At 32.0% G+C, this 115343-nt stretch carries 107 protein-coding genes and 2 pseudogenes (1 of these 109 cut by a window edge); 27 read left to right on the forward strand and 82 right to left on the reverse strand.

Annotated features, from left to right (window positions below; translation table 11 throughout):
- Window positions 1-42: 42 nt before the first annotated feature.
- From ssp1_RS12095 to fakB1, 20 genes are all read right to left on the reverse strand, one after another.
- On the reverse strand, window positions 43-330 hold the full coding sequence (locus tag ssp1_RS12095) for a hypothetical protein (RefSeq protein WP_228077252.1): 288 nt from the start codon (window positions 328-330) through the stop codon (window positions 43-45).
- Between the two features lie 995 nt (window positions 331-1325).
- Entirely contained in the window at window positions 1326-2270 is a 945-nt protein-coding gene (whiA, locus tag ssp1_RS09585) for a DNA-binding protein WhiA (RefSeq protein WP_002450905.1), read from the reverse strand.
- 139 nt (window positions 2271-2409) lie between these two features.
- Window positions 2410-3402: a gluconeogenesis factor YvcK family protein gene (locus ssp1_RS09590; RefSeq protein ID WP_075778925.1), complete on the reverse strand. Its 993-nt coding sequence runs from the start codon at window positions 3400-3402 to the stop codon at window positions 2410-2412.
- A complete protein-coding gene (gene rapZ, locus ssp1_RS09595; protein ID WP_002450907.1) occupies window positions 3402-4310 on the reverse strand; it encodes an RNase adapter RapZ in 909 nt (302 codons plus the stop codon). The genes ssp1_RS09590 and rapZ overlap by 1 nt, the downstream gene beginning before the upstream one ends.
- Before the next feature lie 181 nt (window positions 4311-4491).
- The gene (trxB, locus tag ssp1_RS09600; RefSeq protein ID WP_075778924.1) at window positions 4492-5433 is read right to left on the reverse strand and encodes a thioredoxin-disulfide reductase; all 942 of its coding nucleotides are present in this window, start codon (window positions 5431-5433) and stop codon (window positions 4492-4494) included.
- Window positions 5434-5497: 64 nt separating this feature from the next.
- Entirely contained in the window at window positions 5498-6937 is a 1440-nt protein-coding gene (locus ssp1_RS09605; protein ID WP_049423659.1) for a tetratricopeptide repeat protein, read from the reverse strand.
- An 18-nt stretch (window positions 6938-6955) separates the two neighbouring features.
- Window positions 6956-7438, reverse strand: coding sequence for an acyltransferase (locus ssp1_RS09610; protein ID WP_075778923.1), 483 nt, complete (start codon window positions 7436-7438; stop codon window positions 6956-6958).
- 7 nt (window positions 7439-7445) lie between these two features.
- Window positions 7446-8282, reverse strand: coding sequence for a prolipoprotein diacylglyceryl transferase (gene lgt, locus ssp1_RS09615; RefSeq protein ID WP_037552023.1), 837 nt, complete (start codon window positions 8280-8282; stop codon window positions 7446-7448).
- Window positions 8283-8289: 7 nt separating this feature from the next.
- Window positions 8290-9222: an HPr(Ser) kinase/phosphatase gene (gene hprK, locus ssp1_RS09620; RefSeq protein ID WP_015365270.1), complete on the reverse strand. Its 933-nt coding sequence runs from the start codon at window positions 9220-9222 to the stop codon at window positions 8290-8292.
- Window positions 9223-9505: 283 nt separating this feature from the next.
- Complete coding sequence (uvrA, locus tag ssp1_RS09625; RefSeq protein WP_107536111.1) at window positions 9506-12352, reverse strand: excinuclease ABC subunit UvrA; 2847 nt, start codon at window positions 12350-12352, stop codon at window positions 9506-9508.
- Between the two features lie 7 nt (window positions 12353-12359).
- Window positions 12360-14345 (reverse strand): excinuclease ABC subunit UvrB, encoded by a 1986-nt coding sequence (uvrB, locus tag ssp1_RS09630; RefSeq protein ID WP_107536112.1) that lies wholly within the window; start codon window positions 14343-14345, stop codon window positions 12360-12362.
- A gap of 332 nt (window positions 14346-14677) precedes the next feature.
- Window positions 14678-14905 carry a CsbA family protein gene (locus ssp1_RS09635; RefSeq protein WP_002450915.1) on the reverse strand — a complete coding sequence of 76 codons (228 nt, stop codon included), beginning with the start codon at window positions 14903-14905 and terminating at the stop codon, window positions 14678-14680.
- 5 nt (window positions 14906-14910) lie between these two features.
- A complete protein-coding gene (locus tag ssp1_RS09640; RefSeq protein WP_002450916.1) occupies window positions 14911-15552 on the reverse strand; it encodes a YfbR-like 5'-deoxynucleotidase in 642 nt (213 codons plus the stop codon).
- Window positions 15553-15750: 198 nt separating this feature from the next.
- A complete protein-coding gene (locus ssp1_RS09645) occupies window positions 15751-16554 on the reverse strand; it encodes a COG3942 and LysM peptidoglycan-binding domain-containing protein (RefSeq protein ID WP_049423647.1) in 804 nt (267 codons plus the stop codon).
- Between the two features lie 365 nt (window positions 16555-16919).
- A protein-coding gene (prfB, locus tag ssp1_RS09650) for a peptide chain release factor 2 (RefSeq protein ID WP_107536113.1) occupies window positions 16920-18027 on the reverse strand; the annotation gives its coding sequence in 2 pieces (ribosomal slippage) (window positions 16920-17954 and window positions 17956-18027; 1107 coding nt in all).
- A 277-nt stretch (window positions 18028-18304) separates the two neighbouring features.
- Complete coding sequence (gene secA, locus ssp1_RS09655; RefSeq protein WP_049423645.1) at window positions 18305-20839, reverse strand: preprotein translocase subunit SecA; 2535 nt, start codon at window positions 20837-20839, stop codon at window positions 18305-18307.
- A 572-nt stretch (window positions 20840-21411) separates the two neighbouring features.
- Window positions 21412-21987, reverse strand: coding sequence for a ribosome hibernation-promoting factor, HPF/YfiA family (gene hpf, locus ssp1_RS09660; RefSeq protein ID WP_002450920.1), 576 nt, complete (start codon window positions 21985-21987; stop codon window positions 21412-21414).
- Window positions 21988-22048: 61 nt separating this feature from the next.
- A complete protein-coding gene (locus tag ssp1_RS09665; RefSeq protein WP_075778918.1) occupies window positions 22049-22723 on the reverse strand; it encodes a ComF family protein in 675 nt (224 codons plus the stop codon).
- Window positions 22723-23967 (reverse strand): DEAD/DEAH box helicase family protein, encoded by a 1245-nt coding sequence (locus ssp1_RS09670; RefSeq protein ID WP_228077254.1) that lies wholly within the window; start codon window positions 23965-23967, stop codon window positions 22723-22725. The genes ssp1_RS09665 and ssp1_RS09670 overlap by 1 nt, the downstream gene beginning before the upstream one ends.
- Window positions 23968-24083: 116 nt before the next feature.
- On the reverse strand, window positions 24084-24950 hold the full coding sequence (fakB1, locus tag ssp1_RS09675; protein WP_049423638.1) for a fatty acid kinase binding subunit FakB1: 867 nt from the start codon (window positions 24948-24950) through the stop codon (window positions 24084-24086).
- A gap of 139 nt (window positions 24951-25089) precedes the next feature.
- On the opposite strand from fakB1, the gene ssp1_RS09680 reads away from it, so the two are divergent.
- Complete coding sequence (locus ssp1_RS09680; RefSeq protein WP_107536115.1) at window positions 25090-25731, forward strand: YigZ family protein; 642 nt, start codon at window positions 25090-25092, stop codon at window positions 25729-25731.
- 73 nt (window positions 25732-25804) lie between these two features.
- On the opposite strand, the gene ssp1_RS09685 is transcribed toward ssp1_RS09680, so the two are convergent.
- A complete protein-coding gene (locus ssp1_RS09685; RefSeq protein ID WP_002450925.1) occupies window positions 25805-26890 on the reverse strand; it encodes a glycosyltransferase family 4 protein in 1086 nt (361 codons plus the stop codon).
- Window positions 26891-27341: 451 nt separating this feature from the next.
- On the opposite strand from ssp1_RS09685, the gene gdpS reads away from it, so the two are divergent.
- From gdpS to pepT, 4 genes are all read left to right on the forward strand, one after another.
- A complete protein-coding gene (gene gdpS / locus ssp1_RS09690) occupies window positions 27342-28412 on the forward strand; it encodes a GGDEF domain-containing protein GdpS (RefSeq protein WP_049423637.1) in 1071 nt (356 codons plus the stop codon).
- A 290-nt stretch (window positions 28413-28702) separates the two neighbouring features.
- The gene (locus ssp1_RS09695) at window positions 28703-29464 is read left to right on the forward strand and encodes a threonine/serine exporter family protein (protein WP_002450927.1); all 762 of its coding nucleotides are present in this window, start codon (window positions 28703-28705) and stop codon (window positions 29462-29464) included.
- Between the two features lie 15 nt (window positions 29465-29479).
- On the forward strand, window positions 29480-29974 hold the full coding sequence (locus ssp1_RS09700; protein ID WP_002450928.1) for a threonine/serine exporter family protein: 495 nt from the start codon (window positions 29480-29482) through the stop codon (window positions 29972-29974).
- Window positions 29975-29987: 13 nt separating this feature from the next.
- Window positions 29988-31217 carry a peptidase T gene (gene pepT / locus ssp1_RS09705; protein ID WP_002450929.1) on the forward strand — a complete coding sequence of 410 codons (1230 nt, stop codon included), beginning with the start codon at window positions 29988-29990 and terminating at the stop codon, window positions 31215-31217.
- A gap of 65 nt (window positions 31218-31282) precedes the next feature.
- Here the strand turns inward: pepT and ssp1_RS09710 are convergent, their stop codons facing one another.
- From ssp1_RS09710 to ssp1_RS09720, 3 genes are all read right to left on the reverse strand, one after another.
- Window positions 31283-32407 (reverse strand): glycerate kinase, encoded by a 1125-nt coding sequence (locus tag ssp1_RS09710; RefSeq protein ID WP_002450930.1) that lies wholly within the window; start codon window positions 32405-32407, stop codon window positions 31283-31285.
- Between the two features lie 365 nt (window positions 32408-32772).
- Window positions 32773-33093 (reverse strand): bacillithiol system redox-active protein YtxJ, encoded by a 321-nt coding sequence (ytxJ, locus tag ssp1_RS09715; protein ID WP_002450931.1) that lies wholly within the window; start codon window positions 33091-33093, stop codon window positions 32773-32775.
- Between the two features lie 147 nt (window positions 33094-33240).
- Window positions 33241-34131, reverse strand: coding sequence for an EMYY motif lipoprotein (locus tag ssp1_RS09720; protein ID WP_075778913.1), 891 nt, complete (start codon window positions 34129-34131; stop codon window positions 33241-33243).
- Between the two features lie 114 nt (window positions 34132-34245).
- Between ssp1_RS09720 and ssp1_RS09725 the strand changes: the two genes are divergently transcribed.
- The 3 genes from ssp1_RS09725 to ssp1_RS09735 all read left to right on the forward strand — a co-directional run bounded on the left by ssp1_RS09725 (window position 34246) and on the right by ssp1_RS09735 (window position 36274).
- A complete protein-coding gene (locus ssp1_RS09725) occupies window positions 34246-34773 on the forward strand; it encodes a GrpB family protein (RefSeq protein WP_075778912.1) in 528 nt (175 codons plus the stop codon).
- Window positions 34774-35007: 234 nt separating this feature from the next.
- Window positions 35008-35934 carry a UDP-N-acetylmuramate dehydrogenase gene (murB, locus tag ssp1_RS09730; RefSeq protein WP_075778911.1) on the forward strand — a complete coding sequence of 309 codons (927 nt, stop codon included), beginning with the start codon at window positions 35008-35010 and terminating at the stop codon, window positions 35932-35934.
- A 25-nt stretch (window positions 35935-35959) separates the two neighbouring features.
- Window positions 35960-36274 carry a CHY zinc finger protein gene (locus ssp1_RS09735; RefSeq protein ID WP_049423626.1) on the forward strand — a complete coding sequence of 105 codons (315 nt, stop codon included), beginning with the start codon at window positions 35960-35962 and terminating at the stop codon, window positions 36272-36274.
- Between the two features lie 57 nt (window positions 36275-36331).
- Here ssp1_RS09735 and ssp1_RS09740 read toward each other — a convergent pair whose 3' ends face one another.
- The 7 genes and pseudogenes from ssp1_RS09740 to nrdI all read right to left on the reverse strand — a co-directional run bounded on the left by ssp1_RS09740 (window position 36332) and on the right by nrdI (window position 44077).
- Window positions 36332-37366, reverse strand: coding sequence for a ferrated catecholamine ABC transporter substrate-binding lipoprotein SstD (locus tag ssp1_RS09740; RefSeq protein WP_075778910.1), 1035 nt, complete (start codon window positions 37364-37366; stop codon window positions 36332-36334).
- A gap of 111 nt (window positions 37367-37477) precedes the next feature.
- Window positions 37478-38251, reverse strand: a complete 774-nt coding sequence (locus tag ssp1_RS09745) for an iron ABC transporter ATP-binding protein (protein ID WP_075778909.1) — start codon at window positions 38249-38251, stop codon at window positions 37478-37480.
- Window positions 38248-39208 (reverse strand): annotated as a pseudogene (locus ssp1_RS09750) (iron chelate uptake ABC transporter family permease subunit). The gene ssp1_RS09745 and the pseudogene ssp1_RS09750 overlap by 4 nt, the downstream one beginning before the upstream one ends.
- The gene (locus ssp1_RS09755) at window positions 39198-40166 is read right to left on the reverse strand and encodes an ABC transporter permease (RefSeq protein ID WP_075778907.1); all 969 of its coding nucleotides are present in this window, start codon (window positions 40164-40166) and stop codon (window positions 39198-39200) included. The pseudogene ssp1_RS09750 and the gene ssp1_RS09755 overlap by 11 nt, the downstream one beginning before the upstream one ends.
- Before the next feature lie 226 nt (window positions 40167-40392).
- Window positions 40393-41367, reverse strand: coding sequence for a class 1b ribonucleoside-diphosphate reductase subunit beta (nrdF, locus tag ssp1_RS09760; protein WP_002450939.1), 975 nt, complete (start codon window positions 41365-41367; stop codon window positions 40393-40395).
- Window positions 41368-41610: 243 nt separating this feature from the next.
- Window positions 41611-43716: a class 1b ribonucleoside-diphosphate reductase subunit alpha gene (gene nrdE / locus ssp1_RS09765; RefSeq protein ID WP_049423615.1), complete on the reverse strand. Its 2106-nt coding sequence runs from the start codon at window positions 43714-43716 to the stop codon at window positions 41611-41613.
- Window positions 43679-44077, reverse strand: coding sequence for a class Ib ribonucleoside-diphosphate reductase assembly flavoprotein NrdI (nrdI, locus tag ssp1_RS09770; RefSeq protein WP_002450941.1), 399 nt, complete (start codon window positions 44075-44077; stop codon window positions 43679-43681). Before nrdI ends, nrdE begins: the two co-directional genes overlap by 38 nt.
- A gap of 798 nt (window positions 44078-44875) precedes the next feature.
- Here nrdI and ssp1_RS09775 point away from each other — a divergent pair.
- From ssp1_RS09775 to ssp1_RS09790, 4 genes are all read left to right on the forward strand, one after another.
- Window positions 44876-45745, forward strand: a complete 870-nt coding sequence (locus ssp1_RS09775) for a DMT family transporter (protein WP_049423612.1) — start codon at window positions 44876-44878, stop codon at window positions 45743-45745.
- 23 nt (window positions 45746-45768) lie between these two features.
- Window positions 45769-46269, forward strand: coding sequence for a preQ(1) synthase (gene queF, locus ssp1_RS09780; RefSeq protein WP_002450943.1), 501 nt, complete (start codon window positions 45769-45771; stop codon window positions 46267-46269).
- A 335-nt stretch (window positions 46270-46604) separates the two neighbouring features.
- Window positions 46605-48110: a peptide MFS transporter gene (locus tag ssp1_RS09785; protein WP_075778906.1), complete on the forward strand. Its 1506-nt coding sequence runs from the start codon at window positions 46605-46607 to the stop codon at window positions 48108-48110.
- Window positions 48111-48259: 149 nt separating this feature from the next.
- Window positions 48260-49189, forward strand: coding sequence for a diacylglycerol/lipid kinase family protein (locus tag ssp1_RS09790; protein ID WP_075778905.1), 930 nt, complete (start codon window positions 48260-48262; stop codon window positions 49187-49189).
- A gap of 82 nt (window positions 49190-49271) precedes the next feature.
- On the opposite strand, the gene ssp1_RS09795 is transcribed toward ssp1_RS09790, so the two are convergent.
- The 6 genes from ssp1_RS09795 to ssp1_RS09820 all read right to left on the reverse strand — a co-directional run bounded on the left by ssp1_RS09795 (window position 49272) and on the right by ssp1_RS09820 (window position 57535).
- The gene (locus tag ssp1_RS09795; protein ID WP_075778904.1) at window positions 49272-49808 is read right to left on the reverse strand and encodes a 5' nucleotidase, NT5C type; all 537 of its coding nucleotides are present in this window, start codon (window positions 49806-49808) and stop codon (window positions 49272-49274) included.
- Window positions 49809-49895: 87 nt separating this feature from the next.
- The gene (hisC, locus tag ssp1_RS09800) at window positions 49896-50951 is read right to left on the reverse strand and encodes a histidinol-phosphate transaminase (protein ID WP_118828205.1); all 1056 of its coding nucleotides are present in this window, start codon (window positions 50949-50951) and stop codon (window positions 49896-49898) included.
- Window positions 50952-51145: 194 nt separating this feature from the next.
- Window positions 51146-52660 (reverse strand): ABC transporter permease/substrate-binding protein, encoded by a 1515-nt coding sequence (locus tag ssp1_RS09805; protein WP_118828206.1) that lies wholly within the window; start codon window positions 52658-52660, stop codon window positions 51146-51148.
- The gene (locus tag ssp1_RS09810) at window positions 52653-53618 is read right to left on the reverse strand and encodes an ABC transporter ATP-binding protein (RefSeq protein ID WP_075778944.1); all 966 of its coding nucleotides are present in this window, start codon (window positions 53616-53618) and stop codon (window positions 52653-52655) included. The genes ssp1_RS09805 and ssp1_RS09810 overlap by 8 nt, the downstream gene beginning before the upstream one ends.
- A 235-nt stretch (window positions 53619-53853) precedes the next feature.
- On the reverse strand, window positions 53854-55635 hold the full coding sequence (recQ, locus tag ssp1_RS09815; RefSeq protein ID WP_107536178.1) for a DNA helicase RecQ: 1782 nt from the start codon (window positions 55633-55635) through the stop codon (window positions 53854-53856).
- Window positions 55636-55645: 10 nt separating this feature from the next.
- Window positions 55646-57535 (reverse strand): ABC-F family ATP-binding cassette domain-containing protein, encoded by a 1890-nt coding sequence (locus tag ssp1_RS09820; RefSeq protein WP_171970151.1) that lies wholly within the window; start codon window positions 57533-57535, stop codon window positions 55646-55648.
- 102 nt (window positions 57536-57637) lie between these two features.
- Here ssp1_RS09820 and ssp1_RS09825 point away from each other — a divergent pair, with 102 nt between their 5' ends.
- Complete coding sequence (locus ssp1_RS09825) at window positions 57638-58453, forward strand: ZIP family metal transporter (protein WP_002450952.1); 816 nt, start codon at window positions 57638-57640, stop codon at window positions 58451-58453.
- A 184-nt stretch (window positions 58454-58637) separates the two neighbouring features.
- On the opposite strand, the gene ltaS is transcribed toward ssp1_RS09825, so the two are convergent.
- The 7 genes and pseudogenes from ltaS to ssp1_RS09860 all read right to left on the reverse strand — a co-directional run bounded on the left by ltaS (window position 58638) and on the right by ssp1_RS09860 (window position 65438).
- Window positions 58638-60578 (reverse strand): polyglycerol-phosphate lipoteichoic acid synthase LtaS, encoded by a 1941-nt coding sequence (gene ltaS / locus ssp1_RS09830; RefSeq protein WP_075778900.1) that lies wholly within the window; start codon window positions 60576-60578, stop codon window positions 58638-58640.
- 556 nt (window positions 60579-61134) lie between these two features.
- Complete coding sequence (locus tag ssp1_RS09835) at window positions 61135-62139, reverse strand: 5-oxoprolinase subunit C family protein (RefSeq protein ID WP_075778899.1); 1005 nt, start codon at window positions 62137-62139, stop codon at window positions 61135-61137.
- A pseudogene (locus ssp1_RS09840) lies at window positions 62127-62833 on the reverse strand (5-oxoprolinase subunit B family protein). Before ssp1_RS09840 ends, ssp1_RS09835 begins: the two are co-directional and overlap by 13 nt.
- A 19-nt stretch (window positions 62834-62852) precedes the next feature.
- The gene (locus ssp1_RS09845; RefSeq protein WP_002450956.1) at window positions 62853-63059 is read right to left on the reverse strand and encodes a hypothetical protein; all 207 of its coding nucleotides are present in this window, start codon (window positions 63057-63059) and stop codon (window positions 62853-62855) included.
- Window positions 63060-63104: 45 nt separating this feature from the next.
- Entirely contained in the window at window positions 63105-63713 is a 609-nt protein-coding gene (locus tag ssp1_RS09850; RefSeq protein ID WP_002450957.1) for an aminotransferase class IV, read from the reverse strand.
- Complete coding sequence (gene pabB, locus ssp1_RS09855) at window positions 63713-64861, reverse strand: aminodeoxychorismate synthase component I (protein ID WP_075778898.1); 1149 nt, start codon at window positions 64859-64861, stop codon at window positions 63713-63715. The genes ssp1_RS09850 and pabB overlap by 1 nt, the downstream gene beginning before the upstream one ends.
- Window positions 64845-65438, reverse strand: a complete 594-nt coding sequence (locus tag ssp1_RS09860; RefSeq protein WP_075778897.1) for an anthranilate synthase component II — start codon at window positions 65436-65438, stop codon at window positions 64845-64847. Before ssp1_RS09860 ends, pabB begins: the two co-directional genes overlap by 17 nt.
- 324 nt (window positions 65439-65762) lie before the next feature.
- On the opposite strand from ssp1_RS09860, the gene queC reads away from it, so the two are divergent.
- From queC to ssp1_RS09880, 4 genes are all read left to right on the forward strand, one after another.
- Window positions 65763-66434, forward strand: a complete 672-nt coding sequence (gene queC, locus ssp1_RS09865) for a 7-cyano-7-deazaguanine synthase QueC (RefSeq protein WP_075778896.1) — start codon at window positions 65763-65765, stop codon at window positions 66432-66434.
- A 1-nt stretch (window position 66435) separates the two neighbouring features.
- Complete coding sequence (queD, locus tag ssp1_RS09870) at window positions 66436-66855, forward strand: 6-carboxytetrahydropterin synthase QueD (protein ID WP_075778895.1); 420 nt, start codon at window positions 66436-66438, stop codon at window positions 66853-66855.
- The gene (queE, locus tag ssp1_RS09875) at window positions 66855-67568 is read left to right on the forward strand and encodes a 7-carboxy-7-deazaguanine synthase QueE (RefSeq protein ID WP_107536052.1); all 714 of its coding nucleotides are present in this window, start codon (window positions 66855-66857) and stop codon (window positions 67566-67568) included. Before queD ends, queE begins: the two co-directional genes overlap by 1 nt.
- 102 nt (window positions 67569-67670) lie before the next feature.
- On the forward strand, window positions 67671-68255 hold the full coding sequence (locus ssp1_RS09880) for a hypothetical protein (protein ID WP_075778893.1): 585 nt from the start codon (window positions 67671-67673) through the stop codon (window positions 68253-68255).
- 101 nt (window positions 68256-68356) lie between these two features.
- Here ssp1_RS09880 and ssp1_RS09885 read toward each other — a convergent pair whose 3' ends face one another.
- The 10 genes from ssp1_RS09885 to norA form a co-directional block, all read right to left on the reverse strand.
- Window positions 68357-69463, reverse strand: coding sequence for a glycosyltransferase family 2 protein (locus ssp1_RS09885; protein ID WP_075778892.1), 1107 nt, complete (start codon window positions 69461-69463; stop codon window positions 68357-68359).
- Between the two features lie 226 nt (window positions 69464-69689).
- Window positions 69690-70532 (reverse strand): aldo/keto reductase, encoded by an 843-nt coding sequence (locus tag ssp1_RS09890; protein WP_075778891.1) that lies wholly within the window; start codon window positions 70530-70532, stop codon window positions 69690-69692.
- A 129-nt stretch (window positions 70533-70661) separates the two neighbouring features.
- Entirely contained in the window at window positions 70662-72011 is a 1350-nt protein-coding gene (locus ssp1_RS09895) for a hemolysin family protein (RefSeq protein WP_075778890.1), read from the reverse strand.
- A gap of 249 nt (window positions 72012-72260) precedes the next feature.
- Entirely contained in the window at window positions 72261-73430 is a 1170-nt protein-coding gene (gene nagA, locus ssp1_RS09900) for an N-acetylglucosamine-6-phosphate deacetylase (protein ID WP_075778943.1), read from the reverse strand.
- Between the two features lie 144 nt (window positions 73431-73574).
- Window positions 73575-75539 (reverse strand): PTS fructose transporter subunit IIABC, encoded by a 1965-nt coding sequence (locus ssp1_RS09905; protein ID WP_075778889.1) that lies wholly within the window; start codon window positions 75537-75539, stop codon window positions 73575-73577.
- 5 nt (window positions 75540-75544) lie between these two features.
- Window positions 75545-76465 (reverse strand): 1-phosphofructokinase, encoded by a 921-nt coding sequence (pfkB, locus tag ssp1_RS09910; RefSeq protein ID WP_075778888.1) that lies wholly within the window; start codon window positions 76463-76465, stop codon window positions 75545-75547.
- Window positions 76462-77217, reverse strand: a complete 756-nt coding sequence (locus ssp1_RS09915) for a DeoR/GlpR family DNA-binding transcription regulator (RefSeq protein WP_037551989.1) — start codon at window positions 77215-77217, stop codon at window positions 76462-76464. The genes pfkB and ssp1_RS09915 overlap by 4 nt, the downstream gene beginning before the upstream one ends.
- A 187-nt stretch (window positions 77218-77404) precedes the next feature.
- Complete coding sequence (gene ybaK, locus ssp1_RS09920; RefSeq protein WP_075778887.1) at window positions 77405-77887, reverse strand: Cys-tRNA(Pro) deacylase; 483 nt, start codon at window positions 77885-77887, stop codon at window positions 77405-77407.
- Window positions 77888-77991: 104 nt separating this feature from the next.
- A complete protein-coding gene (locus ssp1_RS09925) occupies window positions 77992-78471 on the reverse strand; it encodes a hypothetical protein (RefSeq protein WP_075778886.1) in 480 nt (159 codons plus the stop codon).
- Window positions 78472-78815: 344 nt separating this feature from the next.
- Window positions 78816-79982: a multidrug efflux MFS transporter NorA gene (gene norA, locus ssp1_RS09930; protein WP_075778885.1), complete on the reverse strand. Its 1167-nt coding sequence runs from the start codon at window positions 79980-79982 to the stop codon at window positions 78816-78818.
- 326 nt (window positions 79983-80308) lie between these two features.
- On the opposite strand from norA, the gene ssp1_RS09935 reads away from it, so the two are divergent.
- Complete coding sequence (locus tag ssp1_RS09935) at window positions 80309-80926, forward strand: DUF1361 domain-containing protein (RefSeq protein WP_075778884.1); 618 nt, start codon at window positions 80309-80311, stop codon at window positions 80924-80926.
- Window positions 80923-81201, forward strand: coding sequence for a hypothetical protein (locus ssp1_RS09940; RefSeq protein WP_002450975.1), 279 nt, complete (start codon window positions 80923-80925; stop codon window positions 81199-81201). Before ssp1_RS09935 ends, ssp1_RS09940 begins: the two co-directional genes overlap by 4 nt.
- A gap of 64 nt (window positions 81202-81265) precedes the next feature.
- On the opposite strand, the gene ssp1_RS09945 is transcribed toward ssp1_RS09940, so the two are convergent.
- The 6 genes from ssp1_RS09945 to ssp1_RS09970 form a co-directional block, all read right to left on the reverse strand.
- Entirely contained in the window at window positions 81266-82636 is a 1371-nt protein-coding gene (locus ssp1_RS09945; RefSeq protein WP_002450976.1) for a cryptochrome/photolyase family protein, read from the reverse strand.
- 166 nt (window positions 82637-82802) lie between these two features.
- The gene (locus tag ssp1_RS09950; RefSeq protein WP_075778883.1) at window positions 82803-84359 is read right to left on the reverse strand and encodes an SLC13 family permease; all 1557 of its coding nucleotides are present in this window, start codon (window positions 84357-84359) and stop codon (window positions 82803-82805) included.
- Between the two features lie 176 nt (window positions 84360-84535).
- Entirely contained in the window at window positions 84536-85483 is a 948-nt protein-coding gene (mdh, locus tag ssp1_RS09955) for a malate dehydrogenase (RefSeq protein ID WP_075778882.1), read from the reverse strand.
- Window positions 85484-85584: 101 nt separating this feature from the next.
- Complete coding sequence (locus ssp1_RS09960; RefSeq protein ID WP_002450979.1) at window positions 85585-85893, reverse strand: hypothetical protein; 309 nt, start codon at window positions 85891-85893, stop codon at window positions 85585-85587.
- Window positions 85894-85920: 27 nt separating this feature from the next.
- A complete protein-coding gene (locus tag ssp1_RS09965; RefSeq protein WP_107536049.1) occupies window positions 85921-86829 on the reverse strand; it encodes an aldo/keto reductase in 909 nt (302 codons plus the stop codon).
- A 63-nt stretch (window positions 86830-86892) separates the two neighbouring features.
- On the reverse strand, window positions 86893-87819 hold the full coding sequence (locus tag ssp1_RS09970) for a CobW family GTP-binding protein (protein WP_075778880.1): 927 nt from the start codon (window positions 87817-87819) through the stop codon (window positions 86893-86895).
- 226 nt (window positions 87820-88045) lie between these two features.
- Here ssp1_RS09970 and mgrA point away from each other — a divergent pair, with 226 nt between their 5' ends.
- Window positions 88046-88489 (forward strand): global transcriptional regulator MgrA, encoded by a 444-nt coding sequence (mgrA, locus tag ssp1_RS09975; RefSeq protein WP_002450982.1) that lies wholly within the window; start codon window positions 88046-88048, stop codon window positions 88487-88489.
- 126 nt (window positions 88490-88615) lie between these two features.
- Here the strand turns inward: mgrA and cydC are convergent, their stop codons facing one another.
- Both cydC and ssp1_RS09985 read right to left on the reverse strand, forming a co-directional pair.
- A complete protein-coding gene (gene cydC, locus ssp1_RS09980) occupies window positions 88616-90289 on the reverse strand; it encodes a thiol reductant ABC exporter subunit CydC (protein WP_075778879.1) in 1674 nt (557 codons plus the stop codon).
- Window positions 90286-91923, reverse strand: coding sequence for an ABC transporter ATP-binding protein/permease (locus tag ssp1_RS09985; protein WP_118828207.1), 1638 nt, complete (start codon window positions 91921-91923; stop codon window positions 90286-90288). Before ssp1_RS09985 ends, cydC begins: the two co-directional genes overlap by 4 nt.
- 215 nt (window positions 91924-92138) lie before the next feature.
- Here ssp1_RS09985 and ssp1_RS09990 point away from each other — a divergent pair, with 215 nt between their 5' ends.
- From ssp1_RS09990 to ssp1_RS10005, 4 genes are all read left to right on the forward strand, one after another.
- Window positions 92139-93011 (forward strand): undecaprenyl-diphosphate phosphatase, encoded by an 873-nt coding sequence (locus tag ssp1_RS09990; RefSeq protein WP_002450985.1) that lies wholly within the window; start codon window positions 92139-92141, stop codon window positions 93009-93011.
- A gap of 198 nt (window positions 93012-93209) precedes the next feature.
- On the forward strand, window positions 93210-93893 hold the full coding sequence (locus ssp1_RS09995; RefSeq protein WP_049425598.1) for a hypothetical protein: 684 nt from the start codon (window positions 93210-93212) through the stop codon (window positions 93891-93893).
- 6 nt (window positions 93894-93899) lie between these two features.
- Window positions 93900-94346, forward strand: a complete 447-nt coding sequence (locus ssp1_RS10000) for a YaiI/YqxD family protein (RefSeq protein WP_107536047.1) — start codon at window positions 93900-93902, stop codon at window positions 94344-94346.
- 12 nt (window positions 94347-94358) lie between these two features.
- Window positions 94359-94925: an LOG family protein gene (locus ssp1_RS10005; RefSeq protein ID WP_002450988.1), complete on the forward strand. Its 567-nt coding sequence runs from the start codon at window positions 94359-94361 to the stop codon at window positions 94923-94925.
- A gap of 78 nt (window positions 94926-95003) precedes the next feature.
- On the opposite strand, the gene ssp1_RS10010 is transcribed toward ssp1_RS10005, so the two are convergent.
- The 7 genes from ssp1_RS10010 to ssp1_RS10040 all read right to left on the reverse strand — a co-directional run bounded on the left by ssp1_RS10010 (window position 95004) and on the right by ssp1_RS10040 (window position 99182).
- The gene (locus ssp1_RS10010) at window positions 95004-95861 is read right to left on the reverse strand and encodes an N-acyl homoserine lactonase family protein (RefSeq protein ID WP_080496620.1); all 858 of its coding nucleotides are present in this window, start codon (window positions 95859-95861) and stop codon (window positions 95004-95006) included.
- Window positions 95836-96312: an RrF2 family transcriptional regulator gene (locus ssp1_RS10015; RefSeq protein WP_002450990.1), complete on the reverse strand. Its 477-nt coding sequence runs from the start codon at window positions 96310-96312 to the stop codon at window positions 95836-95838. The genes ssp1_RS10010 and ssp1_RS10015 overlap by 26 nt, the downstream gene beginning before the upstream one ends.
- Before the next feature lie 10 nt (window positions 96313-96322).
- On the reverse strand, window positions 96323-96889 hold the full coding sequence (locus tag ssp1_RS10020) for an NAD-dependent epimerase/dehydratase family protein (RefSeq protein ID WP_075778877.1): 567 nt from the start codon (window positions 96887-96889) through the stop codon (window positions 96323-96325).
- 176 nt (window positions 96890-97065) lie between these two features.
- Window positions 97066-97605 (reverse strand): GNAT family N-acetyltransferase, encoded by a 540-nt coding sequence (locus ssp1_RS10025; RefSeq protein WP_107536046.1) that lies wholly within the window; start codon window positions 97603-97605, stop codon window positions 97066-97068.
- Between the two features lie 119 nt (window positions 97606-97724).
- Complete coding sequence (locus ssp1_RS10030; protein WP_002450994.1) at window positions 97725-98021, reverse strand: hypothetical protein; 297 nt, start codon at window positions 98019-98021, stop codon at window positions 97725-97727.
- A gap of 168 nt (window positions 98022-98189) precedes the next feature.
- The gene (locus ssp1_RS10035) at window positions 98190-98669 is read right to left on the reverse strand and encodes an SA0632 family lipoprotein (protein ID WP_075778874.1); all 480 of its coding nucleotides are present in this window, start codon (window positions 98667-98669) and stop codon (window positions 98190-98192) included.
- 69 nt (window positions 98670-98738) lie between these two features.
- Complete coding sequence (locus ssp1_RS10040) at window positions 98739-99182, reverse strand: GNAT family N-acetyltransferase (protein ID WP_075778873.1); 444 nt, start codon at window positions 99180-99182, stop codon at window positions 98739-98741.
- Window positions 99183-99465: 283 nt separating this feature from the next.
- Between ssp1_RS10040 and ssp1_RS10045 the strand changes: the two genes are divergently transcribed.
- Window positions 99466-100155 (forward strand): DUF1129 family protein, encoded by a 690-nt coding sequence (locus tag ssp1_RS10045; RefSeq protein ID WP_002450998.1) that lies wholly within the window; start codon window positions 99466-99468, stop codon window positions 100153-100155.
- 136 nt (window positions 100156-100291) lie between these two features.
- Here the strand turns inward: ssp1_RS10045 and ssp1_RS10050 are convergent, their stop codons facing one another.
- From ssp1_RS10050 to ssp1_RS10090, 9 genes are all read right to left on the reverse strand, one after another.
- Entirely contained in the window at window positions 100292-100780 is a 489-nt protein-coding gene (locus ssp1_RS10050; RefSeq protein WP_049425604.1) for a DUF456 domain-containing protein, read from the reverse strand.
- Window positions 100781-100786: 6 nt separating this feature from the next.
- On the reverse strand, window positions 100787-102001 hold the full coding sequence (locus ssp1_RS10055; protein WP_162886132.1) for a sugar efflux transporter: 1215 nt from the start codon (window positions 101999-102001) through the stop codon (window positions 100787-100789).
- Between the two features lie 35 nt (window positions 102002-102036).
- Window positions 102037-102891 carry a LysR family transcriptional regulator gene (locus ssp1_RS10060; protein ID WP_075778871.1) on the reverse strand — a complete coding sequence of 285 codons (855 nt, stop codon included), beginning with the start codon at window positions 102889-102891 and terminating at the stop codon, window positions 102037-102039.
- A gap of 79 nt (window positions 102892-102970) precedes the next feature.
- Window positions 102971-103576 (reverse strand): ribonuclease FAU-1 family protein, encoded by a 606-nt coding sequence (locus tag ssp1_RS10065; protein WP_002451002.1) that lies wholly within the window; start codon window positions 103574-103576, stop codon window positions 102971-102973.
- Between the two features lie 283 nt (window positions 103577-103859).
- Window positions 103860-104339 carry a cupin domain-containing protein gene (locus tag ssp1_RS10070; protein ID WP_002451003.1) on the reverse strand — a complete coding sequence of 160 codons (480 nt, stop codon included), beginning with the start codon at window positions 104337-104339 and terminating at the stop codon, window positions 103860-103862.
- Window positions 104339-105055 carry a YebC/PmpR family DNA-binding transcriptional regulator gene (locus tag ssp1_RS10075; protein WP_002451004.1) on the reverse strand — a complete coding sequence of 239 codons (717 nt, stop codon included), beginning with the start codon at window positions 105053-105055 and terminating at the stop codon, window positions 104339-104341. Before ssp1_RS10075 ends, ssp1_RS10070 begins: the two co-directional genes overlap by 1 nt.
- Window positions 105056-105245: 190 nt before the next feature.
- Window positions 105246-105605, reverse strand: coding sequence for a transcriptional regulator, SarA/Rot family (locus ssp1_RS10080; RefSeq protein WP_002451005.1), 360 nt, complete (start codon window positions 105603-105605; stop codon window positions 105246-105248).
- 112 nt (window positions 105606-105717) lie between these two features.
- The gene (locus ssp1_RS10085; protein WP_118828209.1) at window positions 105718-107901 is read right to left on the reverse strand and encodes a helix-turn-helix domain-containing protein; all 2184 of its coding nucleotides are present in this window, start codon (window positions 107899-107901) and stop codon (window positions 105718-105720) included.
- Between the two features lie 284 nt (window positions 107902-108185).
- A complete protein-coding gene (locus ssp1_RS10090; protein ID WP_002451007.1) occupies window positions 108186-108830 on the reverse strand; it encodes a Bax inhibitor-1/YccA family protein in 645 nt (214 codons plus the stop codon).
- Window positions 108831-109215: 385 nt separating this feature from the next.
- Here ssp1_RS10090 and ssp1_RS10095 point away from each other — a divergent pair, with 385 nt between their 5' ends.
- Window positions 109216-110037 (forward strand): LysM peptidoglycan-binding domain-containing protein, encoded by an 822-nt coding sequence (locus tag ssp1_RS10095; RefSeq protein WP_075778869.1) that lies wholly within the window; start codon window positions 109216-109218, stop codon window positions 110035-110037.
- Between the two features lie 445 nt (window positions 110038-110482).
- Here the strand turns inward: ssp1_RS10095 and ssp1_RS10100 are convergent, their stop codons facing one another.
- The gene (locus ssp1_RS10100) at window positions 110483-111493 is read right to left on the reverse strand and encodes an inorganic phosphate transporter (protein ID WP_002451009.1); all 1011 of its coding nucleotides are present in this window, start codon (window positions 111491-111493) and stop codon (window positions 110483-110485) included.
- 15 nt (window positions 111494-111508) lie between these two features.
- Entirely contained in the window at window positions 111509-112126 is a 618-nt protein-coding gene (locus tag ssp1_RS10105; RefSeq protein WP_002433514.1) for a DUF47 domain-containing protein, read from the reverse strand.
- A gap of 436 nt (window positions 112127-112562) precedes the next feature.
- On the opposite strand from ssp1_RS10105, the gene ssp1_RS10110 reads away from it, so the two are divergent.
- Entirely contained in the window at window positions 112563-112952 is a 390-nt protein-coding gene (locus ssp1_RS10110; protein ID WP_002451010.1) for a DUF1398 domain-containing protein, read from the forward strand.
- 74 nt (window positions 112953-113026) lie between these two features.
- Here the strand turns inward: ssp1_RS10110 and ssp1_RS10115 are convergent, their stop codons facing one another.
- The gene (locus ssp1_RS10115; RefSeq protein ID WP_075778867.1) at window positions 113027-114916 is read right to left on the reverse strand and encodes an FtsX-like permease family protein; all 1890 of its coding nucleotides are present in this window, start codon (window positions 114914-114916) and stop codon (window positions 113027-113029) included.
- A protein-coding gene (locus ssp1_RS10120; RefSeq protein WP_002451012.1) for an ABC transporter ATP-binding protein crosses the window boundary here: on the reverse strand, window positions 114906-115343 show its 3' portion. The gene runs 324 nt beyond the window's last position; only the last 438 of its 762 coding nucleotides appear in the window; the start codon falls outside the window, past its right edge; its stop codon occupies window positions 114906-114908. Before ssp1_RS10120 ends, ssp1_RS10115 begins: the two co-directional genes overlap by 11 nt.

Here is a 115343-nt window from a genome sequence, read left to right on the forward strand (position 1 = left end):
ACCCAAAAGGTAGGGGGGAATAAATTTTATTGTATAAATTATTTATTTAATATTAATGATTCGTAATAACTCTGGCACAATTTTGATATCAAACACATAGTTCAATGCAAATTGGTACACGCCTCTTAATGCTTGTTTCTTTTTATTGTACATAATAGGCTCATATTTAGCATATATAGCATGCCCAAAGTCTCCTATAAAGATATCTTGTGCATCATCTGTAACTACTACGTGAGATACATTAAATAGCTTAGTTAAATCACCTGCAAGTCCACCTAATCCCATCTGTGCTAACTCTTTGATGAGTTTATCATGATGTTCTGTGTTCATTATGATAGATACATTACGTCTAAATGTTTGTGGTATATCTTTTATCGCTTATTAAATACCATCATACATTGTAGTGTTACTTACTTCTTTAATGCCTTGATTATATAGTGATAAGTCTTGGTTATCTTTATCAATCAATCCACTCGCATTGTTCTTATCTAAGAGTAATGTTGTTTCATATGTGACACACTCATTAATAAAGATCTCTTTAAGTAGGTCGAGCCATGCACTACACTGTCTGATACTTCTGTATATATGTGTCCCTCGCGTCTATAAAAGTATTTGCTACTACCATTAAGTGATAGCTCAATACCATTAGTAGCTAACTTATCTTTAATGTATGTTAGTGATGGTATAGATTCAACATGTTCATCATCTGTAATAGTAATCACATCACGTAATGTTTGAGGTAGCTCAGTATTAACTAATAACTCTTTAAATACTTCTATACGTGCAGTCGGTAACTCTTGAATATTAAAGTTATTCTCATTACTAACTAATTGCTTTGTTAATATACCTACTCAACTAATTACTTTATAGTTAAATGTTTAGGTCATAAATCTGCGAAAATCACTTATGAGATTTATGGGAATTTATTAGAAGAATCATATGAAGAAGAAAACACGAAAACAATAAAATTAATGAATGATTTATAAAAACACTGCCTTAAAATAGAGTAATGATTTAATTAGTTTATAGAGAAAATGATTGGCAAAAGTATGTAAAATACAAATAGATAAAATTACTGATTTAATAGTATTTTAAAAATGAGCCAAACACTATTTTAATTAAAAATCATCCCTTCGAGGGGGCTCATATATGTTAAATACAAAGACTGCTTATGCAGTGAATCAAATTAACAGAAAAAAGCCATGACTTCATATATAGAATACATGATTACACAATGTGTTCTATCAATGAGACATGGCTTTTAGTTTTATCACTTCAGTATGATATATTTTTCCGGATTACATTCCACTAGGATAGTGAGTCTTTTATAGTTCAATCTTCTCACCGTTTCGGATTTTATCTGCTAATTCGTTTAATTTTCTTAAACGATGATTCATACCTGATTTAGAAATAGGCCCTGTGGAAATCATTTCCCCTAATTCTTTTAAAGAAATTTCTTGATGTTCAACTCTTAATTTCGCGACTTCACGCAAACGATCTGGCAAATTGTCTAAGCCAATTTCTTGGTCAATTAATTGAATACTTTCAACTTGTTTCATAGCTGCACTCACAGTTTTATTTAAATTTGCTGTTTCACAATTTACTAATCGATTAACTGAATTTCTCATATCACGTACAATTCGGACGTCTTCAAATTTGAGCAGTGCTTGATATCCACCAATTAAACTTAAAAAGTCAGATATTTTTTCCGCTTCTTTCAAATACACGATACTACCTTTTTTTCTTTCAAGATGTTTGGCATTTAATTCGTAACTATTCATCAATTTAGTTAATCCTTCAGAATGATTCTCAAATTGAGAAAAAATTTCTAAATGATATGAAGATGTTTCAGGGTTATTTACAGAACCCCCTGCTAAAAATGCGCCACGCAAGTAACTACGTTTCATTTCATCATCTTGGATCATCTCTGGATCAATTTCATGTGTAAATACACCTTCTTTTAAAATACCTAATTCGTCAAGAATCTCTCTAGCTTTCATCTTTGTACGACAAATGTATATATTATTTTTCTTCAATTTCATTTTTTTACGTACTAATATTTCTACTTCAACGTTAAAGATACGCTTAATCAACGAATAGATTCTTCTAGCAGTTGTGGCATTTTCAGTTTGAACGTTTATCACAAACTGTTGATTGGACAGACTAAGTGCCCCATTCATACGAATTAATGCACTGAGCTCTGCTTTCGCATTAGCTTCATCTACATCTATACGAGTTAATTCATTTTTCATATCTGATGCAAAGCTCATAGAACACTCATTCCTTCCTATCATTGTCTACATGATTTATTCGCAATGACTTTTTTCTAAATAAATCTCATCTAAATTATTTTTCATACTGAATTAACTGACTCAACTTTGTTCTAATATATACTCATCATGACTACTGCTAACGTTTGCTGTTAGGATCAAATTGAATTGTACTAATTAATTCAAGTGCGACTTCATATATCAAAGTAGATAATACTTTGGTATTGTGTCTAACTAAATGTTCGTCTGATATTTCAACTAGATTAGATGCCGTAATCACTTTAATACCGTCCTGTTTTAATTCATCAACGTTAACAGCAACGGGTTCTGAATGCTTTTCTCTGTATTTTTGTAAAACATTGTCATTAAATTGATCCGTACAACAAATGACGTAATCGACAAATGATTGTCCTGCTTGTCGATGTAATGCATTAATATGTTCTTTCACATCATAACCATCTGTTTCACCTGGCTGTGTCATTACGTTAGACACATATAGTTTAGGTGCAGAAGAATTTAATAATGCCTCTGATATACCTTTCACACATAAGTTAGAGATGACACTCGTATACAACGAACCTGGACCTAAAACAATTAAGTCTGCTTCTTCTAACGCTTCCACTGCTTCTTCCATAGGTTCAACATCATCCGGTTCTAAAAAGACTTTGTCTATCTTTTTCTGCATTTTAGGAATTTTAGATTCACCGTAAACAATGTCTCCATCCTCCATAATGGCATTTAATTGCACACTTGAATTGGTTGATGGAATCACTTTACCTTTAATATTTAATACTTTACTTAATTCTTTAATTGCATGTCCAAAATCATTCGTAATATTGGTCATACCAGCAATTAATAAATTTCCTAACGAATGTCCACTGATTTGATTTTCTTCAAATCGATATTGAAATAATTGTGTTAACACTGATTCCGAGTCACTAAGCGCTGCAATAACGTTTCTAATATCACCAGGAGCTGGGATATCCATTTCATTTCGAATTTTACCTGTACTACCACCATCATCTGCGACCGTTACAATAGCGGTAATATCAATTGGAAATTCTCTTAAACCTCTTGCTAATACTGATAAACCAGTTCCCCCGCCGATTAATACTACTTTCATTCTTCTCATTAGTGCTCGCCACTTTCAATATGTGCATCTCTGTGATGAACATAAACGTTATAATCAAAAACCTCATTTAGATATTCACCTAAACGTTTACTTAAAGCTACTGAACGATGTTGGCCACCAGTACATCCAATAGCTATGACTAATTGAGATTTACCTTCTTTCTTGTAACCTGGAATCATGAATTTTAATAAATCAGTTAGTTTATCAAAGAATATTTCAGTTTCTCTCCATTTCATTACATAGGTATACACTTCTTCGTTTAATCCAGTTAATGGACGTAACTCTTCTACATAATAAGGGTTGGGTAAAAATCGAACATCAAATACTAAGTCAGCATCCATTTGAATACCATGTTTAAATCCAAAGCTCGTCACATTAATCGTAAATGTTTCAAAATCGTCATTCTCATAATAATTAACTATGCGTTCTTTTAATGCTTTAGGTTTAAGTTGGCTCGTATCAATCACATAATTGGCGATACTTCTAATTTGTGAAAGTTGTCCACGTTCTTCATTAATGGCTTCAATTAATGAACGTTGTCCCTTTTCATTTAATGGATGCGCACGTCGTGATTCTTTATATCTTGAAATTAACTTTTCTGTTGTTGCTTCTAAAAACATGACATCTACGATAACATCATTTCTACTTTTGATTAAATCTATTTCTTTCACAAGTGATTTAAATAATTCTTTACCTCTTAAATCTATAGCAATTGCCACTTTTTGTAATGAAGGATTACCTTGCTCCATTAATTCAACAAATTTAGGCAATAATACAGGTGGTAAATTATCTACACAAAAATAGCCTATATCTTCTAAACTTTGAATGACTAGAGATTTACCAGCACCTGACAAACCAGTTACTACTAATAGTTCACTCTTTCCCATTTCTTTTTCAGAATTCATCATTTCATTGGTCACCGCCAGTTATTTTGAAATTTATACATTAATAGCTTCATCATACCACACTCAAATTCACAAAGGAACGTTCCTAAGACTTAGAAAAAGCTAGAACAACAAATGGATTATTGGCATTATAATCCTCCCATTGCTCTAGCTTAAATTACTGTTGTGATAAATGGTATTTAATTTATGCTTCTAATTTATCTTTAATAGCTTCTATATAATCTGCTGCACTTTGAGCTGCGATACTACCGTCGCCTGTTGCAGTAACAATTTGACGTAACCCTTTATCTCTTACGTCACCAGCAGCATAAATACCTGGTACGTTAGTACTCATATCTGCTTCAGTTACAATATAACCATTTTCATTTGTAATACCTAAATCAGTAAATGGTGCTGTTAGTGGTTTCATACCGATATAAATGAATACACCATCTGCATCATAAGTGACTTCAGAACCATCTTTAGTTGATTCCAAAGTAACAGATCCTACTTTACCGTCTTTGTCATTGATTGTTTTTAAAGTATGACTCCAAATAAAATCAATTTTATCATTTTTAAATGCACGGTCTTGTAAAATACTTTGTGCACGTAATTGGTCTCTTCTATGAACAATAGTAACTTTATCAGCAAATTTTGTTAAGAATGTACCTTCTTCAACAGCTGAGTCACCGCCACCAATAACAAATAAACGTTTGTTTTTAAAGAATGCACCGTCACATACAGCACAATAACTTACACCACGTCCACCTAATTCTTGTTCTCCTGGTACGCCGATTTTTTTATATTCAGCTCCAGTTGAAATAATCACTGCGTGTGCTGTAATTTCTTTGTTTCCTAAGTTAACGACTTTATAGTCGCCTTTATCTTCGATTGATTTAATATCACCATATTGATACGTAGCACCAAATTTTTTCGCATGTTCAAAAATCTTAGTAGATAAGTCTGGTCCAGTAATCATTTCGAATCCTGGGAAATTCTCTACCTCTTCTGTATTTGCCATTTGGCCACCTGGCATACCACGTTCAATCATAACTGTGTTTAAATTGGCACGTGAAGCATAAACTGCAGCCGTCATACCAGCAGGGCCTGCACCTATAATTGCTACATCAAAATCTACTTCAGTCATTTACTTGCCCTCCTACTAAATAATCATTAAACGCATTATATATCAAAATAAGTATTTCATAAATTTATATGCTCAACATATAAGTTATCGTTTTATCTAGTTTGTAATGACTAATATCAAACCATTCTTTAATTTGCTTCTTAGTCAACTTCTGATTTGTTTGTTGGTAATACAAATATAAATACGCACCTATATATCTTTCTACTTCAGTTAAATCTGCTTGATCAGCAATAATTGATTCAGCTTGATCTATCCATTGAACAAATAATGATGTATCATTTCGAAATTGGTCGAATTGATACAGTTTTTGCATACCACGATGAATGAAGTCCAATTTATTCAAGGTTAAACCTTGAACTAAATATGTTAAATATAATTTTTCATAATCATTTAATGTTTCTAAAACAGCCCATATATCTTCTGTTATCAATATTTCTTTACCATTCAATTGATTTAATAGGAAGATTCCATACAATCTATAGTGACTATCATCATCCATTAATAATGGTAAAATTCGTTGATCAAATACATGTTTGCTTTCCTCTATAACCCAAGGTGGAAATCCTACATCCACTTTAGAAATTTGCAACAGTTTATTCCAAAATTGGATACTCTCATCTTTATTTCCTAGGTAATAGTAATTGTAACTTAAAGCATTGAACATTTGTATCGAAGCAAATTTACCTTTTTTATACAGTGGAAGCAGTAACTTCTGTGAGGCATGATATTGTTTCAAATAACTTAATACAATGCCTAGTTTAAAGCTTTCATCATCATTCATTGGTACAACTTTACTTAATATATTCAAGTAACGTTTATACTTGTCTTTTTCATTTGTATTATAAAGTAATAACGTATAATGACAAAGTGCATGCACATCTGTATTATCTTCATTTAATAGTTCCTCAAACATGTCTTTAGCTATATCATATTTACTTAAATATAAATAACACATCGCTAATAAATTTTTAATAACACGATGATTTTGTATAGTTTTGTCTTGATTTAATATATATGATTTTGCTTGTTCTAAACGACCTTGTGAAAATAAAAATTGGAACAATAATTGAACAGCAAAAAGTTGTGCCTCTACTTCAATTTGATGCTCATTAGAATACGAAACATCAAACGTTTCTTCTAATTCATCACGAAAGTCTTGATCATCTGTGATTAATACATAATTAATACCAAACAAGAATGCCTTGTTTGGTTCATTTAATTCAATGTTCAACTGACTCAATTCATAAAAACTATCAGCCACGCGTCTATCATTAATAATATTTTCATAGAATAAATGTTCTGCACGACTACCAAATCCTAGTTTAACTAAACATTGAGCGTAGTTTAATTGAATATCAAAATCTTCAGGTGACAATTCTAGCACTTTACTATAATAATCAGCTGCTTTTTTAAAATCTTGTTGTTTCCACTTTTGAGCTGCCATTTTGCGATAAAACGGTTCATCAAAAGCCATTGAAATAATTTTATTATTTTTATCTGCCAAAGATTGTCACCTCCATATTCATTGTATTTGTATAGGATTACCAAATGCGACCGAATTGTTCGGTACATCTTTAGATACAACTGTTCCTGCACCAATTTTTACATGATCTCCAATAGTGACACCTGGAAGTATAGTGACGTTGGCACCAATTAATGTATGACTGCCAATCGTTACCTTTCCAATTTTAAATTCGTCTACTAAAATTTCATGCGTTAATATTGTAGTATTATAACCAATCACACTATTATTGCCAACTGTTATTAGCTCTGGATAAAACAAATCTGGCACTACTTTAAATGCGAATACAGAATAATTTCCAATATCCATACCTAATAATTGACGATACATATGACTTTTCAATTTTAAGTTTGGCATGTACCGACAAACCTCGATAATAATCGTTTGCCTTAATACTTTAGGAAATTTGACTAATCGATAAATATGCCATAACGGATTCATATTAGTGGCTTGATATTCACGATGAGGCTTTAATTTTCTCATATTTGAATTACACCTTCTGCTTAGGCCAACTTAATGGGCCAGCATTTTTGTATGTGGGTGGTTGATATTTGAAACGTCTATATAACATTAATGCCACACTGATAATAATTAAAATCACAGATACTAACTGAGCCACTCTAATATGACTTGTTAACATTAAGCTATCTGTCCTAAGCCCTTCTACAAAGAAACGGCCGATCGAATACCAAATTAAGTATAAGAAAAATGTTTCGCCTAATTTCATGTGTTTTCTAATTGTAACTAAAATAATAAATCCTAAAACATCCCACACTGATTCATATAAAAATGTTGGGTGATAATAATGACCATCAATATACATATTATCAATAATGAATTGAGGTAAGTGCAACTGTTCTAAGAATGATTTAGATACCATACCACCATGCGCCTCATGATTCATAAAGTTACCCCAACGTCCTATGCCTTGTGCCAAAATAATACTTGGTGCAACAATATCTCCAATTTGAAATGGATTTAAATTTTTTATTTTACAAACTATAATACCAGTGATAAAACCACCTATTAATCCACCATGAATGGCTATACCACCATGCCAAATTTTTGGTATTTCACCTGGATTTTGCATGTAGTAGGGCCATTGGAAGATAACGAAATAAATACGTGCCACTATGAAACCAAATATTGCACAGTAGAAGATAACATCTACAAGTGTATCCTTATGTAACCCTATTCTCTTTAATGCTTCTTGTGCTACAAAATAACCTAATAAAATGCCGCAAGCAATAATAATGCCGTACCATCTTATTTGTAGTGGGCCCAAATGAAATGCAATAGGATCAATATAACTTAACGTTAAATTCATCATCTAACTACTCCTCACCTTTATGACTGTTACGAACAATTTCATCATTCAAGCGTTCACTAAATTCTTCAGCTGTATTGATGCCCATTATATTTAAACGATAGTTCATTGCGGCAACTTCAATGATCACTGCAACATTTCGTCCAGGTCTAACTGGAATAGTCTTTTTAGTTATTTCTGTATCTAAGATACGTAATGTTTCTTCATTGAGACCCACACGGTCATACAATTTTTCTTTATTCCAATTCTCCAAATTAATATTCAAGCGAATTTGCTTCTCAGTTAAGATTGAACCAGCACCGAATAATGTCATTACATTAATAATACCTAGACCTCGAATCTCTAATAAATGTTCAATCAGTTTTGGAGGTTTACCAATTAATTCATCTTTTGTAATTTCTCTAATTTCAACGTTGTCATCTGCAACAAGTCTGTGTCCTCTTTTAACTAGTTCTAAAGCTGTTTCACTTTTACCAATACCTGAATCACCTGTGATGAGTACACCCACACCATAAACATCAACAAGTACACCATGTAATGATGTTGTCTTTGCTAATTCATGTTCTAAAAATGTTGTTAAACGACTCATAAGGCTTGTCGTTGCGTCTTTAGCAACAATGAGTGGCGTGTTAAGTTCTTTTGCAGCTTCAACAAGTTCATTAGGTGGTTCTAAGCCTCGTGTTACAATAATTGCAGGAGTGTCTGGTCGACATAACTTTCTCATTCTTCCTTGTCGCTCGTCATCCGGTAATAAGTTGTAAAAAGATAACTCAGTCGTTCCTAGTAATTGAATTCGATCTGAAGCATAATGTGAGAAATATCCAGCCATCTCTAAACCAGGGCGAGAGATATCTGTATTCTTAATCGGTTTATTTAATCCTTCTTCACCGGCTATTAATTCTAAATTTAATACTTCAACTAATCTTTCAGTTGTTAACATGCGTTCACCTCTATATTGAATTGTTACTACAAATTCACTTTCTTTAATCATATCAAAAATCAAACTACTATCTATATTAAAAAGTTATATTAACTCAATGTTTAGAAAATAGTCATGATTGATTAACGTAAAAACCGTTAAATCTCTGACATTTTTTTGCTTACACGTCAGTAATACCGTATTGATATTTCATTTGAATATGTATTGAATGAAAAAATAATTTAAAAAAGATGATTCCAGTATACTCTGAAATCATCTTAATATAAATTATAACATCATTCTTTTATGATTCATCTTCATTTCTATCTCTTTCTAAAACTGTTTTCAAATATTGACCTGTATATGAACCTTCGACATTGGCAATATCTTCAGGTGTTCCTGTAGCAACAATGGTACCGCCACCATCGCCACCTTCTGGCCCTAAATCTATAATGTGATCAGCTGTTTTGATAACATCTAAATTATGTTCGATAATGACAACTGTGTCACCATTTTCGACAAGTCGGTTTAAAACTTTTAATAATCGACTAATGTCATCAACATGTAAACCTGTTGTTGGTTCATCAAGAATATAAATAGAACGTCCTGTTGATCGTTTGTGTAATTCAGAAGCCAGTTTTACACGTTGTGCTTCACCACCCGATAAGGTAGTAGCTTGTTGTCCTAAAGTAACATAACCTAATCCGACATCTACCAATGTTTGTAGTTTACGTTTAATCTTAGGTATATTTTCAAAGAAATGAGTCGCATCTTCTGCTGTCATTTCTAGTACATCAGCAATATTTTTACCTTTATAAGTAACTTCTAGTGTTTCTCTGTTATAACGTTTGCCATCACAAACTTCACAAGGAACGTAAACGTCAGGTAAGAAATGCATTTCTATTTTGATGATGCCATCACCTTTACAAGCTTCACAACGACCGCCTTTAACGTTAAAACTGAAACGCCCTTTTTGATAACCTCGAATCTTAGCTTCATTGGTTTGTGCAAACACATCACGTATATCATCAAACACGCCTGTATAAGTAGCTGGATTTGAACGTGGTGTTCTACCAATTGGTGATTGGTCAATATCTATAATTTTATCTAATTGGTCAATACCTTTAATTGACTCATAGTCTCCTGGCTTAACTTTAGATTTATTGATTTTTTGTGCAAGAGATTTATATAATACTTCATTTACTAATGAACTTTTACCAGAACCTGAAACACCTGTCACTACAGTCATAAGTGAGAGTGGAATATCTACATCAACGTTTTTCAAGTTATTACTTTTAGCGCCCTTGATGCTAATTTTTTTATTAGTCGCTTCACGTCTGTGCTCTGGCACATCAATTTTCTTTTTACCACTTAAATATTGCCCTGTCAGGGAATTCTTATTTTTCATTACTTGTTTAGGCGTACCTTGAGCGACAATTTCACCGCCATGGTTACCCGCACCAGGTCCGACGTCTACTAAATAATCAGCTGCGCGCATAGTATCATCGTCATGTTCTACAACAATAAGTGTATTGCCTAAATCTCTCATCTCTTTAAGTGTATTAATCAAGCGATCATTATCACGTTGATGTAAACCTATTGATGGTTCATCAAGTACATAGAGCACACCAGTGAGACGAGAACCAATTTGTGTCGCTAAACGAATACGTTGCGCTTCACCACCAGATAACGTACCAGATGCACGGTTTAATGTCAGGTATTCTAACCCAACATTATATAAGAATGTTAGACGAGAAATGATTTCCTTAAGAATTTGATTGGCAATCGCTTGGTCTTGTTCTGAAAGTTCGATATTTTGATAATAATTCAAAGCTTCTTTAATTGAGTATTCAACAACTTCACCAATATTTAATCCTGCCACATAAACTGAAAGAGCTTCTTTACTTAAACGTTGTCCATGACATGTCTCACATGGTAATTCAGTCATATATCGACTCATCATCTCTCTCGTATACTCTGATGGCGATTCATGATAGCGACGATTGATATTATTAACTACACCTTCAAATACCATTTTACGTTTTCTTTGTCCACCGCCAAATCGCTGATTAAATGTAAATTCAATTTCCTTATCTCCTGAGCCGTGCATTAATATATTCTTTTGTCTGTCAGTTAGTTTTTTATATGGTTTATCCATATTAATTTTATAAACTTCACAAACACGTTTTAATAACGTTGGATAGAAATCTGAACTTGTAGGTTCCCATGGTTCAATTGCACCTTCATTAAGTGTCTTATTTGGATCCGGAATAACTAAGTCCATATCAACTGTTAATCGTTGTCCTAAACCATCACAAGTTGGACACGCACCAAAAGGACTATTGAAACTAAACATACGTGGCTCTAACTCACCTATGGAAAATCCACAAATTGGACATGCGTGATTTTCGGAGAATTTTAATTCTTCTCCATCGATAATATCAACTGTTAAACTTCCTTCGGCAAGTTCAAGTGCTGTTTCGATTGAATCAGCTAGTCTTGTTTCAATGCCTTCTTTAACAACTAATCGATCAACAACGACTTCAATAGTATGATTTTTATTCTTATCTAATTCTGGTACTTCATTCACATCGACAATCTCACCGTCAACTCGCAAACGTACATATCCTTTTTTACTTATATCTTCAATCAATTTTTCATGACTACCTTTACGGTGAGAGATAACTGGTGCTAATAGTTGAATTTTAGTTCGAGTTTCTAATTCTAAGATTCTATCTACCATTTGTTGAACAGTTTGCGATTCTATCTCTATGTGATGATTGGGGCAGTATGGTTTACCTACACGTGCATATAACAACCTAATATAGTCATATATTTCAGTCACTGTAGCTACTGTAGAACGTGGGTTCTTACTTGTTGTTTTTTGATCAATTGAAATCGCTGGTGATAAGCCTTCAATTGTGTCAACATCCGGTTTATCCATTTGACCTAAAAATTGACGTGCATAAGCACTTAATGATTCTACATATCTTCTTTGACCTTCGGCATAAATGGTATCAAAAGCTAAAGAGGATTTACCTGAACCAGAAAGTCCTGTCATCACTATCAACTTGTCTTTAGGTAATTCTATATCAACACCTTTTAAATTATGTGCTCTTGCACCTTTCACTACTATGGATGGTTCTCTCATTTAAATGTCACCCTTCTGATTTTAATTCGAATAACATATCTCTTAATTCTGTTGCTCTCTCAAAGTCTAAATCTTTAGCTGCTTTTTTCATTTCTTTTTCTATATTTTCTATCGTTTTTTGACGTTCTTTTTTCGTCATTTTCTTAGGTACTTCTGTTTGTTTATTTTCATTAGTATCATCACTTTCGACAGTAGCACTGATAACATCATGAATTTTCTTATTGATGGTTTTAGGTGTAATACCGTATTTCTCATTATGAGCCATTTGAATATCACGTCGTCTTTGCGTTTCATCAATGGCGTATCTCATTGAATCTGTAATCTTATCTGCGTACATAATAACTTCACCGCGATCATTACGCGCTGCACGCCCAATGGTTTGAATTAAGGAACGATTGGAACGTAAAAATCCTTCTTTATCTGCATCTAAGATAACAACTAATGAAACTTCGGGAATATCTATCCCCTCTCTTAATAAGTTAATACCAACAATTGCATCATACGTACCCATACGTAAGTCTCTTATGATTTCAATTCTCTCGAGTGTTTTAATTTCGGAATGAAGATAATTGACTTTTATTCCTGCTTCTTTCATATATGTTGTTAAATCTTCACTCATTTTTTTAGTTAATGTGGTAACAAGTACCCTTTCATTTTTATCAATTCTATCTTGAATTTCACTTAACAAGTCGTCAATTTGATTTTCTGTAGGGCGTACATCAATTTTCGGATCTAACAATCCAGTTGGTCGAATAATTTGCTCTACCATTTCGTCTGTATGTTCTATTTCATAAGGTCCTGGTGTTGCAGATACATAGACTAATTGATTCGTTTTTTCTTCAAATTCTTCAAATTTTAATGGTCTATTGTCTAATGCGCTAGGCAATCTGAATCCATGATCAACTAAAACTTGCTTACGTGCTCTATCACCGTTATACATCCCTCTCACTTGAGGTAGTGTTACGTGTGATTCATCAATCATGATTAACCAGTCATCTCCAAAGTAATCAAGCAATGTATACGGCGTAGAACCTAAAGGTCTTAACGTTAAATGTACGGAGTAGTTTTCAATACCTGAACAGAATCCCATCTCACGCATCATTTCCAAATCATAATTAGTTCGTTGTTCTAACCTCTGTGCTTCTAAAAGTTTATTTTCATCTCTTAATTCTTTTAAACGTTCTTCTAATTCTTTTTCAATTCGTTCAATCGCAACTTTCATCTTTTCTTCACGCGTAACGAAGTGGGAGGCTGGGAAAATTGCAAAATGTTCACGTTCTCTTATAACTTCGCCAGTTAAATAGTTCACTTCTCTAATACGATCGACTTCATCACCAAAAAATTCTACCCGAATACACATTTCTTCTCTAGAAGCAGGGAATATTTCGACTACATCGCCTCGTACTCTAAAGGTACCACGTTGAAAGTCTATATCATTTCTAGTATATTGCACATCAACTAGTTTTCTTAATAATTCGCTACGTTCCATTTCCATGCCCACACGCACACTGACAACTAAATCTTTATATTCTTCTGGATTACCCAAACCATAAATACAACTCACACTCGCTATGATAATAACATCATCTCTCTCAAACAAAGCGCTTGTTGCTGAGTGTCTTAATTGGTCAATTTCATCATTAATAGACGCATCTTTTTCAATAAATGTATCTGTCGATGGTACATAAGCTTCTGGTTGATAGTAATCATAGTAACTCACGAAATATTCCACCCTATTTTCTGGGAAGAATTCTTTGAATTCACTATATAATTGTCCAGCCAATGTTTTGTTATGTGCAATAATTAATGTTGGTTTACCTACTTGTTGTATAACATTACTCATTGTAAATGTTTTACCTGTTCCAGTTGCACCAAGTAGTGTTTGATGTCGCTTTCCTTCTTTAACACCTTTAACAATTTTCTTTATTGCTTCAGGTTGATCACCTTGAGGATCGAACTCTGAATTTAATTTGAATGGATAATGTTCAACCATTACTACATACGCCTCCTGTATTGTTTACAACTCAACTTTTATTACTCAAGATTATTGAAATCATTTTATTCTAAAGATTATCACCGTTTAATACATTATTTATTAATTACTTTCCCTAGTTAACCTATTGTCATACATCATTTTGATGATATCGTTAACGTAAATATTAGCACTGAATTTATTTTCTATTTTAACAAATCTCGAACATAAAATACAAACATTTGTTCGCTAACATTTTTATATTATAAGATAAATAAAAAACAAACATAGCTTAGCAAACTATGCTTGTTCTTATAGACTTTTTATCAATCAATTTGTATGTTAATCAAGTTTTATTCTTCTCTCTTATGGAATTCTAGTTGATCTATGATTAAATAACCCGCTAATAGCGATACAACATCAATAAATATAATCCATTCACTATGAAAAAAGCCTTTATATATTGAGGTTGCGATTAATATTAATGTAACAGAGGTACCAATCCATTTATTTTTAGTCACTACACTAAAAAGCACAATTAAAATACAAGGAAAAAAGGCAGCACATGCATACCAAATCATTTATTTCACCTGTTTCTTTTATTTAGTATTGTCATCGTAGTTTCTCGTAATTCTGTTCTAGGAATGAAGTTTTCTGTTAGCATTTCAGGAATAACATTATCAATAAAATCATGAACAGATGCTAAATGATCGAATTGCATAATTGTTTCTAAACTCATTTCATATATTTCAAAAAACAAAGGTTCTGGGTTACGTTTTTGTATTTCACCAAATGTTTCATAAAGTAAATCGATTTTATCTGCTACAGCAAGTATTTGCCCCTCTAACGAATCATCTTTACCTTCTTGTAACCTTTGTCTGTAAATGTCACGATATTGTTCAGGGATTTCTTCCTTAATAAAATTCTCTACCATTTCTTCTTCAACTTGTGAAAAAAGCATTTTCAATTCTCTACTTGCGTACTTTACTGGCGTTTTAATATCACCTGTAAACACCTCTGCAAAGTCGTGGTTTAGTGCTTTTTCGTATAAGCTCTTCCAGTCTATAACATTTCCATTATATTCTTCAACAGTACCAAGATATTGAGCAATTTTAGTTACTTTGAACGAGTGTGCAGCAACATTATGCTCAAAATATTTGAATTTACCAGGCAACCTAATAAGCTTTTCCATATCAGAGAGTCTTTTATAATATTGATGTATGCCCATTCCGTGATGCCTCCTTCTCATTTAATCATAGATGATACTTAGTTTCATTATACCAATCATCATCATGATTAAAAGCAATATCTTAATGTTGATTTCAACTTAATCGATTATATGCAAATGAATTAATATAAAAATAAGCAGCAACGTAATCATGTCAATTACGTTACTGCAATATCAAACTTTAATACGTATTCAAATTTAATGAATATAGTTGTAGCTACCTGGATTTGTAATTGTTCTGTAAGATTTCACATTAAATCCACCGTTCCAGTTCATCTCAGAAACTGTAACAGTACCATTACTGTTTACACTCTCAACTACGCCTACATGACCATAGCCACCTGAACCATTTGTACCAGGATTAGATTGGAAAACAGCACCTGCTACTGGAATATTATTCACTGTGAAACCAGCATTTCTAGCATTTACTGCCCAACTACCAGCATCTCCCCATAAACTTCCAATAGGTTTCCCTAACTCTGCACGACGATTGAATGCATAATATGTGCAGTTTCCATAATTATATAAATTACCTGAATGACTTACAGAATACAAGCTAGCATCAGTGTCATTACGATAGGATTGATTCGTTGTAGCAGATACTTGTGGTGTTGATTCACTTGTAACATCTATATATTGTTGACTTGTAGTTGATGTTGGTTCTCCAACATAGTAATTGCTTGTATTATAAGTTGTATTATTAACTTGATATTGTGTTTCATAAGGAGAAACAATAATGATGTCTCCTGGGAAAATTAAAGGTGTAACCCCAGGATTAAGGTTATATAATTCTTCTAAAGTAATATTGTGATTTAAAGCGATTTGATATAAAGTGTCACCAGGTTTGACGATATATTGACTAGCATTCTCAGTTCCAACTGATGCTATGTTTTCAGATGTATTCACATTAGGTACAGCAGTTTCTTCTTGAGCATCTGCAACATTGCTGAATGCGATACACGCTGCTACTGATGATAATGATAATAATAACGTCTTCTTCATTAAATATGTCATTCCTTTGTTGTATATTCTAATTTGTCGAATTTAATATAACACAATATTATTTTAAAATGCTTAATGTTAAATTGATGTAATATAATATTTATACACTATCATTTCAAGTATCATCATACATATCACCATGAACACATATATATCAACTAATTCAGAGTGATTCATTGTTAGTTTGACTTTGTCATAATTATCACGTGAGTAATATTACAAGAGATGTTTTACATAGATTCTGTCTTTTTTTAAATTTAAAAAATAATACATTCTTCTATTTATTTAAATAGCAGTACTTTTCAACTAATAACAGACAGAGCTTAAGATCATTAAATGTCTCAAGCTCTGCTTCATTTATTCATTTATTTATCCATTTGGTGTCTTAAATATGCTTCAATAAACGGACCAATGTCACCATCCATTACTGCATCCACTTTACCTGTTTCCTCATTTGTTCTATGATCTTTGACCATTGAATAAGGATGGAATACGTAAGACCTAATTTGACTTCCCCAACCTATTTCCTTCTGCTCACCACGTATTTCTGCCATTTCACGCTCTTGTTCTTCTAATTTAAGTTGGTACAATTTAGATTTCAACATTTTCATGGCAGCTTCACGGTTTTTAATTTGTGAACGTTCATTTTGGTTATTAACTACAATACCTGTAGGATGGTGGGTAATTCTAATTGCTGATTCCGTTTTATTGATATGTTGTCCGCCAGCACCAGATGCTCTGAAGGTATCAACTGTGATGTCATCAGAATTGATTTCTATTTCAATCTCATCATTATCAAAATCAGGAATAACATCACAAGAAGCAAATGATGTATGACGACGGCCAGATGAATCAAATGGTGAAATTCGAACTAAACGATGCACACCTTTTTCTGCTTTTAAATAACCATATGCGTTATGCCCTTTGATTAATAGTGTCACACTTTTAACACCCGCTTCATCACCTGGTAAGTAATCAACTGTTTCAACTTTAAAGCCGCTTTGTTCGCAATAACGTTGATACATTCTTAATAGCATACTTACCCAATCCTGTGATTCAGTACCACCTGCACCAGGATGTAATTCTAAAATTGCATTATTAGCATCATATGGTCCATCTAATAATAATTGTAATTCAAAGTGATCAATCTCTGCTTTAAATTCGACAACATTATTTTCTAACTCTTGCTTCATATCTTCGTCAAATTCTTCTTGTAACAATTCAACTGTTGCAGACATGTCTTCCACAGATTCTTCTAATTCATAAAAACCATTTACCATTGATTTTAAAGCATTATTTTTATCAATAATATCTTGGGCTCTATTTTGATCATCCCAAAAATTGGGCTCTGTCATCATTTCTTCATACTCTCGGATGTTAGTCTCTTTATTTTCTAAGTCAAAGAGACCCCCTAATTTGATTTAAATTGTCTTTATACGCATCTATATTTCTTTTAATTTCTGATAATTCCATAATGTCTCTCCTATTTCGTTTGGTAATCTATGATCTTTATTTCAATATGATTTATTTTATCAAATTCTTAAATATCACTACACCACATTCATCATATTATACGCTTATATTCTATCATATATAACCTGAATTACAGTATAAGAATACGAATTATGTTAAAGACTCATAACTTAATCATCGATATTAACTCATTTTCTCAATCAATGAAATAAACACTAAAAAAGCCCAAGACAACATTGTCTCAGGCTTCAACTACATAATACTTATTAACATACAACTATGCTTGTCCATGACAGTTTTTATATTTCTTACCACTTCCGCAAGGACAAGGATCATTACGACCGATGTCTTCACCTTTAACAATCGGTTGTGGTTTTACTTTTTCTTTACCATCTTCGGCTGAAACATGTTTTGCTTCACCGAAATCTGTTGTTTTTTCACGTTCAATATCATCTTCAACTTGTACCACTGATTTTAATATGAACTTACAAGTATCTTCTTCGATATTTTGCATCATCATATCAAATAACTCGTGACCTTCATTTTGATAATCACGTAATGGGTTTTGTTGTGCATATGAACGTAAATGGATACCCTGACGTAACTGATCCATTGTATCAATGTGATCTGTCCAATGACTGTCAATAGAACGTAATAAAATCATTCTCTCGAATTCATTCATTTGATCGCCAAGCGTTTCTTTTTGTTTAGCATAAGCTTTTTCAATTTTAGACCATACTACTTCAAAGATATCTTCTGAATCTTTGCCTTTGATTTCTGATTCTTTTAATTCGCCTTCTTGTAAGAAGACATCATTAATGTAGTTGATGAATGGTTGGTAATCTAAGTTATCATCCTCTTCATTGATATGATAGTTGATTCCACGTTGTAATGTTGAACGTAACATGGCATCTACAACTTGTGAACTATCATCGTTATCAATGATTTCGTTACGTTCACTATAGATAATCTCACGTTGTTTACGTAGTACTTCGTCATATTCTAAGATACGTTTACGGGCATCAAAGTTGTTACCTTCAACGCGTTTTTGTGCTGATTCTACTGCTCTTGAAACCATTTTAGATTCAATTGGTGTAGAATCATCCATTCCTAATCGGCCCATCATTTTTTGTAATCTCTCTGAACCGAAGCGAACCATTAATTCATCTTGTAATGATAAATAGAAACGACTGTCACCATTGTCTCCTTGACGACCAGAACGACCACGTAATTGGTCATCAATTCGGCGTGATTCATGACGTTCTGTACCAATAACGGCTAAACCACCAATTTCTTCTACGCCTTCACCTAATTTGATATCCGTACCACGACCAGCCATGTTTGTCGCAATGGTAACCGATCCTTTTTGACCAGCATTTGCGACTATTTCCGCTTCACGTTCATGGTTTTTGGCATTTAATACATCATGTCTTACGCCACGTTTTTTTAATAAATTAGAAATATATTCAGATGTTTCTACAGCAACTGTACCCAATAATACAGGTTGACCTTTTTTATGCTTTTCAACTACATCTTCAACAACGGCATCGAATTTCCCTTTTTGACTAATGTAAATTAAGTCAGATTTGTCAACACGTTGTACAGGTTTATTAGTCGGAATTTGAGTTACTGTCATATTATAAATATTACGGAACTCTTCTTCTTCTGTTTTAGCAGTACCTGTCATACCTGCCAACTTATTGTACATTCTGAAGTAGTTTTGGAATGTGATTGACGCCATAGTTTTAGATTCATTTTGAATTTGTACGCCTTCTTTAGCTTCAATCGCTTGGTGTAAACCTTCAGAGAAACGTCTTCCCGGCATTGTACGACCAGTAAATTGGTCAACTATAAGTACTTCGCCATCAACAACCATGTAGTCAACATCTCGTTGTAATGTTACATGTGCTCTTAATGCTGTATTAATATGACTAATAATTTCTACGTTTTGAACGTCATAAAGATTATCAATCTTAAACATACGCTCAGCTTTATCTGCACCTTGTTCTGTTAAGTTTACAGATTTCGTCTTTTCATCATATTTATAATCATCATCTAATTTGAGCATTTTAGCGAAAACATTAGCTTGTGTATAAAGAGATGTAGATTTTTCTGCTTCACCTGAAATAATAAGTGGTGTTCTTGCTTCATCAATTAAAATAGAGTCAACCTCATCAATAATAGCAAAATGCAGTGGTCTCATAACACGCTCTTCTGCATAGTTCACCATGTTATCTCTCAAATAGTCGAATCCTAGTTCGTTATTCGTGCTATATGTGATATCTTGTGCATATGCTTCACGTTTTTCTGTTGTGGTTTTACTATTTAAATTAAGTCCTACAGATAAACCTAGAAATTCGTATAGCTCTGCCATTTCTTCACTTTGAACGCTAGATAAATATTCATTGACTGTAATAACGTGAACGCCTCGCCCTGCTAACGCATTTAAATATGTAGGCATTGTCGCTGTTAACGTTTTACCTTCACCTGTTCTCATTTCAGCAATATCGCCATGATGAATTGCGATACCACCCATTACTTGTACTTTATATGGAATCATATTAAAAACACGTTTAGAACCTTCACGTACGAGTGCATACGCTTCAGGTAAAATTTTATCTAAATAATCATTTTGTTTTTTAACATCTTCAATTTCAGCAAGTTCTTCTTGAAATTTCTTAGTTTTATTTCGAATTTCTTCATCAGTTAAAAGTGCTGTTTCTTCCTCTAATGCGAGTACTTTATCAGCTAACTTACCTAATTTTTTCGTTTCTTTTTTATTGCCGTCAACAATTTTTGATAAAAATCCCATTCTGTTCGCTCCTTTAGCTAAAAACTGCTTGGCTTTCAACAATTAATCTTACCATTTATACCTTTAGAATCATACTTAAATACTCATTAGTATACTTTATTCCCTTTGTCCGTAACATAAACATATTGGCAAACATAGCTTACATACTTTATGCTATTTCACATGGTAATTCAATCAAAATGCCTTTGTGTCTTTTCAATCGATAACATAAATAAATCTAATGAATTGTCAACAAGTTAATTCTAACATGATACAATGTATTATTTCTCGTCTCAAATAAATAAACTTCGCATAAATTGCGAAATTTATTATACAGTACTTCGTTTCTGTTATTTTCAATTAAGATTAGCACAGTATAATGCTTGCGTCTACGAATTCAACATCCACACATCATTTGCATTAAGTCTTTTTACTAAAATCATTATGATTAATTTTTTTCAATATCGTATCTAAAAAAGGGAGCAAGATGAAGTATTCATATACGAATAACAATCATCTCACTCCCAATGTAACACTATTTAATTATTAAACTGAAATAATTTCATACCTATATTTAAGGTTCACATTGACCCTTATTGTTCAGTTGTTTCAATTAGACCATACTTACCATCTTTACGACGATAAACGATACTAGTACCGTCAGTTTCACGGTCTGTAAAGATAAAGAAGTCATGTCCTAAAAGATTCATTTGTAGCACCGCTTCTTCAGAATCCATAGGTTTTAAACTGAATTGTTTAGAACGGATAATTTCGATATCATTATCATTATTTTCTTCAGCACCGCTAATTTCTTCTGGTGGCGCTTCTTGAACTTCTGCTACAAATACTTCTTGATCGCCACGATCACGGTGCTTACGATTTACACGTGTTTTATACTTTCTAACTTGACGTTCAAGTTTATTAGTAATTAAATCAACACCTGCATATAAATCATCATGTCTTTCTTCTGCTCTTAAAGTTACATCTTTAAGCGGAATTGTCACTTCAACTTTTGTAGTTGAATTTGAATAAGTTTTAACTTTAACGTGGGCAACCGCATTCGGTACATTGTTAAAGTAACGTTCTAACTTACCAATTTTTTCCTCAATATAGTTGCGAATTGCATCTGTGATAGTGAGGTTATCTCCATGAATTTCAAATCTAATCATAGTAATCTCTCCTTTAACCTCTTATATTGGTAATGCTTAATTATATTTTACCACGTCGCCCTCATCTTGCAAACGCAAACACATTGAATTTTCTGACATTTAATGTAGATAATTTACACATTGCGCGGTTAATCGTTAACCCTGTTGTATAAATATCATCTACAAGTAATATTTCTTTACCATCCAACTCAACATTGTTTCTTATAAAGAAGGGATTGGTCTCTTTAAGACGGTTAATTTTATTTAACTCTGCTTGTTTCGGTCTTAATTGTGTACCTAGTACATTTACATAGGCAATACCCTTCATCTTTAATACTTCTTCAACTGGATTAAATGTCCTTTCAATATTACGTTCATCTGGCGATGGTATTGGAATTACATAATCAAACTTACCTTCTGGTAAATTGATGATCGCGGCAAGAACCTTACATAAATAATGATCTTTCAAAAATTTATATTGATGCATCGTTTCTTTCATAATACCATCATAATTAAAATTACATTTTAATCGATATTGAATGTTAAATCGTTCATTCAAAAATTGACAGTCTTCACAAATATGTTCACCTTTAGTCATTAATTTCAAACACTTTTTACAACGCTTTAATGCATCATTAATCTTTACTTGATTCCATTTTTCAAAGCAAGTCTCACATATAACACAAGGTTTTCTATAAAAATTAATAATAGTTAATTGTTCATTGATCGGATTTAAACATTGTAGGCATTGTTCCATTATATGTCTAACCATCCTTTTTGTTTCGCAAGTTGATTCATTTTTTTAATATCTTTTCTAGCTAACATCATTGATAACGACACACCATTATGATAATAAACCACATTCCCGTTTGGGGCTTGCTTCTTTCTACCCACTCGACCTGCGATCTGTATTAATGCCGCTTTAGAAAACTGGTCAGCTTCAATAACTACGACATCCAACTTTTCCATAGTAAAACCTCGTTCAAGAATGGTAGTGGTAAAAACAACCATATGATTGCCTGCCCTTAAAGATTGCACTTTCTCAAAGCGCTGTTCATCTTCACTGTGAATATATATTAAATTAGGTATTTGAGATTGATATGTCTTAAAAGCTTTAATCATATGATCAATATGATTAAAAAACACTAAGGTATAACGTTGATTCTGTATTTGTTTGGATAAGAAATTCAACAATTTAAATTGAACCTGTTTGGGTTTAAACTTTAAATATTGAAAGATAGGTACGGGGAGTGGTTGTCGGTGAAATCGTGCTGGCAATTTTATCACATTATCTTTACTTATCGTTGATAATAATTTCTGTGGTGGTGTAGCTGTCATATAAATATGACATGCGTTCTGTTTGGAAGATGATTGAATGACCTTAAATAAGTCGTCATCCATAGATAAGGGAAATGCGTCTACTTCATCAATGATGATCGTATCAAAGTGATTTTTATATCGGTATAGTTGATGAATTGTTGAAGTGATAAAATGTCCATCGAATTGTTGTTGACTACTTTGATGTATGACATCTATATCTTCGTGAATAAATGCATTTTTAATCCGTTGACTAATTTCTACTACAACGTCAACACGTGGGGATACAATCGCAATATTGTCTCCCTGATTTCTAGCAAACTTAATGCCTTCGAAAATCATTTCAGTTTTTCCAGCTCCAGTAACAGCGTATAACAATAATTTTCTTCGTTCCATAATGGCTTTTACAATTTGTTGAGAGGCATAGCTTTGTTGGTCTGAAAGCTCAAATTCCAGATGATATTCACATGGCGTAACCTTTTGATGACTCTTTATGATTCTATAATCAGTCAAATGATCCATACGACCAAGTTGTATACATTTCCTACAATATACTATGTCCTTATTTATAAAATCTGAATAATAGCGATGAAAATATTTAGCATCGTCTGTTTCACATTGAACACAATGCCATCGGTTATTTTTAAATACGACCCCTTTAGTAACAAGCGCCACTTGTTCCAAAGTGATATTCGTTTCCGAATGTATTAACTTACCATAATGTAATATTGATGTTCCCTCCAATAAAAAAAAGACATACCGAATTGTCATTTAACAATTCCATATGTCCTCTCAATCTTCTAATTAAGTCTAATTTGGCGTGCTGTATATCCTAAACCTAACCCACCAGATCCTAAGTGTGCGGCAATAACTGGTCCAAATTCAGAATATGCTACTTGATAATGTGAAGGTGCATTCGCTTTAACAGATTCTAATAACGCTTTTCCATCATCAGTTTTATCACCATTAATCACATAAATGGTCACATCATCATAATCTTTGACTTGATTTAAGACTTTGTCTTCTAATGCTTTGAGTGCTCTCTTCTTAGTACGTACTTTTTCTTCCGGTACAATTTTACCGTCATCAAACTTAAGTACAGGTTTCATTTTTAGCAAAGTACCTACCCAAGCTTGTGCGCCTGTAATACGGCCGCTTTTTTGTAAATTTTTTAAGTCATCTACAATTAAATAAGCACCTGTATGTTCTCTCATATCAGTTAACTCTGCTATGATATCATCTGGTTTATAACCTTGTTCTACCATTTCTATTGCACGTAATACGTAACAACCTTCCATCATAGCCGCAAGCTTACTATCAAATGCATAGACGTTAATGCCTTCAACTAATTCTCCAGCTTGCTTCCCAGATTGATAACTCCCACTAATTCCACTAGATAAGAATACAACTATCACATCTGTGTAACCATCTTCTCTTAATTTTTCATATCTTTGAATCCATTCACCTACAGCCGGTTGACTAGTCGTAGGTATCGTTGCTGAAGAAGCCATTTTATTGTAAAAATGGTCAATATCAACATTTACATCTTCAGTATAGCTTACACCATCATCAAAAGTTACACTTAACGGTGCAACTGGGATATCATATTTATCAATTAAATCTTGAGATAGATAGCTAGTAGAATCAGTCATTACAGCAATCTTCATAGTAGTCCTCCTCAATTATACTCATAGTAATAATACAATATTTTATTAAAAAAGAAAATCTTAATTAAACAATTTATTTTAAGTATTTACAGCGTGTATAATACTAGTATGAAAACAGAGCGAAGATGAAGGTGAAAAAATGACAAAACCAATCATTACTATTAAAGAAGAACATACTATTGAAAATACGATCAATAAATCTCTTTTTATTTCACATATTAAACCTGTAGCTTCAGAAGATGAAGCAAAGGCATTCATTAATGAGATTAAAGCACAACATAAAGATGCAACACACAACTGTTCTGCATATACTATAGGGCCAGAAATGAATATTCAAAAAGCAAATGACGATGGCGAACCAAGTGGTACGGCTGGTGTACCTATGTTGGAGATATTAAAAAAATTAGATCTACATGATGTGTGTGTGGTTGTAACACGCTATTTTGGTGGCATCAAATTAGGCGGCGGCGGACTCATACGAGCATATAGTGGTGCAGTACGTGATGTCATTTATGATATCGGCCGTGTTGAATTAAGAGCCGCTATTCCAACCACTGTTACCTTGAATTATGATCAAACCGGTAAATTTGAATATGAATTAGGTTCTACTAGCCTTATGCTTAGAAATCAATTCTATACTGACAAAGTTAGCTACCAAATTGATGTCGTTGAAACTGAGTATGATGATTTTATCGCCTTTTTAAATAAAACGACAGCTGGCAATTATGAGCTAAATACTGAAGATATTAAAATGTTACCCTTTGATATTACAACAAATTAAAAAGAAGCTATCTAAAGACAGAGTCTCAATTCCGATTAAGTTGAGACTCTGTCTTAGATAGCTTTTGTAATATTTAGTGATTATCTTCCTCTTCATATTGATGTTGAGGATGTGGAGGATCACCTTTTTTAGTAATGAGATTTAAGATAGGTCTATAATTATCATCTATTAATCCTGTGAATTCAACAATGAGTTCAATCGTTAAAATAATTAAAATGAACATCATTAAGGCACCTAGAGGTTGAGATAGATACAGAATAATACTAGATAGACTGAATAAGATAGCAATGGAATATATGAGTAATACGGTTTGTCTATGTGTATAGCCTAGTTCTAACAACTTATGGTGCAAGTGAGATTTATCCGCTTGCATAATATGTTGCCCTTTTTTCATTCGTCGAATCATTGCAAAAATAGTATCAATAAATGGTACCGCTAAAATAACGATTGGGAAAAATAAAGCAATAAATGTAATGTTTTTAAAACCTAACAATGAAACAAATCCAATAATAAAACCAATCATTAAAGCACCGCTATCACCAAGAAATATTTTAGCTGGGTGTGAGTTATAGAATAAGAATCCTAATAAAGATCCAATTAACACACAACAAATCATAATAATAAAGATATTCGCCTGTAAGATAGCGATAAATGCAATCGTCATTAATGCTATCGCAGATACACCAGATGCTAAGCCATCTAATCCATCAATTAAATTAATAGCATTAGTAATAGCCACAATCCAAATCACTGTAATTGGAATACTTAAAATTCCAAAATGTATCGTTGGACCCATTGGTAATGAAATAAAATCAATCGTGATGCCATAAAATGCTACCACTAAAGCAGCGACGATTTGCCCAGCTAATTTGATATAAGGTTTAAGATCAAATATATCATCGATTAAACCAACGGCATACATCAAAATTGCTCCGATAACTAATGGCTTCACTTCTCTTTCAATAGGATGACCTAACCACATTCCAATTAAAAATGAGAATAAAATAACTGTGCCACCCATGACTGAAATCGGCTTTGTATGTACCTTACGAAAGTTGGGTTTATCTACTAAATTTAATTTTTTAGACATCGCAATAATAATGGGTGTTATTATTAAACTGACTATCATAGTAAATGCAATGAGTAATAATGTATACATCAGTTCACCTTCATCAAAATTAAGTTAGTTTCTATCATTAAGGGTAAGTTTTAAGAAATCCAACCATTTTTCTTCCTATATTTATAGTTAATAATTAAATTTGAGTCGGTTATTTTGTATGATCTTCCTCTTTAATAACGACTTCTATCAATCTTGTATTTTATCGTAATAACATCAGTTGCTATCATCTTTCCTTATTATTAAATCAACTGTATAATTAGAGTTAATCTAAAAAAGACATCCCAAATTTATAACAACATTCATTCTTCATATATTTCTACATCGATATTAATACTCTCACATGACGAAACTATTTTTTTCATAATATCACTTAAGTTAACATTTTAACATTAATCACTATTTTATGTGATAAATTTTTTAGTCTAACTAATGACAAATTGTAAGTTTTCACTTACAATAGCTAATGGTCAATAAAGGAGTCGGTAAAACTATGTTTGAAGCAATTATATATAATATTTCAGTCATGGTTGCAGGCATATATTTATTTCACAGACTGCAATACTCTGAAAATAAAAGAATGGTTTTTTCTAAAGGATATGTCACTGTTTTAATGACACTTGTTGCACTTTTATTAGCAGCATATCCCATTCCCTTCCGTTTAGAATACTTAGTTCATTTAACGTTTGTACCTTTATTATTCTTAGGGCGTTATACTAACATGGTTTACACATTGGCTTCTGCTATCGTCGTATCATTAGTTGACGTACTTATTTTTAACAACTCAATCATATACGGTATCACTTTAGTCGTTATTGCGGGTGTTGTCAGTGCAGTAGGCCCATTTTTAAAACAAAATGACATTATATCGTTGCTTATATTAAATTCAATCAGTATTATCATTTTATTTATACTTGCATTAGTGAGTCCAATTTATGATTTGATTGAAATTGCAATTTTAATTCCTGTGTCATTCATTATCACAATTGCCTCTGCAATTACATTTGTAGATATATGGCATTTCTTCTCACTCGTTAATCGCTATGAAAATGAAGATAAATATGATTATTTAACTGGTCTTGGGAATGTAAAAGAATTCGATAGACATTTGAATCAAATATCTAAATATACTGAGACACATCATGAAAGCTTAGGCTTGTTACTGATTGACATTGATGGTTTTAAAGATGTAAATGATACATATACGCACCAAGCAGGAGATGCTGTATTAAAACAAATGTCTCAACTACTTAAAAATTACGTCCCTAAACAATTCCTTATTTTTAGAAATGGTGGCGAAGAATTCTCTGTCGTGATTAATGATTATACGTTGGATCAAAGCGTCAAACTTGCCGAAAATATTCGACAAGGTGTAGAGAAGTCATCCTTCCACCTACCTAATAAGGAAGTCATTAAACTTTCAGTATCTATAGGTGTCGGATATTTAACACAAGATGATCGCAAATCACAAAGACGCGTCTTTAAGGATGCCGATGATATGGTTCATGTGGCTAAAAGTGAAGGTAGAAATAAAGTCATGTTCAATCCTATTATTAAACTATAATCAAATATTGGATACAGAATCAGAGGTAGAGGTAAAAAGATTTGTCATTTCGTTAATTTATTTATCGAAGTATGAATCTTTCATGTCTCTTCCTCTTTTATTTTATAAACGCATTTCTTATTCATCACAGTCACAATATGATTAGATTTAATATAGATGTTAACCAGTGTTATCACCTACTTCCTTCATTACATAATCTTTTCAATATGCCGTACTCTATTGAAAGTTGTTAGCTCAAGATGTAAACTTCAATTATTCATATCATTAAATTAATTAGGAGGTGGTTATTCATGTCAGATTCAATCACTATCATCGATGAGAATAAAGTGATTGATGTCGTGTTGATTGCTGGTAGGATTTTACTAGAAGCTGGTGCTGAAACTTATCGTGTTGAAGATACCATGAATAGAATTGCGCACAGCTATGGCTTGCATGATACATATAGTTTCGTAACTTCAACCGCTATTATCTTTTCACTTAATGATCGTACGAGTACCAGATTAATTCGTATTAGAGAACGTACGACTGATTTAGAAAAAATAGCATTAACCAATAGTTTATCTCGTAAAATTTCTAGCAATCAACTTACTATCGATGAAGCAAAATCTGAATTAATCCACCTTAGAAGTGCATCGTTGCAATATTCATTTTTAATGAATTTATTTGCAGCAGCGATCGCATGTGGTTTTTTCCTATTTATGTTTGGTGGCGTTGCATCAGATTGTTGGATCGCCATACTTGCTGGAGGATCAGCTTTTCTAACGTTTAGCCTTGTTCAACGATATATTCAAATTAAATTTTTCTCAGAATTTGTAGCTGCTGCAGTAGTAATCACTATTGCTGCTGCCTGTTCGAAACTTGGATTGGCAACAAATCAGAACATTATTACTATTGCGAGTGTAATGCCTCTTGTACCTGGTATTTTAATTACCAATGCTATACGAGATTTACTAGCTGGAGAGTTATTAGCAGGTATGTCTAGAGGAGTTGAAGCAGCGTTAACTGCATTTGCAATTGGTGCTGGCGTTGCTATTGTATTACTAATTTTTTAAGAGAGGCTGTTCATATTGTTATTTTATTTATTTCACTTCACAATAAGTTTCATTTCCACAGTCCTTTTCTCCATCATATTTAACGCACCTCGTCGATTATTGTTAGCTTGTGGATTTGTCGGTGCAGTTGCGTGGACAATTTATCAATTTACTGTTGATATGCAATTTGGAAAAGTTGGCGCTACATTTTTAGGTAGTTTAATTTTAGGCTTACTCAGTCATACAATGAGTAGACGCTATAAGCGACCTGTTATTATCTTTATCGTACCTGGAATCATTCCACTTGTACCAGGTGGTGCTGCGTATGAGGCAACACGCTTTTTAGTTTCAAATAATTACACTAGTGCTGTAAATACCTTTTTAGAGGTAACCTTGATATCAGGTGCGATTTCTTTTGGTATCCTCGTGGCAGAAATCATCTATTATCTCTACACACGTATCAAGCAGTATTATGGTAAAATTAAAGGTAAATCATATAGAAAATCTTATAATATGAATAATCGAGTTTAAGGGGATGTCTAACATGAAAGAACAAATTATCGATAGATTAACGAGATACGTCAAAATAGATACACAATCAGATCCAAATTCAAGTACGACACCATCTACGACAAAACAATGGGATTTATTAAACCTATTGGAAAGTGAGCTTAAAGCATTAGGACTTGAAACAGATATGGATAGCAATGGTTACCTTTTTGCTACATTAGAAAGTAATGTGGAATACGACGTGCCAACGGTTGGTTTCTTAGCTCATGTTGATACATCACCTGATTTTAATGCTACTAATGTTAATCCACAAATTATTGAAAAATATGACGGTAACCCGCTAAAGTTAGGTACGACAGACAGAATTCTAGATCCTAAAGTCTTTCCTGAACTTAAACAAGTCATTGGTGACACATTAATGATTACTGATGGTACTTCTTTGCTAGGTGCTGACGATAAAGCAGGCGTAGTAGAGATTATGGAAGGTCTTAATTATTTACTTCAACACCCAGAAATTAAACATGGTAAAATCCGTGTAGGCTTTACGCCAGACGAAGAAATTGGAAGAGGGCCTCATCAATTTGATGTTGAACGTTTCAATGCTGATTTCGCTTATACTATGGATGGTAGCCAATTAGGAGAGTTACAATTTGAAAGCTTTAATGCTGCTGCAGCAAAAGTGACATGTCACGGTGTTAATGTGCATCCTGGATCAGCTAAAAATGCGATGATTAATGCGATTTCACTTGGCCAACAATTTAATAGTTTATTACCGCCAAGTGAAGTTCCAGAACGTACAGAGGGTTATGAAGGATTTTATCATTTAATGAATTTTGAGGGTAATGTTGAAAAAGCTACATTACAATATATTATTCGAGACCATGATAAAAAACAATTTGATCTACGTAAAAAGCGTTTCATGGAAATACGTGATGATATCAACTCACACTTCGAAGACTATCCAGTCAAAGTGGACGTTGAAGACCAATACTATAATATGGCTGAAAAGATCAAACCACATCAACATATTATAGATATCCCTACAAAAGTATTTAATCGTTTAGGTATCGAGCCTAATACGGAACCTATTCGTGGTGGTACTGATGGATCACAACTCTCATTTATGGGATTACCTACACCTAATATCTTTACTGGTTGTGGCAATTTCCATGGTCCGTTTGAGTATGCTTCCATCGATGTTATGGCAAAGGCCGTACAAGTTATGGTCGGTATCGCAGAAGAAGTTGCAAAATCAAATCAATAATATATCAACACCCCTAAGTGTCTAGTCTAATACACTTAGGGGTGTTGTTTTTATCATTTCTATAATTATTTATTCACATCGAATTGTGTTTTCAATAATTTTAATGCTTGAACTGTATAATGTCTGATTTGTAGACCCATTTTAAAGTCTGTGTATGATTCAGGCATTTCTATAAATGTATTGAACATAGCCGTTACGCCCTTACCTTCAAACAAATCAAATTTATCATCTGTAGCACAAATTGCAATAGATGTCTTATGATGTTTTTCTGTTAAATCAGCAATACGTAATGTAGTCGTTTCTAATAATTGGTCACGTTCATTTAAACCTTCACCAAATATAATTAAATCTGCTTGTTGAACTAAATCTTCCAGATGTGTAATTTGGTCTACAAGTTCATGACTTGTTAAAATTTCCGCTTGATATAAACCATTTAAAACTGCAGCAATTCCGCCACCAGCACCACCACGTTCGATAGGACCAATCGTTACTCGTAATTCACTTTTAAATAATTCACTAAAGTACCAAACTAAATTGTCAATTTCTGCTGCTTCATTTTGTGTCATCCCTAGCATTGGATACATTTGCATAATCTCACTTTGTTTACCATATAAGCGACTTGAAAAATCTGACATCACTTGAATATTTGCTTCAGCTAGCTTCGGATGGATACCAGAAAAATCTAGACGTCGAATATATTTAATGACATGCGCACCCTTAGTCACATCAACTAAATTTGCCTCATCATCATAGAACTTAGCGCCTAATGCTTGAAGCATTCCTGCACCACCATCAAAGCTACCGATGCCACCAAGCGAGATAATAATGTGTTTGGCATCATTATCTAACGCAGCATTTAAAATTTCACCTAAACCAAAACTCGTTCTTTCTTGAATTGGTTTTTGACCATTTAAAAATAAATTACCCTCAATAATTGTCATACCGCTATCTGTTTGACCATAAATCGCTTCTACATCATTCATGTCAGCATCGTGAGCCGCAACTCGATATTTACTCCCAGATTGCCATAAAAAGACTGAATCCATTAATTCATGTCGTCCATTAAATAGTGGAACTTGAACGATATCAGCCTTTTCAATTTGACTAGCAACCGCTTCTTCGACATATCTGTTTGCTTGATAGCTTGAAATAATACCATTAAATTCGTCCATGGCTACTAAAACTTTCATTGTCTTAACCACCTTGTTTTTATATAATATTGTGCTTTCAATACAATTTAACTTATATTATTAATCTTACATTTATAACATATTCATTAATCTATTTGTGTTGTACACTAACATATTATACATGTGAATGTGCATGATTTCATGATAAACACTATCATAATCTTTATTAAACTATGAGTAATATGAATATTGGTCTATTATATACTATTCTCAATTAAAGCATAAACGATTAACTTACCTTTTTACAATCGCAATTAAAAAGCCATCTTATTACTCTATCCGTAATAAAATGGCTTCCATCATTTGAGCGAACATCAATGAAGTAATATAACTTTGATGTTCTTTATTCATTTGTTAGTGATTCATTATTCTTCTGCTTGCGCTAATGACGAAACATTGATGTCACTGTGTGACGCATTCCATTTCATTTCACCATCTATAAAGTAAAATGCTTGTGGTGATTCATGTTTGACATTTGTCTTTTCAGCAATGTAGTCCGATAATTTGCGCTCCTGTTGTACTATTAAATAGTAACCGTCCATATCGCGTTCATATAAAAATTTATTAAACTGATCATACGCATTTGCAGAAATTGGACAAGTTTCGCTATGTTTTAAAACAAAAACATATTTATTTTCTTCTAACACTTGTTCAAACTGGTCAATCGAACTCAGCTTTATAGCCATTCTATTCACCTCTAAAAGTATTTATCACATTTTCTGAGCATATGCGTGATATTCATATCCCGAAAATTATATCAGTGGGTACAATTATACACATTTTACTTAGCAATGTTAACCATGGTTTTTTAATTTATTTAATTCTAATCAAAATTAATCGTTTTTTTGTTTAACCTTTTTTAATTCCGAATTAAACGCCTTATCTTTCCTATCTATATCTTTACCCTCTTTTGGTAACTTATCGACATTAATTTTAGAAATTTTTTCTCCAACTTCTATTGTATCGATACGAGTGTCATAGTAATTTTGCAAACTATAGTACATCTCAATCGCATTTTTACGTGCATCATTAACATTTTTATCTGATATATTCGTTTGATTGATATCTTTAATTTGTTTTTCAATTAATGGAGAAATATAATTTTTGATTGCTTTCTTCGCTGATTTCGCATTACTTGATGATGTATCTAGATGCTTTTGAGCTGTCTCTTTTAAATCTTTATTATTACTTTCCAATTTTGAAGTTAACTGATCAGTGTCTTCTTGGTTCGATGCATTTTTGATTTTCTTTTCAACTTGTGAACGATTTTTTTCAAATAACTTTGTGTAATCTAAAATATCTTCATTATCTTTGATTGAATCGTTACATAAATCCACAAATTCTTTCACATCATATATCGACTTTTTCTTTGTTTTTACTGTTTTAAGGTATTTTGCTTTTAACACTTTTACATCATGTGTTTCAGCAGGTAATTGCTTCGCTGATTTTTCATATTCTTTAAATGCAGGGATTAATTGTTTATTTATATCATCTTGAAGTTGAATAAATTCCTTTCTATTTTTATCAGTTGTATCTGTCTTACTTAAATGATCCAATTCTTTTAGATTGATATCATCCATCACTTTTTCAAGCTTATCTTGTTTATTATTAACTTCATCTAATTTACTTTCGAAATGGCTTAAATCAGAATCTGTTTTATTACTACATGCTGTTAAAGCAACAATAAGTAAAAATATCATTGGGATAATTACTATTTTTTTCATATTTGCACCCCTTACCATTGAACATTATACAAAAACGTATTTATTAAGAAAATGAATTATGTTATAGTATCTCAGACTTTATACCTTATTAATTCAATATAAAGGAGAAAAACCATGTACGGTCATGTTCAACCTCTTATTAAACATCAAAATAATGACTATTTCGACACGCTATATCAAGAAACGCGTACGTTATTATTTAACTTGCTAGATTCACCTGTTAAATATACGCAACATATTGGTGGCACTCATCATTTCAATTATGATACAGAACCTATCCTTGACATACTTATTGGCGTAGATAATTTACATGATATTACGGCGCTAGACGAAAAACGATTAAATTATGCTGGGTTTTATCGTTTACACCATTCATATAAAAAGAAAGTCATGATGGCTAAGTTTAATAATCTTAAAGATTTAAAGCAAGAAGTTCGCTTACATATCATTCAATTAGATACACCGTTATTTGAGCAATATCAAAAAGTTGATGAATTATTAAGTCATCATAAGAAGATTGCTAACCAATTTGCGACTAAAAAGGAGAAACTATTGCATCATATTGATACGATAAGACAATATGAAAATCAAAAACAAACTATTTTTGAAAACATTTATAAACAGTATGGTCATAACACATAAATATGTAAAAGAAAGCTTATTAAATTGATGTAGCAGTCAATATCTATTTCCCAAACGCAAAATTAAATGAATTATGCATTTTAATTATATAACATATATTTAGAATTAAAAGAACTATGCATTATATACAACGAGAATCAATTATCTTAGCGTTAAATATCTTCATATTTCGCAAATAACAACTAAAATTGATATAATAAAAATATTAGTATTGATCAAAGAAAGGACGTACGGATAGTGAATAAAAACGACATTTTAAAAGGTTTGCAAGAAATTATTCCAAACGACATTATTGAAGTAGATGAACCCCTAAAAAAATATACTTATACTGAAACTGGTGGTAAAGCAGATTTTTACTTATCACCTACTAAAAATGAAGAGGTACAAGCCATTGTAAAATATGCAAACCAACATAATATTCCTGTCACATATCTAGGAAACGGTTCGAATATTATTATCCGTGAAGGCGGTATTAGAGGTATCGTATTAAGCTTGTTATCACTTAAACATATCGAAGTATCAGATGATGCCATTATTGCTGGTAGTGGTGCGGCTATTATTGATGTCTCACGTGTTGCAAGAGATTATGCACTTACAGGATTAGAATTTGCATGTGGTATTCCTGGTTCAATCGGTGGCGCCGTTTTCATGAATGCAGGTGCTTATGGTGGCGAAGTTAAAGACTGTATTGATTATGCGTTATGCGTTAATGAAGATGGAGATTTAATTAAATTAACAACACAAGAATTAGAATTAGATTATAGAAATAGTATTGTACAGAAAAAACATCTCGTAGTGTTAGAGGCAGCTTTCACACTAGAACCAGGAAACTTAAAAGAAATACAAGCGAAAATGGATGATTTAACTGAACGTCGTGAATCAAAGCAACCACTTGAGTACCCTTCATGTGGTAGTGTTTTCCAAAGACCACCAGGTCACTTTGCTGGTAAATTAATCCAAGATTCTGATCTACAAGGCCATCGTATTGGCGGTGTAGAAGTTTCTACTAAACACGCTGGATTTATGGTCAATGTAGATAATGGTACTGCGACAGACTATGAAGATTTAATCCATTACGTGCAGCAAACAGTTAAAGATAAATTTGATGTAGAATTAAACACTGAAGTACGAATCATTGGCGAACATCCAGACGCTGAATAATGATTAATATCGGAGGTTTGTTTCAATGACTAAGGTCTATGGTTCAATGATTGATAATGAAACAAGATGTATACATTATCACTCTTTTTTAGATATTATTGCTATTAAATTCAAATGTTGTGATAAATACTATCCTTGTTATCAATGTCATAATGAACACGAAGCACACCCTATTCAACGTTGGAGTGAAGATGAATTCGACCAACAAGCCATTATGTGTGGTGTTTGTAAACATCAGATGACAATTAACGATTACATGATGGTCGAATCTTGCCCCAGATGTCAATCCCACTTCAATCATAGATGTAAATTTCATTACCATCTATATTTTGAAATTTAATATATAAAGCAAAAGCGCTAAAAGCATATTATTTAATGCCTTTAGCGCTTTCTTATATTATTTTACTACTTTTTCTAATTCATCAATTTGTTTCATTGTTGTAGTTGTTGAACCAGATGAGAAATACCAAAGTTTAGGGTCAAGTTCATAAATTTTATGTTCTTTTACAGCTTTAACATTTTTTAATACTTTATTGTTTAATGTCTTCTTAGCTGTTGCATTATTTGCTACAACCTGTCCTCTATCCATAGCTAAAATCACATCAGGATTATTTTTGTTAATATATTCATTATTAACATTTTGACCATGCGGGCCTTTACTTACATATTTATCAACTGGTTTAAAGCCTAGTGTATCAAATACCAATCCACCAAATCGTGAACCTGGGCCGAATGTAGATAACTCACCTTCATTTACTAATAAGTACATCACTTTCTTATCAAATTTAGATGTTTTGTTTTTCATTGTATCTACTTTTTTATCTAATTGTTTAGTTAAATCTTTCGCTTTATCTTCCTTGTCGTAGATTTTACCTAATTTTTCAGTGTTATCCTTCATAGAGTTGATAACATCTTTATTATCCGCATCCATATATACAATTTTTGCTTTTGGTGCAGCTTTTTTAAATTCATCTAAATTTTTCTGATTAGCTGTTCTACCTGAAATAAAAATCACTTCTGGTTTGGCTTTAGCTACTTTATCGAAATTAACTTGTTTTAAGTTACCAGAGTTTATATATTTATCTGATTTAAAATCTTCTAAGAAATCTGGTAGAGATTTTCCGCCTTCACCTTTTGGTAATGCTTTAACTTTACTTGAAAGTCCCATTTCTTTCATATCATTTAATACACCATAATCTAAAACGACAGCATTTTTGGGGTTTTTAGGAACTTCGACCGTCTCTTTAACCTTCTTAGCATCACTGCCATCTTTTTCCTTTCCTTGTGCTTCATAGTTATTTTCTATTTTAACAGTATCTTTCGAATCACTTTTCTTCGATTTCGAATTTGATTGACTATTATTAGATTGATTACCACATGCTGCTAATATAAATACTAAAGATATTATTAAGACTAAAATTGATTTTTTCATTATGTAGTAACTCCTTTTGTAATTTTTCACGATTGGCTGAGTAACATGTTCTTCTTTATTAATTATTTACTCACTATAAGCATCACTCCCTTAGTGGTTTAAATGTTCACTTTATGAAAGAATTTGTTCATCGTAATACAGACATATGCGTTGTCCATTAACCCATTCTACTTTGACATCCATTTCATATAATTCTCTTAATACCTCAGTTTGTAAAACGTCTTCATTTTTTCCAGCACGTACTAATTCACCATGTTTTAATGCAATAATATGATCTGAATAACATGACGCAAAATTAATATCATGTAATACAATAACGATTGTTTTATCTAATTGCTGTGCTAATGTACGCAATGTCTGCATAATTTGAACGGAATGTTTCATGTCTAAATTATTTAATGGCTCATCTAACAAAATGTACTCAGTATTTTGTGCAATTGTCATAGCGATATATGCTCTCTGACGCTGACCACCGGACAAAGTTTTAATATTCCTATCTTTAATGTCGTTTAACTGTAATAAATCTAAGGCATATTTAACTTGCTCTTTATCTTCTTTTTTAAGATGACTCTTACAATAAGGAAATCTGCCAAAATTCACTAATTGCTCTACAGTAATATTCATATCTGTGTGATTAGTTTGTTTTAGTATTGAAATTTTCTGAGCAAGTTCATCCGTCCTATAAAGCGACATTTCTTTATCTTCAATTTTGACTGTGCCACTATCGATACTCATTAATTTTGTAATTGCAGATAGCAAAGTACTTTTTCCTGCACCATTAGGCCCTATCAAAGAGGTAATCTTCCCCTTTTCGATATTGACATTGATATCTTTTAATATGGACTTCTTTTGAATTGATTTATTTAAATTTTGAATTTGGATCAATTTGCATTTCTCCCTTTAACTAATAAGTAAATAAAGTAACTTCCACCTATGAGGTCAATGATGATACTTACTTCTGTAGTAGCTTCGAAAAGATGTTCAACAACCCATTGAGCAATAAATAAACATATCCAACTGAAACATATTGTAGCGGGTAAAATATATTTATGTTCATAAGTTTTCATAAATTCATGAGCTAAATTGACAGTAAGTAATCCTAAAAATGTAATCGGCCCAACTAATGCCGTTGAAATAGATACTAAAATAGCGACAAGAATAAGCATTAATCTTGTTACATTTTCATAATTAACACCTAAATTGATAGCTTGTGCTTTTCCTAGTAATAACACATCTAAATAGGGTATCAGCACTATAGTTATACCTATTAAAATGATTAATAAAATAGCTGAAAATCCGACAATTTTAGAATTAGAAGCATCAAAGTTAGCAAACATGGTATTTTGAACTGCTAAAAATGACTCTGGCTCCATAATTAATTGGATAAAACCAGTAATACTTCTAAAAAATGTGCCTAATATTACACCAATCAATAAAATGAAATAGACCGAAAAATGACCTACTTTAAATAAAACTTGAAACAGAATTAAAGCAAATAACACCATTGTCACTAACGTAATTAAAAAATTGATATACACGTTATTAACGATTGTCGATTGAGTACCTAATAAAAAAACAGGTAATATTTTGACGAATAAATAGACTGAATCTAAACCAATAATAGAAGGTGGTTAGTAAGCGATTTGTTGTTATCGCTTGAAAAATGACAACTGACGTGCCAATAGCGCCACCTACTAATATAATTAAGATAAATTTTCTTAAACGACTTTGAATTTGATAATCAAATATTTCGAAATCAATACCTAAAATTAAGTATAAAGTCGCTATAATTATTGTGATTACCCCTAATAAAAAAAGCTTTTTATTAACATTAGTTAGCATAATTCTCCCTACCTTTCATCAATAAGATAAGGAATATAATCGTTCCAAAAACACCAATAGTTAGACCTATGTTAATTTCATAAGGATAAACAATTAAGCGTCCTACAATATCTGAAATAAGCACAAATATAGAACCTAACATCATCGTATGAGGTAAGGCATGTTTTAAATGGTCCCCTCGATATATTGAAATAATATTAGGAACAATGAGTCCGAGAAATGGTAATGTTCCAACAGTAACGACTACAAGTGCAGTGATTGTTGCAGTTATAAACAATGCGATATTAATGATTTTTTCATAATTCACACCTAAGTTATGGCTAAAATCTTTGCCCATACCAGCAATCGTAAAATGATTTGCAAATATATATGTAATTAATAAGAACGGTATACTTAGATATAGAACTTCATAACGACCACTTGTAATAATAGCAAAATTTCCATTTAGCCAATTTCCAATACTTTGTACTGCATTAGTTCTCAATGCGATAAATGTAGTAAAACTTGAAACAATACCTCCAAGCATAATACCTAATAACGGTATAAAGATGACTTCTTTCACTCTAATCAGTTGTACTAATTTCACGAAGAAATAAGTACCACCGACGCTACAAATAACTGCAAATATTAATTTAATAAGTATGTGACCTTTAGGGAATAAAATAAGTGATAAAAGAATACCCAACTTAGCCCACTCCATTGTGCCAGCTGTTGTTGGACTCACAAATTTATTTTGCATCATTTGTTGCATGATTAAACCTGCTATTGCCAACGTACTACCTGATATGAGAATACTAACTGTTCGAGGAATACGACTCGATAAAATGATATTTAATTGATCATCGGTAAGGTGGAAAATATCGGAGATTGATATTTGGCTAACACCGATAAATAGAGAGAGAATCGTAAGCACGACGAGAAAGATGAGTAAAACATATCCCTTTAATAAAAACTTCATAACACTTTCTCCTTGAATAGTTATCCTTGGTAACGATTGTACGATAATGATAATCGTTATCAATTAAAATGTTACAGAATTTCCTTGTCATTTTCAATAGGTTATCTATAAATATTGTTATAAATTAGATTATTTTTATGTTTTTAGTTCATTGCACATAAAAAAAGCCCTAATTTTACTTTCATTGTGCGTACACAAGTATAGTAAAATTAGAGCTAAATCTATTTTATTTTTCATCATCAAATATGAAATCTTCATCTCGTAATGCTTCAACATTTAAAGCTAGTGTATAACCATCACCTTTTACAGAGAAGAAATCATGGTTTTTAGTTGTTGTATCTAAAGCATTTTCTATAATTGGATTGAATTCACGTTCTTCAAAATATGGTTCAAATCCAAGATTTGATAATGCTTTATTACCGTTGTATTTAACGTAATTAAGCACATCTTCAGCTAAGCCAATATCATCATATAGAAGATGCGTATATGATACTTCATTATCATAAAGTTCTTTTAACAATTTGTACATTTCTTGATCTGCACGTTGCTTTTCACTTTCAGAAAGCTCATTTCTTAAACTTTGTGCATCTAGACCTGTAAACACACCATGTATCGATTCATCTAATAAGATTTTACGAATAATTTCACCAGATGTTGTCATTTTACCTTGACCAGCTAGATAAAGCGGATAATAGAATCCAGAGTAGAATAAGAATGTTTCTAAGAAAACACTTGATACTCTAGCAATATATTGGTCAAAAATTGAGGCTTCTTTCCCCCACAATTTATGGTAGTTTTCGATGATTTTGTCTGATTTGTATTTTAAATGTGGCTCTTCAATTACCCAAGTATCTAATAAATAGTTCGTTTCACTAGATGGTAATAATGTAGTGAAAATATGAGAATAACTTTTAGCATGAATTTGTTCCATCATTGCCATAAACGAATAAACGGCTTTTTTTCTTAAATCAGTTGTGTGAAGCATGATTAATGGCATTCCATCATCTGCTTGATGCGTGTCTAACCCTGTTAAACCAGCTAATGCCTTTTTAAATGTATTTTTTTCGGCTTCAGATAATGTTTTCCAACTTGCAATATCTTTTGATACTTTAAATTCTGTTTCTACCCACATTTGAGAGATATTTTGACGCCAAAACATATTTGTCATATCTTCTTGGGTATTCCAATTGACGGCCTTCATGAATAATAATCCTCCTATCCTTTAATTAAGATGATAGATAGCCATAGATAATCAATTAAACTACCAAAATCCTTATTAAGGTTATGTATTTCAAGGTTAGAACATCTACGTTGCATACTTTGAGAAATACTAAATATGCTCTTTAAAGTCAACGTGTAGTCCCAACCTTTTTAAATCTTAATATTCTATAATCCACTTCAATAATAATACTTACTATTTAATGTATCACGTTTATTTATCGTATTAAATTGCACAACTTGTACATTCTTCTACACTTAATAATTTATTACGTGTGTAATATAAAGATTTTAAACCTTTATGATGTGCATATACATATAATCGAGAAAGTTCACGTGTAGAAATTTCTGAATTAACATATAAAATAGTTGAAATACCTTGATCAACATGTGTTTGAATAGTTGATACTAAATCAATTAATTTCATTTGATCTGTATTAAATGCTGATTTGTAATACCACATTGTTTCAGGTGATAAGAATGGCATTGGATAAAATGTTTCAGCATTACCATAAGTACGTCGCTCGATTTGATCAACGATAGGCATTACTGAGCTTGTTGCATTTTGCACATATGAAATACTTTGTGTTGGTGCAATTGCTAAGCGATAAGCATGATATAGACCGTATTGCTCTACATCTTTTTGTAATGCTTTCCAATCTTCTGCTGTAGGAATTTCAAAACCTTTGAATAATTCGCGTACTTTTTCAAATTGTGGTTCAAATTCTTGTGAAGTATAGAACTCGAAATATTTTCCATTTGCATAATCTGATTTATCAAAATCAAGATATTTTTCTCCACGTTCTTTTGCAATTTGCATTGAACGCTCAATTGAATAATAGTTCATCATCATGAAAAAGATGTTAGCGAAATCTTTAGCTTCTTCTGACTCATAACCAATTTTATTTTTAGCTAAGTAACCATGTAAGTTCATTACACCAAGTCCTACAGAATGTAACTCACTATTAGCTTTTTTAACGCCAGGTGCGTTTTGAATATTCGCTTCATCACTAACAACTGTTAATGCGTCCATACCAGTATGAACCGAATCTCTAAATTTTTGGGATTCCATGACATTCACAATATTTAATGAACCTAAGTTACATGAAATATCTCGTTTAATTTCATCTTCTGTACCATAATCATTAATAATAGATGTTTCTTGTAATTGGAAAATTTCAGTACATAAATTGCTCATTTTAATTTGACCAATATCTGAATTAGCATGTACTTTGTTCGCATTATCTTTGAACATCAAATATGGATAACCAGATTGTAATTGCGTTTGAGCAATTGTATTTAACATTTCACGTGCATCTTTTTTCTTTTTCTCTACGTTAGGGTTTGCAACCATGTCATCATAATATTTTTCTAAATCAATATCATCTAAAGTCACACCATACTCTTGTTTTACAGTGTGTGGCGCAAACATGTAGAAGTCTTTACCTTCTTTTGCTAGGTCGAAGAATTTAGAAGGCACGATTAAGCCTGTAGAGATAGTTGATAAACGTAAATCTTCATCTGCATTTACTTTTTTAGTATCTAAAAACTCTTCAACATCATAGTGGAAGATGTTTAAATATACAGCACCTGCGCCAGGTCTTTGACCTAATTGATCTGCATAACTAAATCCACCTTCGAGTGACTTAGCAACAGGTAATACACCTTTGGCTACACCTTTTATACCTTTAATTGCTTCACCACGTGCACGTAATTTAGATAAATTAATTGCAACGCCACCGCCAATTTTACTTAATTGCTTCGCGGTTGAATCAATAAAGTTGATGGAATTCAAGCTATCATCCACTTCTAATAAGAAGCAAGAAACTAATTCTCCACGTCTTGCTCTACCCGCATTTAAAAATGTAGGTGTTGCAGGTTGATAACGTTGTTCTACCATAGCTGAAATAAATTGTTTAGCTTGATCTTTGTCTCCATTAGCTAAGTACATTGAAACAATGGCAACGTGTTGATTATAATCTTCTAAATATTGTTGTTTATCATTCGTTTTAAGTGCATAGTCTTTGTAAAATTTACTTGCAGACATGTAACTAGCAAATTGGAAGTTAATTGACTTCGCATATTCTGTGATTTCTACTAAGTCTGAATCACTGTATTTTTCAAAAACATTGAAATAGAAGTTATTGTCTACAAGATAGTGTAAACGTTCAATTTCGCTATCGAAATAAATCGTTTTGTCGTGGATTTCTTCCAAATATACTTTGAGCGCTTCTTGGTCTTTTTCTAAATTAAAAAAACCATTATCTTTTCGTTTTGTAACTTCATTATTTAATTCAATGTGATTGTACTTCTTCTCGTCCATAGTTTTCATTAAAATTACCCACCTTGTTTTTAAATTCGATAACGTCTTTATTAGTGCCTTGCACTTCAAACTTCATTAACAACGGTACATTATAGTCTTCAGAAATAGAGCGCCCTGCTTTAGCAAAATTTTGCCCCCAGTTTCTATTACCACTGGCAGCTACCGCTCTGAGATATGAATGATTAACATCTAGAAATGATTGTACTTGTTGAGGTACTTCGCCAAAGCCTATTGTTCCAGTAACTAAAATATATGGTTCATTAATAGGATCCGTACAATTTTCTGATGTAATTTCCATTACATTTTCGATTTCAGCACGTTTAATAAATCTGCGTACATTACCTGAAAATGAGAAATATACTACTTTCATTGGATCGCCTTCTTTCACCAATCTTTAAACAATTAAAAAAGAAGTTCTCCTATCATGACAGGAAAGCTTCCTACAAAATATAGTGTTGTAGAATGAAATGAGTCACTAAAAGAAAAGTTTATAAAAACTATATGACCTTATCTTGATATTAGATTTTATTTTGAACCACAAGATATTGTGGTTGATTAGAAATGTAGATCTATATAGTATAAGTAAACATTTTGTGCGGAAACACTGTAAACGAGAGATTATTCTATAATTACTAGTGTCATTTTGCATTTAAATTAAGATTATTCCATTTATTAGTATCAGCTACAGACACAATATATTGTGTCTGTTTATCAATATCGATACTATATTCTGTGTTTCATTATACATAATACCTAAACTTATTTAAAGTTAAAGTTTTATGTCAAATGTTCGTCTTTTCTTCTGAACATGCACCACTACACCTTTAGTCTTACACAAATAAAAATAAAAAAATTTTTCAGTTAAAATTACTTGCTTTTTATAAAAAATTATACATTAAGCTTAAGGTCTTGATTCTAGCTCAACCCTGTTAAAATAAAGGATACAATCAATGAAGAATCGAAATTAAACTGCAATCGTTTTCAGTTATATGCAATCATTTTAATTCTCACAAATGATTTGAAACTAGATTATGACTCTTCCCTAACAGAACGTACGTTCGTATTATGATTATATATTTCACCCACTGTTTTTTCAAGTCTTTTATGCATATCGACATCATTTATGCTACTATAATAACGTTAAACTTTTATGAATGAGGCGATAGTATTGAATCCTAAAATCAAAGGTATAATTGCAATACTAATATCTGCGATAGGCTTTAGTTTTATGTCTGTCTTCTTCAGATTATCAGGCGATTTACCTGTATTTCAAAAGTCTCTAGCAAGAAATTTAGTTGCAATGTTCATACCATTATTCTTCATATTTAAATATAAACAACCAATGTTTGGTAAATTAAGTAGCCAACCATTACTTATCTCAAGGTCAACACTCGGTTTAATAGGTGTATTGCTTAATATATATGCACTTGATCATATGGTATTGAGTGACGCTGATACATTAATGAAGTTAAACCCCTTCTGGACTATATTATTATGTTTTATCTTTTTACATGAAAAAGTACGAAAATATCAAATTTCAGCAATGATCGTTGCAATACTCGGTATGTTACTTATTGTAAAACCAGAATTTTCTTCTTCGTTTATACCAGCATTAATTGGACTACTTTCAGGTATATTTGCTGCATCAGCATATACTTGTGTCCGTGCTTTAAGTACTAGAGAAGCACCCTACACCATTGTATTTTATTTTTCACTATTCTCAGTAATTGTACTTATCCCATTTTCAATTTTTACATTTGAACCAATGAGTAAATTACAATTATTATATTTATTCGGCGCAGGTTTATCAGCTGCAGTGGGCCAAATTGGAATCACACTAGCCTATAGTTTCGCAGCAGCAAAAGATATATCTATTTTCACTTATGCTTCAATTATATTTACAGCAATATTCGGCTTCATATTATTTGGTGAAACACCTGATTTATTATCAACAATCGGATATGTTGTCATTATAAGTGCAAGTTACTATATGTTCGAAAAAGCACGTCGCGAATCAAATCAACAACAACAAAATTAATCATATGATAAGGAGTGATTCATTTGGCACAAGGACGTCAAAATGATGAATTACAAGATATAACATTACTAGGAAACCAAAATAACACATATAACTTTGATTACAGACCAGATGTTTTAGAAACATTTGATAATAAACACCAAGGTAGAGATTACTTTGTAAAGTTTAATTGTCCAGAATTCACATCACTATGCCCTATTACAGGACAACCAGATTTCGCAACAATATACATTTCATACATTCCTAACATTAAAATGGTTGAATCTAAATCTTTAAAATTATACTTATTTAGCTTTAGAAACCATGGTGACTTCCATGAGGATTGTATGAATATCATTATGAATGATTTAATTGAATTAATGGATCCTCATTACATTGAAGTATGGGGTAAATTCACTCCACGTGGTGGTATTTCCATCGATCCATATACAAATTATGGTCGCCCTAATTCAAAATATGAAAAAATGGCAGAACATAGAATGATGAATCATGATATGTATCCTGAAAATGTAGACAATCGCTAATCTTTTAGCGAATATTAAAAATTAACTTTAGTACATTGAAAACATCTTACAAAGATAATTTCAAATTGTACTAAAGTTTTTTTATTTAATTTTCAAAAAACTCTTGCACTTTATTAAGTTAAAGCGTATTTTTATATATATTAGTACTATAGTTTATTAAATTAATGAGTCTCAATTTTATATGAACATTTCATATAATTAATTCGAAAGAATTGACAGAATTTTCTTATTTATAATTTTTAGAATATTATTGCAACTTTTTAATTTCAATAGTACAATTTTTAAAAACCAATATAACGTTAGTGTTAAGGGAACAGAAAGGTTGGGATGATTATATGAAAGCAAATAATTCCCATGAACAAGCAGTTCAAGAAATACCACAAACAGGTTTTTTTGGACATCCAAGAGGTTTAGGTGTTTTATTCTTCGTAGAATTTTGGGAGAGATTTAGTTATTACGGCATGCGTGCGATGTTACTATTCTATATGTACTACGCTATTGCAGATCATGGATTAGGCATCGATAAAACAACGGCAATGTCAATCATGTCAGTATATGGAGCATTAATATACATGTCATGTATTCCAGGTGGTTGGATTGCTGACCGAATTACAGGTACAAGAGGTGCCACATTAATTGGTGCCGTTCTCATCATTATTGGACATATTTGTCTAAGTTTACCATTCGCAATGGTAGGTTTATTTGCGTCAATGTTCTTTATTATTATCGGATCTGGGATGATGAAACCCAATATATCAAATATTGTTGGTAGATTATATACTAAAGATGATACACGAATGGATGCAGGTTTCGTTATCTTCTACATGTCAGTTAACTTTGGTGCCTTAATTTCACCTATCATTCTGCAACAATTCTTAAATGTCAAAAACTTCCATGGCGGATTCTTAATTGCAGCTATTGGTATGGCATTAGGCTTAGTTTGGTACGTATTATTCAACCGTAAAAATTTAGGACGTGTTGGTATGACACCAACAAACCCACTATCACCCGCAGAAAAGAAAAAATACACTGCAATTGTTAGTGGTATTGTAGCCATTATTATCGTTGTACTTATCGTTACATACTTAACGAATACATTATCATTTAACTTAGTAAGTAATACTGTTTTAGTACTTGGTATCGTATTACCAGTTTCATACTTTACAATTATGATTAGAAGTAAAGATGTTACGGATGTAGAACGTTCAAGAGTTAAAGCCTTTATTCCATTATTTATTTTAGGTATGGTGTTCTGGGCTATTCAAGAACAAGGTTCAAATGTACTTAACATTTATGGTATTGAACATTCAGATATGAAATTAAATCTATTAGGATGGAAAACGAACTTCGGTGAAACAATTTTCCAATCTATCAACCCACTTTTCATCCTATTATTTGCACCTGTTGTTTCATTAATTTGGCAAAAATTAGGTAAACGCCAACCAAGTTTACCTATCAAATTTGTGATTGGTGCTGGTTTGGCTGGTATCTCTTATATCTTAATAGGATTAATCGGTACCATTTATGGAAGTGCTCATTTCTCAGTTAACTGGGTTATCCTTTCATACATCATTTGTGTTGTAGGTGAATTGTGTTTATCACCTACTGGTAACAGTGCTGCAGTTAAATTAGCACCAAAAGCATTCAATGCTCAAATGATGAGTTTATGGTTGTTAACTAATGCATCAGCTCAAGCATTTAACGGTACATTAGTTAAATTAATCGATCCTTTAGGTCAAACGAATTACTTTATTTTCTTAGGTACTACAGTCATCGTCATTACATTAGTCATTCTAGCCTTCTCACCAAAAATTGTGAAAGCAATGAGAGGCATTAGATAATAGATTAGAATACAAGCAGTAAGTCGAAATGATTCGGCTTACTGCTTTTTTAGTTTATAATAAAAATCACTATAAAATTTCATTGATTACCTATAAAAGTGGGTATTGAAATATATTAAACAAGAACTTAAGGAAAGTAGGTATAGACGATGACAAAAAAATATAATCATGGTGTGTTATTCTATCATGAACACAGTGGCTTAAAAGATATCTACCAAGGTCTAGGTGAAGTGACAAAGTCTCTAAGTTCTATGTGTAAACACTTTTCCATTCAATTAAGTGAGAATGAAGGGGATATCAAAGGCTATTGCGAATCTATTAAAAATGGACAGTATGGCAACGACATAGATGTGTTATTCATTTTAGGTGGCGATGGTACAGTGAATGAACTGATTAATGGCGTAATGGAGAATGACTTAGATTTACCTATTGGCATTATTCCCGGCGGCACATTCAATGACTTTACTAAAACATTAAACCTAAATCCAAATCATACATTAGCTAGTCAGCAATTATTATCATCACATATACAAACATATGATGTAATGAAAATTAATGATATGTATGCACTTAATTTCGTTGGATTAGGGTTAATTGTACAAAATGCTGAAAATGTACAAGATGGTTCTAAAGACATCTTTGGTAAATTAAGCTATATTGGTTCTACTGTTAAAACATTAATGGATCCTAGCAAGTTCGACTTCACATTAACGATTGATGGTGAAGAGAAAACAGGTAATACCTCAATGATATTAATTGCAAACGGACCTAATATTGGTGGCAGCAGAATTCCTTTAACAGATTTATCTCCACAGGATGGACAATTGAACACCTTTATCTTTGATGATCAAAGTTTCAGCATTCTTAATGATATCTTTAAAAAGCGTGATAGCATGAATTGGAATGAAATCACACAAGGTATTGATCATGTCTCAGGTAAACAAATTAAGCTAACTACTGACCCTAATATGAAAATTGATATTGATGGTGAAATTGCTTTAGAGACACCTATAAATGTCGAAGTGTTACCTGATGCCATCAAATTACTCACCTTCCCTGATCAAAATAATAACCAATGATAACAATGCACTAACTCGCAAAAAATAGGAGCTTGACCACTCATCCATATGATCATCTTTGGATAAGGGCTAGCTCCTATTTTTATTTATCATTTAAAAATAATGCTTCTACATCTTTCCAACCATTTACACGCTTATAATCATGATGATTCATATTATGAACTGCAGTATACATAATAGATTCACCTTCGAAAATAGCAAGTTGACGTGGGTTATCATCAATTAAATAGTCCGCGTTAATAATATTTTTACGACCACAAAAAACAAAATGTTGTGGATCTAAAAATGGAAAATGTTCTAATAACCATTCATATTTATCATGAAATGATGTCGGAACATCCATTGCAGCTGTTGCTATATAAACATCATAATGTTCATTTAACTTTTCTACGACTTCTTGTGCGTTTGGCATAACCTTTAAATGTCTAAAGAATCCTGGCTCTCTAAGTATTTCAGTAACTAATCCGTCATGTTCTGGAATAACATGCTTTAATTTTTGTCCATTTAGTGATTCTACTGTGATTCCTAAATTAGCTCTTTCATTAACACCATCAATGATAGCGCCGAGTGTATCAGCGAGTACTTCATCCATATCTATAGCAATTTTCTTACGAGACATTAAATCTACTCCTCAAATGTAATGTATTCCTAAAGTATAGCAAAAGGACGATTCAGACAAAAGATATAACTCACCTAATATATTACTTTAAAATTTAAATTGTTGTAATACGTCAATCATCTTATCATTTTGTTCTGGGAATCCTACAGTAATTCTTACACCAGTAGGAAATGGTCGTGTAATACAGCCTACTTTTAAGAGTGCTTCATAAAGTGCTTTACTTTTATCTGTTTGTACAAATACAAAGTTAGTTTGACTTGGTAAGAAATGTTTACTTTGAGGTATTTGATAAAATTTTGCACGTTCCTCTGCATTTTTAGCAGTGATCTGTTTTAAGTAGTCTTGATCTTCTAATGCAGCTACTGCGGCATATTCAGATAATCGTGTAACATTGAATGGGGGTCTAATGATATTCCATTTTTCAATTGCTTCATTAGTGGCAACCACATAACCTACACGTAATCCTGCTAATCCATATGCTTTTGAAAAAGTTCTTAGTAAAAATGCATTATCAAATGTTTCCTGTAACTTTAAGGTATCAGGATAATCGTCTGCAGTAACAAATTCAAAGTATGCTTCATCAATGAGTACGGGCACATGGCTTGGTACACGTTCTAAAAATCCTATAAGGTCATCATGATTAAAATATGTTCCAGTAGGGTTATTAGGATTACATAACCACACTAGAGAAGTATTGTCATCAACTTCATTTAAAATACCTTCTAAATCAAATCCACCATTCTTTAATGGAACTTGAATAACCTGAGCAGACTCAACAATAGCATTATGATAATACTGTCCGAATGTTGCTTCACTCGTTACGATTTTGTCCCCTGGCGTTAATACTGCTCTTGATATCATTAAGATGACTTCATCTAAACCTGCACCAAATAAAATTCGAGATGCATCCACACCTAAATGTTGACTTATCGCCTCTCTAAGTAGTGGTGACCCTGTTTCAGGATAATAATATAACTCATCTAAATGGTTTGATATTGCTTCTTTAGCTTTAGGAGAAGGACCATATAAGTTCTCATTGGATGCTAATTTATATAACTCTTCCTCAATTCCATATGCTTCTTTAAGTGCTCTAGGTGATAAACCAGGTTGATATGCAGATAATTGTTCGAGTTGTTTTTTCATAATAATTGTTGCCCCCTCAAATTGACAGAAATTTCAAAAACTTAATATTAATTATAAACACTTACTATTACATAAATCAATCCATCTTCCAATCAAATGTGATATATAAAATATAAAGATTCAAAAAAGCCTCAATGAGAATGGAACAATTAAATATATTCCATACGCATTAAGGCTATGTCTATCAAATTATTTTATTTTAATAGACCTTCTTTTTCTAAATAATCTTTAGCCACTTGATAAGGGTCTTGTTTCTTTACTGTCACTTTATAATTCATTTCTTGCATGTCTTCATCTGAAATCTTACCAGCTAACTTATTAAGTGGTTTCTTCACTTCTGGATGATCTTTGATGAATTTTTCTTTAAACATTGGTGCACCTTGATAAGGCGGAAATACATGCTTGTCATCCTTTAATACTACCATGTCATATTGCTTTAATTCTGCATCTGTAGAATATGCATCAATTAAATTAATATCTCCTTTTTCAACTGCAGTATAGCGAAGTTTAGGTTCCATGGTTTTGGCATTTGAAATATTTAGACCATAAGCCTTTTTAACAGCTTTAAATCCATCTGGTCGATCATTAAATTCCAATGTAAAACCTGGTTTCAATTTATCTTCTACTTTAGACAAGTCACCAATGGTTTTAATGTGGTTTTTCTTAGCAAAATCACGTTTAACTGCTAATGCATAAGTATTATTATATTTCATTGGCTTTAACATTGTCATTTTATATTTTTTCTCTAAACTTTGTTTTGCTTGTTGATATACTCTAGGTTCTTGTTTAGATTTTAAATCTTCTTTTGTTAATTCTCCTAAAACTGTACCTGTAAATTCTAAATAACCATCGATATCGTCAGATTTGAGTGCATTAAATAAGAAAGCAGTCTTACCCATTCCATCTTTGACTTCAACAGTATCATCGGTATCTTGCTCAATTAAAATTTTATACATATTTGTAATGACCGATGGTTCTGAACCTAATTTACCTGCTAGTGTAATTTTATCACCTTTTTGGGCAAATAATGGGACGATAATAGCAATCATAATAACTACTATCATTGTTCCTAATACAATTAATAACTTTTTGTACGATAATTTCTCCATAAATCTTAGTATAATATCAAATAATATGGCTAATAACGCTGCTGGAATCGCACCAATTAAAATTAATGATGCATCATTACGATCAATACCTAATAATATTAAATCTCCAAGGCCTCCTGCACCAATTAATGCTGCTAAAGTTGCAGTACCAATTATGAGCACCATAGCAGTTCTAATACCTGCCATAATCACAGGCATAGCTATAGGTAATTCTACTTTTGTTAAACGACGTATTGGTTTCATACCAATACCCTTTGCCGCTTCTATTAGTGATGGATCAACCTCTTTCACACCCGTATATGTATTACGTAATATTGGCAATAATGCATATACAACTAATGCAATGATGGCTGGCAAACGTCCTATACCAAATAATGGAATCATTAACCCAAGTAATGCTAATGAAGGAATGGTTTGCAATATTGCAGCAATATTCATGACAATTTCAGATGTTTTCTTCGTTTTAGTTAATAAAATACCGAGTGGTACTGCAATGATTGTTGCTATTAATAAAGCAATAAATGATATTTGTATATGTTCTATGATTGTTGAGAGTAACTGTCCCTTACGTTCTACTAGCATTTGCCAAAATTCATGCATGGGTGTTATCCCCCTTTACGCCTGACAAATATTTAAATATATCTTCTCTTTTAATTAATGTTTTATGCTGTGAAGGTTCATCAATCATGACGATAGCATCGTGCTTGATGAATGTTTGATAAATATCATCTAAATATTGTTCATTACTGATTTCTGGATAATTTTCCTTAGCTGCATCCTCATCCAATTGACGTTCAATATTCAAATCTTTCAACATCACTTTAGATTCAGATTGTTGCAAATGACTACCCATAAACTGTTTCACAAAATCACTTTGTGGCTGTTGCTGAAAACCTAAAGGTGTATCAATTTGTTCGACATGTCCTTCATTCAATAAGCAAATTCGATCTCCCAACTTCATCGCTTCTTGAATATCATGTGTCACAAATACAATGGTCTTTTGAATCTTTGTTTGTAACTCAATCAAATCATCTTGCAGCTTTTCTCTACTTATTGGGTCTAATGCACTAAATGGTTCATCCATAATAATGACAGGTGGGTCTGCAGCTAACGCACGTACTACACCAACTCGTTGTCGTTGTCCTCCAGATAATTCTTCTGGCAACCTATTTTTATATATCTCAGGATCCAGTCCAACCATCTCTAATAATTCATTCACTCTTAAATCAATATCTTTATCTTTCCATTTCTTCATTTGTGGCACTTGTGCTATATTTTCTTTAATCGTCATATGAGGAAATAGCGCGATTTGTTGTAGTACATACCCAATATCCCATCTCATTTCATAAACAGGATAGTCACTGATTGGCTTATCCTTAAAATAAATATATCCCTCACTTAATGGTATTAATCGATTTATCATTTTTAACGTTGTCGTTTTCCCACAACCTGAAGGTCCTATTAATACGAAAAACTCTCCTTCTTTGATATTAAAACTAACATCATCCACTGCAACGTGATTGCCATAGCGTTTCGTCACATTTTTAAATTCAATCACAATTTCACCTTCATTCACTCTAATCAAATAGACATTTTCATCTACTATACCCTGTTTTATATTCTAATCACAAATTAAATTAATTAAATCTTTGGATTTTTTATTTTCATACATAATCTTCTTTCAAAAGATGAAATGGATACCATTTTCAAAGTAAAAAACCCGATGTAACGCACATTCATCATGTGACATACATCGAGTTCATATTTCTTAATTATTTGCATGCGGCTATCATTTAAATACTTGTCTTATATGACTGTATTCTTTCAAGGAATTGTGGGCAATAATGTTTTAATTTATAACTCCCCACACCATCAATATTGATCATATCCTGTTTAGATTCTGGTTTTCGTTTAGCAAATTCTTCTAATGTGTAATCAGAGAAAATACTTACTGGTGCGATACCTAACTTATCACTTAATTGTTTTCTCACTTTAACCAATTCGCTAAATAAAGCCCTATCTACACCTTCTACGGTATTAATAAATACTTTTTCTTTTGATTTTTGTTTAAATGGCGTAGTAAATACTTTTGTATCATCATTTAACAATTTTTTCACTGACTTATCACATATAAGTATTTCATCATTTTCATTTAAAAAGCCTTTGAACCTTAGTTCATCAATTAAATGACTTAATTCAGATGTGGTATATGATTTCATAATACCGTGAGTAGTTAATTGATCGTAATCATTATATTTAATGTAATCTGTTGTTTCACCGCGTAACACTTGAATAATCACGCTATAACTTTCTTGTTGTCTCATTCTTGCGACACAGCTAATAATCATCTTAGCTTCTCTCGTCATATCATAAGTTTTATTCTCTTGAATACAATTACTACATTGTTTACATTCTTCTAATTTTTCATTTGGTTCAAAATAATGCACAATCGTTGCTTCAAGACACTTCTTTGTTTTGGTATATTGGAGCATTTTAGTTAGCTTTTCGCCCATTTTTTCTTTATAATCATCGTCTGCTTGAGATACTGATATAAAATATTCGTGAAGTCCTCTATCACGTTCACTGAATAATAAGATACACTCACTTTTCAGACCATCACGACCTGCACGCCCAGCTTCTTGATAATATGATTCTAAATCACCCGGCATATTATAGTGTATAACAAATCTGACATTGGATTTATCTATTCCCATACCGAAGGCATTCGTCGCAATAACGACATTCACACGGTCGTATAGAAAATCGTTTTGAGCAGCTTCTCTTTCTTTATTAGTTAAGCCTGCATGATAAATCTTACATTTAACCTTATGACTTTCGAGTACCTCTTGTAGCTCTTCAACTTGTTTACGTGTCGAGCAATATATGATACCCGCTTCTTCATTATGTTCTGTGACATAGTCTACGACAAATTTTTGACGTTGATATGTTGGATTAACTTTAAATATTAAATTTCGACGTTTCGTACTGGTCTTCACTTCATCGTTGGCGTCAATATTTAACTTGGCCATAATATCTTGTTGTACTTCTGCTGTTGCTGTTGCTGTTAATGCCACAATTGCAAAATCTTGTGGAAGTGTGAAAACCTTTTGAATCACATTTTGATAACTTGGTCTGAAATCATGTCCCCATTTTGAAATACAATGTGCTTCATCAAATGCAACTAATCGTATATTTACTTTTCTTAATTGGCTTAAAAAATATTGATTTTCAAAACGTTCAGGTGCTACATATAAGAACTGAATATGACCACTAATTAAATCTTGCTCAATCTCTTTTTGTTGTTTCTGAGTTAAACTGCTATTTATATATGCAGCATTAATCCCCATTGCTTTCAATTGGTCTACTTGGTCTTTCATTAAAGATATTAGTGGACTAATAACTATTGTCGTTCCACCTAACATTAATCCAGGTACTTGATAACATATCGATTTACCGCCACCTGTAGGTAACACACCTAATACATTTCGATGGTCTATAATTTTTGAAATAATTTCTTCCTGACCTGGACGAAACGTATCGTAGCCAAAATAATGCGATAAAGTTTCTTGCATGATTAAATTCCCCTTATTGTTCTTTTAATTCTTCGAGTTCACTCCATCTTGTGATGTCAGTATCATATGTTGCTTCAAGTTCTTCCTTTTCTTCATTCAGTGCTTTGATTTTTGCATAATCTGCACTAGCTTCTACCATTTCTTCGTCAATTTCAACTAACCTTGTTTCTGTTTGATCAATACGTTCAAGAAGTGCTTCATATTCACGCTTTTCTTTATATGATAGTCCCGATTTTTTTCGAGTTTGTGGCTTATGTTTGGTTTGATTGGCTTCTTGCTTATTCAGAGCCAATTGTTTATCCTGAGCTTTTTTATAGGCTTCATAATCTTCAAATGATCCGATGATTTTTTCCATTTTTCCATCATGAATATACCAATACTCTTGTGCCACTTTATTAAGAAAATATCTATCATGGCTAACAGTAATTACTGAACCGCCAAATTCATCGATATAATCTTCTAAAATAGTTAGTGTTTCGGTATCTAAATCATTTGTGGGTTCGTCTAATAATAATACATTCGGTTTATGTACTAATAAACGTAAGAGATATAGTCGTTTTTGTTCACCGCCAGATAATTTGTATACTTTCTTACCATGAGTTGAACTTGGAAATAGAAAACGCTCAAGCAGTTGTGTTACAGATACGGAAGTGCCATCTTTTTCCATAGCAACTTCGCTTTCTTCGCGAAGATAATCAATCACTCTAATATCTCTATCTAATGTTTCTTCAGTTTGTTTGAAATAAGCCACTTTAACGGTCTGTCCTACTTTTAATTGACCTTCAAATGATTGATCCTCAGATGCCAATATATTTAATAATGTTGTTTTACCTGCTCCATTCGGACCTACTATACCAATTTTTTGACCACTTTGTATGATCTCAGTAATATCTTCAAATAGTACTTTGTCATTGATTGTTTTTGATAAATGATCTAATTCATAAACTTGTTTACCAAGTCTTGAGTGAGCTAAATTCAACTGAGCTTTATCTTGCTTCGTTTGTTGTTTAACTTCAGATTCTAAATCGCTAAAGCGATTAATACGTGCCTGTTGTTTAGTCGTTCTAGCTTTTGCGCCAGCTCTCATCCAAGCTAACTCTTGCTTATATAGTGCTTTTTGCTTTTGTTGCTGTTTCTGTTCAATTTGTTCATTTTCAGCACGCATAGCTATGTAATCTTCATAATTACCAGGATATGTTTTCAACTTACCTCTATCTAATTCAATAATTCTCGAAGACACTTCGTTTAAAAAGTAACGGTCGTGTGTTACAAATAAAACAGTGTATGGATATTGTTTTACGTAATTAATTAACCAGTTTATCGATTCAAAATCTAAATGGTTTGTCGGCTCGTCTAACAATAATAAATCTGGTTGTTCTATTAATGTCTTCGCTAAAACAACACGCTTTTGTTGACCACCTGATAATGCCTTCACTAGTTTATTTGTATCATTAATGCCTAATTTAGAAAGTATGGTCTTGATTTCAGCATTATAATCCCATGCCTCTTTACGATCCATCATTTCTTGGGCTTCCATCATAATTTGAAATTGCTTGTCGCTTTGATTGATGGCGTATTGACTCACAGCTTGTTCATAATCTTTAATCACCTTTAATGTAGGTGTATCAGAACTTAGTACTGCCTCAAACACTGTCATATTTCCATCAAGATCATGCTTTTGCGATGAATATCGTATTCGATAATTATTTGGATGTGTGATATCAGCTGTGAAGTCTTCATCTATATTACCTATGACCTTCAGCAATGTACTCTTACCTGTACCATTAATCCCTACAAGACCAATCTTTTCATGTTCAGAGATAGATAAATTTAAGTCATCGAATATCACTTTATCTGCATAGGATTTATTTAAATGTTCAATTTTATATGCTTCCATGCTTATCTTCCTTTTACTATCGAATTTTCTATATAATTTTGTTAAGCTTAAATCAGTTCTATATATTATACACCTTTTTAAGCTTAAATGATACAAGGAGACCTAGTTATGGCAGAATTCTTCGAAAATTTGCCTCCTCATTTCCAAGCTTTAATTGCAGGAATCATTACATGGTTATTAACAGCACTTGGTGCAGCTTCTGTCTTTATTTTTAAATCTGTTAATGATAAAGTGTTGAACTCGATGCAAGGATTTGCTGCAGGAATTATGATTGCCGCAAGTTTCTGGTCTCTGTTACAACCCTCAATAGAATTTAGTAAAGACTCAGCAATGCCTTGGTTACCAGCTGCAATTGGTTTCTTATTTGGCGGATTATTTATTCGCGGACTAGATTTTGTTATACCGCATATACACCGTAATGCGAAAGATGAAAATCAACAACAAGAAGGTATTGATACATCTCTAAGTAAAAATGCATTACTTGTTCTTGCGATTACATTGCATAATATACCAGAAGGTTTATCAATTGGTGTTGCCTTTGGTGGCGTAGTATCAGGCAATGGCACTGCCACATTCTTAGGGGCAATTGGTTTAGCGATTGGTATAGGTATTCAAAATATTCCTGAGGGTGCAGCTTTATCTATGCCAATTAAAGCAGCAGGTGCTTCTAGTTGGAAAGCTTTCAACTATGGACAAGCTTCAGCCATTGTAGAACCTATATTTGCTATGATTGGTGCTGGTGCAGTACTCGTTATTACGCCAATGTTACCTTACGCACTTGCTTTTGCTGCAGGTGCAATGATATTTGTAGTAGTAGAAGAACTGATTCCAGATTCTCAATCAGGTAATAATACAGATTTAGCTACGCTAAGCTTAATGCTTGGTTTTGCCATTATGATGGTATTAGACGTTGCATTAGGTTAATCATACATTTTGAAATATGCAATTTCCATATTATTCCTAAAATTAAAGTTTGAAAACGAAGGCAGATAGAACGATTACGAGGCGTGGGAGTTCAATAGAAACCCCCATCCTTTTTTTATGCATTACTTTATATTTCAATAATAAAAAACCGAATTGAGCAAGCGCTCAATTCGGTTTTATTGAATTATTTTTTTTCGTTACCTTTTGGTCCTGGTTTATATTCATACTTCGATGGATCTACTTTTTTGAAATCAGGATTTTTATAGAATCTGAATAAGTCACCATTTAATAAACTATCATTCATTTCTAAATCTTTTTCAACTTGTTTTTGATTCTTCTCGAAGTCTTTTGGTTTTTTAGTTAGTAATTCATTATCTTTATTAGAATATAACTTACCATTAACATATTTGTAGTCTTTAGTGATAAAGTCACCATTTCTAAATGGTACGACATCGTTATGTTGTTTAGAGAATAAATCAGTACCAAACATAATATAGTTTTTAGTATCAATACCAACTAAATGTAATATTGTTGGCATAACATCCATTTGTCCAGCGTATTCTTTATTTATTCCACCTGATTTACCTGGAACTTTAATCCAGAAACCAGTACGATTTAAATCAGTAAATTTCGCTGGTGTAATCTTTTCACCTAATAATTTTTCCATCGCATTGTTATGGTTTTCAGAGATACCATAGTGGTCACCATAAATCATGATAACAGAATCATCATATAAACCTTTTTTCTTAAGATCTGTAACATATTCTTCAAGAGCTTGGTCTAAATAATGTGCTGTTTGAATATATCCGTCAACTGTAGAGTCACCTGTATTTGGTTTATCAATTGATGCATCTTTCTCATCTAATGTGAACGGATAATGGTTAGTTAATGTAATTAAATGTGAATAAAATGGTTTCTTCATTTTAGCTTGATAATTAGCTGAATCTTTAAAGAATATTTTATCTTTTAATCCTAAGTTCTCCACGTTCTCATCTGACATATCATAATACGTTGCATCATAGAAACTATCTATACCAAAATGTTTATAAATTTGGTCTCTGTTCCAGAACGTTTTATAGTCACCATGCATAACGTTTGAAGTATAACCTTGCTTTTGATCTAAAATCGCAGGTAGTGATTGATATGTGTTATCATCTTTTAACGAATATGCAGAACCTTGAGGTAATCCATAAATACTATTATCCATCGTTAATTCGGCATCTGATGTCTTACCTTGACCTGTTTGATGGAAGAAGTTTGGGAAGTAAGTGTAATCTTCTTTACCACTTGAAAGTTTGTTCAAGAACGGTGTTACTTCCTTACCATTAACCTTTTTGTTAATTAAGAAAGTTTGGAAACTCTCTAAATGTATTTTAATAATATTTTTTTTCTTAGCCGCACCATAATATTCTGGGTTAGGCTCAGTACGTTTTTGTTTTGTATAATTAAGCACTTTAGTTAAATCATCTTCTGATGCTAGCGCTTTTTGTTGATTGTTTTCAATCGTTTTCACACCATCATATACTGTAAAGTTAAATGGTCCTAAATATTTAACTAAGTATTTGTGGTCGAATGTACGAGTTAATAACTCTGGACGGTCAGTTTCAGCAAAAGCTAAGTTTAAGAAGAATAATGCAACTGATACAGCCATAACAACTGGAACAAATTTCTTACTAAATGCTTTTGTACTTAACCACTGACGTTTAAAGATTAGAATAAACAGGTAGATAATCGTATCGATAAAGTACACAAAGTCGTACCATTTAAATGAAGCACCTAATGCGCCACCCATTGATTCTACATTCCCTGCTTGATTTAAAGTACTAAACGTTAAAAAATCAGAGAAGAATCTAAAGTATACAACGTTAGCATACAGTAAAAATGTTAATAGGAATCCTCCGACAAAAATGAACCAGAAAGCCTTTTTACCTTTGAAGAATAAGAACACACTTAGTACGAGTGCGATTAAACTGTATGGATTCATCAGTAATATTAAGTTTTGTACTAATCCTTTAACACCTAAAGAAAAATCAACATAATAGGAAAAATATGTCTTCAGCGTGATCGTAAATACGGTCATCAGGAAAAACGCAAAAAGACTTATCTTCTTTTTGTGAGAACTCAAGTTTGTTTCCTCCGTTTATTGTTAATAAACCACAAGAACCTTATCAATAACGAATTAAACGTAATTAGGCAATGGTAATTATCTTAAAACAACGCCAGTAAACTTTTATCCTCTAACATGATAATTACGTTTAATATATAAACGCAATGCTTACTTTATTGCGTCGAATTAAAACGAGTTATTTCCACTTTTATTTTAACCCATACCAATGTTGGTCTGCATGATTTAACACAATATATAATTTTTAAAATTCACTAAACATTTCATTTTGACGTTAAAAATAGCTAGTAGATTGATTCAATAACTAGCTAATGTATTGTTGATGTTAATTTTTTATTAAGAAAATATGATGAATGTAATCATATTGTAACAAAATACATAGTTCAATATATTAATATAAAGGAAGCAACCTTAAATATCAAGTAAAAACACACTTTTCAACATATAAACTATGGTTTAAAGTTATACTTTTTATAATGTACCTATATATTATATAGATTTGTTTTTATTAAGCCATCCGTCTTAAGAACGAGCTTCCACTTTACATTAATCGTACCTATTTCAACATTTCTAACTGCATACGATATTCAATGCCATGGAATAATTGATTTAACCAATTACTGTATTTAACGAGATTTTTCTCCGCTGTTTCAATATCTATAAATTGGAATTTTAATTTTGATCCCGTTGGTTTCTGAGCTAGTTTAGTTAAATGATAACTTGCAATCGTCCCTATCTGAGGATAACTTCCTAATGTATAGTGATCATTTAATAGAATAATGGGTGTGCCATCTCTTTTAACTTGGATTGTACCGCGTTTAACGGATTGATGTGCAGGCATATCTTCATAATATGCTTTTACTTTCTCACCTTCTAAAATCATGCCCATTCTATTAGCTTTACTAGTTACTTTATAGTTACGTGATGCAAAACGTTGTAATGCATTTTCTTTAAAATCTTCTGAACCTTTATTTTTAATGACATGAAATACGTCTGACATATAATTAAATGATAACGCATAGCCATCTACACCCCAATCAGTTTGTCGGGACTCAGCTAAATTTTCAAACAGTTTGTGATGTCGCTCACTATATAAGCGTTTCATTTCAATTTCATCACCATTTTGTAATTGTCGACCCTCAAAACCACCCAATTTCACGTTGAAATCTGTGGATGTAGAACCTAACCATTCATCTAACTTAAAACCACCACCGATAGCTAAATAGACACGTGATGTTCTACTCGTTTCTTTAAACTTCAAAACATCATCTTTTTCCATTAAATATAACTTATATGGAAATACCTTCATTGTTTGTGTCTCGGCTTTAAAGTTACCACCTGCTAATGCGATGAGTGTAGGTTCTGTAAAACGAATCGTTGGCATTTTATGTGTCATTTCAAGTGTTGCTTCATTTTTATCATTAGCTACTAATCGATTGGCAATTTCATGTGACAAACTATCGAGTGCACCACATGGTATCACACCATTATGTTCATATCCGTGTCTCCCAAAATCATGAAAACTACTAAACAAACCGCTATTTTCTATTATGATTGACATGTTTTAAAGTCTCCTAAATCCAATTCGTTTTTATCTTTAGCAATAAATTGTACATTATCGCCCAATTTTAAGAGTGAAAAATCATCTTTGTTTGGAAAGAAAAGTTGTGTTGGTGTATATCCAATTACCAACCAGTCATTATAAGTGTCAGTAGTAACGATACCACATTTCTTGCCTTCAATGACGACTGAACCTGCCGGAATAAATTTCTTTTCTTTACTTGTATGATTCACAAATAATTTTTTATTCATTCCTGTTAAATATGGAAATCCTGGGGAATATCCCATCATTGATACAAAGTAGTCACTTCCTGTATGAAGTGCTTTAAATTGTGATTCATCAATTTTTAAATGTTTTAATAATGATGCCAAGTCTGGCCCATATTCATCTCCATATACAATAGGAATTTGAAATGGCGCTTGTGCTTTATTTTCATGTTTTATTTCCAACTTAATCGATTCAATGAGCACTTTCATATATAAGAATGGGGATTGTATATGATGATGTTTAATCATGTCTCGTGCATCATAAATAATCATCATATCCGATTCAGTAGGTACAATTTCTGTAATGAACGAATAATTTTTTTATTCAAATATGATCTCAAGGCTAATAAATCTTCAGTAAGATCTTTTGATACCTTTTTCTCTATTGATATTACGATGGCTTGGTCGCCTTGACTATATATTTTCATACCTTCACCTCAAAAGTCTTTAATGATGATAAAATACGTCCATACGCTCTATTACAAAAGGCATAAGTGATTTAATCAATAAATATACTAATATAATGGCACATATGGTAGTAGCTGTTGCAACGATACGTGCGAATATTTGAGCTCTCTTTTGTAATAATCGATTAACGATGACTTTATTTACAACTGCTACAACAATTAATAATCCTATCCATATTAGTGTCATTATCTACTCCGTCTGTTAATATTTCGCATTTCTTCCATGTTAATTTTATAGGTAAATTGTAACATCGGCAACCTCTCGCAAACTATTTAGTAAAAATACCTCCACTTTCTTTGTCTTCAATTTCTCTATTAATTCATCGACATAATAGTCTCTTTCTTGCAAACAACCTTCATCAATCAAGGATTGTCGCATACATCCTAATAAAAAATCTTCATTATAATGAGGTGTAAAATAATGATCGTTTTCTTTAAACATGACATTACCAATATTAAATTCTAAAATTTTGCCATTTTCATCAAATATGAGTGCTAAATCAGTGTTTAAATCATAAGATACATGTTCTCTATTTGAGGTTTTATTAATTTTCATTAGATGCGACGTATTGGCATGTTCACGTACTAAAGACGCAGTGAAATGTGATTTAGATGTTAGGGGCGCCACTAAATAATCGAAATTCCCTTCTTCTTGTAACATCACTTTCAAACGATAGCTACCTTCAGAATATTCAGCTTGGATCGATTGAATAAGACGGTCCCAATCTAACTCATTAAAAGCTATATTCAATTTGTTGCTTGATTGACTCATTCTCTGTTTGTGAAAAGTAAGTCGTGCAATATGACCATTCTCTAATTTCATTGTTTCAAATAAGTACATTATAATCTCTCCAGTATCCTTGTCTTATCATAAAATTCTTTGACTTCATCATCTGGATTAGAGTTAATCGTAATCCCAGCACCAACACCATAAATTGCTTGTTGATGTCGATATTCAATCGTACGTATAGGTATATTAAATATCATTTTATCGTTAGGAAGTAATAATCCAATTGTTCCACAATATATGTGTCTTGGGACTTGTTCTAAAGAATGAATTAACTTCATAGTATTTATTTTAGGTGCACCAGTAATAGAACCACACGGAAATATAGCATTTAAGATCATTTCAAGGGTCACATCTGACGATAATTTTCCTGTTACCATACTCGTCATTTGGTGTACCGTATGATACGTTTCGATAAAGAATAATTTATAAACAATAATACTCCCTGTCTTTGCTATTCTAGAAATGTCATTTCTCAATAAATCTACAATCATTACATTTTCAGCTTTATCTTTCTTAGACTGTTGTAGTTGATGGTAGTTTTGTTGATCTTCTTTATTGGTTTCACCTCTCGGCATGGTACCTTTCATAGGTTTACTAACTAACACGTTCTCTTCACCATTAAAGATTCCTTTCTGAAAAAATAATTCAGGAGAAATAGATGCAACTTTGATCTCATCTGTATCTAATAAGGCTGTGTAATTACCATTTGCCTCAGTAGTTAATTGTCGATATAACTGATGAATCGGTAAGTAGATGTCATCAGTCAAACGTGTAGTATAGTTCACTTGATAAGTATCTCCTTCGACAATTGCATGTTGAATGCTTTGTATTTTTTCTTTCATTTGTTGATTTGATTCTATAAATTTAAATTGATGTTTCGGTTGATATGATGCATTATTCAATTTCTTAGATTCATTAATATGATTGGCAACTTTAAAGCTATATGCAATTGCTAAGACACCATCTTCTTCTACATGGCACACGGTCATTTGTGGATTGAAATAACGTGCCGCTTCATATGTTATATATAATGCAACATAATGACCTTGTTGTTGTTGAAATTCTGCAAAGCGTATAACGTGCCCCACTTCTTCCACATGGTTAGCTATCTTCTTTTCAATCAATTGATCTAATTCAATATGATAGGTTTCAAATTGATTATCGTCTAAGTAATAGCGATAGTTAAATTTGATAGTCACTATTTTCACCTACAATGTCGATAAAGTTTTGAATCTGGTTTTGGCCTTGTTCGCTTAAAATAGATTCTGGGTGATACTGTAGTCCGTAAATAGGATAATTATCATGTTGTAATCCCATAATGACACCATCATCTCCTTCAGCTGTAACCTTCAATTCTTTAGGAACACAACTTTCATCTGCCTTCAAAGAATGATAGAGCATAACACTGAAGCTATCTGGTAATCCTTTGAATACACCTTCGCCGTTATGTCTTAATAATGTCGTATGACCATGTATAGGTCTATCTCTATGTATAATTGTTCCTCCAAAATATTGGTAAATCATTTGAAATCCTAAACAGACCCCCAATATAGGTATGTGCTGATAAAAGTCATCCATCACCTTAAATAAAATAGGATAATCACTAGGTCTCCCAGGACCCGGTGATATAACGATAGCTTTGGGCTTCAATTCTTTTAATTCCTCTATATTAATATCCTCTACATCAATGACGTTAACCGTCTCTTGGGTAGCCATTTTAAAATAATTAATTAAATTATAAGTAAATGAATCTTTATTATCTATCACTACTATCATGATTACGCTCCATTACATTAATATTAGTTCTTCTATACGTCTTTAACACTATTATCACAAAAATTTACTTGATTTTACATATGAATTGGTTTATTCTATGTTGCGTACAAAATATATATTTATCAGAGGTTCCTAGCCGAAACCCTCTATAAAAAACTAGACACTGAATTCAATTTCTGATTGCAAATAGACATATCATTTTAATACTTTCTTTAAAATTATATGTGTATTCACAATCTGTCGTCTATCTTTTTTATAGAGATAGGCTTTTTTTATGCCCTAATGTTCGGTTTCAGTGACTAATGATATACAGGAGGAATAATTATGGTGCAACACACTCTAGATCAAAACAAAGCCATTGTCGTCTTTAGCGGAGGTCAAGATAGTACAACATGTTTGTTTTATGCTAAAAAGCATTTTAAAGATGTTACTCTCGTTACCTTTAATTATGGACAAAGACATGATACTGAAATTGAAGTAGCAAAAAAAATTGCTCAAGAGCAAAACGTAGAACACCACATATTAGATATGTCGTTGTTATCGCAACTGACACCTAATGCATTAACACAACATGATTTAAAAATTGAAGATACTGAAGATGGCATACCAAATACATTCGTACCTGCTCGTAATTTACTCTTCTTATCATTCGCTGGTGCATTAGCTTATCAAATTAAAGCTAAACATATTATTACTGGTGTGTGCGAAACTGACTTCTCAGGTTATCCAGACTGTCGTGATAGCTTCATTAAATCCATGAACATAACATTAAACTTGTCTATGGACAGAGACTTCGTGATTCACACGCCATTAATGTGGTTAGATAAAGCACAAACATGGGAACTTGCTGACGATCTTGGGGTATTAAACTATATTCGTGAAAATACGCTAACTTGTTATAACGGTATTATTGGAGATGGGTGTGGTGAATGCCCTGCCTGCCAATTAAGATCACGTGGACTCGAAAAATATCTTGCTAAGAAAGGAGTACAATAAGATGATTCAACAAATTTATCCTAGTGTCAGTCATCCCTATCAATTCGAACTTAATAAAGACTTTAACTTTTCAGCAGCACATTACATTCCGAGTGAAGACGCTGGGAAATGTATGCGTACTCACGGGCACACATATTTCGTAAATATTACCATAGTTGGAGATGAATTAGACCATAACGGTTTTTTAGTGAATTTTAGTGATTTAAAAAAATTGATACATGACCAATTCGATCATTATTTATTAAATGATTTAGTTCAATTCAAAGGTAAAAGTCCTTCTACAGAAATTGTCGCTCAGACTATTTATCAAATGGTGCAATCATACCTTAAAGATCAAAAAAACCATCCAAAATGCGTCCAAGTTTATTTACGTGAAACACCTACTAGCTATGTCGTATATCGTCCTAAAGGTGATTTATAATGGCTAAAATACCTGTATTAGAAGTATTTGGACCAACAATTCAAGGAGAAGGACGTGTCATTGGTAGAAAAACAATGTTTGTTAGAACTGCAGGTTGTGATTATCGCTGTAGTTGGTGTGATTCTGCCTTTACATGGGATGGTAGTGCTAAAGAAGATATTCAATTAATGTCTGCAGAAGAAATCTATAACAAATTGCGTGAAATAGGTGGCAATAATTTTAATCACGTCACAATTTCTGGTGGAAATCCAGCACTTATCAAAGGTATCCAAGATTTAGTAGATTTATTTGAAGAACATCATATTCAAACTGCCCTTGAAACACAAGGTAGTAAATTCCAACCATGGATGACTCAAATCGATGACTTAACAATTAGTCCTAAACCGCCAAGCTCAAATATGAAACCTAATTTGGATATTTTAGATAGTGTTATTGAACAGTGTGTACCTGAATCACTTAATTTAAAAGTCGTCATTTTTGATGAGGATGACTTCGAATTTGCTAAAATGATACATCATCGTTATCCAACAATTCCGTTTTATTTACAAGTGGGTAATCCTTATTTAGATGAAGAGGTCGACAACCATACTGCTAAACTATTACAACGTTATGAACAATTAGTCGAACGTGTTATGACTAGTAGCGATATGAATAATGTATACGTATTGCCTCAATTACACACTTTGTTATGGAGTAATATGAAGGGCGTTTAAACTCATTTAATATAACTTTAACAATTTCGAGTGTTATATAATGATTAAGTTTATGTTAATTGATATAATAATTGAATGAAGTATTACGGATAGGAGTACACCATGATTCTATATATATTAATTAATATTGCCGTAGTATTGCTCATTGTAGGAATAGATTTATATTTGCACCAATTTAAACAACTTCGATTTAGTTCAATACTAATAGCTATTTCATTAAATGCTATTATCGATTTAATTGTAGTCGCAAAATATAATTTCATTTCAATCTATACGATGATTTTATTTATTGTATGGGCATTATTACAACTCTATTTAAATAAAAAAATTAACTCTTTCATGATAAAAGACCAAAAGTTCATTGCAGTGATATTTGTAATTGTCATCAGTTTAGCACAGTTTATAACTGATATATCCAGTGAACAATCTGTCTATATGTCGTTACCATACTTAGCTCCAGCTATTTTCATTATTGGTGCAGTATTATTATTTGTAGGTACATTTAATGTATCGGAGCTTAATCATCTACCTATTTTAAAAACAATCAAGCATCCTATGCTAATTGGTACGATATTAATTATCATCTCATTTATAGCTATGATGATACTCACACCTTTTTGGTATGTATTTACTATCATCTATGTACTATTCATATTATTTATCATATGGCAACGTATATTTAAGTAACATTTATCATATCAATAAATGTTACTTTTTTCGTTGTCGATAAATCAAATTATAAAAAGCTTACAGCTCATGGACTGATCCATAGCCTGTAAGCTTTTTGTTTAATGAACACGTTCTTTATATTCTTCACTATTTTGTGTTGCTTGATATGTTGGTTGATGTCTATGTGCATCAAATCTTCTAATTTGATGATATTGTTGAGACTGATTTTTACTAGATTGTGTCTTGTTTGAGTCATTTGACTCCTGTGATATTTCAGATGTTTGTTCAGGTTCAATATTTGTTGCCTGAACAATATATTTAGGTCGCTTTTTCACTTCATAATAGATTCGACCAATATACTCACCAATAACTCCTATGGACATTAACTGAATACCACCTAAAAGTGTAATCGCAGCTATTGTTGTGAAGTAACCAGGAATGTTTACACCTGAAATCATGATATTAATTAAAAGATACAGAAGATATAGTACACTGAGTGAAAATGTAAACATACCTAGATAAATCATCATTCTTAATGGTTTATTATTAAACGAAATTAAGCCATCAATACCATAATTTAATAATTTGGCAAATGACCATTTCGATTCTCCTGCTTCACGTTCTACATTTTCATAGGTGAATACTTTCGTATTATAACCTATCCATTCAAATAATCCCTTTGAAAATCGGTTATATTCATCCATAGATGTCAGTGCTTGTACTGCACGCTTGCTTATTAATCTAAAGTCACCTACGCCATCTTCAAACTGTACATCTTCCACAAAGGCATTTATCAATTTATAATAAGCACGTGTCATCGATTTTCTAGCGACATTTTCTCCTTTACGATCACGTTTTGCTATCACTTGATCATAACCTTCATTATATCCTTCAACCATTTGCGGAATAAATTCTGGCGGATGTTGTAGATCAGCATCTATCATAACTACAGCGTCACAATGTTCACTATGCTGATAGCCTGCCACCATAGCAGCTTCTTTACCAAAGTTTCTACTAAATGAAATATATTTTACGTGGTGGTCGGCTAATGCTAAATTTTGTAGATGATCAATAGTTGAATCTTTACTGCCATCATCTATGAATAGTAAATCGTATTCATATTGTTTATCGCTACTATCTTGCTTTAATATCTCAGTCAGTTTTTCATATGTCTTTAATACGACTTCTCCTTCATTATAACAAGGAATGATGACTCTTATATTCATTCAATGACATCCTTTTCTAGTAATTGATTTAATATTATTTTATCAATTACTTAATAGTGTATTCTACTTAGAGCCTTTGCATTTACAAAATCTTAATATTCCATTAATGTTTATCGCAATATTTTCGAAAATCATTACTTTTGTAAAATTAAACGACCTCAAAAATAACATAAATGTTTTTTTACTCATACAATGATTTATGATGTGTCGCATTACTTCAACTTATTTATTTTAAATCACCTATCGCGACTTCATCTGGATCTTTACCTTGTCTATCATTTCGGTTCAAACTATCAATTTGTGCTACATCTGTAAGTTCAAGATTGAAATCTAAAATATTATAATTTTCCTGAATTCGACTAGGTGTTTTAGATTTAGGAATAATAATGCGATTATGCGCTAAATGCCAACGTAAAACAATTTGTGCTGGTGTCTTTTGATAGCGTTTCGCTATATCCGTAATAACTGGATCGTCCAATAATCCTCTGTTTCTCATTAATGGCATCCATGCAGTGACTTTAATATCATGATGATCACAATAATCTTGTAATTCTTGTTGATTAAAGTATGGATGTAACTCTATTTGATTAATTTGAGGAACTATTTCTGTTTCTTGCATTAGTTTCTCTAAATGATGTTGTTTAAAGTTACAAACGCCTATGGCTTTGACTTTACCTTCATGATAAAGGGTTTCTAGTGCCTTATAACTTTCTATAAATAAGCCATTTTCTTCACAAGGCCAATGAATTAAAAACAAATCTAAATACTCAAGACCTAAATTTTCTAAAGATTGGTTGAAATATTGAATCGTACTGTCATATCCTTGATAATCATTCCATAATTTAGATGTAATAAATAAATCTTCTCTATCAACGTTTGTTTGCTTTAACGCTTGCCCTAAGGACTGTTCGTTACCATAGAAATATGCCGTATCAAATGCACGATAACCTGCTTCAATAGCGGTATTAATCACTTCATTCATTTCATCATCTGCTATTTTATAAACACCTAAGCCAATCGATGGCATAGGATAACCATTATTTAAATATTGTGTATCATTAATATTCATTTCTACCACTCTCTTTCATATGTCTTAGTTGTTGAAATGCGCAAGCAAAGGTATACCATACTATAATACACGTAAATAAAGACGCTTAAACATTATAGCTTAAGCGTCTTTTCATCAAAGTTAATATTGTTAATCCGTTTGTTCCTCATCTGAATTCACTTCATATGATGGGCGTTCTTGATTAAATTCATAATTTAAAGTAACCCATATAATTTGGTGATTTTCAATTTCTGATATGATCCAACGATCGTAATCTGTATCAACGAAATCATCTTTCTGCAGATTTGTATTTTCAGATTGTAGCCATCCACCGATTGTATCAATATCTTCTGAGTCTTCAAATTCAATACCAAATTGTTCATTTAAGTCGTCTAATAACACACGACCATTAATTTGATATTTGTTGTCTTCTAATTTAACGATATCGTTTACTTCGTCATCGTCAAATTCATCTCGGATTTCACCGACAATTTCTTCTAGAATATCTTCCATTGTTAAAATACCTGCTGTACCACCATATTCATCAATAATCAAACTGATATGAACATGTTCACGTTGCATTCTAACAAGTGCATCACTAATACGTGTTGTCTCTGAAATCATCGGTAATTCATGTATATAGTTACCAATTTTGATTGTTTTACCAGATGCATACTCAGTTAAGAATTCTTTAACATTTATAAATCCTTTAACATGGTCCTTATCACCATCTTCAGTAATAGGATATCGAGTAAATTGGTATTCCTTAATCGTTTCTAATAGTTCATCAACATTAAAAGGCTCGTTCAACGTAATCATTTGAGTTCGGGGAACCATAATATCCTTAGCTTGTCTTTCATCAAAAGAAAAGATATTTTGCATATATGCAAGCTCAGTTTGGTTGATTTCGCCACCATTATAACTATTATTAATAATGATTTTGATTTCTTCTTCTGACATTGCATCCGATTGTGCATCCGGATCTACACCAAACACTCTAAGAATCACGCGTGCTGAACCGTTCATTAACCAAATTAAGGGTTTCATTACATTACCAAAGTAATATAACGGTCTAGCATATAGTAACGCCATCTTCTCAGTATGTTGAATAGCGAATGATTTAGGAGCAAGTTCACCTAATACGACATGTAAATATGTGACTACAATAAACGCAATGACAAATGAAACTGTTGTCGTTAATGCGCTTGGTAAATGCATTAGTTCGAATAAGGGATGTAGTAATTTATCAAATGTCGGTTCACCTAACCAACCTAAACCTAATGAAGTTACTGTTATACCTAGTTGGCATGCAGATAAGTAGTAATCCAGGTTAGCAATCATTTTCTTAACGATTTTAGCGCCACTGTTTCCTTCATCTGCTAATTGTTCGATACGCGTAGATCTTACTTTGACAAGTGCAAATTCAGATCCGACAAATACTGTTGTTAATGCAATTAAAAGAAAAAATACAATTAAACTAATTATGGTCGAAGTATCCAATTAATTCCCTATTTCTAGGGATTCACCTCCATATTATCTGTGTCACACATGGTTAACACGTAATTAAAATTTTCGAATTGGTTTAAATGATATTTACATGCTAAGACCTTCCCATTGCGACACCCCCTAAAAAAATGTAATTGATTTTATTCTATCATAAAAATATTTCATTTGGTTGATTTATGTTTATAGAATTACAACATAACATTTAAAACTAATACCCCTATTTAGTCAAGTTATTCATCAAATCTAAAATGTATGAATATAACCATTCTTAATCGTTTTAAGGACAGAAATCGTATCGTCAACAATCACTAAATCAGCATCTTTCCCAACCTTAATACTACCTTTGGTTTGATCGATACCTAAGGCTTTGGCTTGGTTCCAACTTGTCACTCGCCACAAGTCTTTAATAATAGCACCTGTATAAGTGATTAAGTTACGCAAACCATCATTCATTTTTAAGATACTACCTGCTAATGCACCTGAATCTAATCGTGCTTCTGCATTTTTAACAATAACATTTTGGCCACCTAGATCATATTCACCTTCTGGCATTCCTTTTGCACGCATGGCATCTGTAATGAGATACATATGTTCATTACCTTTATTTTGGTAAGCCATTGCTACAGCCGCTGGGTGTGAATGCACACCATCAACAATAATTTCTGTATTTAGGTTTTGATTTAACCATGCCGCTCCAAAAACACCTGGCTCTCGATGTCCAAAACCTGTTGCTGCATTATATAAGTGCGTAATATGTTTAGCACCATTATCAACAGCTGTATTCGCTTCATCATATGTAGCTACTGTATGTCCCATTGAAAATATGATGTCGTTATTTAAAGCTTTTAATGTGTCAGTTGCACCATCAACTTCAGGTGCAAAAGTAATAATTTTAATCAATTGATTGGCAGTCTGTTGAAATGTCTTAATCTTTTCAATAGATGGTCTTTGAACATATTTAGGATGTTGTGCGCCCACCTTATGTTCTGAAATAAATGGCCCTTCGAGATGAATACCTACAATTTCTGCAGCATCATGCCTATTTTGAATTTGATAATAATCTGCAATATTTTGGAGTGCTCTATGAATGCTATCATCTGATTGTGTCATCGTTGTTGCTAAAAATGACGTTGTTCCTTCAGATAATAGTTGTTCAGATAAATGTTTAAGACCATCCATTGAGGCATCCATCGCATCTTCGCCGTAACCACCGTGGATATGTATATCTATAAATCCTGGAATAACATGATGACCTTGTACATCTACTGTAGGATACGTTTTACTTAAAGTGTTCAATCTATCTTTAGCAGAACCAATTTCAATGATTTTGCCATCTTTAATATGTATAAAACCTTGTTCTATTTTTTGACTTTCTGTATAAATCTGACCGTTTATAAGTAAATATTCCTTCAATATCCATACCTTCTTTTCTAATTCTAATGATTCGATTGTTATTTTACTACAACCTTTCATTTTATTCATATCATACAATTTAAAATTTAGTTTTGTAAAAATATAAATGCCCTTGTCGATTAAACGACAAGGGCTAGAAGTCTATTATTCATCCATTGCTTTAGATGCTTCAATTTCATTTTCTGTTAATTTTGGTTTTAAGAAACCATATATTAAGGCAGAAACTACAGTACCTATAACTAACGCTAATAATGTTTGTAAAATATGACTGAAGTCAGTTGTTGCGATTACAAAGATACCACCGTGTGGCGCATTGATTCTTGAACCTAATGCTAATGCAATCGCACCACCCACACCGGAACCAATCATCATAGATGGAATTACACGAATTGGGTCAGCTGCAGCAAATGGAATCGCACCTTCAGTAATGAATGATGCACCCATAACATAGTTAGGTACAATTGAACCTCTTTGTTCTTTTGTGAATTTCTTTCTGAAGATAAGCATTGCTGTTGCAATTGCTAATGGCGGAATCATTCCTCCAACCATTGCTGCAGTAATTGGTGCTGCATTACCTTCTGTAAGTGCTGCTGTTGCGAAAACGTAAGCAGCTTTGTTAAATGGTCCACCCATATCGATTGCCATCATCGCACCGATAACTAAACCAAGTAACATAATATTAGAACCTGAAAGTCCATTTAATCCATTTAACAATAAGTGATTTAACCATGAAGCTGGTGGATTAAACACATAAATCATTAATAAACCTGTAATTGCTACTGACAATAATGGATAAATCAATGTTGGTTTTAAACCTTCTAATGATTGAGGTAACTTACGTGTAATGTACTTAATACCTTGAGTTAAATAACCTGCTAAGAAACCAGCAATGATACCACCAATGAACCCGGAATCACCTGAAATGGCTAACATACCACCAACTAAACCAGCTGCAAATCCTGGTTTATCTGCAATACTACGAGCAATGAAACCTGCTAATACTGGAATGATTAATGCAAAGGCACTATTTTTACCAATATTCCACAGTTGCTCCGCAAATGCATTGTGTTCAGCACTCTTAGGATCAAATGAGTTTGGTCCTATAATGAAGACAATTGCCATTAAGATACCACCAGCAATAACAAGTGGTAACATATTAGAAACACCATTCATTAAATGTTTATAAAATGCTTTTCCGGGACTTAATTTTTCTTCATTCTCTTCCTTATTACCAGAACGATCACCTCTAGCAACAAATGGTCTACGACTTGTATCTAATGCCGTATTAATTAATTCCTCTGGTCGTTTAATACCGTCAGCTACAGGTACTTCGACAACATTTTTACCCTCAAAACGATCTGTTTCAACATGTACATCTGCTGCTACAATGATCCCTGATGCTTTTTCAATATCATGTTCTGTTAAATGGTTTTTAATACCACTTGAACCATTTGTTTCTACTTTGATTTTGATACCCATTTTTTCAGCTTGTTTTTTCAAAGCATCGCGTGCCATATACGTATGTGCGATACCTGTAGGACATGCTGTGACAGCTAAAACGTATGGTTCATTATCTTCTGCATCCACACCTGTTGAAGCAGCTGTTGCATCCGCTTCATTTTGTTGTGCTTCTGCTTCTTCTTCTTTTGTTGCTTCATCATCAGCTGCATCAATAATTTGTAATACTTCCTCTGGTGAGGATGCATTAATTAATTTTTCACGCACATTTTCATCCATTAAAATACCTGATAATTTTGCTAATGCATCTAAATGCGTTTGAGCGCCACCTTCTGGTGCAGCAATCATAAAGAATAAATGTGCTGGTTGCATATCCAAACTTTGGTAATCTACGCCTGCTTTCGATTTACCAAATGCAATCGCTGGCGATTTAACAGCGCTAACTTTCGCATGTGGAATAGCAATACCTTCACCGATACCTGTTGTACTTTGAGATTCACGATTATGAATTGCTTCTTTAAACGATGGTACATCGCTTAATTTTCCTGCCTTGTCAAGTTGATGCACTAACTCATCGATAACACCATTTTTGTCTGATGAAGATAAATCCATTGCTATCGTTTCTTTTGTTAATAATTCTGTTATTCTCATATTATTCACTCCCCATCAAGTACAGAAATCGTAACTTGTGATTTGATATTTTCTATTGCCTCTTTTGTTGCTAAATCTGCATCGAACGCAGTAGCAGTTCCCGATGCTACTGCTTGTTTAAATGCATCTTGCACAGATAAACCAGTAGCTAACCCTGCTACCATACCTGCTACCGTACTATCGCCTGATCCAACCGTGTTAATCACTTCACCTGTTGGATTCACAGCTTTAATACTTTGTTGATGATCCACATAAATTGCGCCATCTCCACCTAATGACACAATGACTGACTGTGCACCTTTTTCTAAGATTTGTTTAGCATATTTAATAACATCTTCATCATTTTTAACAGATGTATTAAACATCACTTCTAATTCATCTTTATTAGGTTTAATAAATAGTGGCTGATATTCTAACACTGTTTCAACTAAATCTTTTTCAGCATCTACAACTAGTTGAGCACCTGTTTGTCGCGTAATTTTAGCAATCTGCGCATAAGCATCATTCGGAATACTCTTTGGTACACTACCAGCGACGATAACAGTATCATTGTCTGTCGTTTCTTTAATTTGATTTAATAATGATTGAAATTGTGCATCAGTCACATTAGGACCTTGTGCATTCACTTCTGTTTCTTGACCTGTTTTCAACTTAACGTTGATACGCGTATCTTCATCTACTTGCACAAAATCTGTGTGAATATCACTATCTTTTAATGTTTGAGCTATAAAATCGCCTGGGAATCCACCAGCAAATCCTAATGCTGTTGAATCAACCCCCAAAGTCTTTAGTACTCTTGAAACATTTATACCTTTACCACCGGCAAATTTGTTTGTATCTTGAGCACGATTCAACCCATCTATCTTAAAGTCATCTACAAACATGACATAGTCAATGGATGGATTAAAAGTAACTGTATATATCATATTGTCCCTCCTAAAAATTCATATTGTGCCGTAAACGCTTCATTCACATGTTGTAACCCCTGCTTAGATGTAATGATTCGAGTATTATCTTGCACAGGTACTCTAGCAAAGTACACTTGATTAAATTTCGTTTCATCTACAACAACAAAGCTTTCATTAGAAAGGCGCATAGCATTATCTTTAATTAACGCCTCTTGTTCATCTGGTGTAGTTAAACCATACTTTACATCTATACCGTTCATTCCAATAAATGATTTATCAAAACAATATCGTCTTAATGTTTCTAAGGCACTCGAACCTACTGTAGCGAATGTATTTTCTTTAACTTGACCACCTAACATTAAGGTTTTAATCCCTTTTTTAAGTAGCTGTTCAACATGTGTCAAACCATTAGTTACAACAATAATATCTTTTGCATCTATGTAAGGTATCATCTCTAATGTTGTTGACCCAGCATCTAAAAAAACACACTCATTATCTCTAATTTGTCGAGCTGCTCGTTTGGCAATTTCTTTCTTTTCTCGTGAATTTTGCGTCAATTTCTCTGTTAATCTTGGTTCGACCATTCGATTATGGTTAAGTGTCGCACCACCATGAATACGTTGTAATTTACCAGCTAATTGCAGCTTAGATAAATCACGTCGAATGGTAGAGGCACTACAACCGGTTCTATCCATTAATTCCTGGAGTGTCAGAAAATCCTTTTTTATAAGTTCTTGTAAAATTAAATCGTGTCGCTTTTCAGATATCAATATAACCACCCCATCTCAATTACCATTATAATGAGCACGCTTACAAAATTCAATCAAAAATTGTCAAAAACAATCAAAAACGTTCATTTTGTGACAAAAATAACACGAAAATACATCTACTAACTTATAGACTAGTTGTGTTCATGTATTTCCGTGTTTGATTGATTATTATATAACTGCATGTGCATTAGTCATGAATTACCGAAGTCACTTTAGCGTTTGTCATTGCTACCAAATCTTTGACAGCGATAATGATTTGCATACCTCTTTGACCACCACTGATATATATCTGTTCTCTTTGTAGCGCAGACTGGTCAATAACAGTCGGGAATAAATGCTTCATACCAATAGGTGAACATCCACCTCTAATATATCCTGTCACCTGTTTAAGTTGATCTAAGGGCATTAAATTTAATTTTTTCTCTCCTGCTTCGTGAGCAGCCTTTTTCATATCTAACGTTGCATTCACTGGAATGACAAACACGAAGTGATTATGATTGGCATTCTCTAATACAAGTGTTTTATAGACATCTTCAACATCGGCATGCACAAGTGCTGCTATTTGTTCGCCCGTTTGATGTTCTTCAGTTACTTCAAATATGTTAGTTTGATATTCGACTTTTGCTCTATCTAACATACGCATTGCATTTGTTTTTTTGGTTTTACCCATATTCTCACCTCTGGCATTACTTAACTTAATCCCTTATATTTTAACACTTGTTCTTTATATAGTAATTACAAAAAAAGCACATGCCTCCAATTAGTAAGCACGTGCTATCTCATATGTGAATGATTTTCCCCTACTTGCCCGTTGTCATTCACTACTATATTTGATTGTTGTTGATTTTGTTGATTCACATATTGATACTTTGATGATTGATTTTGATAATTAACTTGTTTTAAATCATAATTTTCATTTAAATGATTGCTCGCATAATTTAATGCAATCACTTTACATTCTCTTGGTGTAAAATGATTTTCTGCAGATCTATGATTGTCTTTTTTTAAATATGTAGTCTTTTGTTGATTGTCATTATGATTGTCTTCATTTTTTTCTGATGCATTCGCTGTTTTAAAATCAGTAAATTTAATTGTTTTCTCTAATGCAGATACTTTATTCGCTTTTGAAAATGTACAAATAGTCTGATGTACTTTAGCTAATGCATTTTGGTTAGTAGCTAAAAATATTAGACCTATTAAACATATCGTCAAAATCACTGCAAAGATACTTAATAATAAGTTTTTCAAATTCATCTCCTTACCCACATTTCTCAATCGATTTTTGTCTATCTTAACATAATAATTTTTAATTTTAGATATGTGGGTCACAATTTAAATAGATTGTAATATTTGTAACAGTAATATTACTGAAGTTGTTATTTTTGTTACATAAAAGCATTAAAAAACGAAATAATTATCTTAAATTAATACATTAAACTGTTTTTTTAAGTAAAAAAGTACCACAATCATTCAAAATCGTTCGAAAACAATATTAAAAATTTAAAGGATTTTGTCACGTTATATTAGTGATTTTTTAAACCTTCATATTTTACACATATAAAAACCATTCAACGAAAAACGTTGAATGGTATCTATCATCATTGTGCGTTTCGATTTAATTGAGTTCTAATCATCTTTTCAATAAATATAATAACAATACCACTTAATGATACCGCTATAGCCATATATAATGGAAATTCGATATTCACATCAAAAAGTGTACCTGCAACGAGAGGACCAATAAAATTCCCCATACTTGTGAATGTTGAGTTAAGTCCTCCTGCAAAGCCTTGTCGATTACCTGCAATATTAGAAAAATAATTCGTAATTGCAGGTCTAATCATATCGAAACCAATAAAGACGATAAAGCTAATGAGCATAATTGTCCAATACCCTTGAGCAATAATAAGCATTACTAGAACAATTGCTGAATATAGTAATGACCACGCAATAAAATTCAATTCAGTTGTAAATTTCATGAATTTATCAAAGAAAAACACTTGGAATAAGGCGCCAAAAATACCGCCTCCTGTGATAGCAATCGAAATATCTTTAGGCGTATAACCAGCTTTATCGGATGTATATAATGAAAAAAGTGTTTCAAATGCAGACAATCCGAATGCTAATACTAATGTTAAAATCACTGGTGTTAAGAACACCTTCCAATTAATTTTAGTTAAGAGTTCTGGATCATATTGAGGGAAACCTGCTGTTGTCATTTTCTTAGGATTGTGAATTACAATTAATGACATAATAAAAGCAATGATTCCCAAACCACCTGCAAAATAGAAAGGTAATCTATGTGAAACTTCTGCTAAAAATCCACCAAAACCAGGACCTAGAATAAAACCAGAATTAATGATTGCTGACATGTAACCAAAGTTCTTTGCTTTATCTTGTGATGGAGAAATATCAGCAATAAGTCCTGTTACACCAGGCATAACCATACCTGCACTAAAACCACCTAACACACGAGAAATAACCAAAATTGTAAATGAGTGACCAACTGCAAACATAAATTCAGATATTGAAAATAAAACAAGACCGATACATATAATTAATTTTTTACCCAGTTTATCAGCTAGTCCACCACCAAATGGTGAAATAATCATTTGCGCTAATGCAAATGAAGCTACCAGTATACCTAAATCACTACCTTTTAATCCTAAATCTTTAAGATAAACTGGTAACACCGGTATAACGAGTCCTATTCCTAAAAATATTAGGAAAATATTAAAGTAGAGTGTAAATAATTGTTTTCTCATAATGGTGTCCCCCTCTCTCGTATTTTACATATCTTTATTCAAAATATGCGGGTCCCTATACAAACATACCTTTTCATCATATTAACACGTTAAAAGTCAATATATTGTAATATATTTCACAACAAATTAACAGCCGGACGTCTTCTTATTTCCAGTATATAATATGTAGGTGCTTTAAAATGATAATTCTTACTGCTTTTACTTTTTTGGTTGATTACTAAAGCTTAGAACGATATTATTAAAACTCAGTTGTCCAATTTTATTTTAACGGATGAAAGTATTAAATCAAATGACAACCAAAGTATGTTATGAAAGTAGTGTTAATCATGCAACCCCGATATATAGCGAGAATATATTTTATTATTCTGTTTGTCATATCTTTATTTGAAACCAAGATTTTCAATTTTATGACGTTAAATTTATTTTTAGCGTATATTCCATACGAACTCTGCTTATTATTAAAATTATTTAAACCTATCAAGAAATTCGAATGGCCTTTATTTGTTGTATTTGGCATGATCTTTTTATTACTCGTACCTAATACCTTCTATATGATTACTGACTTGATTCATTTAAATCAGTTTCAATTCAATTTCTTAGTAGGGTTGAATTTAAAGAAATGGATATTCTTTACTTATTTAATGTTAGGCGTCTTTTTAGCCATGTATGTCATGATCTTGATTTTTATGGAAATTCTACATTTTACCAAACACATCTGGCTTAATCGCATATTAGTTATTATTCTTATGTTTTTAAATGGTTTGGGTATTTATATGGGCCGCTTCTTAAGATTTCATACGGTATATTTAATCAATGAACCATTAAAAATATTCTACGAGGTCCTAGGTGTATTTAACCTAAAAACATTTATCTTTGTGTTATTAATGGTAATAATGCAATCAGCAATCATTTTATTTGTAAAAGGAGTTCGATTACAAAAATGATGTTAAACCTAATCATTTTATTAGCAATCATTATAATTCTACAACTCGTTGTAGGTCATTTTATACATGATATCGGTTTTAGCTATGCTAAAAGTATCGGTCTTATGTTTCTACCATTAGGTATAGGTTTGTTTATTTTACAGGCTTTTCATTTCGAAAGAAAATATCCAAATTGGGACGTCCCACTAGGGGTTAAATTACGATTAAAATATATGTACATTTTAACCTTTTTCGAATATGTTGCTGTATATGTTTGCTTGTTCTGGCTTAAATAGTACATGTGTCATTTCATTTTGAATGAACTCAATTCAAATAACCTACAAAAGAACAGGACTTTAATCACAATGATTTAAACAATGACATTACACGTTGACGGCTATCACTGTGATTAACCATTGGTTCAGGATAATCAATCCCCAATTCAATACCTTGTTGTTTTAATAACTGCATATGCTTTTTAGTATCGTGTAATAGATGGCTATCTACATTATTGAATGTGGGTAGCCATTGTTTTATATATAATGCGTTTTGATCAAATCGCTCACTCTGTTTAATAGGATTAAACATCCTAAAATATGGTACCGCATCTGTTCCAGTCGAAGCGGACCACTGCCATCCATGAACATTCGACGCATTATCATAATCAATTAATTTATCTTTGAAATAAGTTTCTCCCCATCGCCAATCTATCAATAAATCCTTCGTTAAGAATTGGGATGTCACCATTCTCATTCGATTATGCATATATCCAGTTTGATTCAGTTCTTGCATAGCAGCATCTACAATTGGATATCCTGTTTCACCGTTTTTCCATTTATTAAATTGTTGCTTGTCATTGACCCAATCAATGTTTCGATATTTCTCTTTAAATGATTGATGGGCTGTTTCTGGATACTGTGTCATCAGTACATAATAGAATTCTCTAAAAATTAATTCTCTGATAAATGCTTCATAATTAGATTCGTCACTTTCATACCCCTGTAATAAATCATTAAATACTTGCAATATATCAATCAATCCATATGCTAATGCAATACTAAGTTGACTCGTTAATACTTCAGGTAAATACGCTCTATTTGACTCATAATTTTGAATATCATTATTTAAGAAACTTTGCCATTGCTGTTGTACTTCTTTTTCAGTTAATCCACTATGGCTATCATTAATTTGCGTTGGGGCGTATGCCGGCTCGACTATTTTTGAAATATCACTTAATTCGTAATGTGCTCTATGTCGTTGCATGACATATGGTCGCCATTTTTTATAAAAACTTGTAAATACTTTGTATGGTTCGCCTTGATTGTTAAATGTTTTTCGTGGACTAAAATAATGTTGTACACGAAGCGCATCAACATGGATACCTGCGTCATGAAATCGTTGCTTTTGATGTGGATAATCATATGATTCATGATGATAACTCATGATATCACTTGCCATAACGACTTTATCTAATTGTTGGTTAATACAAAACTCTATTAAATAATCGTAATCTATTACATTCGTTTGAATTTGATAATGATTTAATGTGTTGATAAAAGCATTGAGTGTTCCATGATAAAATGATGCTTTTAATTGTGCTTCATCACCAAATTTTTCTTTAGGTATAATCAATACACATGTATCAGTAGTATCTAATTGATTACAAATATAAGCTAGTAACGGATTATGATGAATTCTAAATACTCTATTTAATATAACGCCAACTTTCATTGCTCAATCACCTATCATTCCTTGTTTTTTGATTTATACCCTTATCCTAGTAAAATAAATATCTAACTTAAATGATAGATTATCTTTGTAATAAAAATACGTCTATTTCATTTATAAAAAAAGCTCGACGATCTATTAAACCGCCAAGCTATTTATCTTACATTATTTATACTAAACCTAACCATTTCCAATACGTTAAACTAAATATAATGACTAATATATAGCCGACTATCGTTAATGGTATACCAGATTTCAAGAAATCTTTAACTGTAAATGTATCTGTACCATACGCTAACATATTTTGTGGTGCACTCACTGGTAGTAAGAATCCAAAGCTAATTACAAATTGTTGGATTAAAACAAATCCGATAGATTGATCGCCAAGATGTAATGTTGATGTTAATGAGATAAATACAGGAATGAGTGCAGATGATAAGCTTGTAGCACTTGCAAAACCTAGGTGAATTAAAATATTAAATAAAGTAATAAGTGCTATAGTTGCAATAATCGGTAATCCTTTAAGACCCATTAACCCAAAGGTTTGGTCACTCAACCATTGTGCTGCCCCTGTTTTTAATAATACATTTCCTAATGAAATACCGACACCAAATACTATGATTGTGCCCCAAGGAATCTTATTTTCTACACCTTTCCAGGTAATAACGCCAATTTTAGGTAAGAGCATGATACCTAAGGCAATTAATGTAATTGATGCAGAATCAATTGGATGTAACACTTTTTCAGTTGACCAAAATACCAATAATAATAGAGAGATAACGATTAAACGCCATTCACTTGGTTTCACTGGACCTAATTGGTTTAACTCTTTTTTAATTAACGCTTTTCCACCTTCAATAGATTCACGTTCGGGTGGCATCACTTTGATCATAATAAAATAAAGTGCGATAGACATTAAAACTGACCAAGGCGCAGCGTACATGAACCATTCACCCCATGATACATCATGACCTAAATTCTGATTAATAAAATTAATCGCAACGATATTTTGTGCTGCCGCCGTTTTAATACCAATATTCCAAATAGAAACTGCTTGAACTGACGTAATAATTAATAAAGATGCTAACTTACTCTCTTTAGAAACTTTAAATGCTGCAATCATACCTAATAATATTGGTACGACTGCACCCGCTCTAGCTGTTGAAGAAGGTACAAAGAACGCAAGAACAATTGAAACAAGTATTGCTCCTATGACAATATTTTTAGTTTTATTCCCCACAACAGATAATACTAATAATGCTAAACGTTTGTGTAAGTTGGTCTCCTGCATAGCTGCTGCTAAAAATAATGCAGCTGCAACTAACGCTACCGCTGAAGTAGAAAAGCCACTAAACGCAAGTGTTAAGGCATTATTTGTTCCTAATATTTCACTACCTTTAATAATGGCATCTCCATTTTTAGGGTTGCCAAGCTGCTCAGATAAATTTTGAACAGGACTGAAACCTAATAATAATATAATCAACCCTAAAATCAACGTTGCTGAAACAGGATATGAAACTGCTTCAGTAACCCACATAATGACAGCAAATGCTAGTATCGCTAGAGTCATTTTAGCCATCACTGGCAAACCTGCAGGTGTAGGTAAAAGTAATATGGCTATTAACACGATAAAACTAATGATAATCCATAGTGGTTTATATCCCTTTTTCTCTTTTTTGGTAGTTTCAGTATCGACTACCTGTGAATTTTGATTCCCTTTAGACATAGACACCGGCTCCTTTTTATCTTGACCTTACACTCTAATTATATCAAGAAAGCGCTTTACCTATGCGATTCACTTACAAAAGTCATATAATTCTCACTTTTTAAAAATTAAATTATTTAAAATAGACACACTCAATTTATTGTGAACGATAGGTTTTACGATTTGACTTTAATTCATTATTCAAATCTATATTTAAGTGCATCTTTAACATTTTTGACTGATAACGCTGATGTATCTAGTTGATTTTGTTCTTCTTGACTTAAAGTTAATTCTAATATTTCTTCTACGCCATTTTGTCCAAGTTTAATCGGCACTCCTAAGCAGATATCTCGGTATCCATACTCGTCTTCGAGATATGTAATTGCTGCCAATACTCGACATTTGTCTTTTAAAATGGCATCAATCATCTCATAAATTGCGGCAGCAGGTGCGTAATATGCTGAACCATTTCCTAATAACTGGACAATTTCGGCACCGCCTTTTCGTGTTCTATCAATAATTTGATCAATGACTTGCTGATCAAGTAGTTCACTTAAAGGGATTCCATTGACTTGTGTTGAGTTGACTAATGGCACCATTGTATCTCCATGACCACCCAAAACTAAACCTTGTACATCTTCAACAGAGATTCCTAACTCTTTGGCGATAAATGTTTTATATCTGGCACTATCTAATACACCTGATTGCCCCAATACTCTATGTTTAGGGAATCCAGATGCGACTAATGCAGAATAAGTCATCGCATCAACAGGATTAGTCAATACAATAATAATGGCGTCGGGGGCATATTTTGCGATTTGTTGTGCACTGTAATGAACAATTTCTTCATTTGTTTGTATTAAATCATCTCTACTCATACCAGGTTTTCTAGCAATTCCTGCTGTTATCACTACAATATCCGAGTCTTTCGTTTCTGAATAGTCGGCAGTACCTTTAATATCAATATTAAAGTTAAAAATAGGTCCGCTTTCTTGAATATCTAACGCTTTCCCTTTTACTGCACTTTCAGATTGTGGGCGATCTACAATCACTATGTCAGCGCTTTCATTTTTCGCTAAAATAAAAGCTAATGTTGCACCTGTTTTACCTGCACCGATAATAGAAACCTTTTTACGTTTATTCATCAAATACACTCCCATTTATAAATTGATAAAAAACAAAACTCCGTTATTTCAAATTAATTATAACATTGAAATAACAGAGTTTTTCATTAAATATTGGTATTTTATTTTTTAATTTGTCCAAAAATTTCGTGGTTTATGCCAAACACATATAATAATATAAAGAATGCTGCACCACTTAATATTGTTAATACTAAAGTTAATATAAGCGTACGTTTAAAATGACGAATGAATGCAATAAATAGTAATCCTAAATTATAGGCAAAGAGTAAACCAAATAACGTCATTGTTACTTTTATCTCAGGATAAAAAATATTACATAATAGTACGATTATCGCAAAGATTAAATAAGGAATCATAATTAAATTACGTTCAAATTTAAGTTGTTTCTGATGTCTATCTTCATTATTCATTTAATAAAATCCTTTCTAACATTTTATTTATAAAATGTCATGCCCCATTGCTGCAGTGTATATATCAAACCACTCTTGGTCAGTTAAAGTAATCGATAAGCCAGGTAGAGCAGCATCAATTCTTTCAATTTTATGGGTACCTAGCACCGGCATGATATCATTGGGATGTCTATTCAACCAAGCTATCATAATAGCCGTTTCATTAACATCATATTTTTGTGCTAAAGGTTCAATAATGGCACGTACATGTCTCGCTTTATCATCGGATGGATCAAACAATTTACCGCCTGCCAGTGGACTCCAAGCCATTACTTTTACTTGATTTTCATACATTTTGTCCATCACACCATTATTTAAAATGTCTGTTTGATATGGGGACACTTCTAGTTGGTTAATGCTAATATGCAATTTATCATGATTAAGGCTATGTTTTAATAAATCATATTGTGTTTCGTTAAAATTGGATACCCCAAATGATTTGATTTTACCTTCATCGACAAGTTCCTTTAAAGCATCCGTTATTTCATCGGGATTCATTAATGGTGAAGGTCTATGAATCAATAAACTATCTAAATAATCCACATTCAAACGTTGTAATGAATTGTTAACTGATCGAATAATATGTTGACGACTATGATCATAGCGATGACCATCAGTAAACGTTTGAGTTTTAGATGGTAAGACAATACCACATTTAGATACAACTTGAATGTCATCACGTAAGCTAGGTGATAACTGTAGCGCTTTACCAAATATAGATTCACATTGATAATCCCCATAAATATCGGCATGGTCCATCGTAGTGATGCCACGGTCAACGAGCTGATTGATAAATCGATTCAATTCTTGATCAGTATACTGCCATTCATTTGCTCTCCAAAACCCTTGAATCATTTTTGAAAAATCAACGTACTGATTAATCTTTATTTTATCCATAATCATCACGACCTTATTATTATTTAATTGCTTTCTATTAAATAGAAGCAGTTGAATTTAAAATCAAGTAAATTGTAACATATCCAATTTATTTCTGAGTTGATTAATGTCGATTTGCTCTCCGATAATGACTATTGATAAAGGCAATTCTTGATTGATGGGACCAAAATCAGGCAACCCATAAGCCAATTGAAATTCAATTGTTTCATTGGGTTGGTCTCTAAATTGCACATATCCTTTAAGTCTCATCACATTTTTCGGTAATTGCATTATAAATTGATAAAATAACTGGCGATCAATCGGGCTCGTAAATGTATATTTCATACTTTGAATACCATGGTGATGGTGGTGTTTATGATTGACAGTTTTATCTATGATTTGATTACTTAATAAATTGATGTCAAATTGTCCATATGTTGTTAATACATTGGGCGCATGGGGATTAATTTGAACCAATTCTTCTTTGATTTTATGTAATTCCTTAGAATCAATACAATCTATTTTATTAACGACTAATAAATCACTTATTTCAAGTTGTTCTTCCATTAGTGTTTGAGTAGATATAGTGTAATCATTCCTATTTAAAAATCGTTCAGCATCCACTAAACTAATGATTTGAGGCATATTTATATATTCGATAATAGTCGGATCTTGACATGCAGTAATCATTTCTATAGGATTAGCAATTCCTGTTGCCTCAATAATGATATGATTACAATCACCTTGTTGTATTAGTGATTGAATTTGAGTGATTAAGTCTGTCTTTAAATCGCAGCATACACAACCATTGATGATTGATCGCACTTCGATATTTGCGTCTATATTTTGACTATCAATATCAAATGAACCAAATTCATTCATAATCACTTTGATTTTCTCATCAATTTTTAATAATTCGCTAATATAATGTGTCAGTAGCGTGGTTTTCCCACTACCTAGGAAACCACTTATGATAGAAATTGATATTTTTCTAAAATTATTATTTTTCATTGTAAAATTCCTTTTCTATTACAAGTATTTTTAAAAATGATAACATAAATATTAAATTATCTTTTTGCTTGATTTAACGATAGATATCTTCTAAACTTTAAACATACTTTAATTTTAGCATGACATTGAATCACAGTGTGTTGTGAATTATATTCCGCACAACATAGACGGATTCCAATCCGAATAGAGAGAAAAAAACGGATAGAATGTCTGGAGGAGAACTTTAATGTCTGATCAACATAATTTAAAAGAGCAACTATGCTTTAGTTTGTACAATGCTCAAAGACAAGTAAATCGCTACTACTCAAACAAAGTCTTTAAAAAGTACAATCTAACTTACCCACAATTCCTTGTATTAACTATTTTATGGGACGAGTCGCCTGTAAATGTTAAGAAGGTTGTGACTGAACTAGCACTTGATACTGGTACAGTATCCCCACTATTAAAAAGAATGGAACAGGTTGATTTAATCAAACGTGAACGTTCCGAAGTCGATCAACGTGAAGTATTTATTCACTTGACTGATAAAAGCGAAAAAATTAGACCCGAACTTAGCAGCGCTTCTGAAAAAGTTGCAACTGCATCATCATTGTCACTTGAAGAAGTGGATGAACTTAACCGATTATTAGGTAAAGTCATTGATGCATTTAATGAAGCTAAAGATAATTAATTAAGCTTTTGTCATGGTAATTTAAAGTTAAAGTTTAGAATTTAACACTTTTAAAGTATAAAAATGCTCTAAAGTACTTCTCAGTATTTTAGAGCATTTTTATATTACATTATTGTCATGCCTATATTACTGATTTAACTGCTCCATTTGATATAGATATCCTCTATTTTTAATTAACGTTTCATAAGTGCCTTGTTCTTTGATTTCTCCATCTATCATAACTATAATCCTGTCAAAATCAGGTAATAGTCGTAAGTCATGTGTAGATACAATGATTGTTTCAGCTTCTTTAAGTAATAAATGCATCATTTGAGTTGTATTTTCAATATCTAAACCAGTCGTTGGCTCATCTAACATCCAAATCTTAGCATTTGTTTTAAGTAATAAGCGAGCCATACTTAATCGTTGAATTTCCCCGCCTGATAATGTTTCACCGTTCATCGTCATATACTGTTCTGTTGATAAATGAGATAAATCTAACGAATTTAATACATGTTGTATCTCGTCCTCATTACAATTTGTCAGTAAATTGTCCTTAATAGTGCCATCAAATAATTGTTGGGACTGTAACAATGCATTAATATCATTATATTTAACTTCATCTTCTATTTGAAAGATATCAGACTGGCTATAAATGACGCTACCTTCTTGAACTTGATATAATCCTAACATGACTTGTAGTAGCGTACTTTTACCACTTCCAGATGGACCTATAATAGCTATTTTCTCACCATGATACACATTAAATGAAACTTGATTTAATACAGGTATTTCTTGATTTGCGTACTTAAATGTGACATTATTCAGTTCAAATAAAGGTGCTGACTCATCATTTGCAACGCTATCTTCCTCTTTTATTATATCGTCGTATTGAATCACTTCATTAATATCATACAATGATTGGTCTGTATCTGCTTTATAATATGCAACATTACTCATAGGGACAGCTTGTTCAAATAATGTAAGTACCATTAATACGATACTTGTTAAATAAACCACATCTAATGTTTGTGAGTGAATTTGCAACGCACCTAAGTATAACGTGCCAAATATAGACACCATTGCAATGATATTAAGCATATAATCATACATTGCTAAAAATCGTTGTTCCTTATTTTGCAAATGATCAAATGATTGCAATTGCTCTAATACATCATTTTTAAATGACGCTTCTTTATTAAAACGTTGTAATTCTTTATAACCTTGACGATAATCGTAGAATCGAGTTAAAAATTGGCTTTGTTGAACTTTAACCAATTGTTTTAATCTTCGTGCCCTCTTACTACTTAATAAAGGAACGAGCCATAATGTCATTAACATACTCATAGCAATTAAGACTGCATGCGCTGGTGATAGAAAGATGTATACAGACATCGTTATCACGGCTGTCATTCCTATCACTATCGGTGGATAATACACGCGTAAATAAATATTTTGTAGTGCTTCCACCCTACTTACCATTCTTGAAATTAAGTCACTCGAATTAAACTTACGATATACATCTGGTATTACTTTAACAAGACCACGGAAAAATTGAACTCTGACGTTTCTCAACATGGTGAATGTCGTTCGATGAGAATATAGTCTTTCATAATATCTAGCAATAGCACGTAAAAAACCAAATAATTTAACAGAAACGACTAATACCATCAACGCATATAATGGTGCACCTAATGCGCTTTGTGTCACCATATAGCCACTTAAAAAGAACATCGCTAAGGCGACTAAACTTCCTATGATACCTATTATAATTGCAATCACTAAATCCTTATCTATTGTAAATCGTATTTGTGATTTCATGATTCGTCACCATTTTCTTCTTTATTCACTGAAATCAATTGATCATCTTTAATAATGTAGCCATCTTGAATATATAATCGACGGGTTGCCTTTCTAATTGTTGAGTCTCGATGGGCTATAATTAATTGAGTTGTTTCTTTAAAATAATCATCAAGCACACTCTGGATGACTTGTTCCGTTTCAATATCTAATCCTGAAGCTGGTTCATCAAGTACAACTAAATCTGGCTGCATAACAAGCAAGCGACATAATTCTATCCTTCTCATCTGTCCACCAGAGAATGTTTCTCCGCCATCACCTATCATCGTATGGATACCATTTCGTAATGACATTACTTTTTCTTTTAACTGTACTTTTTCTAATACATCAATGATTATTTCATCCTTAACATCACTAAACATCGCAATATTGTCTTTAATTGATGCAGTAAAAATATATGGATTCTGACTTAATATCCCCATACGCATATGTTGATATTTAAATGTCACTTCCCCTTCGGTTGGTATTAATGAACGTGTGATGATTTTAGATAATGTCGTTTTGCCAGCGCCACTTGGTCCAACTAAAGCGATATGTTCGCGTTCGTAAATATCTAAATGCGTAGATTCCAATGCAAATCCATGTCCCATTTCAGTATTATATTTAAATGAAACGTTGTTTAATCGAATAAACGGTATTTGACCTTCTTGATAGACAAAATCAGATGGCTTTTTCTTGGTCGGATGATCTAAAAATTCAAATACCACATCACTGGCACCTTCACTTTGTTTCCCAGTATGGAACGCTTGACCCAAATCTTTAATCGAATTATAAAATTCTGGCGCTAAAATAATGGCGATAGCCGCTGTTTTAAAATCTATCGTATGAAATACAACAAGACTTAATGCTGCTTCTAACGCAACAAGCCCTATACCTAACAAACTAATAAACTCTAGCATCAAACCCGATAAAAATGCGCTTTTTAATATTTTCATCGTCAAATCTCTAAATTGAGTGCTATCGTCATAGATGTGTTTTTCAGTACGCTTTGTACGATTAAATAACTTCAACGTAATTAAACCTTGCGTCAGATTAAGGAATCGTTGTCCAAATTGATTTAAGTAAGTCATTTGATCCTTAGATTCATCGCGTGTTTTCAAACCGAAAATGATATAAAACAATGGAATGAATGGTGCTGTTACCAACATAATTAGCGCTGTATTCAAATGAATCCAAAACATCGCAATGATAATTGCCATAGGAATCGTGATGGATTTAAATACTTGTGGTAGATAACTTTGATAAAATGGAGAAATTCCATCGATGGTTTCAGTAATGAGTGTCATCTGTTCACCCACTGGCCGTCCTGATTCTATATGAACCATACGTTGACGCAAGTTATGTTTAACATGACTTGAGAGATGATTACCTAATAATTGATTGATAAAGTTTAAGGTCGCGCGTAACATAAGCACGATTATAATCAATGTAAGAATAAAACTAAGCGATTGCTTCGTTTTAGATAACATAAGATTTAAGAATTCTGCTATTGCTACATTCTGTACGACAACAGCTACAGCTAACGTAACACATACTAAGAGCATTAAAATTGGATATCTTTTATATTTATATACTAGTTGCATTAATTTTTTCACAATTTAATCACCTAAATTTCGTTATAGACTCAATAATAAAGTCTAGTAGTTATATGCACAACGATAGTGCATTTGACAATATTATGACGTTTGATTTTCTCATACTTTGGTCTAGTGTTATTACTAACAGTAGCATGGGTTGAAATGAGTGTGCTATGATAATATGGTGAATTTATAGTAATCAAAAAACATTTATAAATGAAAGTAGGTACAATATGTTATTACTTGAATTGATCAAGGGTCTTATTTTAGGTATTGTGGAAGGCCTTACCGAATTTGCACCTGTTTCTTCTACAGGTCATATGATTCTTGTCGACGATATGTGGTTGAAATCCACAAAGTTCTTAGGTGAACAATCTGCATTTACTTTTAAAGTCGTGATTCAGTTAGGTTCAGTTTTCGCAGCAGCATGGGTGTTTAGAGAACGTTTCTTTGAATTATTACATATCGGTAAACATAAACCTGAACAACATGCTACAGCAGGACGCCGTTCTAAACCTCAACGTCTAAACTTATTACATGTATTAGTTGGTATGATTCCTGCAGGTATTTTAGGTTTCTTATTTGACGATGTCATAGAAAAATATTTATTCAGTGTTCCAACAGTTATGATTGGCCTTTTCCTAGGTGCTATTTATATGATTATCGCTGATAAATATTCTGAAAAAGTTACCAATCCTCAAACAGTGGATCAAATTAACTATTTCCAAGCATTTGTAATCGGTATTTCGCAAGCCATTGCAATGTGGCCAGGTTTTAGTCGTTCTGGGTCAACCATTTCCACAGGTGTTTTAATGAAAATGAATCACAAAGCAGCATCTGATTTTACATTTATTATGTCTGTTCCTATTATGCTTGCAGCAAGTGGTTTATCATTGTTAAAGCATTATGAATATATTCACTTAGCACATATACCATTCTATTTATTAGGATTCTTAGCAGCATTTATCGTAGGACTCATTGCTATCAAGACTTTCTTACACTTAATTAATAAAGTGAAATTAGTACCATTCGCCATTTATCGAATCATCTTAGTAGTTATTATTGCAATCCTATACTTTGGTTTCGGTATTGGTAAAGGAATTTAAAACAAACATTTAGTCATTAAGTGATTACACCGTCACTTAATGACTTTTTTGTGCCTATGTTGATCATAAATAATTTCATTTCATTAAAATTTAAAAATATTCTCCTATAATTTCACGCGATAATGTTAGCATCTCTAGTTTATTATCATGTATCATAGGGTATGGATAAAAATAGTAAAATTAATGGAGGCAACGAGTATGGACAAAAAGAAACTCATCAAAACAGCAATTAATGTGTTACCAATTATTATCGTTCCTTTAGTCGTAGAACGTAAAAAAATAAAAGAACATCCTGATGTAAAAAAAGCGACTGATGCAACATCAAGAGCTGCATCTAAAACAACATCTGCTATTTCTAATAAGTCATCTGACGTAAAAGCCTATGTTGGAGATAAGAAACAAGAATTTGATAATAAACGCGAATTGAAAAAAATCGCAAAAGAAAATGATCCTGCTTACATTGAGAAAAAAGGCGAAAAATTAGCTAAGCAAAACCGTAAAGAAGCTGAAAAAATGGATAAAAAGCTTCAAAAAAATATCGAAAAACGTCATAAAGAAGAAGACAAATTACGTGAAGACAACCAAAAGCAACGTATTAAAGATATGAAAAAAACTCAAAGATACGAAGAAAAAGTTGGCTTAACACCTGGTAAACTCGATGAAAAAACTGAGAAAAAAGGTGAAAAGTTAGAAAAAGAAAATCGCAAAGAAGCTAAGAAAATGGACAAAAAGCTTCAAAAAAATATTGAGAAGCGTCATAAAAAAGAAGATAAACTACGTGACGAAGCTGAAAAAGCTAGAAAAAAAGAATTCAAAAAATATAAAGATTATACAGCTAAAAGTGTTGTTAAACAAAACAAAGAAGCCGACCAAGAGGCTTAATCATTAATGACACATATTATTATTGACGGAGATGCTTGTCCTGTTGTTAATTCAGTCATAGAATTAACGCAAGAGACAGGCATTTTTGTTACAATTATACGTAGTTTTAGTCACTTCTCAACACAAATCGATCCTGAACATGTTCGAACTGTGTATGTCGATGATGGACCCGAATCTGTCGATTATAAAATTGTACAACTTGCTTCTTCAAAAGATATTGTGATTACTCAAGATTATGGATTAGCAAGTTTATTACTAAATAAAGTTAGATTTGTGATGCATCATAAAGGATTCTTGTTTAATGATGATAATATCCAACAATTATTGGATCAACGTTATATCAATGCTCAAATACGAAAGCAAGGTGGAAGACATAAAGGTCCTCCCCCTTTTACTAAGCAAGATAGACAACATTTCGAACATCAATTTAAATTACTAATACAAACTTGTTAAAGGAGGATTATAATGAAGAAAATTGCAGTTTATTGTGGTGCGAGTAAAGGTAACGATGATATATACGTTAAAGAAGCCTATGAATTAGGAAAATATATGGCTGAAAAAGGCTATGAATTGGTCTTTGGTGCTGGCTCTGTAGGCATTATGGGAGCAATTCAGGATGGTGTATTAGACCATGGTGGTAAAGCTATTGGTGTTATGCCAAAAATGCTTGATGAAAGAGAAATAACAAGTCAAAAAGTCAGTGAACTCATACTTGTAGATTCGATGCATGAACGTAAAAATAAAATGACAGAACTTGCAGATGCATTTGTTATGGCGCCTGGTGGTGCCGGTTCATTAGAAGAATTCTTTGAAATGTATAGTTGGGCACAAATCGGTATTCATCAAAAACCAATTGGCGTTTATAACATTAATGGTTTCTTCGAACCGTTACAATCCCTTATCGATCATATGATTGCAGAAGGTTTTATTGATGAAAAATATCGTGAATTAGCACCGCTATTTGATACTAAAGAAGCTTTGCTAGAAGGTTTACTTAACTATCAACCTTTAGGCGTTCGTACATATGATTAACCTCTTAACTATTAAAAGCCAGTAAATGCATTAATTAAATTGTATTTACTGACTTTTTAGTTTGATAATTCTACTTAATTATATTGATAATTCATCGATGGTTACACACGGATCATGATTAGCAAAAACACCTAGACAGTGTCTATCTTTTTCAATATTTTGTACCCATTGTAGTGAACGCTTTTCTTGTTTTTTACTACTTAAAATGCCAGGCAATCTAAGTTCCCTCCAATTTCCTGGGTAATATCCTACATCTGAAGCTAATAAAATATAATCATCATTTCGCAATGATTTAATTATGAAACTCGTTAATCCTACTGAATGCCCAGGTGTATGCACTAATGTAATAGCACCGTCATTAAATAAATCAAATGATTTATTTTGGGGACCAATATGTGTTGCCTTGAAATGGAATGGTCGCAAAGATGTCCCTTGCCATAAAGCTGTATTATATCTAAGTGAATGCTTTTGATTGGCTTTTTGATACTCTTCATTACTAACTATCATTGCCTTTGCTTCTTTTAATAATTGAAGTCCTCCAGCATGATCTCCATCTAAATGGCTTAAGATAACATATTCAATATCTGACACATTAAATCCTAATTCTTTAATTTGGTCATCTATCAATTCTCCTACTTTCACATTCGGTATTGCCACTTTGTTCTTTCTAACTAAACCTGGTAATGGTGTTACTTTACCTTCAGTTTCTTTGCCCATCCCTGTATCTATCAGAACAAGTCCTTTAGGGTGTTCGATTAAATAACAGCTTACTGGAACTTCTACACGATAATTAATAGATCGAAATAAGCCTGTAAATGCAATAGGATTTCTAGAATCACCTTGACCTGTTAACGTTTCATCAACCAACACAGACCCTGTTCTGATAAAGTGTACTTTAATTTGGTTGATATTATTGTTCTGTACGATGATTATCATTCCAATCTACAAGTTTATGTTTAAAATATTCATCTTCTAATAATTCCACTAGAGATAATTCGTCTAATTTTTCGTTAAACGCTTGAATTGCGTCATTAAGCTGTTGTTTCACTTTTATCTCACTATCTTTAATATGTTGGTCATTAAAAAATATCCTTCTTGATAAGTGAGAAATTTCAAATTCAATGACATCTCCATTACTTATAGCCTCTATAACATCTTTTAAAGTAATATCTTCAATTGATTGATTAAGTTGAAATCCACCATCTTTACTAGCATTTGAAGTGATTAAATTGGCAACAACTAATTTTCTCAAAATCTTCTTCAATGAAGAATCTGACACTTCCAATTTTTCACTTAACGTTTGACTCTTAACAGCACCTTGATTTTCTTGAGTTGCCAAAATAAGTAACACATAAATACCTTGTTCAAAATGTTTACTTATTTTCATGTAATTCCCCCTATTTCATAAGTTGTTTTAACAATGCTAGTGATACATCAGTCACATGTACAGGTTTCATATTTTTAATTATTTTACCTAAAATTTTAAATAACGGTATTAATTTACCAAGTGTATCCTGTCTTTCATCCCCATAAATTATTGTAGGATTTACAACACTAACATTCTTTTTGGTTTCTTTTAATTTTGAGATAATATCTTTTTTAATATTAATGAAAGCTTTAGGTCCTAATGATGCTCCTAAAAAACCAATGTTCTCCGCATGTAAATCATCGGCAAGTTGTATTGTTACTTCTGCTGGTACTAAGTTCAATGCAATTAGTTTTTGTTCATTTTTTTGTGGTCCACCAATCAAATCAACTACATAGTCTACTTGATTAGGTAACTGTGATTTAATTTGCTCAACATGTTGTATATCACCTTTAATATTATGCACATTTTTATGAGAAATAACATTATTTCCACTTCTAGATACAACATATATTTCTATGTCTTGATCTCTTTTTAACCATTGTCTTGTAAGTTCCCTACCAACTAATCCATTACCACCTATAATAATTGCTTTCATCACTTAATCCTTCTTTCTGTTTCGTAGAATTTTAATATCTATGGATATTTTATATCTAAAGACCAGTGATTGCAATCCTTTTGCTTAACTAAATATTCATTTTTACATTTTTCCAACTAAAAAGCGCCAAGAAATAAATGTTTGTCATATATTTCTTGGCGTTTTGTTTTAAATTTTTATAAATCAATCTCATATCTCACATGTCTTTTTAAAGGATGATATTTACTTAGATTAGGAAATTCAAAATGATCTAGGAACGTCATCCCAATTTTTTCCATTACTTTTCTTGAGGGTAAATTTGTTTCAGCGGTGAAACTATAAACTTTAGTTATACCTTTTTCTTTAGCAAATCGGAGCACCGCTTCGGCCCCCTCTGTCGCAATACCATTTCCCCAAACTTCAGGTATCAGGCGCCAACCTATTTCATATAGTGGTAGTTCTTTAAATGGATACTCACTATCCTCTGGAATGTAATTTAATCCTATAAATCCAAGCCATTCATTCGTTTCTTTAAGTTCCACGGAAAATAAACCGATACCATAATCTTTTATTATTTGGTCCATCTTCTTCATATCAAGTTCTGATCGACGATAACTTAATAAACTTGGAAAATATCTTCGTACTTGTGGATTGGCATTCATCTTTTGAAATGGTAGTAAATCACTGTCTTCCCAATCTCGTAACTTTAAACGCTCCGTCTCAATATAAACAACCATTTTTTAACACTCCATTACTCCATAAATACATCTTCACTTATATTTTAGTATAAAATTAACGCGCTATGAAACGTTTATGATTCATATCGCGCTATTGTTTAGATTGTATATTCTAATTATTAACTTTTAGTAATATAACTAATTAATTCAATATTGACAGGAATTTCTTTCAAATGATCACGTTGATTCTTAGGCGCAGTGAACGTTGCATCGATAAAATCATTCTGATGATTCAAACGATATGTTGCTACAAATGTATCTGTCTCAGATTCAAAGTTTGGTAAATGTGCAATCACACGTTTAATTTCTCCTGTTGAATCAATTAACTGTCTACCTGTAATGTTTTCTAATTCTCTACCTAATTCAGGTAATGTTAATGCTTTACCTTCTAAAATGCTAAAGTCTTGTTCATGCATGGCGTTTCTCTCCTCTTTACATCATTGTTCAAAATGATAAATTTTATATTAATAACATTGGTTTATTCTTTAGTATATACATTTATCAACTAAAATACCCTATTTTTTTATTAATCAAACCTGATAATATCGCCCAATAATATGATAGTAACTACATCATATCATACTCTATTGTGTTGAAGATGATTGCTTTTGGTTAGTTTGATTTGTATTAGCCTTATTACTGCCATTCTGTTGAGATGTTTGGTTCGTTTGCTTTTGGTTATTCTTTGACTGAGTTGGTGTGGATGACTGGTTTTGAGTTTGTTTACTAGCATCTTTTCCTTCAGTTGATTGTTGATCATTCTTTTGTGAGCTTGACTTAGATGCATCATTATCCTCTTGGCTTTGGTTACCACTATCTTCATCACTTGAATCTGCACTACTTGCTGCACTTGAGGCACTATTATCTACTTCTTTTTGTAATTTATCCTGTTGATCTTTTAAATCCTCTTTTTGCTTTTTTAATTTTTTCTTTTGTGCTTTCAATGATTTATTTTCTTTTTCCAGTTTGTCTACACTCTTTTCTAAAGAAGCTTTTTCCTCACTTTTACCACATGCAGACAACGTCAATGTTGCAGATAAAAACAATATAATCCACTTTTTCATGTTAAACTCCTTTAAAAACAGTTATAAATATAATTCATTTTATCATGAAATATTAAATTATTCATTTTTCTACATTAAATCTTTTCGCATCCTAATATGACTATCATCATAACCTAATTGATGATTCAAATTAAGCATCGCTTTATTTTTAATATGGATTGTACTCTGAATCGACTCTGCGCCTATGTCTTTGGCCCATTGTTCTATTGCCATTTTAAGCTGTTTGGCGAGTCCTTGACGACGAAAATGTGGGTATACATATAATAATTCAATGATTACAGTTTTAGTTTGTAACTCATAGTGACCCCATACAAAGCCTTTTAACTCCTGATTATTCTCAAGAAGTAAGATAGTATCATTTGTATGACGCAATCTTGCATTAATCATTTCATATCGTAATGCGATAGATGTCTGAGTAACTTTGTAATTGAATTCTTGATTTTCCAATAAATGTTCATGTATGGTTGCTACTTCATTAATAATTGCTTGATTACTTAATGTTAACTTTCTCATATTTAACTCCTACACTTGATATGATAATCACCCGATTTCTATGGTATGATTAAGCGTAATATAATACTGACATACCCTTGCATATCTGTGAATTAACACATATATTGGTATTAACTATCCAATAATGACGCATAATATCCGTAAAATATATTTACGCAATAGTTAGAATGTGTGCATTAGTTATATTTGTGATTTAAAAAAGTAGTATATTGCTCACATTATTGAGAGAAATCTCTCTTTTTTCATACTACTTAAACTATTTTAAAGGAGCGCTTAAGCACTCATGAAGTCTACTGCTCAATTAGCTAAAGAAAATAATGTAAAATCATTACGTTTAAATAATACAGATAGAGAAATATTTGAAAACTATATGACCTATATTCGGTCTGATTTAAGTGTGAATCCTCATGATTCAGAAGTTATGTTGAATCGTATATTAAAACATTTAATTAGCGCTGAAGATAAAGGTATGTTGGCTATGGAATTCTTTAACCACAATCCTAAAATGCACGCTAAAAAACAATTAAAAGAGCTCCCAAATGAAACAGTAAAGAATATATTTAAATATATCTATCAGCATTTTGTATTATTAATAGGCATCTTTTGTTTTTTAAAAGGATTTATCGGATTCTTTATTGGTGGAGATAGTAACTATCTTTACCTATACACATTTCCAATCACTGTCATTATTGGCTTATTTATTATCTTCTTGTTTATTTGGATGATATTTAAAACGATTCAGTTGCAGTGCTTTAATAATTCAAATTGGGTCTGGCTCTTAACCTATGCAGTGATTGCACTGTTAATCGTTGCGTTGTTTTACGTCTTTTTCATACCACAATCTTTTCTAGCATTCGGTCCTTATATTAATGTAAGTAATTGGTCATTTATAATAATTTCTATCATTATTACTCCGATTTCATTTTATATTGATCATCATTATTTCAATAAAGATGCAAATACAATTATGTGATAATATTGATTTTCTCATCATGAAAGTTAATTAAATATTTTTTAAGTCCAATAAAAACTTGATAAAACAGCACATAAATAAGGCCCTAAATGACATTCAACATTCATTTAGGGCTTTATCGATTTTATATTCGTGTCTAATTAAGTAAAAAGATGTCTAGCATAAACCAAATAACCATAATAATCATAATGATAGCTTGTGCAATCGTGCTTGCTAAAAATGCAACAATAGAAGCACAACCCACTTTAATGGCTTGTTTAAAATCATAACCTTGTATTAATTCGATTACTAGAACAAGTATGAAAGGTATAACGACAATTCCAAATGGAGGTAATACAAAACACCCTATAATCACACCTAGAATCGCACCATACTCTCCGAATTTAGAGCCACCATATTTTCCTACAAAATATTTATTCATAAGAAAATCAGCTAAAAAGATTAATAATGTTAAAACAATCATTGATATATAAAATATCCAAGATAATTTCCCATCTTGAAATCCAAATTGATAAATTAGAAATCCTATCCACATCACTAAAACGGAAGGAATCACAGGTTTAACTAATCCTATAAATGCTAATATGAACATCAATATAATTAAGCACCATAATATCACTGTCATTTTAAACTACTCCACATCTAATTTTGTAATTTTTTGATCTTTGGTTAAGAAAATTAATACAATTCCTAAGAATAGTGAGCACGCTGAAACATAGAATACATTTTCCAAACCAACCCATCCACTCATCATACCACCTAATAAATTACCACATAGTTGACCAATCACCATTGCATTAGCAAATAATGTTGATGCATAACCTGGGAAATCAGGTAGTATATCTTGAAAATAACTAATACCTATACCTAATAGTATGGCTAAGAAAAACGCTAAAAATAATTGACCAAGTAACATCATATAAAAATTTTTAAATAAGCTAATACTAAAGTAAAATGCTCCTCCAAATATACCGCCGTATATAAGTAATGTTCGTGTTGGTAATTTCCTAGATAAGATACCTAAAATCACCATAAATGGTACTTCTAATCCAGCACATAAACTTGCCAAATAGCCCACATGCCCTTCCTTTTCATGAAGGTAATCTGTAACAAATAATGGCATATTCATTGTGTACATCCATTGTCCAATATGTAATAAAATAAACGCTAAAAACGGTATGAGTAATGTCTTATCTTTAAACATATTTGGCGCTACCTTTTCAACGTGTTGTTGTTGGGAAATGGGTTGCTTAACATTTAAATTTTTATAGAAGAAGACTTGCAATAACAGTGTAAATAAAATAATAGAAACCGTACCACCAAATAATCCCGAATAACCATTCAGTTCAATCAATTGCGAACCGATAAATGGCCTAAATAAAAATCCTAGCGAGAACATTGATCTTAGTACTGTATTAGCAAATTTGGCGTTTTCACGTGAACTTGAAACATTAATTGATTCCCTAGCGGATGCATAAAGTTGAGGCATTGCAGGTGCAAACAAACCTTGAAAAAGTGCGTAAAGAATAATAAATAATAGAATGTCTTTCACAAAAAAGTAAATAGAAAAACTAATCGCACCCATAAACAATGCCGTTATAATTAAGAACTTTCTATTAATATTATGTGTGTCAGAGAATCTAGCAATAATCGAATTAACTGTGAATTGACTGATAGCTGCTAAAGCTAATAATAGGCCATATTGTTTCGTCGTCATGCCTAAATCTTTCGTTGCAAATAAAACAAGGTAGGGTACCGTTACTGCAATACCCATACCTAATAGCAACATATTCACAACAAATAACTTGTAGTTTTTGATATATAACAATTCTTTAAACATAAGAATAACCTCTATTCATTAAGCTAATCTGTCTACTGTATCTAACGAATAAAATTCAACATTAAATTAACAAACGAGTCTACTTGAGGTAGTTGTAACATACTTTGATCGTAACTCATATAAGTTGAACGAATCAGTGGATCATTATCGATAGTCACTTTTTCAAATTCAAACATATTCTTATCAATGTTTTTCATCATAATTTCGGGTAAAATCGTTACACCTACACCACTAATCAACATTTCTTTACACGTAACAACTTGATCAACAGTAATCGTCGCATGATAATCTTGTTCCAAATTATCATTATACCATTGCTTAATTTGATTAATGTAAATAGGGTCAGCTTGGAATTCAATAAATGGTAGTTTTGTAACTTCATCACGTCTATCTTTAGGATAGATAAAATAGTGGTCGTCATTAAACAAATGCGTGTTAGATAAATTCATGACCTTATTACCTCTTGTAATCATGACATGATAATCTCTATGATTTGCCTTAATCTGCTCTGTAGAACCTACTTGTACTTGAATTTCAACATTAGGAAATTGCGTATTATATAAACTTAATACTTCAGGTAGCAGTGTCTGCCCTATCAAAGAAGAACAACCAATAGAGATTGTTCCATTGACTTCCCCTATATGTGCCTGCATTTTATCAAAAAATAAACGTTCTCTTTTCAACATATCACGTGCATGTTCGATAATCATTGCGCCTTCGGTTGTTGTGATAAGTTGCTTTTTCGTTCTTATAAAAACATCTACTCCAAAAGCACTTTCAATCGCTTTTAAACGTTGCGTGACAGCTGGTTGAGAAATATATAATATTTCCGCTGCCTTTCTTAATGTTTTTGTTTCGTCTAACGTAATTAATAAACGATAATCATCTATTTTCATAGTGTCCCCCTAGAATGTAACGTTTCTTTTAAACGCTTCAATATTGTTATTTCTATTTATTATGTAAGCGTAATTAGCATTATTTTTTATCAGACGATTTTACTCGATGCACTTTCTTACTTTTAAATGGATGATTGTGTTTATTTTTCTTATATTTTTGATTGATTTTATGATAACATTTCATCACTTTACTCTGTATGTCATCAAAATTTTCTACAATTTCAATCATCAATTGATGCGCAATAATATATGCCTCGTGATATTGTTTTTGACTAATTTGCTCATTTTGTAATGCAAATAACAAATCATCTTCATCAACTAATTCGTATGATCCATCAGGCAATACCAGAACGTCTAAACATAAATCTAAAGTACGTGCATTTCCTTTTTGAGTAATATTTTTAATATTAATATCAAAATAATATTCTAGTGGATTCCCCTTATCATCAAACATAACGGTCAAACTATATCTCTTTTTTTCAGGTAATATTTGTAACCATTTATAATTATCATCTGCGACTATAATATTCTGACCAACTACCGTCACCTCTAAAGGTTCACGTACTTTCTTCATCGTGACCAAGCCTATAATACCCTTAAATCTATTATTATTAACTTTAACCTCTGTGTATTCTCTTTCAATCAGGCGACGCCAGTGACGTTTGTCTATATATTTTACTTTCACAGTCACCAACTCCTTGTTCTCATTATATATAAATGGTTCTGTAATGTCATCATATGCCGAACCTGGTTATATTCTGTCGTAAAATTGATTTATCTATATTCTACTACATATCAAGACATTTTACTTTAAAACGACTAAATTACTATGAATTTATTTAATTTTAATTCTAATCATTTTTTAAACACTGATAGACACTACGATATATTTTAAAACTCATTTAAACATTAACATAAAAAAGCATACCTACGAGTTAAGGTGCTCTCATAGGTATGCTGAAATTCAGTTATTTCTCTTTTAGGGCATATTGATCTATCAATGTTTGATGTTCTGGATATAATGCTAATAATTCATGTGCTTCAAATAATTCGAAATGCTTATATTCAAAGGCAGGTTGACACATACAACCTACTAAACAAAATCCTTCATCATGTTCAAAAGAAGAAGCGAAGATTGTACCTTTAGGCACAACATACTGCAGAACTTCTCCCGCTTCAATATTAGTACCTAATTGTACCGCTTCGTATTTACCGTCAGGCATAATCATATGAATAGTTAAGGATTCGCCTGCATGATAATACCACACTTCATCAGCATCGATGCGATGAAAATGTGAAATATCATTCGAGGTTAATAGAAAATATATACTACTGAATGCAGCTCTTGTTGAATTCGTAGAACCATGGCGTATACTTTCCTTAAAATAACCACCTTCCGGATGAGGTGTCATTTGCAGTTGATCAATCCAATATTGTGCGTTAGTCATTATTTTAAATCCACATTATGGAATACATTTTGAACATCTTCTAAATCTTCTAATGCATCTACTAATTTTTCAAAAGTCTCTTGATCTTCAGGTGATAACTCAATATCTGTTTGAGGTAACATTTCAAACTCTGCTACTTTGAAATCTTCAACACCTGCTTGTCGTAATGCATCTTGAACTTGTGCAAATTGATCTGGTTCTGCATAAACAATTGTTAAGCCGTCTGCATCAATCACATCTCTAACATCTACATCTTGTTCCATTAACTCTTCTAGTACATCATCTGCAGACTTACCTTCAATACCAAAAGTAGCTGTATGATCAAACATGTAAGCAACTGAACCTGAAACACCCATGTTACCACCATTTTTACCGAAAGCCGCACGCACATCAGACGCTGTTCTATTCACATTATTTGTAAGTGCATCAACGATTAACATTGAGCCGCTAGGACCAAAACCTTCATATCTTAGATGGTCATAGTTTTCATCTCCAGCACCTTTAGCTTTATCGATAGCTTTATCAATAATATGGTTTGGCACAGAATATGTTTTGGCACGTTCTAATACTAATCGTAAGGCTTGGTTAGATTCAGGATTGGGTTCCCCTGATTTTGCTGCTACATATATTTCTTTACCAAATTTAGCATAAATTCTACTTGTATTTTTATCTTTTTGAGCCTTTTTCTCTTTAATATTATTCCACTTACGTCCCATTATGGTCATCTCGCTTTCATTCTCTATAATTAACATTCTATATTATACATGATTTTGCATCGTTTATATACCACTAGTAACCTATCTCTTTGATAACGTTTGAACTCACTATTGTACCAACCTAGAAGATATATCATTAAACATAAAAAAATTAGCCCCTAAAATTAGGAACTAACTTATATGTAGATATTTAAATGTTTAAATATTCTTCAACATCATTGAATAAAGCATTAAATTCTTTCATGTTGTCTTGATTCATATATAGATATATCTTTCTTTCATCTTCTTTAGATCTTACTTTACTTAATTTATCTTTTTCAATCAATCTACGAATTGATACTAATAATTTAGTTCTACTCAATTCTAATTCTGAAATTGCAATTTTCAAAAATGTTTGCATTAACATTTGTTCTTCTTGGCAATTCTTTTCGGCCAAGTCTAAAACAGCTAAATCATTTAATGTTAATTTATATTTTTGATCTATATATTCAGATAATGCTTTATATTGTTTATAAAATTCTAATAACTTATCTAACTTCTCTTTGTTCAAAGACTTGCACCCCCAAATATAAAACAGACAACGTATAATAACATTATCCTAAATATCTGAAAATTTGTCTTTCCTGTTTGTTTTTAATCTATTGTCAAAATTACCGATAAATTTAAATTGAGTTGTGCCACGCCCTTTTGATTTTAGATTCATTTTTAAATATAGTAATCATATAAAAGGAATTATAACTAAGGTTAATGTCTAACGACTTTTCTGTAAAATCATGTTCAATCACTTCTACCATAGGCTTAAAGTAATAATCTATAGTATCTAGAAATTCACTCGTCCAGTCATATTTATTCCTTAAATCTTTAGATATTAAATGATTTAGGTTACCACTATAACTATTTATTTTTCCTATAAATATAAAGTAGCGCTTATTCGAAAGCGTTTGATCAAAGCTTACATATACATGACTATCTTCATAGTTCTCATTTGTAGCTTCGTTTTCAATGATTCTCCAATCAAATAAACATAAAACATATCTGTCATCGAGTTCGACTTTTTTGTAGTAATTTGCATCAACATACTCTTGGTTGAACAGCCAAGTTAACTCATTAAATATTAAGCCAAATGTTGTTTTAAAACCGTTCTTATCAAATAAGTGTAATGTATTAAAAAGGTGTGTATGGTCATATAAATTAAAACCTAATCCAGCAAATGTTTCTCTTAAAGTCGATATTGTTTCAATGATAAGTGGCGCACTATTGCTTAAATCATTATCTTTATCGTTAATTAATTGATGATTTTCTACATTTAGTAAAATCATCTTTTCTTTCACAAAGTCAATTTCATTCAGAATTGCTTTTAAGTTCTTTAATTGAATCTCATTTTTTAATAACAAATGTTCATTTTCATCTATTAAATAGGATGTTTTTAATTTGGCATTATCAATAAATAAATATTCGAATTTCAATCGCTTAATTTGTGATTCTATCGTTTTTAATAGTACAGGATCATCTAACAAACATGTCATATCTAAGCCGATAACATGATTAATATGCAAATCTTGAAACTTAATAATATCTCTATAAATTTCACGTATTTCCTTTTCATCTAAATTGAATACTGAAATCACTTCATATTCATAAGGAATGACTTTCATAGCATTTTTCAATTTTAACACTGCATCATTAAAACAAATTCCTAAATGATCAATAACTCTATAATTATCAATATTAAAAGCAACCCTTAACCCTTTTTCAATGATAACCTCTGCAATTTTTCGTTTGTCGTCATATGTCATCACATCACAAATTTCTGTGAGTGTTGGTACAATATAGAAAATGACATCAGTACGTGAAAAGTCATATTTTTCAAACTTGTCATATAAAAATAAATATCGAATTTCTTCTATTGTTTGAATTTGAATAGTGCTATAAAATGGTTTAACTTTATTAGGCGTACCAATATCTAGTTGGATATCTTCATATTTTTCAATATTATGTTGCTCTACTAAATCTTCAACATATGTTTTGAAAGCTTCAATATCTTGATCAGTTTCAATATTCACTTTAAACATCACATTCTTATCGTATTTTGAAAGTTTACGATAATCATTGGGCGTCACACCTAAATAGCCTTTGAACATTTTAGAAAATGTAGACATATTACTAAAACCTAATGCGTCACTAATATGACTAATTGTGGCACTAGTGGTTAGCATCATTTCTATTGACTTACTAATTTTTAAAGTATCTACATATCTCTTAAACCCCATACCTATTAATTGATGGAATTGGGAAGAAATATTTGATTTTGATATAAAAAGATCTGTTGATATATCTTTTAACGTCAATCTCGTTTCAATGTGATTATCGATATATTCTAATTCCTCTTTTAAATCATTATAATATGTATAGTTGTATTGATTAACTGCAATATCCTTATCTACAACTGCTTCTGTACCTATGATTTGAACAATTTCCCTTGTAAGTTGATCCAGCATCTCTTGATTATCTTGACTAATTCGTTTGAGTGCTAACTGTAAAATCAAGTCTTTAAGTAAATTAGAAGATTTAATCAGATTGGACGTATATTGGAATTCAAAAAATGAAAAACCTTGTTCTGTAAACCAATCACTTGTTAGATATAGCATGATCATTCTACCTTTTGTGTTTACACTAAAAACATCAGCATTGTTGATGATATAGATGTCGTTATTAATCGTCATTTGTTTACGAAATTTTTGAACATACATGTCACTCTCTAATGGCCAAAATAAGATGATCCCGTCTTGACACCTAGTTGTCGGATATTCAACATTAGAAAGTATACGCAAATAAGAATTCGGCATATTTCTCCCTCTCTTTTCTAATAAACCCAGTATAGCTTCCAAACTTAATTAACATTCTAAATACCTAATCAAAATAATTTAACGCAATTATAACACGTATTTAAAAAATATACTTGTTTATATATTTAGAAAAAATTAAGTTATAAAACAACATAAATATTACGAATAAAAAAAGATGCGGCGCTAACTTCTTAATGTTTTATCTAAAGACATTAAGAAAATATTTTACATCACATAGTTAATTTCACGCCAACATCTTTGTTTTTGAACAATCGCTATTTTGATTATCTAAATCGATTAGCCAATCGAAGTATATCTTTAATGATATTTAATAGATTGATAAATAAATTAAAGCCCATTTCTCGTGGAGAGAATTGTCCTCGTTTCATCCTATTAAAATCATACAGGGTATATAACAAGAACAATAATAAGCTTACGACTGTAATAATAGTATGGAAAATAGGATTATGAATAAACATCCCAATAATGCTTGCAATAATTAATGCTAATAAAGTAACGAATAAATATCTTCCCATACTTGATGCATCGTTGATTAAAAAGAATCCTACAATACCAAAAGCAATAAAAGCACCAATGGCTAAAATAATATTCTTATAAAAGACTTCAGGTCCTAAATTTTGCAAATAGCTTGTAAACATAGCATATGATAAAAGTCCCAATATAATTGCATATATATGCGAAATAACTAAACCATACTTACGTGCACGCTGAAACACTAAGGTAATTAATACTAAGACCATTAATGCAAGAGATAAGGGTCTTCTCCATTCCATAGGTAAAAATTGACCAAAGTAACAACCAATCCCAAAAATAATCCAATAATACATGAAGAATAGCCAAACCTTAGCATAAGCATGTGAACGATGTTTATCTTTTGTTTCATTTGTATGTTGTGCAGTCTGTGACATATATTCTGCTCCTTCATTTATGGTTTGTTTATCTAATGGTACGATTTTACAATAATATATTAATTAAAAAAAGTAATAATAATGAAAAATAGATATACTTAGTCGGTAATTCTATATATACTATACACTTTGTTACAATTTATAAAACTTTATTATTGGATTTTTTAATTAAAAAGCCGCTTCATAACTGTCATATCAACATTTCCACAAATGAAATATTTCAACTCTCAATTGTTAACAATATTACAAGATAATAACAAACAACACAGAGACTAATATTTTTGTTAGTATGGATAGCGTAGTAAAAAAACGAAACGCGATGATACATCGTTAAACTTAATTTCTATAAATAAAAATATTAAAGCAAATATAAGGAGGAGTCACTTTGAAAAAGTTAGCCTTTGCAGTAACTGCCGCTTCAGGCGCAGCCGCAGCACTTTCTCATCACGATGCCGAAGCTTCTACTCAACATAAAGTACAGTCAGGAGAATCATTATGGACTATCGCTCAGAAATATAATACGTCTGTAGATAGTATTAAACAAAACAATAATCTAGATAATAATATGGTATTCCCTGGACAAGTCATCACAGTAGGTGGAAGTGCTTCTCAAAGCTCAAGTTCAAACACTTCTTCACAATCAGGATCACCTTCAACACACACTGTACAATCAGGTGAGTCATTAAATATCATTGCAAATAAATACGGTGTATCAGTTAACGAATTAATGTCAGCCAATAATTTAAATGGTTATTTAATCACACCTAACCAAACTTTAAAAATACCTAATGGCGGTTCTGGTGCAGGCGCTGGATCTGGTTCTGGTGGTGCAACTGCTACACAAGGTAATACAAGCACACAATCACCATCATTTAACCACCAAAACTTATATACTGAAGGTCAATGTACATGGTACGTATTTGACCGACGCGCACAAGCTGGTAAACCAATTAGCACATATTGGTCAGATGCTAAATATTGGGCTACAGGCGCAGCTAATGATGGTTACCAAGTTGACCATTCACCTGAAGTAGGTGCAATTATGCAAAGCGTTCCAGGCCCATATGGTCATGTTGCATACGTTGAACGTGTGAATGGTGACGGAAGTATCTTAATTTCAGAAATGAACTATACTAACGGACCTTACAACACAAACTATAGAACAATTCCAGCTTCTGAAGTATCAAGTTATGCATTCATTCACTAAAAAGTGAGATGCTATATCATTAATTATACTTTTAATAAAAATAGCTTAACACCAACAAAGCATATCACTTTGTTGGTGTTTTTTAATTGTCTAAATTGATCTTATATATGGCATGTCCCCCTCATTAATCATCATCATAAATCTAATACTCAGACGACTATTCTGGTATAAGTCCATTGATTTACCTGACGAAACGCTCCCCTTATTCCATAACTAACATTATCAACCTTAATAATGACACTCTCATCATAAATATTATCATCTATTATGTTTCTACTGAATTCTCTGGAGCGATAATATAGACACTACTTGACTGAGGAAAGTTGTTTTATCATCAAATACATTAGCCTCTATATTTCATAGCTAAAAATAGACTATATAAAAAGGTTGAGCGTATGTCTTAAACGCTCAACCTAAATATTTAAATCGCTATGTTATATATATATTATTTTAAGAAGAAATGCATTATAAAGTAAACAAGTGCTGCTAATACTGCAGAAATAGGTAATGTAATTACCCAAGTAATTAACATACGTTGTGCTGTACTCCATCTAACACCTTTCGCACGGTTAGAAGCACCAACACCTAAAATTGATGAAGATACAACGTGTGTTGTTGAAAGTGGGAAATGTAATGATGATGCTACGAAAATAGTTAACGCAGATGACAAGTCAGCTGCAGCACCATTTGCTGGTCTGATTTTCATAATGTTACCACCAACAGTTTTGATGATTTTCCAACCACCGACTGCAGTACCAAGACCCATAGCAGTAGCACATGCAATTTTAACCCATAATGCTGGTTCTACGTTTGAACCGTTTTGAATATTAGCAACGATTAAAGCTAAAGTAATGATCCCCATTGATTTTTGAGCATCGTTTGTACCATGTGAGAATGATTGTAACGCTGCTGTGAAGATTTGAAGGAATCTAAAGTTACGATTAGCACGTGTTAAGTTAGCATTTTTAAATACGACTTTAACAATTGAATACATAATAAAACCAACACAGAAAGCGATAATTGGAGATACAATTAACACGATAATAATTTTAGTGAAACCTTGGTAATGTAATACTCCAAATGATCCTTCTGAAGCAATAGCTGCACCTGCGATTGATCCAATTAATGCATGTGATGACGAACTTGGGATACCATATAACCAAGTAATTAAGTTCCATGCAATCGCAGCGATAATTGCTGCTAAAACAACAACCAATCCATGTTGCAATTTAAACGGATCTACAATATCTTTTGTTATTGTACCAGCAACTCCAGTAAATGCTAAAGCACCAATAAAGTTCATAACTGCAGCTAATAAAATGGCTGTTCTTGGAGTTAATGCTCTTGTAGATACGGCAGTAGCTACAGCATTGGCTGTATCATGGAAACCATTGATAAAGTCAAATATTAATGAAAATATAACTATAGCTATCGTGACGATTAAAATATATTCCATAAGTGAGGACTCCCTTTAGCTATTTTTCATGATTATAGTTTCAAAATTATTTGCGACTGTTTGGCATTTATCTGCAATTTCTTCCATACTTTGATAAATATCTTTTATTTTAATTAATGTGATTGGATCTGTTTCACTGTTGAAGATATGTTTCATAGATTGTCTTAAAATACCGTCACAGTTCGTTTCAAACTCTTTAATATTAATTGAGTGAATACGCATGTGAGATAATTTTTTATCTACTAATAAACCTACAGCTAGTTTCATTTCTGCAACTGCTTTTTGAATATTTTCAACAAATTCAGCCATGTATTCGTCTGTATATTCGATTGAATACATTTCAAACATTGCTGACGTTTCTTCCATAGCATCTAACACATCATCAATTGCATTACATAAAGATAAGATATCTTCACGTTCAATTGGTGTGATAAAAGTCTGATTTAAATCAGTAATCACTTGATGCATTAATTCATCACCATGAGATTCATAAGTTTTGATATTATCAGAATATGCTTTCAAATCTAAATGTGTATTGAAATCCATTTTACCGAACTCAATTGCTGCACGATCAAGATTAAAAACCATTTCTTCTAACTGAACCATGAACTTATCTTTTTTCTTACTAAACATTCAAAATCCTCCATTTGAGCGATTGTTGCCAATCACATTCATAAATTTTTACTCCATAAGACCTATTATAAGGAACACATTTACAATTTTCAGAAAAAAGGAGATTCACTTTTTCATTTTGTAAATATTATGTAAATCATAGTTATAAGCAATGATGATTGCATTCAAATAAATTGCGATTTGTTCCTACTTGAAAATATCACAAAATTTACATAACTACAATTCAATTTACAAATTCTTAACAAATACGCAAACAAAATTTTACATACACTTTCCTAATGTGCACAAAAGGAGTATAATAACCAATCCACTTTATAATTTAACGTTTTAAATGATGTCTTTCAATCAATTTCCCATATACCAAATATAAACCATAATTTTTGCTATCCCTCCGATTCCACTTTATACTAGCATTACTATACTAAAGGAGATAATTATGGAATTTACATTAAAATCAATTCAAGAAGCACATGAAAAATATACTGGTCCCGATTTCCCAATGCTATTCAAAGCTTTTAAAGATATGGGAATGGTTAGTAATGAAGTGAATATTCAACATGGTACTTCTGTTTATACAAATACCGATGGTCAAACGATTACAGCAGAAGGTGTGAAAGTATCCCATCCTATCGCTGACACTTCACATGTTGAAGAAGTGAAAGACATTCTCACACGTCATCAAGCAGGACAGACTGATTTTCCTACATTTTGTGAAGAAATGGCTCAAGCTGGTATTTATAAATGGTTTATTGATATTAATGCTGGTACTTGTTCATATATTGATTTAAACCAACAAACTATTGTAAGTGAACAAATCCCGCAATAATCATTCGAATCATATATTTAAAGGATTCCATTGTACATCTTGTGATTACAATGAAATCCTTTTTTTATTTAATATTAAATTGAATGTCTTATTGTCCTTTTAGAGTGATTATAAGCTGTTAAGGCAAATACAGCATAAATGGCTGTGTACACTGCCATAACAATAAATATAGGGAATTGATTGGTCGCACCTAACAATGACATAAATGCCAGTGAAGCAAAATATGCATGTAATAAAGCAATGATTAATGGTAATGAAAAGTTAAATAGAACCTTTAATTTCAAACCTTTGGCCATATCTCGATGTGTGAAACCTAATTTACGCAATATAGAATAATTTTCTATTTCATCCTCTGTTTCATCGATTTGCTTAATATATATGATACAACCTGCCGCAATTAAAAACGCGATTCCTAAAAATGATGTCACGAATAGTAATATACCCGTTAAACTTGAAATTTCACTTGCTGCTTCACTTCTCGTTTCAATATTTTTATCCACATTTTTTACCGCACTTTGCAATTCTGGCCTGTCCTTTTTGTGTTTAATATCAAATCCATATTGAGACACAATATTTTTAGCTTTAGTATGATTTCTTAAATATTGGTAATCTTTGTCATTTAATACTAAAGTAGGTCCTCCTAAATCAACATCACTCATAAAATAAACTTGGTTAATTTCTTTATTTAATTTAACTTTGATCGAGTGTTGATGTGTCCCCAATTGTGTTACACCGTGCTTCTTATATTTCATGACATCACTTACTCTACCTTCAGGTACTATAATATCTGTGTAACCCTTCGACACTTCAACATTAGGTATATACTTGTCACTCGTTACAGATACTTCATATGGTTTAGCAATGCCCTTTTCAAATAATTTGTCTTTAAACAACTTACTATAAACAACTTCTTTATAATTATAAAAATGCTCAATATTTTTATTGTTTAATTCATATGCTAATTCATTGGCCTTTTCTTTATCTTTTAACGTCACATCGTGTGGCGAATTCAATAGAACTTCATTGGTTAACGTCCCACGACTAATCGCTGCAAAACACAATACTGATACAGTAATAGCAGAAATAATTGTCATAACAGTTAAAGAAAACGCATTTTTCTTTATACGATACATAATCGGTGCTGTAAACATCACATCGTTGACGCTTACTGTATCTTGTCTCACTTTCTTAATTGCTTTAAAGATTAGTGAAACAGTACTTCTAAAAAAGAAATACGCCCCAATCACTGTACATATCAAAATAACAAATGGCTGAAAAATACTATTAAAATGTTGAACAACTGTTGTCGATAAATAATAACCTGTCAGAATCATGAGTACGCCTAATACACCTAAAATTAATTCACCCATTGTAAAACGATTATGATTGATTTCTCTTTTGGTCATATTAGAGGCTAATTCTATAATAGAACGTCTTCTAATATAAAAATAGCTTTGACCTATAGTTAAAATGTACGCCACAACAATCAATAAAATTGCTTGTAAAATAGCAGACACACTGAAAATGATTGAAACAGTAATGTTAATACCGAGTAATCTTAGAACAATCATTAACAATATTTTAGAGCCAAAAATACCAATGATAATTCCTAAAATAGAAGTGGCAATAAAAATAAGTAATTGTTCAATCATAATCATTTGTAAAATATTGAATCTTGAAAGACCAATTGTTTGCAATAAGGCAAATTCACGACCTCGCCGTTTTAAAAACAACAGATTCGCGTACAAAATAAATACGATAATAATGATAAATAGAAAATAACTTCCTATTTGAGAGCCTTCTTTAATGATTGGATAATTCTGATTGCCATGTAAATGATGTGCATATTTTAAAGTAATAAAACTAAAATACAGTACTACGCTAATAACTAAAGAAAATAAATATATGGCATAATGCGAAAACTTTTGTTGAAAGTTTTTAAAAATAATTTCTTTAAAGGTCATAATTCACGCCACCAAGTACACTTTGTGTTCTAATAATTTCATTGTAAAAAGTTTGTTTATCGTCTTCACCTTGGAAAATTTCAGTAAAGATTCTTCCATCTTTTAACATAACCACTCGATTTGAATAACTAGCTGCTACGGGGTCATGGGTAACCATTATAATCGTAGTGTCAAATTTCTCATTCATTTTGCATAGTCGTTTTAATAAGTCTTGCGTGCTTTTAGAGTCTAATGCTCCTGTTGGCTCATCAGCAAATATTATTGATGGGTTAGTAATAAACGCTCTAGCGGCTGACGTTCTTTGGATTTGTCCTCCTGACAATTCAGTTGGGTACTTATCACTGATATCACTAATATTTAATGCCTCAACAATTCGTTCATAGCGCTGTTTCATTTCTTGTTTATCTATTTTCTTTACAGATAACGG

Origin of the sequence: Staphylococcus sp. M0911 (assembly GCF_003491325.1) — a bacterium.
GTDB classification, from domain to species: Bacteria; Bacillota; Bacilli; order Staphylococcales; family Staphylococcaceae; genus Staphylococcus; species Staphylococcus warneri_A.

Excerpts from the sequence above, each read along its gene's own strand:
- ssp1_RS12095 (WP_228077252.1), bottom strand. The coding sequence starts at position 330 with ATGAACACAGAACATCATGATAAACTCATCAAAGAGTTAGCACAGATG.
- whiA (WP_002450905.1), bottom strand. The coding sequence starts at position 2,270 with ATGAGCTTTGCATCAGATATGAAAAATGAATTAACTCGTATAGATGTA.
- ssp1_RS09590 (WP_075778925.1), bottom strand. The coding sequence starts at position 3,402 with ATGAGAAGAATGAAAGTAGTATTAATCGGCGGGGGAACTGGTTTATCA.
- rapZ (WP_002450907.1), bottom strand. The coding sequence starts at position 4,310 with ATGATGAATTCTGAAAAAGAAATGGGAAAGAGTGAACTATTAGTAGTA.
- trxB (WP_075778924.1), bottom strand. The coding sequence starts at position 5,433 with ATGACTGAAGTAGATTTTGATGTAGCAATTATAGGTGCAGGCCCTGCT.
- ssp1_RS09610 (WP_075778923.1), bottom strand. The coding sequence starts at position 7,438 with ATGAGAAAATTAAAGCCTCATCGTGAATATCAAGCCACTAATATGAAT.
- lgt (WP_037552023.1), bottom strand. The coding sequence starts at position 8,282 with ATGAATTTAACGTTAAGTTATATTGATCCTATTGCATTTCATTTGGGC.
- hprK (WP_015365270.1), bottom strand. The coding sequence starts at position 9,222 with ATGTTAACAACTGAAAGATTAGTTGAAGTATTAAATTTAGAATTAATA.
- uvrA (WP_107536111.1), bottom strand. The coding sequence starts at position 12,352 with ATGAGAGAACCATCCATAGTAGTGAAAGGTGCAAGAGCACATAATTTA.
- uvrB (WP_107536112.1), bottom strand. The coding sequence starts at position 14,345 with ATGGTTGAACATTATCCATTCAAATTAAATTCAGAGTTCGATCCTCAA.
- ssp1_RS09635 (WP_002450915.1), bottom strand. The coding sequence starts at position 14,905 with ATGATTTGGTATGCATGTGCTGCCTTTTTTCCTTGTATTTTAATTGTG.
- ssp1_RS09640 (WP_002450916.1), bottom strand. The coding sequence starts at position 15,552 with ATGGGCATACATCAATATTATAAAAGACTCTCTGATATGGAAAAGCTT.
- ssp1_RS09645 (WP_049423647.1), bottom strand. The coding sequence starts at position 16,554 with ATGAAGAAGACGTTATTATTATCATTATCATCAGTAGCAGCGTGTATC.
- secA (WP_049423645.1), bottom strand. The coding sequence starts at position 20,839 with ATGGGATTTTTATCAAAAATTGTTGACGGCAATAAAAAAGAAACGAAA.
- hpf (WP_002450920.1), bottom strand. The coding sequence starts at position 21,987 with ATGATTAGATTTGAAATTCATGGAGATAACCTCACTATCACAGATGCA.
- ssp1_RS09665 (WP_075778918.1), bottom strand. The coding sequence starts at position 22,723 with ATGGAACAATGCCTACAATGTTTAAATCCGATCAATGAACAATTAACT.
- fakB1 (WP_049423638.1), bottom strand. The coding sequence starts at position 24,950 with ATGAAGATTGCTGTAATGACTGATTCTACTAGCTATCTATCTCAAGAT.
- ssp1_RS09680 (WP_107536115.1), top strand. The coding sequence starts at position 25,090 with ATGACAAAACCAATCATTACTATTAAAGAAGAACATACTATTGAAAAT.
- ssp1_RS09685 (WP_002450925.1), bottom strand. The coding sequence starts at position 26,890 with ATGTATACATTATTACTCATTGCATTTACTATGATAGTCAGTTTAATA.
- gdpS (WP_049423637.1), top strand. The coding sequence starts at position 27,342 with ATGTTTGAAGCAATTATATATAATATTTCAGTCATGGTTGCAGGCATA.
- ssp1_RS09695 (WP_002450927.1), top strand. The coding sequence starts at position 28,703 with ATGTCAGATTCAATCACTATCATCGATGAGAATAAAGTGATTGATGTC.
- pepT (WP_002450929.1), top strand. The coding sequence starts at position 29,988 with ATGAAAGAACAAATTATCGATAGATTAACGAGATACGTCAAAATAGAT.
- ssp1_RS09710 (WP_002450930.1), bottom strand. The coding sequence starts at position 32,407 with ATGAAAGTTTTAGTAGCCATGGACGAATTTAATGGTATTATTTCAAGC.
- ytxJ (WP_002450931.1), bottom strand. The coding sequence starts at position 33,093 with ATGGCTATAAAGCTGAGTTCGATTGACCAGTTTGAACAAGTGTTAGAA.
- ssp1_RS09720 (WP_075778913.1), bottom strand. The coding sequence starts at position 34,131 with ATGAAAAAAATAGTAATTATCCCAATGATATTTTTACTTATTGTTGCT.
- ssp1_RS09725 (WP_075778912.1), top strand. The coding sequence starts at position 34,246 with ATGTACGGTCATGTTCAACCTCTTATTAAACATCAAAATAATGACTAT.
- ssp1_RS09735 (WP_049423626.1), top strand. The coding sequence starts at position 35,960 with ATGACTAAGGTCTATGGTTCAATGATTGATAATGAAACAAGATGTATA.
- ssp1_RS09740 (WP_075778910.1), bottom strand. The coding sequence starts at position 37,366 with ATGAAAAAATCAATTTTAGTCTTAATAATATCTTTAGTATTTATATTA.
- ssp1_RS09755 (WP_075778907.1), bottom strand. The coding sequence starts at position 40,166 with ATGAAGTTTTTATTAAAGGGATATGTTTTACTCATCTTTCTCGTCGTG.
- nrdF (WP_002450939.1), bottom strand. The coding sequence starts at position 41,367 with ATGAAGGCCGTCAATTGGAATACCCAAGAAGATATGACAAATATGTTT.
- nrdE (WP_049423615.1), bottom strand. The coding sequence starts at position 43,716 with ATGAAAACTATGGACGAGAAGAAGTACAATCACATTGAATTAAATAAT.
- nrdI (WP_002450941.1), bottom strand. The coding sequence starts at position 44,077 with ATGAAAGTAGTATATTTCTCATTTTCAGGTAATGTACGCAGATTTATT.
- ssp1_RS09785 (WP_075778906.1), top strand. The coding sequence starts at position 46,605 with ATGAAAGCAAATAATTCCCATGAACAAGCAGTTCAAGAAATACCACAA.
- ssp1_RS09790 (WP_075778905.1), top strand. The coding sequence starts at position 48,260 with ATGACAAAAAAATATAATCATGGTGTGTTATTCTATCATGAACACAGT.
- ssp1_RS09795 (WP_075778904.1), bottom strand. The coding sequence starts at position 49,808 with ATGTCTCGTAAGAAAATTGCTATAGATATGGATGAAGTACTCGCTGAT.
- hisC (WP_118828205.1), bottom strand. The coding sequence starts at position 50,951 with ATGAAAAAACAACTCGAACAATTATCTGCATATCAACCTGGTTTATCA.
- ssp1_RS09805 (WP_118828206.1), bottom strand. The coding sequence starts at position 52,660 with ATGCATGAATTTTGGCAAATGCTAGTAGAACGTAAGGGACAGTTACTC.
- ssp1_RS09825 (WP_002450952.1), top strand. The coding sequence starts at position 57,638 with ATGGCAGAATTCTTCGAAAATTTGCCTCCTCATTTCCAAGCTTTAATT.
- ssp1_RS09835 (WP_075778899.1), bottom strand. The coding sequence starts at position 62,139 with ATGTCAATCATAATAGAAAATAGCGGTTTGTTTAGTAGTTTTCATGAT.
- ssp1_RS09845 (WP_002450956.1), bottom strand. The coding sequence starts at position 63,059 with ATGACACTAATATGGATAGGATTATTAATTGTTGTAGCAGTTGTAAAT.
- ssp1_RS09850 (WP_002450957.1), bottom strand. The coding sequence starts at position 63,713 with ATGTACTTATTTGAAACAATGAAATTAGAGAATGGTCATATTGCACGA.
- ssp1_RS09860 (WP_075778897.1), bottom strand. The coding sequence starts at position 65,438 with ATGATAGTAGTGATAGATAATAAAGATTCATTTACTTATAATTTAATT.
- queC (WP_075778896.1), top strand. The coding sequence starts at position 65,763 with ATGGTGCAACACACTCTAGATCAAAACAAAGCCATTGTCGTCTTTAGC.
- queD (WP_075778895.1), top strand. The coding sequence starts at position 66,436 with ATGATTCAACAAATTTATCCTAGTGTCAGTCATCCCTATCAATTCGAA.
- queE (WP_107536052.1), top strand. The coding sequence starts at position 66,855 with ATGGCTAAAATACCTGTATTAGAAGTATTTGGACCAACAATTCAAGGA.
- ssp1_RS09880 (WP_075778893.1), top strand. The coding sequence starts at position 67,671 with ATGATTCTATATATATTAATTAATATTGCCGTAGTATTGCTCATTGTA.
- ssp1_RS09885 (WP_075778892.1), bottom strand. The coding sequence starts at position 69,463 with ATGAATATAAGAGTCATCATTCCTTGTTATAATGAAGGAGAAGTCGTA.
- ssp1_RS09890 (WP_075778891.1), bottom strand. The coding sequence starts at position 70,532 with ATGAATATTAATGATACACAATATTTAAATAATGGTTATCCTATGCCA.
- ssp1_RS09905 (WP_075778889.1), bottom strand. The coding sequence starts at position 75,539 with ATGAGAATAACAGAATTATTAACAAAAGAAACGATAGCAATGGATTTA.
- pfkB (WP_075778888.1), bottom strand. The coding sequence starts at position 76,465 with ATGATATATACAGTTACTTTTAATCCATCCATTGACTATGTCATGTTT.
- ybaK (WP_075778887.1), bottom strand. The coding sequence starts at position 77,887 with ATGGGTAAAACCAAAAAAACAAATGCAATGCGTATGTTAGATAGAGCA.
- ssp1_RS09925 (WP_075778886.1), bottom strand. The coding sequence starts at position 78,471 with ATGAATTTGAAAAACTTATTATTAAGTATCTTTGCAGTGATTTTGACG.
- norA (WP_075778885.1), bottom strand. The coding sequence starts at position 79,982 with ATGAGAAAACAATTATTTACACTCTACTTTAATATTTTCCTAATATTT.
- ssp1_RS09935 (WP_075778884.1), top strand. The coding sequence starts at position 80,309 with ATGCAACCCCGATATATAGCGAGAATATATTTTATTATTCTGTTTGTC.
- ssp1_RS09940 (WP_002450975.1), top strand. The coding sequence starts at position 80,923 with ATGATGTTAAACCTAATCATTTTATTAGCAATCATTATAATTCTACAA.
- ssp1_RS09945 (WP_002450976.1), bottom strand. The coding sequence starts at position 82,636 with ATGAAAGTTGGCGTTATATTAAATAGAGTATTTAGAATTCATCATAAT.
- ssp1_RS09950 (WP_075778883.1), bottom strand. The coding sequence starts at position 84,359 with ATGTCTAAAGGGAATCAAAATTCACAGGTAGTCGATACTGAAACTACC.
- mdh (WP_075778882.1), bottom strand. The coding sequence starts at position 85,483 with ATGAATAAACGTAAAAAGGTTTCTATTATCGGTGCAGGTAAAACAGGT.
- ssp1_RS09960 (WP_002450979.1), bottom strand. The coding sequence starts at position 85,893 with ATGAATAATGAAGATAGACATCAGAAACAACTTAAATTTGAACGTAAT.
- ssp1_RS09965 (WP_107536049.1), bottom strand. The coding sequence starts at position 86,829 with ATGGATAAAATAAAGATTAATCAGTACGTTGATTTTTCAAAAATGATT.
- ssp1_RS09970 (WP_075778880.1), bottom strand. The coding sequence starts at position 87,819 with ATGAAAAATAATAATTTTAGAAAAATATCAATTTCTATCATAAGTGGT.
- mgrA (WP_002450982.1), top strand. The coding sequence starts at position 88,046 with ATGTCTGATCAACATAATTTAAAAGAGCAACTATGCTTTAGTTTGTAC.
- cydC (WP_075778879.1), bottom strand. The coding sequence starts at position 90,289 with ATGAAATCACAAATACGATTTACAATAGATAAGGATTTAGTGATTGCA.
- ssp1_RS09990 (WP_002450985.1), top strand. The coding sequence starts at position 92,139 with ATGTTATTACTTGAATTGATCAAGGGTCTTATTTTAGGTATTGTGGAA.
- ssp1_RS09995 (WP_049425598.1), top strand. The coding sequence starts at position 93,210 with ATGGACAAAAAGAAACTCATCAAAACAGCAATTAATGTGTTACCAATT.
- ssp1_RS10000 (WP_107536047.1), top strand. The coding sequence starts at position 93,900 with ATGACACATATTATTATTGACGGAGATGCTTGTCCTGTTGTTAATTCA.
- ssp1_RS10005 (WP_002450988.1), top strand. The coding sequence starts at position 94,359 with ATGAAGAAAATTGCAGTTTATTGTGGTGCGAGTAAAGGTAACGATGAT.
- ssp1_RS10010 (WP_080496620.1), bottom strand. The coding sequence starts at position 95,861 with ATGATAATCATCGTACAGAACAATAATATCAACCAAATTAAAGTACAC.
- ssp1_RS10015 (WP_002450990.1), bottom strand. The coding sequence starts at position 96,312 with ATGAAAATAAGTAAACATTTTGAACAAGGTATTTATGTGTTACTTATT.
- ssp1_RS10020 (WP_075778877.1), bottom strand. The coding sequence starts at position 96,889 with ATGAAAGCAATTATTATAGGTGGTAATGGATTAGTTGGTAGGGAACTT.
- ssp1_RS10025 (WP_107536046.1), bottom strand. The coding sequence starts at position 97,605 with ATGGTTGTTTATATTGAGACGGAGCGTTTAAAGTTACGAGATTGGGAA.
- ssp1_RS10030 (WP_002450994.1), bottom strand. The coding sequence starts at position 98,021 with ATGCATGAACAAGACTTTAGCATTTTAGAAGGTAAAGCATTAACATTA.
- ssp1_RS10035 (WP_075778874.1), bottom strand. The coding sequence starts at position 98,669 with ATGAAAAAGTGGATTATATTGTTTTTATCTGCAACATTGACGTTGTCT.
- ssp1_RS10040 (WP_075778873.1), bottom strand. The coding sequence starts at position 99,182 with ATGAGAAAGTTAACATTAAGTAATCAAGCAATTATTAATGAAGTAGCA.
- ssp1_RS10045 (WP_002450998.1), top strand. The coding sequence starts at position 99,466 with ATGAAGTCTACTGCTCAATTAGCTAAAGAAAATAATGTAAAATCATTA.
- ssp1_RS10050 (WP_049425604.1), bottom strand. The coding sequence starts at position 100,780 with ATGACAGTGATATTATGGTGCTTAATTATATTGATGTTCATATTAGCA.
- ssp1_RS10060 (WP_075778871.1), bottom strand. The coding sequence starts at position 102,891 with ATGAAAATAGATGATTATCGTTTATTAATTACGTTAGACGAAACAAAA.
- ssp1_RS10070 (WP_002451003.1), bottom strand. The coding sequence starts at position 104,339 with ATGACTAACGCACAATATTGGATTGATCAACTGCAAATGACACCTCAT.
- ssp1_RS10075 (WP_002451004.1), bottom strand. The coding sequence starts at position 105,055 with ATGGGACGTAAGTGGAATAATATTAAAGAGAAAAAGGCTCAAAAAGAT.
- ssp1_RS10085 (WP_118828209.1), bottom strand. The coding sequence starts at position 107,901 with ATGCCGAATTCTTATTTGCGTATACTTTCTAATGTTGAATATCCGACA.
- ssp1_RS10090 (WP_002451007.1), bottom strand. The coding sequence starts at position 108,830 with ATGTCACAGACTGCACAACATACAAATGAAACAAAAGATAAACATCGT.
- ssp1_RS10100 (WP_002451009.1), bottom strand. The coding sequence starts at position 111,493 with ATGGAATATATTTTAATCGTCACGATAGCTATAGTTATATTTTCATTA.
- ssp1_RS10105 (WP_002433514.1), bottom strand. The coding sequence starts at position 112,126 with ATGTTTAGTAAGAAAAAAGATAAGTTCATGGTTCAGTTAGAAGAAATG.
- ssp1_RS10110 (WP_002451010.1), top strand. The coding sequence starts at position 112,563 with ATGGAATTTACATTAAAATCAATTCAAGAAGCACATGAAAAATATACT.
- ssp1_RS10115 (WP_075778867.1), bottom strand. The coding sequence starts at position 114,916 with ATGACCTTTAAAGAAATTATTTTTAAAAACTTTCAACAAAAGTTTTCG.